The organism is Clostridium sp. CM027, assembly GCF_024730565.1.
GTDB lineage: Bacteria > Bacillota > Clostridia > Clostridiales > Clostridiaceae > Clostridium_AD > Clostridium_AD estertheticum_B.
The window spans coordinates 1,441,790-1,557,132 of record NZ_CP077725.1 but is presented as its reverse complement, the minus strand read 5'-3'; the positions used below and the strand labels follow the sequence as shown (position 1 = coordinate 1,557,132).

The 115,343-nt window shown below is 30.7% G+C and carries 115 protein-coding genes, 1 tRNA gene and 6 pseudogenes (1 of these 122 cut by a window edge); 97 read left to right on the top strand and 25 right to left on the bottom strand.

Translation table 11 applies throughout. The features are described 5' to 3' along the window. Nucleotides 1–194 precede the first annotated feature (194 nt). Both KTC92_RS07505 and KTC92_RS07500 read left to right on the top strand, forming a co-directional pair. Nucleotides 195–572: an HIT family protein gene (locus KTC92_RS07505; protein WP_220287029.1), complete on the top strand. Its 378-nt coding sequence runs from the start codon at nt 195–197 to the stop codon at nt 570–572. Beyond that, nucleotides 565–3,060, top strand: coding sequence for a DEAD/DEAH box helicase family protein (locus KTC92_RS07500; RefSeq protein ID WP_375294769.1), 2,496 nt, complete (start codon nt 565–567; stop codon nt 3,058–3,060). The genes KTC92_RS07505 and KTC92_RS07500 overlap by 8 nt, the downstream gene beginning before the upstream one ends. 46 nt (nt 3,061–3,106) lie before the next feature. On the opposite strand, the gene KTC92_RS07495 is transcribed toward KTC92_RS07500, so the two are convergent. Further along, complete coding sequence (locus tag KTC92_RS07495; protein ID WP_220287027.1) at nt 3,107–3,418, bottom strand: nucleoside triphosphate pyrophosphohydrolase; 312 nt, start codon at nt 3,416–3,418, stop codon at nt 3,107–3,109. A 528-nt stretch (nt 3,419–3,946) separates the two neighbouring features. Here KTC92_RS07495 and KTC92_RS07490 point away from each other — a divergent pair. The 5 genes from KTC92_RS07490 to KTC92_RS07470 all read left to right on the top strand — a co-directional run bounded on the left by KTC92_RS07490 (nt 3,947) and on the right by KTC92_RS07470 (nt 10,629). Beyond that, the gene (locus KTC92_RS07490; protein WP_220287026.1) at nt 3,947–4,120 is read left to right on the top strand and encodes a helix-turn-helix domain-containing protein; all 174 of its coding nucleotides are present in this window, start codon (nt 3,947–3,949) and stop codon (nt 4,118–4,120) included. A 94-nt stretch (nt 4,121–4,214) separates the two neighbouring features. Then, entirely contained in the window at nt 4,215–5,372 is a 1,158-nt protein-coding gene (locus tag KTC92_RS07485) for a hypothetical protein (RefSeq protein ID WP_220287025.1), read from the top strand. 11 nt (nt 5,373–5,383) lie between these two features. Then, the gene (locus KTC92_RS07480; protein ID WP_258280741.1) at nt 5,384–7,069 is read left to right on the top strand and encodes an ATP-binding protein; all 1,686 of its coding nucleotides are present in this window, start codon (nt 5,384–5,386) and stop codon (nt 7,067–7,069) included. Nucleotides 7,070–7,084: 15 nt separating this feature from the next. Further along, nucleotides 7,085–8,776 carry an ATP-binding protein gene (locus KTC92_RS07475; RefSeq protein ID WP_220287024.1) on the top strand — a complete coding sequence of 564 codons (1,692 nt, stop codon included), beginning with the start codon at nt 7,085–7,087 and terminating at the stop codon, nt 8,774–8,776. Continuing rightward, nucleotides 8,773–10,629 carry a hypothetical protein gene (locus tag KTC92_RS07470; protein WP_220287023.1) on the top strand — a complete coding sequence of 619 codons (1,857 nt, stop codon included), beginning with the start codon at nt 8,773–8,775 and terminating at the stop codon, nt 10,627–10,629. Before KTC92_RS07475 ends, KTC92_RS07470 begins: the two co-directional genes overlap by 4 nt. A 528-nt stretch (nt 10,630–11,157) precedes the next feature. On the opposite strand, the gene KTC92_RS07465 is transcribed toward KTC92_RS07470, so the two are convergent. The 3 genes from KTC92_RS07465 to KTC92_RS07460 are packed head-to-tail and all read right to left on the bottom strand — an operon-like array spanning nt 11,158 to nt 11,751. Then, nucleotides 11,158–11,328 (bottom strand): hypothetical protein, encoded by a 171-nt coding sequence (locus KTC92_RS07465; protein ID WP_258280740.1) that lies wholly within the window; start codon nt 11,326–11,328, stop codon nt 11,158–11,160. Between the two features lie 49 nt (nt 11,329–11,377). After that, nucleotides 11,378–11,524 (bottom strand): hypothetical protein, encoded by a 147-nt coding sequence (locus tag KTC92_RS18665; protein ID WP_375294758.1) that lies wholly within the window; start codon nt 11,522–11,524, stop codon nt 11,378–11,380. A gap of 8 nt (nt 11,525–11,532) precedes the next feature. Then, the gene (locus tag KTC92_RS07460; RefSeq protein WP_220287022.1) at nt 11,533–11,751 is read right to left on the bottom strand and encodes a hypothetical protein; all 219 of its coding nucleotides are present in this window, start codon (nt 11,749–11,751) and stop codon (nt 11,533–11,535) included. A gap of 300 nt (nt 11,752–12,051) precedes the next feature. Here KTC92_RS07460 and KTC92_RS07455 point away from each other — a divergent pair. The 12 genes and pseudogenes from KTC92_RS07455 to KTC92_RS07405 all read left to right on the top strand — a co-directional run bounded on the left by KTC92_RS07455 (nt 12,052) and on the right by KTC92_RS07405 (nt 21,088). After that, a pseudogene (locus KTC92_RS07455) lies at nt 12,052–13,196 on the top strand (IS3 family transposase). Nucleotides 13,197–13,506: 310 nt separating this feature from the next. Then, entirely contained in the window at nt 13,507–13,734 is a 228-nt protein-coding gene (locus KTC92_RS07450; RefSeq protein ID WP_220287021.1) for a DUF3791 domain-containing protein, read from the top strand. After that, nucleotides 13,731–14,087: a DUF3990 domain-containing protein gene (locus tag KTC92_RS07445; RefSeq protein WP_220287020.1), complete on the top strand. Its 357-nt coding sequence runs from the start codon at nt 13,731–13,733 to the stop codon at nt 14,085–14,087. Before KTC92_RS07450 ends, KTC92_RS07445 begins: the two co-directional genes overlap by 4 nt. Nucleotides 14,088–14,470: 383 nt before the next feature. Continuing rightward, nucleotides 14,471–14,977 (top strand): hypothetical protein, encoded by a 507-nt coding sequence (locus KTC92_RS07440; RefSeq protein WP_258280739.1) that lies wholly within the window; start codon nt 14,471–14,473, stop codon nt 14,975–14,977. Nucleotides 14,978–15,354: 377 nt separating this feature from the next. Further along, nucleotides 15,355–16,611, top strand: coding sequence for an ATP/GTP-binding protein (locus KTC92_RS07435; protein ID WP_220287018.1), 1,257 nt, complete (start codon nt 15,355–15,357; stop codon nt 16,609–16,611). Next, nucleotides 16,604–17,230: an RloB domain-containing protein gene (locus KTC92_RS07430; protein WP_220287017.1), complete on the top strand. Its 627-nt coding sequence runs from the start codon at nt 16,604–16,606 to the stop codon at nt 17,228–17,230. The genes KTC92_RS07435 and KTC92_RS07430 overlap by 8 nt, the downstream gene beginning before the upstream one ends. A gap of 225 nt (nt 17,231–17,455) precedes the next feature. After that, nucleotides 17,456–17,764: pseudogene (locus KTC92_RS07425) on the top strand (BrxA family protein). Nucleotides 17,765–17,767: 3 nt separating this feature from the next. Then, nucleotides 17,768–18,007: a DUF3990 domain-containing protein gene (locus KTC92_RS07420; protein ID WP_220287016.1), complete on the top strand. Its 240-nt coding sequence runs from the start codon at nt 17,768–17,770 to the stop codon at nt 18,005–18,007. A gap of 233 nt (nt 18,008–18,240) precedes the next feature. After that, the gene (locus tag KTC92_RS07415) at nt 18,241–18,444 is read left to right on the top strand and encodes a DUF3791 domain-containing protein (RefSeq protein ID WP_220287015.1); all 204 of its coding nucleotides are present in this window, start codon (nt 18,241–18,243) and stop codon (nt 18,442–18,444) included. A 122-nt stretch (nt 18,445–18,566) separates the two neighbouring features. After that, nucleotides 18,567–18,689, top strand: a pseudogene (locus tag KTC92_RS18660) (Wadjet anti-phage system protein JetA family protein); the annotation flags it as partial. A 112-nt stretch (nt 18,690–18,801) separates the two neighbouring features. Continuing rightward, nucleotides 18,802–20,757 carry an SEC-C metal-binding domain-containing protein gene (locus tag KTC92_RS07410; protein ID WP_220287013.1) on the top strand — a complete coding sequence of 652 codons (1,956 nt, stop codon included), beginning with the start codon at nt 18,802–18,804 and terminating at the stop codon, nt 20,755–20,757. 133 nt (nt 20,758–20,890) lie between these two features. Continuing rightward, complete coding sequence (locus tag KTC92_RS07405) at nt 20,891–21,088, top strand: hypothetical protein (protein WP_220287012.1); 198 nt, start codon at nt 20,891–20,893, stop codon at nt 21,086–21,088. Between the two features lie 10 nt (nt 21,089–21,098). Here KTC92_RS07405 and KTC92_RS07400 read toward each other — a convergent pair whose 3' ends face one another. Continuing rightward, on the bottom strand, nt 21,099–22,451 hold the full coding sequence (locus tag KTC92_RS07400; RefSeq protein WP_220287011.1) for an APC family permease: 1,353 nt from the start codon (nt 22,449–22,451) through the stop codon (nt 21,099–21,101). Nucleotides 22,452–22,892: 441 nt separating this feature from the next. Here KTC92_RS07400 and KTC92_RS07395 point away from each other — a divergent pair, with 441 nt between their 5' ends. From KTC92_RS07395 to KTC92_RS07330, 14 genes are all read left to right on the top strand, one after another. Continuing rightward, entirely contained in the window at nt 22,893–23,498 is a 606-nt protein-coding gene (locus tag KTC92_RS07395; RefSeq protein ID WP_220287010.1) for a sugar O-acetyltransferase, read from the top strand. 90 nt (nt 23,499–23,588) lie between these two features. Continuing rightward, entirely contained in the window at nt 23,589–24,287 is a 699-nt protein-coding gene (locus tag KTC92_RS07390; RefSeq protein WP_258280738.1) for a DUF998 domain-containing protein, read from the top strand. Between the two features lie 2 nt (nt 24,288–24,289). Beyond that, nucleotides 24,290–25,381 (top strand): hypothetical protein, encoded by a 1,092-nt coding sequence (locus KTC92_RS07385; protein ID WP_220287009.1) that lies wholly within the window; start codon nt 24,290–24,292, stop codon nt 25,379–25,381. A gap of 458 nt (nt 25,382–25,839) precedes the next feature. Further along, nucleotides 25,840–26,145 carry a nucleotidyltransferase domain-containing protein gene (locus KTC92_RS07380; RefSeq protein WP_220287008.1) on the top strand — a complete coding sequence of 102 codons (306 nt, stop codon included), beginning with the start codon at nt 25,840–25,842 and terminating at the stop codon, nt 26,143–26,145. Further along, nucleotides 26,126–26,518 carry a nucleotidyltransferase substrate binding protein gene (locus KTC92_RS07375; RefSeq protein ID WP_220287007.1) on the top strand — a complete coding sequence of 131 codons (393 nt, stop codon included), beginning with the start codon at nt 26,126–26,128 and terminating at the stop codon, nt 26,516–26,518. Before KTC92_RS07380 ends, KTC92_RS07375 begins: the two co-directional genes overlap by 20 nt. 255 nt (nt 26,519–26,773) lie before the next feature. Then, nucleotides 26,774–26,989, top strand: coding sequence for a hypothetical protein (locus KTC92_RS07370; RefSeq protein WP_220287006.1), 216 nt, complete (start codon nt 26,774–26,776; stop codon nt 26,987–26,989). A 185-nt stretch (nt 26,990–27,174) separates the two neighbouring features. Beyond that, nucleotides 27,175–27,543, top strand: a complete 369-nt coding sequence (locus tag KTC92_RS07365) for a hypothetical protein (RefSeq protein WP_220287005.1) — start codon at nt 27,175–27,177, stop codon at nt 27,541–27,543. Nucleotides 27,544–27,563: 20 nt separating this feature from the next. Continuing rightward, a complete protein-coding gene (locus tag KTC92_RS07360; protein WP_220287004.1) occupies nt 27,564–29,318 on the top strand; it encodes a lipopolysaccharide assembly protein LapB in 1,755 nt (584 codons plus the stop codon). A 227-nt stretch (nt 29,319–29,545) separates the two neighbouring features. Next, nucleotides 29,546–29,707, top strand: coding sequence for a hypothetical protein (locus tag KTC92_RS07355; RefSeq protein ID WP_220287003.1), 162 nt, complete (start codon nt 29,546–29,548; stop codon nt 29,705–29,707). After that, a complete protein-coding gene (locus KTC92_RS07350; RefSeq protein ID WP_220287002.1) occupies nt 29,688–30,080 on the top strand; it encodes a nucleotidyltransferase substrate binding protein in 393 nt (130 codons plus the stop codon). The genes KTC92_RS07355 and KTC92_RS07350 overlap by 20 nt, the downstream gene beginning before the upstream one ends. 333 nt (nt 30,081–30,413) lie before the next feature. Then, nucleotides 30,414–32,348: a BglG family transcription antiterminator gene (locus tag KTC92_RS07345; protein WP_220287001.1), complete on the top strand. Its 1,935-nt coding sequence runs from the start codon at nt 30,414–30,416 to the stop codon at nt 32,346–32,348. Between the two features lie 229 nt (nt 32,349–32,577). Beyond that, nucleotides 32,578–33,993 carry a PTS fructose transporter subunit IIC gene (locus KTC92_RS07340; RefSeq protein ID WP_258280736.1) on the top strand — a complete coding sequence of 472 codons (1,416 nt, stop codon included), beginning with the start codon at nt 32,578–32,580 and terminating at the stop codon, nt 33,991–33,993. A 27-nt stretch (nt 33,994–34,020) separates the two neighbouring features. Continuing rightward, the gene (locus tag KTC92_RS07335) at nt 34,021–34,467 is read left to right on the top strand and encodes a PTS sugar transporter subunit IIA (protein WP_258280735.1); all 447 of its coding nucleotides are present in this window, start codon (nt 34,021–34,023) and stop codon (nt 34,465–34,467) included. Nucleotides 34,468–34,764: 297 nt separating this feature from the next. Continuing rightward, nucleotides 34,765–35,178 (top strand): hypothetical protein, encoded by a 414-nt coding sequence (locus KTC92_RS07330; protein WP_220287000.1) that lies wholly within the window; start codon nt 34,765–34,767, stop codon nt 35,176–35,178. A gap of 354 nt (nt 35,179–35,532) precedes the next feature. Here the strand turns inward: KTC92_RS07330 and KTC92_RS07325 are convergent, their stop codons facing one another. After that, complete coding sequence (locus KTC92_RS07325; protein WP_220286999.1) at nt 35,533–36,177, bottom strand: AraC family transcriptional regulator; 645 nt, start codon at nt 36,175–36,177, stop codon at nt 35,533–35,535. Nucleotides 36,178–36,452: 275 nt separating this feature from the next. On the opposite strand from KTC92_RS07325, the gene KTC92_RS07320 reads away from it, so the two are divergent. The 5 genes from KTC92_RS07320 to KTC92_RS07300 all read left to right on the top strand — a co-directional run bounded on the left by KTC92_RS07320 (nt 36,453) and on the right by KTC92_RS07300 (nt 41,961). Next, nucleotides 36,453–37,298 carry a sugar phosphate isomerase/epimerase gene (locus tag KTC92_RS07320; RefSeq protein WP_220286998.1) on the top strand — a complete coding sequence of 282 codons (846 nt, stop codon included), beginning with the start codon at nt 36,453–36,455 and terminating at the stop codon, nt 37,296–37,298. 85 nt (nt 37,299–37,383) lie between these two features. Next, complete coding sequence (locus KTC92_RS07315) at nt 37,384–38,436, top strand: zinc-binding dehydrogenase (protein WP_220286997.1); 1,053 nt, start codon at nt 37,384–37,386, stop codon at nt 38,434–38,436. A 40-nt stretch (nt 38,437–38,476) separates the two neighbouring features. Next, a complete protein-coding gene (iolG, locus tag KTC92_RS07310; protein ID WP_220287907.1) occupies nt 38,477–39,490 on the top strand; it encodes an inositol 2-dehydrogenase in 1,014 nt (337 codons plus the stop codon). Nucleotides 39,491–39,508: 18 nt separating this feature from the next. Next, nucleotides 39,509–40,405 (top strand): myo-inosose-2 dehydratase, encoded by an 897-nt coding sequence (gene iolE, locus KTC92_RS07305; RefSeq protein ID WP_220287598.1) that lies wholly within the window; start codon nt 39,509–39,511, stop codon nt 40,403–40,405. A gap of 146 nt (nt 40,406–40,551) precedes the next feature. Then, a complete protein-coding gene (locus tag KTC92_RS07300) occupies nt 40,552–41,961 on the top strand; it encodes a sugar porter family MFS transporter (protein ID WP_220287600.1) in 1,410 nt (469 codons plus the stop codon). 322 nt (nt 41,962–42,283) lie between these two features. Here the strand turns inward: KTC92_RS07300 and KTC92_RS07295 are convergent, their stop codons facing one another. Continuing rightward, the gene (locus KTC92_RS07295; protein ID WP_216304528.1) at nt 42,284–42,424 is read right to left on the bottom strand and encodes a hypothetical protein; all 141 of its coding nucleotides are present in this window, start codon (nt 42,422–42,424) and stop codon (nt 42,284–42,286) included. Nucleotides 42,425–42,805: 381 nt separating this feature from the next. On the opposite strand from KTC92_RS07295, the gene KTC92_RS07290 reads away from it, so the two are divergent. Further along, entirely contained in the window at nt 42,806–43,966 is a 1,161-nt protein-coding gene (locus tag KTC92_RS07290; RefSeq protein ID WP_220287602.1) for a MerR family transcriptional regulator, read from the top strand. 83 nt (nt 43,967–44,049) lie between these two features. Beyond that, on the top strand, nt 44,050–44,283 hold the full coding sequence (locus KTC92_RS07285) for a hypothetical protein (protein ID WP_220287604.1): 234 nt from the start codon (nt 44,050–44,052) through the stop codon (nt 44,281–44,283). A gap of 178 nt (nt 44,284–44,461) precedes the next feature. On the opposite strand, the gene KTC92_RS07280 is transcribed toward KTC92_RS07285, so the two are convergent. Together KTC92_RS07280 and KTC92_RS07275 are read right to left on the bottom strand one after the other, a co-directional pair. Next, entirely contained in the window at nt 44,462–44,713 is a 252-nt protein-coding gene (locus KTC92_RS07280; RefSeq protein WP_220287606.1) for a hypothetical protein, read from the bottom strand. A 236-nt stretch (nt 44,714–44,949) separates the two neighbouring features. Then, nucleotides 44,950–45,138, bottom strand: coding sequence for a hypothetical protein (locus KTC92_RS07275; RefSeq protein ID WP_220287608.1), 189 nt, complete (start codon nt 45,136–45,138; stop codon nt 44,950–44,952). 152 nt (nt 45,139–45,290) lie between these two features. Here KTC92_RS07275 and KTC92_RS07270 point away from each other — a divergent pair, with 152 nt between their 5' ends. From KTC92_RS07270 to KTC92_RS07255, 4 genes are all read left to right on the top strand, one after another. Next, nucleotides 45,291–45,776: a MarR family transcriptional regulator gene (locus tag KTC92_RS07270; RefSeq protein WP_220287609.1), complete on the top strand. Its 486-nt coding sequence runs from the start codon at nt 45,291–45,293 to the stop codon at nt 45,774–45,776. A 263-nt stretch (nt 45,777–46,039) separates the two neighbouring features. Then, nucleotides 46,040–46,621, top strand: a complete 582-nt coding sequence (locus tag KTC92_RS07265) for a flavin reductase (protein WP_220287611.1) — start codon at nt 46,040–46,042, stop codon at nt 46,619–46,621. Nucleotides 46,622–46,835: 214 nt separating this feature from the next. Further along, nucleotides 46,836–47,828 (top strand): alpha/beta fold hydrolase, encoded by a 993-nt coding sequence (locus tag KTC92_RS07260; protein ID WP_165414767.1) that lies wholly within the window; start codon nt 46,836–46,838, stop codon nt 47,826–47,828. Between the two features lie 291 nt (nt 47,829–48,119). Further along, nucleotides 48,120–49,115, top strand: coding sequence for a M28 family peptidase (locus KTC92_RS07255; RefSeq protein WP_258280734.1), 996 nt, complete (start codon nt 48,120–48,122; stop codon nt 49,113–49,115). Between the two features lie 178 nt (nt 49,116–49,293). Here KTC92_RS07255 and KTC92_RS07250 read toward each other — a convergent pair whose 3' ends face one another. Next, nucleotides 49,294–51,531, bottom strand: a complete 2,238-nt coding sequence (locus KTC92_RS07250) for an excinuclease ABC subunit UvrA (protein ID WP_220287613.1) — start codon at nt 51,529–51,531, stop codon at nt 49,294–49,296. 539 nt (nt 51,532–52,070) lie between these two features. On the opposite strand from KTC92_RS07250, the gene KTC92_RS07245 reads away from it, so the two are divergent. The 5 genes from KTC92_RS07245 to KTC92_RS07230 are packed head-to-tail and all read left to right on the top strand — an operon-like array spanning nt 52,071 to nt 55,094. Further along, nucleotides 52,071–52,658: a helix-turn-helix domain-containing protein gene (locus KTC92_RS07245; RefSeq protein WP_309137251.1), complete on the top strand. Its 588-nt coding sequence runs from the start codon at nt 52,071–52,073 to the stop codon at nt 52,656–52,658. 3 nt (nt 52,659–52,661) lie between these two features. After that, complete coding sequence (locus KTC92_RS18585; protein ID WP_309137250.1) at nt 52,662–52,931, top strand: effector binding domain-containing protein; 270 nt, start codon at nt 52,662–52,664, stop codon at nt 52,929–52,931. Beyond that, nucleotides 52,932–53,390, top strand: a complete 459-nt coding sequence (locus KTC92_RS07240) for a GyrI-like domain-containing protein (RefSeq protein ID WP_220287615.1) — start codon at nt 52,932–52,934, stop codon at nt 53,388–53,390. Nucleotide 53,391: 1 nt separating this feature from the next. Then, nucleotides 53,392–54,348: an ABC transporter ATP-binding protein gene (locus KTC92_RS07235; protein WP_220287617.1), complete on the top strand. Its 957-nt coding sequence runs from the start codon at nt 53,392–53,394 to the stop codon at nt 54,346–54,348. Further along, nucleotides 54,339–55,094 carry an ABC transporter permease gene (locus KTC92_RS07230; protein ID WP_220287619.1) on the top strand — a complete coding sequence of 252 codons (756 nt, stop codon included), beginning with the start codon at nt 54,339–54,341 and terminating at the stop codon, nt 55,092–55,094. The genes KTC92_RS07235 and KTC92_RS07230 overlap by 10 nt, the downstream gene beginning before the upstream one ends. Before the next feature lie 433 nt (nt 55,095–55,527). On the opposite strand, the gene KTC92_RS07225 is transcribed toward KTC92_RS07230, so the two are convergent. Further along, a complete protein-coding gene (locus tag KTC92_RS07225; protein ID WP_216304650.1) occupies nt 55,528–55,731 on the bottom strand; it encodes a recombinase family protein in 204 nt (67 codons plus the stop codon). A gap of 463 nt (nt 55,732–56,194) precedes the next feature. On the opposite strand from KTC92_RS07225, the gene KTC92_RS07220 reads away from it, so the two are divergent. The 4 genes from KTC92_RS07220 to KTC92_RS07205 all read left to right on the top strand — a co-directional run bounded on the left by KTC92_RS07220 (nt 56,195) and on the right by KTC92_RS07205 (nt 60,044). Beyond that, nucleotides 56,195–57,625: an aldehyde dehydrogenase family protein gene (locus KTC92_RS07220; RefSeq protein ID WP_220287620.1), complete on the top strand. Its 1,431-nt coding sequence runs from the start codon at nt 56,195–56,197 to the stop codon at nt 57,623–57,625. Between the two features lie 199 nt (nt 57,626–57,824). Further along, on the top strand, nt 57,825–58,568 hold the full coding sequence (locus tag KTC92_RS07215) for an acetoacetate decarboxylase (protein WP_220287621.1): 744 nt from the start codon (nt 57,825–57,827) through the stop codon (nt 58,566–58,568). Nucleotides 58,569–58,866: 298 nt separating this feature from the next. Then, nucleotides 58,867–59,313: a DUF2268 domain-containing putative Zn-dependent protease gene (locus KTC92_RS07210; protein ID WP_220287622.1), complete on the top strand. Its 447-nt coding sequence runs from the start codon at nt 58,867–58,869 to the stop codon at nt 59,311–59,313. Next, entirely contained in the window at nt 59,310–60,044 is a 735-nt protein-coding gene (locus KTC92_RS07205) for a MerR family transcriptional regulator (RefSeq protein WP_220287623.1), read from the top strand. The genes KTC92_RS07210 and KTC92_RS07205 overlap by 4 nt, the downstream gene beginning before the upstream one ends. 225 nt (nt 60,045–60,269) lie before the next feature. On the opposite strand, the gene KTC92_RS07200 is transcribed toward KTC92_RS07205, so the two are convergent. After that, a complete protein-coding gene (locus KTC92_RS07200) occupies nt 60,270–60,767 on the bottom strand; it encodes a GNAT family N-acetyltransferase (protein WP_220287624.1) in 498 nt (165 codons plus the stop codon). 356 nt (nt 60,768–61,123) lie between these two features. On the opposite strand from KTC92_RS07200, the gene KTC92_RS07195 reads away from it, so the two are divergent. Beyond that, nucleotides 61,124–61,807, top strand: a complete 684-nt coding sequence (locus KTC92_RS07195; protein WP_258280733.1) for a helix-turn-helix domain-containing protein — start codon at nt 61,124–61,126, stop codon at nt 61,805–61,807. Beyond that, nucleotides 61,747–62,658: an IS3 family transposase gene (locus KTC92_RS07190; RefSeq protein WP_309137249.1), complete on the top strand. Its 912-nt coding sequence runs from the start codon at nt 61,747–61,749 to the stop codon at nt 62,656–62,658. The genes KTC92_RS07195 and KTC92_RS07190 overlap by 61 nt, the downstream gene beginning before the upstream one ends. A gap of 92 nt (nt 62,659–62,750) precedes the next feature. Here the strand turns inward: KTC92_RS07190 and KTC92_RS07185 are convergent, their stop codons facing one another. The 3 genes from KTC92_RS07185 to KTC92_RS07175 all read right to left on the bottom strand — a co-directional run bounded on the left by KTC92_RS07185 (nt 62,751) and on the right by KTC92_RS07175 (nt 63,869). Next, complete coding sequence (locus KTC92_RS07185) at nt 62,751–63,362, bottom strand: hypothetical protein (protein WP_220287652.1); 612 nt, start codon at nt 63,360–63,362, stop codon at nt 62,751–62,753. 112 nt (nt 63,363–63,474) lie between these two features. Continuing rightward, complete coding sequence (locus KTC92_RS07180; protein ID WP_220287649.1) at nt 63,475–63,768, bottom strand: hypothetical protein; 294 nt, start codon at nt 63,766–63,768, stop codon at nt 63,475–63,477. Between the two features lie 16 nt (nt 63,769–63,784). Then, nucleotides 63,785–63,869: transfer RNA gene (locus tag KTC92_RS07175), tRNA-Leu, on the bottom strand. Nucleotides 63,870–64,174: 305 nt separating this feature from the next. On the opposite strand from KTC92_RS07175, the gene KTC92_RS07170 reads away from it, so the two are divergent. From KTC92_RS07170 to KTC92_RS07155, 4 genes are all read left to right on the top strand, one after another. Continuing rightward, nucleotides 64,175–65,320 (top strand): DnaD domain-containing protein, encoded by a 1,146-nt coding sequence (locus KTC92_RS07170; RefSeq protein ID WP_258280732.1) that lies wholly within the window; start codon nt 64,175–64,177, stop codon nt 65,318–65,320. A 268-nt stretch (nt 65,321–65,588) separates the two neighbouring features. Next, the gene (locus KTC92_RS07165) at nt 65,589–66,671 is read left to right on the top strand and encodes an XdhC/CoxI family protein (RefSeq protein WP_220287645.1); all 1,083 of its coding nucleotides are present in this window, start codon (nt 65,589–65,591) and stop codon (nt 66,669–66,671) included. Between the two features lie 241 nt (nt 66,672–66,912). Next, on the top strand, nt 66,913–68,040 hold the full coding sequence (locus KTC92_RS07160) for an IS256 family transposase (RefSeq protein ID WP_258280770.1): 1,128 nt from the start codon (nt 66,913–66,915) through the stop codon (nt 68,038–68,040). Nucleotides 68,041–69,434: 1,394 nt separating this feature from the next. After that, nucleotides 69,435–69,956 (top strand): hypothetical protein, encoded by a 522-nt coding sequence (locus KTC92_RS07155; RefSeq protein ID WP_220287643.1) that lies wholly within the window; start codon nt 69,435–69,437, stop codon nt 69,954–69,956. A 799-nt stretch (nt 69,957–70,755) separates the two neighbouring features. Here KTC92_RS07155 and KTC92_RS07150 read toward each other — a convergent pair. Both KTC92_RS07150 and KTC92_RS07145 read right to left on the bottom strand, forming a co-directional pair. Further along, nucleotides 70,756–70,950, bottom strand: a complete 195-nt coding sequence (locus KTC92_RS07150) for a helix-turn-helix transcriptional regulator (RefSeq protein ID WP_220287654.1) — start codon at nt 70,948–70,950, stop codon at nt 70,756–70,758. Continuing rightward, on the bottom strand, nt 70,940–71,155 hold the full coding sequence (locus KTC92_RS07145) for a hypothetical protein (RefSeq protein WP_220287640.1): 216 nt from the start codon (nt 71,153–71,155) through the stop codon (nt 70,940–70,942). The genes KTC92_RS07150 and KTC92_RS07145 overlap by 11 nt, the downstream gene beginning before the upstream one ends. A gap of 428 nt (nt 71,156–71,583) precedes the next feature. Between KTC92_RS07145 and KTC92_RS07140 the strand changes: the two genes are divergently transcribed. From KTC92_RS07140 to KTC92_RS07080, 13 genes are all read left to right on the top strand, one after another. Further along, entirely contained in the window at nt 71,584–72,150 is a 567-nt protein-coding gene (locus KTC92_RS07140; RefSeq protein ID WP_220287639.1) for a tyrosine-type recombinase/integrase, read from the top strand. A gap of 18 nt (nt 72,151–72,168) precedes the next feature. Then, on the top strand, nt 72,169–75,123 hold the full coding sequence (locus KTC92_RS07135; RefSeq protein ID WP_220287637.1) for a Tn3 family transposase: 2,955 nt from the start codon (nt 72,169–72,171) through the stop codon (nt 75,121–75,123). A gap of 182 nt (nt 75,124–75,305) precedes the next feature. Next, nucleotides 75,306–75,479 carry a hypothetical protein gene (locus KTC92_RS07130; RefSeq protein ID WP_220287634.1) on the top strand — a complete coding sequence of 58 codons (174 nt, stop codon included), beginning with the start codon at nt 75,306–75,308 and terminating at the stop codon, nt 75,477–75,479. A 1,121-nt stretch (nt 75,480–76,600) separates the two neighbouring features. Beyond that, nucleotides 76,601–76,732 (top strand): hypothetical protein, encoded by a 132-nt coding sequence (locus KTC92_RS07125; RefSeq protein WP_258280731.1) that lies wholly within the window; start codon nt 76,601–76,603, stop codon nt 76,730–76,732. A gap of 890 nt (nt 76,733–77,622) precedes the next feature. Next, nucleotides 77,623–78,300, top strand: a complete 678-nt coding sequence (locus KTC92_RS07120; protein ID WP_220287631.1) for a 5'-methylthioadenosine/S-adenosylhomocysteine nucleosidase — start codon at nt 77,623–77,625, stop codon at nt 78,298–78,300. Between the two features lie 957 nt (nt 78,301–79,257). Next, nucleotides 79,258–79,869: a reverse transcriptase/maturase family protein gene (locus KTC92_RS07115; RefSeq protein WP_258280730.1), complete on the top strand. Its 612-nt coding sequence runs from the start codon at nt 79,258–79,260 to the stop codon at nt 79,867–79,869. 76 nt (nt 79,870–79,945) lie between these two features. Next, nucleotides 79,946–80,140 carry a hypothetical protein gene (locus KTC92_RS07110; protein WP_258280729.1) on the top strand — a complete coding sequence of 65 codons (195 nt, stop codon included), beginning with the start codon at nt 79,946–79,948 and terminating at the stop codon, nt 80,138–80,140. A 508-nt stretch (nt 80,141–80,648) separates the two neighbouring features. Continuing rightward, nucleotides 80,649–81,893 (top strand): group II intron reverse transcriptase/maturase, encoded by a 1,245-nt coding sequence (gene ltrA, locus KTC92_RS07105; protein WP_220287628.1) that lies wholly within the window; start codon nt 80,649–80,651, stop codon nt 81,891–81,893. 52 nt (nt 81,894–81,945) lie between these two features. Continuing rightward, nucleotides 81,946–82,935 carry an HNH endonuclease gene (locus KTC92_RS07100; RefSeq protein ID WP_220287626.1) on the top strand — a complete coding sequence of 330 codons (990 nt, stop codon included), beginning with the start codon at nt 81,946–81,948 and terminating at the stop codon, nt 82,933–82,935. 668 nt (nt 82,936–83,603) lie between these two features. Beyond that, nucleotides 83,604–84,428 (top strand): transposase, encoded by an 825-nt coding sequence (locus tag KTC92_RS07095; RefSeq protein ID WP_258280769.1) that lies wholly within the window; start codon nt 83,604–83,606, stop codon nt 84,426–84,428. A gap of 263 nt (nt 84,429–84,691) precedes the next feature. Continuing rightward, complete coding sequence (locus KTC92_RS07090) at nt 84,692–85,171, top strand: hypothetical protein (protein WP_220287885.1); 480 nt, start codon at nt 84,692–84,694, stop codon at nt 85,169–85,171. Between the two features lie 230 nt (nt 85,172–85,401). After that, nucleotides 85,402–85,623 carry a helix-turn-helix transcriptional regulator gene (locus tag KTC92_RS07085; RefSeq protein WP_216304634.1) on the top strand — a complete coding sequence of 74 codons (222 nt, stop codon included), beginning with the start codon at nt 85,402–85,404 and terminating at the stop codon, nt 85,621–85,623. Further along, the gene (locus KTC92_RS07080; protein ID WP_216304633.1) at nt 85,604–86,041 is read left to right on the top strand and encodes a hypothetical protein; all 438 of its coding nucleotides are present in this window, start codon (nt 85,604–85,606) and stop codon (nt 86,039–86,041) included. Before KTC92_RS07085 ends, KTC92_RS07080 begins: the two co-directional genes overlap by 20 nt. A gap of 383 nt (nt 86,042–86,424) precedes the next feature. Here the strand turns inward: KTC92_RS07080 and KTC92_RS07075 are convergent, their stop codons facing one another. Together KTC92_RS07075 and KTC92_RS07070 are read right to left on the bottom strand one after the other, a co-directional pair. Further along, nucleotides 86,425–87,885, bottom strand: a complete 1,461-nt coding sequence (locus tag KTC92_RS07075; RefSeq protein WP_220287894.1) for an IS1182 family transposase — start codon at nt 87,883–87,885, stop codon at nt 86,425–86,427. A gap of 187 nt (nt 87,886–88,072) precedes the next feature. Then, nucleotides 88,073–88,207, bottom strand: a complete 135-nt coding sequence (locus KTC92_RS07070; protein WP_258280728.1) for a hypothetical protein — start codon at nt 88,205–88,207, stop codon at nt 88,073–88,075. A gap of 491 nt (nt 88,208–88,698) precedes the next feature. On the opposite strand from KTC92_RS07070, the gene KTC92_RS07065 reads away from it, so the two are divergent. After that, nucleotides 88,699–89,274, top strand: a complete 576-nt coding sequence (locus KTC92_RS07065; RefSeq protein WP_216304602.1) for a recombinase family protein — start codon at nt 88,699–88,701, stop codon at nt 89,272–89,274. A gap of 318 nt (nt 89,275–89,592) precedes the next feature. On the opposite strand, the gene KTC92_RS07060 is transcribed toward KTC92_RS07065, so the two are convergent. From KTC92_RS07060 to KTC92_RS07050, 3 genes and pseudogenes are all read right to left on the bottom strand, one after another. Further along, nucleotides 89,593–89,775, bottom strand: coding sequence for a hypothetical protein (locus KTC92_RS07060; RefSeq protein ID WP_216304601.1), 183 nt, complete (start codon nt 89,773–89,775; stop codon nt 89,593–89,595). Between the two features lie 264 nt (nt 89,776–90,039). Beyond that, a pseudogene (locus KTC92_RS07055) lies at nt 90,040–90,243 on the bottom strand (VOC family protein); the annotation flags it as partial. Nucleotides 90,244–90,295: 52 nt separating this feature from the next. After that, nucleotides 90,296–90,592: a transcriptional regulator gene (locus KTC92_RS07050; RefSeq protein WP_216304599.1), complete on the bottom strand. Its 297-nt coding sequence runs from the start codon at nt 90,590–90,592 to the stop codon at nt 90,296–90,298. Nucleotides 90,593–90,768: 176 nt separating this feature from the next. On the opposite strand from KTC92_RS07050, the gene KTC92_RS07045 reads away from it, so the two are divergent. The 6 genes from KTC92_RS07045 (at nt 90,769) to KTC92_RS07020 (ending at nt 95,890) form a co-directional block, all read left to right on the top strand. After that, complete coding sequence (locus KTC92_RS07045; protein ID WP_258280727.1) at nt 90,769–91,671, top strand: phospholipase A2 family protein; 903 nt, start codon at nt 90,769–90,771, stop codon at nt 91,669–91,671. A gap of 153 nt (nt 91,672–91,824) precedes the next feature. Beyond that, the gene (locus tag KTC92_RS07040) at nt 91,825–92,136 is read left to right on the top strand and encodes a hypothetical protein (RefSeq protein WP_216304597.1); all 312 of its coding nucleotides are present in this window, start codon (nt 91,825–91,827) and stop codon (nt 92,134–92,136) included. Further along, nucleotides 92,130–92,321 carry a hypothetical protein gene (locus KTC92_RS07035; RefSeq protein ID WP_216304596.1) on the top strand — a complete coding sequence of 64 codons (192 nt, stop codon included), beginning with the start codon at nt 92,130–92,132 and terminating at the stop codon, nt 92,319–92,321. Before KTC92_RS07040 ends, KTC92_RS07035 begins: the two co-directional genes overlap by 7 nt. 207 nt (nt 92,322–92,528) lie before the next feature. Then, nucleotides 92,529–93,971 (top strand): IS4 family transposase, encoded by a 1,443-nt coding sequence (locus KTC92_RS07030; protein ID WP_258280726.1) that lies wholly within the window; start codon nt 92,529–92,531, stop codon nt 93,969–93,971. Between the two features lie 408 nt (nt 93,972–94,379). Further along, nucleotides 94,380–94,907: a helix-turn-helix domain-containing protein gene (locus KTC92_RS07025; protein ID WP_216304616.1), complete on the top strand. Its 528-nt coding sequence runs from the start codon at nt 94,380–94,382 to the stop codon at nt 94,905–94,907. Then, nucleotides 94,904–95,890: an alpha/beta fold hydrolase gene (locus KTC92_RS07020; protein ID WP_216304617.1), complete on the top strand. Its 987-nt coding sequence runs from the start codon at nt 94,904–94,906 to the stop codon at nt 95,888–95,890. Before KTC92_RS07025 ends, KTC92_RS07020 begins: the two co-directional genes overlap by 4 nt. 111 nt (nt 95,891–96,001) lie before the next feature. On the opposite strand, the gene KTC92_RS07015 is transcribed toward KTC92_RS07020, so the two are convergent. Then, the gene (locus KTC92_RS07015) at nt 96,002–96,622 is read right to left on the bottom strand and encodes a VanZ family protein (RefSeq protein WP_216304618.1); all 621 of its coding nucleotides are present in this window, start codon (nt 96,620–96,622) and stop codon (nt 96,002–96,004) included. Between the two features lie 371 nt (nt 96,623–96,993). Here KTC92_RS07015 and KTC92_RS07010 point away from each other — a divergent pair, with 371 nt between their 5' ends. The 4 genes and pseudogenes from KTC92_RS07010 (at nt 96,994) to KTC92_RS06995 (ending at nt 102,221) form a co-directional block, all read left to right on the top strand. Beyond that, nucleotides 96,994–98,436 (top strand): IS4 family transposase, encoded by a 1,443-nt coding sequence (locus KTC92_RS07010; RefSeq protein ID WP_258280725.1) that lies wholly within the window; start codon nt 96,994–96,996, stop codon nt 98,434–98,436. 517 nt (nt 98,437–98,953) lie between these two features. Further along, the gene (locus KTC92_RS07005) at nt 98,954–99,514 is read left to right on the top strand and encodes a nitroreductase family protein (protein ID WP_216303546.1); all 561 of its coding nucleotides are present in this window, start codon (nt 98,954–98,956) and stop codon (nt 99,512–99,514) included. A 285-nt stretch (nt 99,515–99,799) separates the two neighbouring features. Next, nucleotides 99,800–100,072, top strand: a pseudogene (locus tag KTC92_RS07000) (DUF3784 domain-containing protein); the annotation flags it as partial. Between the two features lie 1,543 nt (nt 100,073–101,615). Beyond that, the gene (locus KTC92_RS06995; RefSeq protein WP_216303545.1) at nt 101,616–102,221 is read left to right on the top strand and encodes a type IV toxin-antitoxin system AbiEi family antitoxin domain-containing protein; all 606 of its coding nucleotides are present in this window, start codon (nt 101,616–101,618) and stop codon (nt 102,219–102,221) included. A gap of 48 nt (nt 102,222–102,269) precedes the next feature. Here the strand turns inward: KTC92_RS06995 and KTC92_RS06990 are convergent, their stop codons facing one another. Further along, the gene (locus KTC92_RS06990) at nt 102,270–102,521 is read right to left on the bottom strand and encodes a hypothetical protein (protein ID WP_216303544.1); all 252 of its coding nucleotides are present in this window, start codon (nt 102,519–102,521) and stop codon (nt 102,270–102,272) included. Here KTC92_RS06990 and KTC92_RS06985 point away from each other — a divergent pair. Together KTC92_RS06985 and KTC92_RS06980 are read left to right on the top strand one after the other, a co-directional pair. Beyond that, a complete protein-coding gene (locus tag KTC92_RS06985) occupies nt 102,481–102,927 on the top strand; it encodes a nucleotidyl transferase AbiEii/AbiGii toxin family protein (protein WP_258280724.1) in 447 nt (148 codons plus the stop codon). The two genes, KTC92_RS06990 and KTC92_RS06985, sit on opposite strands and share 41 nt — an antisense overlap. A 390-nt stretch (nt 102,928–103,317) precedes the next feature. Beyond that, nucleotides 103,318–104,187, top strand: a complete 870-nt coding sequence (locus KTC92_RS06980; protein ID WP_216303542.1) for a hypothetical protein — start codon at nt 103,318–103,320, stop codon at nt 104,185–104,187. 423 nt (nt 104,188–104,610) lie between these two features. Here the strand turns inward: KTC92_RS06980 and KTC92_RS06975 are convergent, their stop codons facing one another. Next, complete coding sequence (locus KTC92_RS06975) at nt 104,611–104,952, bottom strand: cupin domain-containing protein (protein WP_216303541.1); 342 nt, start codon at nt 104,950–104,952, stop codon at nt 104,611–104,613. Between the two features lie 284 nt (nt 104,953–105,236). Between KTC92_RS06975 and KTC92_RS06970 the strand changes: the two genes are divergently transcribed. From KTC92_RS06970 to KTC92_RS06915, 12 genes and pseudogenes are all read left to right on the top strand, one after another. Beyond that, complete coding sequence (locus tag KTC92_RS06970) at nt 105,237–105,542, top strand: DUF4158 domain-containing protein (RefSeq protein WP_220286602.1); 306 nt, start codon at nt 105,237–105,239, stop codon at nt 105,540–105,542. A 175-nt stretch (nt 105,543–105,717) separates the two neighbouring features. Continuing rightward, entirely contained in the window at nt 105,718–105,840 is a 123-nt protein-coding gene (locus KTC92_RS06965) for a hypothetical protein (RefSeq protein ID WP_375294757.1), read from the top strand. 219 nt (nt 105,841–106,059) lie between these two features. After that, nucleotides 106,060–106,734, top strand: a complete 675-nt coding sequence (locus KTC92_RS06960) for a response regulator transcription factor (protein ID WP_216303539.1) — start codon at nt 106,060–106,062, stop codon at nt 106,732–106,734. Continuing rightward, nucleotides 106,731–108,467: a cell wall metabolism sensor histidine kinase WalK gene (locus KTC92_RS06955; protein ID WP_216303538.1), complete on the top strand. Its 1,737-nt coding sequence runs from the start codon at nt 106,731–106,733 to the stop codon at nt 108,465–108,467. The genes KTC92_RS06960 and KTC92_RS06955 overlap by 4 nt, the downstream gene beginning before the upstream one ends. 222 nt (nt 108,468–108,689) lie before the next feature. Beyond that, nucleotides 108,690–109,295: a GDSL-type esterase/lipase family protein gene (locus KTC92_RS06950; RefSeq protein WP_216303537.1), complete on the top strand. Its 606-nt coding sequence runs from the start codon at nt 108,690–108,692 to the stop codon at nt 109,293–109,295. A 12-nt stretch (nt 109,296–109,307) separates the two neighbouring features. Continuing rightward, nucleotides 109,308–110,714, top strand: a complete 1,407-nt coding sequence (locus tag KTC92_RS06945) for an MBOAT family protein (protein ID WP_216303536.1) — start codon at nt 109,308–109,310, stop codon at nt 110,712–110,714. 14 nt (nt 110,715–110,728) lie between these two features. Next, nucleotides 110,729–111,016 carry a DHHW family protein gene (locus tag KTC92_RS06940; protein WP_216303535.1) on the top strand — a complete coding sequence of 96 codons (288 nt, stop codon included), beginning with the start codon at nt 110,729–110,731 and terminating at the stop codon, nt 111,014–111,016. Between the two features lie 149 nt (nt 111,017–111,165). After that, entirely contained in the window at nt 111,166–111,870 is a 705-nt protein-coding gene (locus tag KTC92_RS06935; protein WP_220286603.1) for an N-acetylmuramoyl-L-alanine amidase, read from the top strand. Between the two features lie 51 nt (nt 111,871–111,921). After that, nucleotides 111,922–112,830 carry a polysaccharide deacetylase family protein gene (locus KTC92_RS06930; protein ID WP_220286604.1) on the top strand — a complete coding sequence of 303 codons (909 nt, stop codon included), beginning with the start codon at nt 111,922–111,924 and terminating at the stop codon, nt 112,828–112,830. Nucleotides 112,831–112,858: 28 nt separating this feature from the next. Further along, nucleotides 112,859–113,062, top strand: a pseudogene (locus KTC92_RS06925) (cell wall hydrolase); the annotation flags it as partial. Nucleotides 113,063–113,676: 614 nt separating this feature from the next. After that, nucleotides 113,677–114,333: a response regulator transcription factor gene (locus KTC92_RS06920; RefSeq protein WP_220286605.1), complete on the top strand. Its 657-nt coding sequence runs from the start codon at nt 113,677–113,679 to the stop codon at nt 114,331–114,333. A 3-nt stretch (nt 114,334–114,336) separates the two neighbouring features. After that, on the top strand, nt 114,337–115,343 hold the 5' portion of the coding sequence (locus tag KTC92_RS06915; RefSeq protein ID WP_216303530.1) for a HAMP domain-containing sensor histidine kinase. The gene runs 442 nt beyond the window's last position; 1,007 of the gene's 1,449 nt are visible here — the first part of the coding sequence; its start codon is at nt 114,337–114,339; its stop codon lies beyond the right edge, outside the window.

Below are 115,343 nucleotides of genomic sequence, written 5' to 3'. Positions count from 1 at the left end.
AATCTTGTTAATTTAACAAGAATTTAATTCAACACTTAACTGCATTATCTAATAACATGCTGAAACCATTGATTCTATGGAGTTAAGTATAGTTAATAATTTAGTTAAATTTAACTAAATTTAATAATAGATTTTAACATTAAAAAAATCAGTATAGATTCATACCTTAATACAAAATAAAGGCGGCGATAATAATGTCAGAATGTATATTTTGCGACTACGATGAATCAGAAATAATAGTAGAGAATAAATTGGCCTTTGCTATATTAGATCATTTCCCAGTAAATAATGGTCATTGTTTAATAATACCAAAGAGGCATTTTGCTAACTTCTTTGAGGCAACTGAGGAAGAGGTTAAATCAATATATAAATTAATGCACGAGGTAAAAGAAATATTTGATATTCAATATGAACCAGCTGGATATAATATAGGTATAAATGTAGGGACTTATGCTGGACAAACCATAAACCATTTACATGTTCACTTGATTCCTAGGTATATAGGTGATGTAGCTAATCCAAGGGGTGGAGTAAGGAATTTGAAAGAGGCTTTGGTTGAGTATGATGGTTGAAGTAGATGTAATTAATAAAGGTATAATCACCAGTGATTCTATTGCATTTAAAGAGGCAACTCAAGATTATGATTCAAACTGTTCTACGGGAGACAATGATTATTTACTATCTAAATTAAAAGCTTCATTAACAAGGGCAAAGAGCATAGATATTATAGTAGGATTTTTAATGGAATCAGGAGTTAAATTGCTTATTAACGATTTAAAACAGGTAGCAGATAAAGGAGTTAGAATTAGAATCTTAACAGGAAATTATCTTAATATAACCCAGCCTCAAGCTTTATATTTAGTAAAGGATGCTCTAGGTGATAAAGTAGATTTAAGGTTTTATAATATTCATAATAAATCATTTCATCCTAAATCATACATATTTGAATATGAAGAGGATGGAGATGTTTTTATAGGATCTTCCAATATGTCGAGTTCTGCATTAACTAGTGGCATTGAATGGAATTATAGATTAAATAAAAATAAAAACCTAGAAGATTTTACACACTTTAAAAACATTTTTGAAGACTTATTTTTAAATCATTCTATAATTATTGATGATGAAGAAATGCGGCGTTATTCAGCAGTATGGAAAAGGCCTAAAATCTTTAATGTTTTCGAAACATCAGAAGATAGCAAAGAAGAATTTGGAAAGTTAATTCCTCTGTACGAACCTAGAGGAGCACAGATTGAGGCTTTATATGAACTAAAGAAATGTAGAGAGGAAGGCTTAGATAAAGGATTAGTTGTGGCAGCAACAGGCATAGGTAAAACTTATTTAGCCGCTTTTGATTCATTAAATTTCAATAAAGTTTTATTCGTAGCCCATAGAGAAGAAATATTAAATCAAGCAGAAATATCCTTTAAAAACATTAGGCCTAATATTAAAACAGGATTTTTCAGCGGTAAAAATAAAGAGAGTAATTGTGATGTGCTATTTGCTACAGTACAAACCCTGGGACAAAAGAAGTATCTGTGTGAGAAGTATTTTAAAAAGGATGATTTTGATTATATTATAATAGATGAATTTCATCATGCAGCTGCAGGTAATTATGGGAATATATTAGAATATTTCACTCCGAAGTTTCTTCTAGGTCTTACTGCAACTCCTGAGAGATTGGATAATAAAGATGTATTTGCTCTTTGTGATTATAATATTGTTTATGAAGTAAGACTTAAAGGTGCTATAGACAAAGGTTGGCTTGTTCCCTTTAGGTTTTATGGAGTTTTTGATGATACAGATTATGAAAAGATATCATTTAGAAATGGTAGATATGATGAGGCAGAATTAGAAAATGCTTTAATGATTAATAAACGTGCAGATTTAATTCTAAAACATTATAAAAAATATAATAGCAAAAGAGCTTTGGGTTTCTGCAGCAGTAGAAGACATGCTGAATATATGAGTAAATATTTCAATGGAAGTGGAATAAAGGCTTGCGCTGTAATGAGTGGGGAACAAACTGAGTTTTCAATGGATAGATGCGAAGCAGTGGATAAATTAAGAAAAGCAGAACTAAGCATTATATTTTCTGTAGATATGTTTAATGAGGGATTAGATATTCCTGAAATTGATATGATATTACTATTAAGACCAACAGAATCTCCCACTATTTTTCTTCAACAACTTGGCAGAGGTTTAAGAAAATATAAGGACAAGAAGTATGTGAACATTTTAGACTTTATAGGTAATTATAAAAAAGCTCACTTAGTTCCATTCTTTTTAAGCGGTAATTTAAATGATGCTGAGAGAAAAGCTAAAAAAGGTAAATTACCTACAGAGGAAGAATATCCTGATGATTGTATAGTGGATTTTGACCTTGGAGTAATTGATATATTCAAGAAGATGGTAGAGCAGCAAAAGAATATATTTGATCTAGTAGTGGATGATTTTAATAGAATAAAAGAAGACTTAAAAACTAGACCAAGTAGGCTTCAGATGTATACTTACATGGATGATGATCTTTATAATGTAATTAGATCCAGAGGGGAATTAAATATCTTTAATGATTATTTAGGCTTTCTAAATAAAATAAATGAAATTTCAGAAGACGAGAAACTAATTATAAACACTGTAGCTAATGGATTTTTAAATAAAATTGAAAAAACTTCAATGGTTAAGACTTATAAAATGCCATTACTGTTAGCTTTTTATAATGGTGGTAACATAAAATTAAAAATAGATGAAGAAAGTATTTTTCAAAGCTTTAGAGATTTTTATTCTAAACCTTCCAATGCAGTGGATCTATTGAGACATGATTCAACTAAAAACTATAAGAGTTTTGATAAAAAGGATTATCTAAGAATTGCAGAAAACCCAATAAAGGCATTTTTAAATTCTGCAAAAGATTTTTTTTATAGGGATGAATCATATTTTTGGTTAAATGATGATTTAGGCGAATTCATTGAGGAACCTGTATTTAAAGCTCATTTTAAAGATATTATTGATTATAGAACTAGAAGATTCTATAAAGAAAGACTTGAGAAATTAGAAAGATAAATATAATAATTAACCCTCCATAGATAAATGGTATGGAGGGTTTTGCCTATTCATAAACTTTATCAAGTACTATGCCTTTTTCAAAGCCACCTCTTTCCTCTTTCTTTTCATTTCTTTTATTAATCAAATCTTCCTCGGAATATCCAAGAACGCTTGCAAGACTAAATAAAACTTCCATAACGTCAGCAAGTTCTTCTAAGTTTTTAGCTTCTAGATACTCGGATACTTCTTCATTTAATTTGGTTTCAAGTAATGGTAGTAGTTCATCTTTTTTAGCATAGTGAATATCAAAGGGTTTGCCAGTGGCGCTAATGATTTCAGGGATTTTGTCGCGGACTAGTTTGTTGTAGATTTTCATGGGGGGGGCCTCCTTGTGTGATAGTATGGGGTTATTATAACATAGGGGAGGGGAGGAGGTTAAGGGGAAATGTTTACAGGTACAGCACATGTTGAGTATGCTGTTAAGATAGAGAGGGAATAGAAGGGTGTAGGGTTTTAGATGGAAATTAAAGTGGGTTTTATGTTCCCTAGACTGGAGTGTGGTGAAACTTTTAATTCCGGGAGCGACTCTACGAATTAAAATATGAAGATATTTTGAGTTGAGGCATAGGGGATTTTAGGGTTACATAGGGTTAATTGTAAAACAAACCCTCGAAATTTGGAAATTGATCATTAGTTTTTGAAGGAGAATAGAATAATAAAGAATATAATTGTGCTTGTGGTTGAGTAAAACAAGTTTAAGGAGAAAAATGTAAAAAAACACGTAATAATGTAAGTTAATGACTCTTGAGGAATGTGTTATGATTTCTAAAATGTTCTTGACAAAAGACGTTTTGACGAACTATTATATTGTAAGAGAGTATTATTTTTTTGTGGAGGGTATGCTGTGAAATATTTATCTGTAAAAGAGGTTGCAGACAAGTGGGAGGTAAATATAAGACAAGTTCAAAAGCTATGTGCTGCTGGTAGAATCGTAGGGGCAAAACGATTAGGTGATGGAAAGGTGTGGCTCATTCCTGAAAATGCTGACAAGCCCAAATATAGTAGAACGAAAAAATAAAAGTAATTTCGAAATTAAATGAGATTTATGGAGTAAATATGAATAGACAATAAATAAGTTTAGTATTCATTAATGGTGGGGAGGAGTAAAAATAGTGGGCGATATTATTGGCATTATTGAAGAAGAAACCGATGGGAAAAGTTTTAAATCTCATAAATATTGTAATGATACAATTGATATGTCTGGTATTAAATATGATGATAATGACAAAGTTATCTGGCAAAATTATGGTGAAACCGAGCAACATAAAAACTCTATTAATTTAAAGGGTAGAGCAGATATATTACGCAATGGAAAATCAATATTTACATATTTTCTTGACGGTTCAAGGCACACATATAAGGTAGATGATATTTCTTACAATAAGAATGTTTACCCAATACTGGCTGGTCAAGTAGGGATAGGATGTTGTAAAAGAGTGAATAAGGAATTATCAAAAGAACAATTCATTCGCAAATTGTTAATAGTTTTGCCTGATATTTCATATAGAGATGGATGGGGTGAACGAATTTTTTTCAATAGTTTATTAAAAAAAATTAATGATAATAAAAGATTAAAGGATTACCTAAAAACTGAATTTAATGATGTATTAACTTATAATCGTGACCAAGATGATAAACTTGAAAAAAAAGGGATAGCAGTAATTCAAGATTATATGGTTGATCTTGAAAAAGATGCTGTAGCAGATCTAGTACTACAAGGAAAACTTGATCAAGATAATTATTTAATAAAAGATGGTTCTCTTGAATATCAGGCGGGTTCTGTTAAATCTAAGAACAAAAAGAATTTAAGTGATAAGCGTATCGCAAATAATTATAAATATGTAGTTGGTGTATCCAAATCATTTGACCCAACAAAATGCTTAGTTAAATCGGGTGGCTCTAATTCCGATATAATTGCAAATTTAAAAGTATTTGAGAGGACTCCTGCATATATGTATAAATCTGAAAGGTCAGGTAATAATGTGTATTTTGTGATTTGGTATCTTAGATTAAGAGATTCAAAGTATACAAATAATGTTTTTGATGGAGTCTTAAAAGTAGAAAAATTAGTAATTAGCGAACGAGAACAAGAAAAAGGATTAGATTCTGAATTAATTGATCATATTTCAGCAAACTTACTAAATGAACGCAATCCTGTGTGTTACGGAAATGATGCAAGGTGGGCTAATCACATATATCCCATCTACTTGACAGAATCGTTTGTAAAGAGTAAATATTTAAGTGATAATTTATTTATGCAACTATTTTAGGGGGTTGGCTGATGAGTTTAATAGGAAGAGTAATAGCAACTGAAAAGATACCAACAACAATGGATGATTTTTATTTTTGGACGGATAAGAGCCTAATATTAAATCCATTTGATGTTGTAAAAGTAGAACATGTTAATAAAAGTAACACATTTGCAGTAATAGAAGAAATATCACATATAACTGATTGTGCAAGTTTTCTTTCTAATTTTATTTCGAGTGATTTTGGAGATGTTAATGCCAACGAGGGAACATATAGAATAGGGATGAATTATGTTAAAGCTAAGGTTGTTGGCAATGATAAAAATATTTTCATACCTGTTCAAAGCAGTGCAAAGGTACATTTGGCCAATAAAGATGAGGTTTCTATTGCGTTGGGGCTTGATAAGATTAAAAATCCACTTATTTGTGGGTACCTTGAAATGTACGGTGGGACAAGTGATTTTGAAAAAATTACTTTACCTGTAAATGTTGATTCTAAATTTTTGATTGGACCGGAAGGTGCTCATTTGAACATTTCAGGTATTTCTGGCCTTGCTGCCAAAACTTCATATGCAATGTTTTTGCTTAAATCAATCCAGGATAAATGCTTGCTTGAGGAAGAAGAGGGAGAGGATAAAGAGACTGTTGCATTTGTAGTTTTTAATGTAAAAGGAAAGGATTTACTTGCACTAGATGAAGTGAATAATTTTGATGGGGATATTGAAGAGGAGAGAAAAACAAAGGAATTATATAATATGTTAGGTCTAGGTACAACACCGTTTAAAAATGTAACATATTTGTATCCTTATTCTAATGACAGAGTTTCAAATACATATGCGGAAAAGAATTTACTTGAAAAACAATTAGGCCTTAATAAAGCATATAAATATAAGTTTGAATATGAAAAAGATAAAGATAATTTGGATTTAATGTTTGCAAATATTGATGATGCCACGCAAACAATGGACTCAATTCTTAATTATATAATAAATAATCAGGGTGGATTCGGTGGCATAAAAAGTTGGCAATCTTTCTTGGAAAAGTTAGATGAACGTTGTCAGGCTGGTGGTTCCTTCAGTGATAAAGAGATACCTGTTACAAGTTGGAGGAAATTTAATAGAATGGTTAGAAAATCAATTAATAATAATAAATTATTTTCTGATATAAACTCGGATAAAAAAGAAGTTAGAATATCTGATAAACTTGCAGAGATAAAGAAAAATGATGTTTATGTTATTGATATTGCAAAATTAAATTCTGATATGCAAGCATTTGTATTTGGGAATACTGTAAGGGAGCTATATGAGTTACAATTAGGTGAAAAAGAAACTACTGATGGAGTGAAACCACCAGATAAGATAATTATATTTATTGATGAACTAAATAAGTTCGCTTCAAGTGAAGTCCCTAAAAGTTCACCAATACTAAAGCAGATTTTGGATATAGCTGAAAGAGGAAGATCTTTGGGAATAATATTGTTTGGTGCAGAACAATTTATGAGTGCAATTCATAGTAGGGTTACAGGGAATAGTTCGACTTATGCATATGGAAGAACGAATGCCATTGAATTAGCTAAGGGAGATTATAAATATATTCCGCACGTATATAAAAATATGATGACAAGATTAAAACAAGGGGAGTATATAATACAAAATCCTATATTTAGCTCTTTGCTTAATGTTAAGTTTCCAAAGCCTCTATACAAGCAGTTTAAATAGAAAGAAGGTTTTCTGGTGGATACTATTAAAATTGGAAAAAATGTTATTGAAAATTTGACTACAGGTATGTATGAAGATTCCAAAGTTATATATAGAGAGTATATACAGAATTCGGCTGATCAAATAGATAAAGCCGTACAAATGGGTCTATACCAAGATGAGGAACCGTATATTGATATATCTATTGATGTACTAAATAGAAACGTACAAATTACTGATAATGCCAATGGAATAAAGAAAGATGATATTGCAAAAAAACTTGGAAATATTGCGGATTCAGACAAGAAGAAAGGTATAGACAAAGGCTTTCGAGGAATAGGAAGATTAGGTGGCCTGGCATACTGTGACACACTTAGATTTATTACATCTTACAAAGGCGAAGATACAAAGAGTATAATGACGTGGGATGCAAAAGAATGTAATAGGCTTATAGATGATTACAGTATTAATTATAGCGCTCAAGAAATCTTAACAAAAGTAATAACGTATGCGGAAGAAAAATGCGATTCAGAAAAACATTTTTTTACTGTTGAGTTAGAAAATATACTAGCAGAGAATAACGAGTTGCTGGAAATTGATAAAATAAGTAAATATATTTCAAGTAATGCCCCAGTTCCATATAATAATAAGTTTATATATAGAAATAAAATCTATGAGTATTTAACTAATAATAACTTGAAAATAGATGAGTACAAGATTCATGTAGATGATGATGATGTGTTAAAAAATTATAGTACTATATTGTATGAATCTTCAAATAAAAATGTGGTAAAGCAGAAGAAAAAATATGACGAAATATATGACATTCAATTTAAAGAATTTAGAAATAGTAAAGATGAATTATTAGCTTGGATGTGGTTCGGAATAAGCGCGTTTGATAAGCAAATTCCAGAAACCACGAATGAAATGAGAGGTATTAGATTAAGAAAAGAAAATATACAAATAGGTAATAGTTATACATTAACAAAGCTTTTTAAAGAAAAGAGAGGCAATTTCTATTTTATTGGAGAGGTTAATGCAATACATAGAGATTTAATCCCTAATGCACGAAGAGATTACTTCAATAAAAATGAAACACTAAATGAGCTCGAAACAAATCTTAAGTATTATTTTGATGATACGCTCACAAAATTATATAATTATGCTAGCAATGCTAAGAGTGCTTGCAAAAAAAAGTTTGAATTTCTTGCAAAGCAGGCAGAATATAGCAAAAAAACAGAAAATGGCTTTATTGATGATAAAGAAAAAGAAAAAATGAAATCGCTGATTGAGGTTGCTAAAAAAGAGAATGAAAAAGGAAAGAATGATCTCGATAAGTTAGATATCAAATCTGACGATAATGATGTTTTGAAAAAAGTTTTAGATATTATTAAAAAAAAGTCTAATAGCACGATAAAAAATTCTGATTTCACTATAGAACAAAAAATAAGAAAAAGTAACGTTAAGAAACCATTGGGTGAACCAGATAAGAAACTATTGGGTGAACCAGATAAGAAACCATTGGGTCAACCAGATAAGAAACCATTGGGTCAACAAAATAATAAACAACAGAATAAGTCAATATATTTAGCAGATGGTTTGAATAGGTTAAGTGGGAAACAGCAAAAACTGGTATCTAAAATATATGGCATTATAAATGAAATGTTACCACCAGATTTAAGTAATAATTTAATAAATAAAATACAGAATGAGTTGAATAAAAAATGAGAAGAAAAATATTATTAATAGAACCAAATTATAAAAATAAATATCCACCTATGGGTCTTATGAAAATTTCTACATACCATAAAATGTTAGGTGATGAGGTAACATTTTATAAAGGAGATTTCAAAAACTTTATTACAGAAGAAATATATTCAGGATTGTTGATTAAATTAATTAATAATGATAGTAATGTGGATTGGACTGAGTATAAGGAAATAATATTAACGTATATAAAAAAAGGATTCAAAAAAGATTTAAATATATTAATAAAGTTAAGCTCAGATCCAATTATACTTGAAAATTTAAAGTTTTACAGAGAGTATTATAAAAAAAAGAAATATTTTGATGACCCGAATTGGGATAGAGTTTGCATAACTACGTTGTTTACATTTCATTGGAAACAAACAATAGAAACGATAAACTTATTTAAAAAATTGTGCAAGAGTGCAAAAGATGTGTGGGTAGGAGGCATAGCTGCATCGGTTGTACCAGAAGAAATTGAAAAAGAGACAGGGATATATCCTCATGTTGGATTACTGGATAAGTCAGGGGAAATGGACGATAATAAGATTGTAATTGATCACTTAGCTCTTGATTATTCTATTCTTAAAGAAATAGATTATGAGTATCCTGAAAACGATGGGTATTATGCATATATGACAAGGGGTTGTGTAAACAAATGTCATTTTTGTGTTGTTCCCAAAATTGAACCTGGTTTTAATTCTTATATAAGCATAAAAGAGCAGATAGAATATGTTAAAAATAGATTTGGAGAAAAAAGAAATCTACTATTACTTGATAACAATGTGCTTGCTTCAGAGAAATTTAATGATATTATTGATGAAATAAAAGCTTGTGGGTTTGATGGACAAACTAAATATGTAGCTCCAAATGAGTACGAATTGGATATAAAAGGTTTGAAATCGAATTACAACGATAAAGGATACACTAGAAGTATAATTAAGCAATATAAATATTTAATAAATAAGACAAATGAAATTGAACAGGAAAAAATGTATAGTAAATTAAGTGAAAATAAGCTTCTAAGCATTAATACTGCAAAAAAAGAGAAGATGCTGGAACTACATGATTATTTTAAGCCGTTTTTTAAAAAGTTATATGAAAATAGACCTAAAATAAGACATGTTGATTTCAATCAAGGGATAGATGCAAGATTATTAACAGAAGAGAAAATGAGAAAATTAGCAGAAATTCCAATAAGCCCACTTAGAATAGCTTTCGATTCTTGGAAGTATAAGGATATATATGAAAAATCAATAAGAATAGCTGCTAACACTAGCATTCGAAATATGTCAAATTATTTATTATATAATGATGATGACAAACCTGTAGACTTATTTTATAGATTAAGAATGAATATATCGTTGTGCGAGGAACTTAACATAAATATATATTCTTTTCCTATGAAGTACCATCCAATTCGAGACCCAAAATACTTTAGGGATAGAAGTTATATTGGTAAATATTGGAACAGGAAATATATTAGATCAATTCAGGCAATTTTAAATGCTACCAAGGGTAAGGTCGGTAAGGGAAAGTCATTTTTTGAAGAAGCATTTGGACATAATGAAGAAGAATTTGAGAAATTATTAAATATGCCAGAGGCACTAATTATTTATAGACTTTTCTATAAAAACAACGGGATTACAGCTAAATGGTGGGATGATTTTAATAATTTAAGCTCTGAAAAACTTCATATACTTAAAGAAATTATTTATAAAAATGAATTTAATAATATTGAAAAATTAACAGATGATAAAGAAATATTAAACGTTTTAGAATATTATAAAATAAGACGAGAAGATGCGGAAAAAGAAATGGAATTAACCAAATAGTTACCTATAGTATGTTAGCAACAGAGATTTTACGACTCACCATCAAATCGAGGTAAGGTACCTTTAGAAAACTGAAGTTGTTCATTGCGTTATAAATTTATGTAATGGGATCGCATTGGCTACCTGAAGGAAAAAAATAGAGAATGGTGTTGAAAATTCAAAGTTCACGTCTGCAAGGGTGCTTAAATTAAAGAGGTCATAAGTGATAGTTTTGGAGCATGCGTATGAATTTTAATATATTTATTTTTAACAGTAAGAGAAAAAAGGTCATCACTGGTAGGCAGGTTACTTGCTAGCGATGACCTTTTTGACGGATTTCTCTGCAAAACAAATCAGGAAATATAGTTCTTTTGTAGAAATAAGTGTAAGAAAGGGTAAATAGTTATTATTTTCAAAATTAGCAAACATAAATTGTCCACTGCGTTACCAATTTATGTAACGGAGTCCGACCCCATAGCCATGGCCATAAACCTTATAATTCAATAATATACCAATAGGGTTGCAGATATATATTAATGAGAATTGGGATTATTTATTAATAATAATTCTAAAATCAACTTCGGAAATTTCAATGCTTTGCAAGATTAAAGTAGCTGTGTTTTTACCTTTTTTCTTAGAGTTTATACCATATGGATTAATAGAGAATAATATACGGTAAACTATTTTATATAAGGTCATTTTCCCCTTGAAAACATTCATATATATTTCCTTAAAAGATCGCTTCACAACACTTAAGTCCCGGAGTTTGTCAACATAATACTAACGTTTTTCTATTTTTATCTATCATTATTTTTTCCCAGTTCTTTATTCCTCTTAAACCTTTAAACTTTCTTACATGGTGCACTTCAATATTTTTTGAAAACTTAAAACACCATTCACATCTATTTGAAAGCAACCGAGATATTAAACTTTTAGGTATAGGGTATCTCCCATGTATAGGGAATTTATTTTTATCTTTATCTTTAGCAGCGAAATCTTTTCTTCTAAATCCACCATTATAGAAAGTGATAACCTTAGAACCGTTTTTGATGAGTACATAATTACAAACCTTCCATTGAGATTGTATTTTCTTCTAATTTTGTGGACAGTGGATTCATATTTTGCAGCAAAAACCTTATACATGCTGCACTCCATATGGTGTTAGTATAATATTGTAGATACGGAAAGTCGAACGCATTAAAATATAAATAGGATAAGGTCCATGGGACGAGAGAATTATATAAAAGATGTATACTTTAACGACATTTCAGAAGGAAAGTCTCCCAATTCTATAAGTGGGAGTCACATACCCTAACAAATAGAAAACTTCAGTGTGGGTATAAATCTCCTTCTGAAGTCGTCAATGCATTTGTGTTAGTATAATATTGTAGACACGGAAAGCCGAACACATTAAAATATAAATAAGATAAGGATGTGTTTATAATGGCAAGAGGTCAAAAACAATATACAGATGAATTTAAAAACACAATAGTAGAGCTATATAACTCTGGAAAAAGCTTAGCAGAGTTAAGCAGTGAATATGCCCTTTCAAAATCAACGGTAACAGGTTGGATAAATAAAAATAAGCCAATAGTTGTGGATAAAAATATAACTTTAACAGCAGAAGGATACAAAAACTTATTAAAGAAAAATGCTAAGCTTGAAGAAGAAGTTGAAATATTAAAAAAAGCAATGGGTATATTCGCAAGGAAATAACTACTGTATTTGAATTCATTGCTAACAACAAAAAATATCATGATATCAAACTAATATGTGAGGTTTTAGGTGTTGCACGAAGCTCTTATTACAATCATTTACACAAGAAACCAAGCAAGCGAGAAATTGAAAACAAGAATATAGAAAAAGAAATTATAAATATCCACAGCACAAGCAAAAACCGATATGGGGCTCCTAAAATAAATAAATCACTAAATGCACTGGGGATAACTATTAGTTTAAAAAGAAAACAAAGATTGATGAAAAAATTGGGGATAAGATCTTTAATAGTAAAAAAATATAGACCAACTTCATCTAAAAATAAAATAATAGAGCAGGAAAACATTTTAAAAAGAGATTTTACAGCTACTACAGTTAATGAAAAGTGGGTAACTGATATCACTTACATCCACACTATTAAAGATGGATGGTGCTATTTAGCATCAGTCATGGATCTTTACAGCAGAAAAATAATAGGTCACGCTATGTCTAAATTCATTGATACTACATTAGCCCTACAGGCTGTTAAAAATGGTATACAGCTACAAAAACCAACTAAGCCTCTAATACTTCATAGCGATTCGGGATGCCAATATACAAGCTCCGCTTTTAAAGGATATATATAGAGCACTAAAATTATTAAACACTCATTTAGTGCCAAAGGTTGCCCATATGATAATGCTTGCATTGAATCATTTCATGCCTCATTGAAAAAAGAAGAAGTTTACCATGTTAAATATTTTGATTATGACGCTGCAAGATTAGGAATATTTGAATATATAGAAGCTTGGTACAATATAAAAAGGATACATAGTAGTATTGGATATATTACTCCTCAACAGTGTGAAGATTTGGCTAAAAAGGCTTCATAAAAAGTTCGACTTTTTATGTCTAAGATATTGACATAGATCCACATCTTCTGTGAAGATGTTGCAGCACCGCAGGTGATGATTTAAGGATAGAACAGTTCTTGTGCGATCCTTAAGAAATAAAGAGCAACTTGAAATAAATTTAAAAGGATAAGTTTTATAATCGTTACGCACTGCATAGCGAATTGAGTTGGACGCAATATAGACTTTCAGATTTTGATGTTCATTTCACATAAAAATAAATTTGGGTATCTATTAAATAGAAAATTAACTATAATAATAGTATATAAACTAATAGTCGAGAGTGATTGAGATGTTAAAAGATAGAGAGTTAAATAAAGTTAGGTATATGGTAGTTTGCGTCAATGAATTTGCAGATAGGTTAAATATAAATGGAAAAGAAGCTTTTAATTATCTTAATAAGCATAAAGCCATTAATTTTTTACTAAATAATTATGAAATAGAGCATACTTTAAGTATTGATGAGGCTGTAGATGATATGGTCATAGTATCTAAGAATAATGGGGGTACTATACAATGATTTTATATCACGGCTCTAATTATAATTGTAATATTGATCTAAAGAAATGCAGACAGTATAAAGACTTTGGGAAAGGATTCTACTGCACAACAGTAAAGAGTCAAGCAGAATTGATGGCGAAAAGAGTTGCAACTATATATGGAGGAACTGCAGCAATTACTGAGTTCTGTCTATCGCATAACATTTACGAAGATGAAAATTTAGCTGTAAAGAAATTTGCAATACCATCAAAAGAATGGGCATTATTTGTATTAAATAATAGAAACAGAAGTTTCGTAGAATTTCATAATAAAGAGTGTAACCATGATTTCAAATATGATGTAGGAGAGATTATTAAGGATTTGATAGCCTAAGGGGTCTGGACAGCAGCCTAAAAAAGGGGACAAAGCGACAGCCAGCGAGGAAACTGCTGAAACATAGAGTTTGGTAGTTTTTTCGTCGTTAAAACATAATCCAATGACAGTTATAGAATATCAATCATAGTGTTTAAGTAAATAGTTAAGTAGCATATATTGAAAAACGTAACAAGGAATTTCCTTAATTATGATGCAATTATAAAAACTATTTCAAACTTATGTGGCTCTGGTCATAAATCTGGCTGGACGTTAACTTAGAAATTAAGAAGGGTGGTGCATGCGACATGATCAAAGTAAAGCAAAACACATTTCTCGAGTGTGTTATTGTAGTGACGACCACAGGTGGGGTAGGGTTTTTAATTCTATTCCCTTTTATGAGGATGAGTTCCTTAACATATGGTATTTCACTAAACTTCTTACTGATGATTTGGATGTCTATAGTGGAAACATTATTGAGGCCGGAACTCAAATCATCTTATTTTAATTGTCACCGTATTGAGGATGAAGGTAAAATATACAAGTATCTTGGAGTTCGTCTTTTTAGAAAATTACTAGTATTAAGTAATTGGGAGAGAAGTAGAAAAAAGGAAACTCCTATCAGAAAATCTTTAGTTTTATTAGAATATTATGAATACAGAACCCGGACTTCTGAATTTGGACACGTAATTATAGCTATTATAATTGCAATCATTACCGTATATGTTTGTATGGCATATTCATTTAAGCAAACAATATGGTTAATATTTTTTAATGTATTTCTTAACATATACCCTATTATTGTCCAGCGGTATAATCGTCCACGGGTACGGCGAGTGATTAATAAACATAAGTTAAAACATCCTAATTTTGCTAAAGAAATTGATAATATAGTGAAGTTTTATTACTAGGTATTTTTTGTATCATATAAGCAAGAACAAACTGTTCCCAGTTTCTTCTATGGGGTCTGGACAGTCACCTAAAAGAAAGTAATAAAGCAGAGACATGGCTAGAGGGACCTGTTAGATTAAGATTTAAATGAGAATAAGTTGAGTAGAAATGTTTATTGTGAAACACGTTTTCTTTACATTTATTAGGTTGTCGGTGCGATCCCATTGTAAAATATGGAAGCGTATGCGAACAGATTTTACTTGCTAATTTCTTCTGTTTTTTTATTGTAGTATATTAAATACGGACCGATAAAAATATTTCGTGTTGTTATTTAGCATAAAATATTTTATTTATGGTATAATTAAAGTATTAACCATATAAAAAATTGGAGGTCACTATGATAATAAGTATAAGAGTTAATAACAGTTTTGTTTTTTCAGAAGGAACAGAACTTTCACTAAAGGCTGACATGAGACAAAAAAAGTTTATGTATAACGTACATTCAGAAAAAAATTTTAATGTATTAAAATCATTAGGTATTTATGGACCTAATAATGTTGGGAAAACGTGTTTGTTAAAATGCATACGTAATATTAAAGATGTTTTAATAAATAAAAAAATAAATGTTCGTTCTAATATTTTTAATAAAAGTGAAATATCTGAGTTAGGAGTAACTTTTTTAGAAAATTCTAGAAAATATTCATTTGATTTTAAGTATGATACAAAAAACAAAGAATTTATTTATGAAAAATTCTCTGAATTAATTACAGATCAACATGGGAATGAAAGAGAAGAAATTAAATTGCTAAAAGATACAGAGAAGAAAGAGTATTTTTTTGAAAATAAATCAATTGAAGACCTAATGAAATTGACTTCTAAAAATAACATACTTATACACTTGATTGATGCAACAGAATTTGAGAGCTTTGAAAGTATTAAAAATACTTTAATTACATTTGCTAATCGAATTGAAGTGGTGGATATGAACAATATTCCTATGGAGAAAACAATAACTTTATTAAAGAGCAGAAATAAAACTCAAGAGAAAATCGTAAATTTCATAAAAAATGCGGATCTTGATATGGAAAATTTCCAGTATTTGGGTGAAACTGAATTAAATTTAAAACTTTCGCAAAATGCTGGTGAAAAAGCGGAAGAGAAAGCTCTTGATATTCCAGAACAAATAATGGATCAAATTCGATTAACATCGGTATATAAAGGTATACCTGTACCAAGCATGATATTTGATTCAACAGGTACAAAAAAGATTGCAGCACTCGCTAGTTACATTATAGAAGCATTAGAAAAGGGGAAAATATTAGTTGTAGATGAGATAGATAGTAGCATTCATTTTAAACTTACACGTGCAATAGTTTCGATGTTTAACAATGAATTAAATACAAAAGCACAACTCATTTTCTCAGTTCATGATATAAATTTAATGGATTGTAAAAAACTTTTTAGAAAAGAGCAAATATGGTTTATCGACAAAGATGATGAAGGTGTTTACCTATACTCATTAGCTGATTTTACAGCCAATGATGACGGTGTTCGTGATACAACAAATATTATAGAAAAATACAAAAAGGGACTTCTAGGTGCTTTACCAGATCCAGAACTTATTAATACATTGTTGGAGGTAGAACATGAATAAAAGGATACCTCAAATATCATATGAAAAGAAAGTATGTATTATCTGCGAGGGTTATGAAGAATATGATTATATCGAAAAAATCATTTCTTTAAATGTATGGCACAAGGCTTACAAATTCTATACTGTTAACGCTGAAGCAAATGGCAATATACCAGCAAGATATCAAGAAAGGTATATGAGCGATTCTTATGATATAGTGCTTGTTTTTTGTGATACAGATAAAAAACCTTATGAAGATTACCAGACTATTAAAAGTAAAATTGATTTTTTTCATGGTGTTGATGGCATATCTGATCAAGTAGTTATATATGCAAATCCATGTACAATGCAAGTGATTTTGCTACACTTTCGCGATGTAAGATTAACTTCCCATAAAAAAGAAGTTAATAAACAATATATAAAAGACTTAACTGGGATCGGTAGTTATAGAGCTAAAGAAGCACAACGCAAACGACTATTTGATAAAATAAATATAGAAAACTACAATTTGATGAAACGGCATGCATCTACTTTATTTACTGATGATAATATGATGTGGAGTAGTAATTGGGGGAGTTTCTTAAATTACTTCTCGAGTGAAGATGTTAATTGGATTGAGAACATTAATAGAGCAATGTAAGATATTAAAACGGTGATGATAGTAAGGAGAGTAACTTACAGTTATCTCCTAGGGGACATGTAAGAATAGTTTTCATTAAATTCATATCCAATGTTTCATTTTCAAGACTTGATACTTCCCTTTTTAGGCTCCAGACACAGGGCCATCAACCTAAGAATTGAAATATATTCAAAACAATGATGGTTATCAGTATTTTAAAAATGGAAAGAGTAATATAGGTCTACGATTAAAGCTATGTCCTTTCTTTATACAGAAGCAAAAAAGGTTCCAAGTCTTGTTTTACAAGGATTTAAAGAGTTTGAAATAATAAATATGGCTATTAAAGATAATATTTTTCAAATGAAATCTGAATCACGAAAAAAAGAGGTTGCGTCAACAATATTGAAAAGATTAAAGAATTTAGATTAATTTTTACTTAGTAAATTAGCAAATGGAGATTTAGAGACTAGTAAACAAATTGTAGTCTATGCAATTATGAAAACTGACAGACTGTTTTTGAGTTTAGCAAACAGAAATTGTCCACTGTGTTACTAATTTTTGTTAGCAAAACAAATTCCAGAAGAATATGATATTGTAATTGGACCCGTTGCTGACGATAATGTATATTTGACTGTAAAACTTTTTGAAACTGGTGTTTTGGATAAAGAAGAAGCTTTAAAACGCTTAAAAGTTGAGAAGCTTTTTGATCAGATACTATTCCATACGGAGAAATCATTGGAGTTTTGCATATTTGACCATTGTGAAAATTTGGAAGGAGAAAGTAATGGAGAAAAGTAAATTTGATGCTGTGATTCCCATCATATCTTCTGCGCTTGTGGAGAAAATTGTGACTGAATTAAAGTTATCGAGTAGGGAGGCTGTTACAAATCTTTATTCTTCTCATCTTTATGAAATGCTGGAGTGAGAGGAAACAAAAGTTTGGCAGTACAACACGGAAAAATTATTTGAACTTTTTTGGAAGAAAACAATAGCGGAAATATAACTTTTCCGCAGGTGTGAGGTGAGAAGTCATGGATAGAACAATTGATTTCACAGTATTTTGCCTTGAGAGCTATAAGCAGGCACATTGTATCACGGGTAAAGCTGCCCTGGCCGTTTTTAATAATTACAATGTGTTCGGATATATCAAATATTTTTATGATGTGCTTCATGCCACAGGGCAAGAATATATTGTGGAAGATATTGATATATATATTAAATCAAGACGAAACTGATGTTCTTCCAATTAAATTTTTTAGCATCTTGTCTTCTATTAATAAAGAAATATATTGATCAAATAACTCTTAAAAAGACACCTGAGGAAATTATGAAACTACACTTTTAAGGTTATGCTCAGAATATTGTGGATAAAGGTTATCATCGATTGAAGACATCAGATAATGTAAATAAATTTAGACCTAGAATTATAGAAAGATTAGAAGCTATAAAAAGCGATAAATGCCTCAAGTTTAGAACTTAATGAGGTTAAAGATTATATAAGGGGTATGGATATAGCCTAGTTTGGACAGCAAACTAATAATAGCCCTTATAATATTATTAAATTTAAGAAAAAGAAATGGAGAAGATGAGATTTGAAAGGTAGATGTTATTATTGCAATGAGAAATTATCAGAAAGAACTGTTAAAAGGCATGTTAAAGGTTGTAAAGTTAGAAAAGAAAAGATAGAAGAGGCTATGGCGAGTTCTAAAAAAACTAAGAGGCAATATATTTTGTCTATAGTTCCGCAGTGTGGATCAAAAGAGTATTGTTTATATATAACTATAGATATAGATTTAACTTTAAAGAATTTGGATAGTTTTTTAAGAAATATTTGGTTAGAATGTTGTGGACACTTAAGTAGTTTCAATATAAATGACGTAAACTATGATTCTTCAGTGAATGAAGAAGTTGAACTTTTTTCTGATGACGAAACAATGGATTTCAAATTAAGACAGATAATTTCTGTAGGTGATAAATTTAGATATGACTATGATTTTGGTTTTACTACTACATTAAAAATTGAGGTTATAGAGGAATATTCAACAGGGGAAAATCATAGTCAAATAGAAATATTAGCTAGAAATGAGGAAATACGAAATTTTTGTGCAAATTGTAATAAAAAGGCAAAATATTTTGATTATGAAGAAGAAAAGTTTTTTTGTGAAGAGTGTTTAGAAGAAGACTCAGATATGGTAGGAGAACTGGAATATACAAATTCTCCTAGAGATGGAGTTTGTGGATATGTAGGAGACAGAGATACAGAAAAAGAGTACTTGCCAGGGAATAATTTTAAGTTTAAGAAAACTAAAACAAAGAGGCAAAAGGATGTAGGTCCATATATAGAGGCTGATAAATTTGATATAAATGATTATGAAGGAAATTCTGAACCTATTTTACATAGTGCAATGAATAGTATGGATTTAGAAATTGAAAATAGAGCAAAAGAAATGTTTAATAAAGCAACAAGAGGAAAATTTACATATGATTTAGGAGAATTATTAAAATGTAATACAAAAATTGGACTATTAAAAATAGCATCGATTCTAAATGTTAAAAAGGTATCTCAGTTTAATAAAGGACAATTAGTAGAAAGACTTTTAGAGGTATATAAAGAGAAAATAACTGAAGCACTATATTTAATTGATAGTGAAAGATATGAATTTTTAAAAAGCATAGCTGAAAACCAGGGGTATATATCCTTTGAAGATTATAATTTTACATCAAATCCAGAATATTTTTTAGAATATGGATTTGTATTTGTAGCTATGAGGGACGAGCATATATATTTAATCATGCCAAATGAAACAATAAATGCTATAAAATCTTTAGATAATGATGAGTATAGAAAAATATTAACTAAAAATACAGAACTAGTAAAGTTGTGTTGGGGAATGACCTATAACTATGGCGTGGTATTTATGAAAGATTTTATAAAAATGCTAAATAATTATGTTGACTATTATTTAGATGAAACTGATATTTGCGAAATAATTGTAAGTGGTGCAGATTATTATGGTGAGTATACAGTGCAAGATAATATAGCTAGTAACTCAATGATTGAGCCAGAAGATATTAGCTATATTATTAATATAAGAGAGAATATTTCAAGTAATATGGATTTCTGTATTATAAAAAAGGATGAGCTGATAGAAGCTACAAATGTAGAATATTTAATTGGAAATAAAATAAGCATGAGGTTAAAAAAGTATTTAAAGAATAATTGGAAATTAGAAGATGCAGAGATTGAAATAGTTATAATTAATTTATATGGTGATATTCAAGGTAATGAAAAAGAAAAGGTAATAGAGGATATCATAGATGAATTGGAAGTAGCAAGTGGAAATGATCTTGGAAAATTATTAGTAGAAATAAATAGTTTTATAAATAACACTAGACTTTGGAGATTAAAAGGACATACCTTAAACGAATTAAATTCAGATAATAATAATAATTCTACTCCTAAGATAGGAAGAAATGATCCTTGTATATGTGGAAGTGGTAAAAAATATAAAAAATGTTGTGGATCTAAGGTTATTCAGTTATTTTAGCAAGCTTAGCCAAGCCTTCGCAATGCTACCTGCTATCAAAATATGAAGAAAAAACTAGCAGGATAAATAAATGCTAGTTTTTTTGTTTAGACTAAGAATACATATCGAAATATGTGGGAAATAAGGCATTATAATGGCAGCCCTAATGCTTAGACCTACTGATATGGCTTTTTTAGATATAATAACCCATGCTGAAATATTAACGACTTCAGAAGGACAGTTAGACTCACACTTAAATAGAAGGTGGAGTCTTTCCTTTTTCATAATTTCTAATTGCATGAAAAAGAAGAAACTGTTTCCAGTTTCTTCTTTAGAAATATTATTTGATTAGAGATTAGCTTCTAATTAAGTTTTGTTTTGTTCGAAAACATAGAACCAATAGCCATTATAATTGCAAAGATAATTAGATATGCAACAACTGCCATTTTATGAGAAAAACAAGCAGCAATTATCATGAATAAGCATCCTGCTAATGAAATAATAGGCATTACGAATCTTTTAAATGAGCTTAGATCCTTTTCTTTTTTCATTATCATAATAAAAATAGGAATATATAATGCATAAATAGTAACTATAGGTAATTCTGATGAATCAAAACAAAAGAATCCGAACCAAGGGTTTGTTAAGTTAGCGCCATAGAAGTATAATAACCATATAGCACAAAGAAGTAGTCCCAGTATAGATGAATTTGTTGGCATATTAGTCTCACTATCTATTTGTTTAAATATTTTTGGTTTTGGTCCAAAGCCCCTTGCTGCTAATGAATAAATACCACGAGTACATCCGAGCATTAATCCATTCAAAGTTCCGAGGCAAGAAATAATAACAAATACAAATATTAGAGAACCAAATGTAGAGGAGAATGTTTTTTGAAATGCCAATTTAGCTCCAGCTTCTCCGCCTTTCATCATAACTTCGTTTGTTACAGCTCCAGCTAGTCCTATGTAGTAAAGAATATAAACAGCCATAATTAGAAAAGTTCCTCCAATAAGAGCAAGTGGAAGATTTCTCTTTGCATCTTTTAATTCAGCATTGATACTTGTAGCAATAATCCAACCCTCATATGCAAAAGCTGTAGCAACAACTGCTGTAAATAATGCATTCGTAGTATTTACTTCTTTTACTACTGTTGTAAAATTAAACATAGTCATACCATTATTGATACCTACGATTGTCCCAATTATACCCATTAAAATCAGCGGGATTAGTTTTATAATAGTTGTACTAACTTGAAATTTACCAGCTAAAACTGGTGATAATGCATTTAAAGCATAGCTACCTATCAAATATAGACATGCGATAGTCATACACTCTCCACCTGTAATTGGAAATCCCAATAATACGCAGGTATATCTAGCTGAAACCCATGATAAAACCGATGTCAATGTTGGATAGTAAATTAGTGCCATAAACCAGCCAACATAATATCCATATTTCTCACCCATAGCAGCTTCTGCATAATCAACTATACCATTTACTTTCTCGTATTTAGTTGCCATTACAGCAAAAGTATAGGCGCAAGAAATCATAATAATACCGCCAATAATCCAAGCCAAAATACCTAGTGGAAGACTTCCTCCAGTTGCAGTTAATACTTTTTCTGCCTTAAAAAAAACACCACTGCCGATTACGATGCCAACAACCATTGCTATTGCAGTCATTAGCCCGTACTTTTTTTCTAATTTTGGCTTCATAATTAACCATTCCTTTCGTAATTTATAATTTTCAGATAATTGATTATATCATTATATTTTACTTTTTTATAGGGATAAAACCAATATTATTGTTGCCAATATTTACATCTTTGTATATCCTTCAAATTTGTATTTTGATAAATACTATCGCCTAAGGGGCCTGGACAGCAACCTGAAAAAAGGTAGCAAAGCGACAGCTCATATCATTAGATATTGGTTTACTTTATTAAGAGTGTATTGATATTCTGAAAGTAACACAATATCAATTGAGTTACTTTCATATTGAGGCTATTACCCATTTTTAAAGAATTGTAAATATACATAATTCATGGTAATTATGGTATGATTAAATATATATTTTATGACAAAGTTGTAAAAAGATACGACGTATGAATCTTTTATATTCTGTGAATTAAATCTATTATTTTTAGGAGGCAAACTATGAAAGAAGAAGAAAAAATATTTGCGGGCAGGCTGTTTGATGCCCGTACGAAAGAACTTCGAGATATTAAGCATAAGGCACATATTCTCTGTCAGAAATTCAATTTGCTTGAAGAGTATGATGAAAGTCGTCTGCCAATTATTAAAGAATTTATCGGAAAAATAGGAGAAAAATATTATTTCCAAGGCCCTATACAATTTAATTATGGGTGTCATACGTTCATCGGTGAGAATTTCTTTGCGAACTTTAATACCACGATTTTAGATGATGGTAAAATTTATATTGGTAATAATGTTATGTTCGGACCTAACGTTTCCCTCATGGCATCATCACATCCACTCATTTCGGAAGAGAGAAGTGCCATGAAATATATGGATGGCCATGTGTCTATGTCCGAATACGCAAAGGAAATCTACATTGGAAACAATGTTTGGATTGCTTGCAACGTGGTGGTTTGTGGCGGTGTTCATATTGGAAATAACGCAGTCATCGGCGCTGGCAGCGTTGTTACAAAAGATATCCCAGATAATTATATTGCATACGGTAATCCGTGCAAGCCAATAAGATTAATTACAGAAAAAGATTCAAAGTTAAGCTTACTGTAATTTTTTAATATCCAGTATACGGTAATAATATTATAATTAATTAATAAATTTGTTATGTAATAATAAGATAATATCGGGAGGGTGTAACCAATGAAAAAAATTGAAAAAATATCTATGCCACTGGGGATGGTTGGTGTAATTGGATATATGCTACATACTATTATTGGAAACTTGCTATGGAAACAATATAATGCCATTACAACAGATATTAGTTCTCTAACAGCAGTTGGTGCTCCAAATGCTGTAATCCTTAAATTTTTTACAAGTGTATATGGTATTTGCACAATTTTATTTGTGGCAGGACTTATCATTAAATCTTTTAGAAAATATCACTTGGTAACACGAGTAGGATATGTTGTGATGATGATTATGCAGATTGTTTCCATGGTTGGCTATAGCCTTTTTCCATTGACGGGTGATAAAACGGTTATGAATTTTCAAAATAGGATGCACATCGTAGTAACAGTTGTGGTAATGTTCACTACAATTTCATCCTGTTTTATACTTGCAGTTGGATACTTAAAGCAAGAAAAAATAAAAAAACTCGGAAGGTTTGTTTTAATAATGTCCATTGTTATAACACTAACAGGAGCAACCAATCCCATAGGAATGGGTATGAGACTTAATATTTTAGGATTAACAGAACGATTGGTTATTTATTCCTTGCAATTTATGATGTTTACACTATCCTATTATTATACTTTCAATAAAGATGAGAAAAGTTATTTGGATACCTCAGCTTTAAAAGTGGGGGTATTTTATAAGTTTATGGTGAAGGAGAAATTGTGATTATGCGTAAGTTCAAATCACCATTTATATTAATAATAGCATCAATGTTAATAGTACTAGTATTACTTTTTTTACTCCATATGAAACAATCTAGAGAGAAAGCAACTTCTAATAAAGACTTTAACATAGGAGTAATTGAAACAACTGAACAAGATAATAAAAGCGACTTAACTTTTTACAATAAAGATTTAAAAAAAACTGGAACACAAAAAATTAAATTAGGGTCCATGGGTTCGTCATTTGACCTTCCAAGAATGTATGGTAAGAATATGTATGTTGTTCCAAAAGGAATAGGTAATCAGAAAGAGTTAACTGTAATTATGGAATATAATACTGAAACTAGTAAATATAAAACATATGATATGAAGCAGCACGGTATAAATAGTTTTGCTGTTAATGATAAAGCAATCTACAGCGCAAACACTTTAAGTAATGAATCCATAATAAGTTGGTATGATAAGCGTTCGGGAAATGTAAAAACAATATCGAAGGAAGGGATTTATATTGACCGTATTGACTTGTATAATGGTACTTTATATGCTTTTGCAATGGAGAAAGATAACGATGGAAATAAATCTCATTTGTATTTAATTGATACAAAAAGTTTTAAGATTACAGATATAATAGATATAAGTAAAAGTGGTGAAGGCCACAATTACTCAACTAAAATAGGTGATGATATTTATTTTACTAACCAATATGAAGTATCTGATACTGAGCGAGGATCCTATAATTTAAGTAAATTTAATATTAAAAATAAAACTGTTTCAAACATAAAGCTTAAAGAAAGGTATCCATTTCAAATATTAAATTATAAAAATAAATTAATAATATCTCATTATGATTTAGTTCAAATGCAAGGAAATAAAATTACTATATATGACCCCGGGACTAATGAACAAGATGTTGTAACTCTTGAAAACAATTTGGGACAAATAAGTATTAAAGATGATAAGCTTTATTCAAAGGATGGAGAATATTTATATGTTTACAGTATTAACAATAAAACTTTTAAATTAATAAACAATGTTGATATTTATACAAAGAGAAAAAATATCCTATTTTATTATGTATCCGGATTTTTTACTAAATAGAGGTAAATATAGATAAACCTTATTTTTTATGTATTGATGAAATTTTACCTGCGTTCTATTAATATGAGAAAAATTTGCTTATACAATGCATGAAACTATAGTGAAATATTTACCGTCACAAGTTACAATTGAGTTGAAAATGGTCTTAACATTTAGAAGAACTGTTAGTCAATAGTGTAGTAGCAAGGCGGTTAGAAGGCTGTAACTTCAGTTCTTCGTAAAATATAATTTGATGACATTTATAGAATACCCATTATAGTTTTTAAGTTTATAGTGTAAAAATTATTAAAGCATTCATATATTCACCTAAAAGCTTTTTATAGTTTATTATTTTTAAGTGTTTTTCAATATTTTAGTTTTAAATAATTTTATATGTGCTAAAATAATAAATATGGTGAAAACTAGTATCTAAAAAATGCATAAAATTCAAGAAATATATCTAGAAAGGTAATAATAAAATGATTGATGAAAAATTGGTTGTTAAATTAAAAGAAATTTTTGAAAAGTATAAAGAAATTGAAAAAGTAATATTATTTGGCTCGAGAGCGAGGGGCGATAATAAATATAATTCAGATATAGATATTTGTATAGTTGGGGCAGGAATGATGCACTTGACATTAGCTAATATAAATATGGATATAAGCGAAATAAATACGCCTTTAAGTTTTGATATATTATCATTTAATGAGTTAAATAAAGAAGAATTAATAAAGAATATATTAAAGGAAGGGGTTGTTATATACAATGGGAAAGAGATTAGGTGAAAAAGTAAGCGATTTTGTAAATGCCTTAGCTAGATTGGACGAAGCATTAAAAAAGGATATTACAGATGATATAATAATTGATGGAATTATTCAGAGATTTGAATTTACATTTGAGCAAAGTTGGAAAGTTATGAAGTCGTATTTAGAAGAACAGGGTATAATAGACGAGGCAATATCTCCACGGAGTACTATTAAGATAGCATATAAGCATAGGATAATTGTTGATGGGGAAATTTGGATCGAAATGATGTTAGATAGGAATAGAACATCACATATGTATGATGAAACAATAGCTAGAAATATAGTTGAGCGAATTAGAAAAAGTTATATTACTGAATTTAATAATTTAAAAGTTTTTTTGCAAACATATTAATGAGATATCGAGAAGCAAGAACGTCATTTAATTTTGTGAAATTGTTTTATATAGAAGATGACTTATCTTTATATTTAAGAAAAATAAACTTGAACCAGAGCAAACAAAACAAATGTTTGCTCTGGTTCTTTTTTTATTACATTAATATACTGATTTATGTTGATGCACAGAAGAAGAGCAAGGGTATATGCAAGAATTATTTGAGATAGTGTTTCATAGATTGACTAATCGAAGGAGCGCCATATATGTAGCCCAATGATAGACTTATTGAATTTAAATAGAGGCAGTAGAAATGATTTTGCATATCTCGATGGGAAAGTATTACTGATTCTATCCAAGGATGATGAGACATTTAGTGGGGGAATAAAGCAGGGATTGATTGAACTAATGCCAAATCCGAAAATATGTGATTATTTAAGTGGTGGACATCTTGCTTTGTTTTTAAAAATAGATTCATATATTAAGCAATAACCCCCCCCAACACATCTCCAAGTTATTCTAAGTTTTTAGCTTCTAAATATTAGTATGGTGTAATATATGGCATATTGAGACTTACTTATAAATAGTATTAAGATAGTCGTTATAATTTATTTTATATATTTAAATATGATTCGAGGGACCTCATAATATGTTTTGAGTGAAGGGAAGTATTAGAAATGAATAAAAGTAAGCAAGAAAAGTGGAATTTATTATCTGCAGTTATGTTCATTGTGTCATCAGTTATGATTTATCTAGGATATGATAAACTTACAAACTATTACTCTAGTGATGTGTCATCTTTAACTAAAAATTCTTATGTTGGAGGAGATGCATACAATTATATTATTAATGGAACTAGGGCAACTTCTTTTTTTGTCTTAGCAACAATGTTTGCTATCCTTGGAGTTAGCTTCATTATGATTGGATATTTGGATAAAATCAGCAATATAAAGCAAAGTGAGAGAATCATCAATCTTTTAGAGGGTTTAAACGAAAATAGTGGACCTAAAAACGATAATTTAAATAATACTCTACCACCACTTTAATAAATCCGGGGGGGACAATAATGGCTGGAAATAGATATACAAATATCAGGTATATAGATCTTAATTATTGGTTTAAAGATTGGCCAATAGAAATAATTAACGGTTCTTTACTTTATGATGTTACTTACGATAATGTTGTTCTTCAGTTGAAAATATGTAATATATCAAATGAAAATATTTCATCAGTATATATTTCAGTTGAATGTTTTGATGATGCTGGAGATAAAATGAATGAAAACAATAATATCATTATACATTCTTATCAAGACTTGGACGTAAAACCCAATAATACTTTTGGTGAAAATGTGGCTGTACCACTTATAAATAAAAATGTAAGAAAAGTTAACATACATGTTCAAAAAGTTGTTTATAAAAATGGAGATATTAAGAAAATAAATAAAGAATGTCAATTAAATAAAATAACCGAAAGAACTAGGATAAATGTTTTAGGGGACATGTTAATCGGCGAATTAAAAAGAATTAAATTAGAAGGGAATTCTTTCGGTATTGAGTTCATTCCAGAAACTTTAGAAGGGTTAGGTTGGTTATGTTGCTGCGGAAGATTAAATAATATCTCTAACTTAGCGTGTTGCAGATGTGGACGAGATAAAACATGGCAGTTTGATATTATCAATAAAGTGTATTTAGAAAAGTCCTATAATGATTATCAAATTTACCAAGAAAAAATAAGGTTAAAAGTGAAAAAGGAAAAACAAAGAGATGAGGAAGAAAGAGAAGAACAAATTAAAATTCAAAAAGATATAGCACAAAAGAAAAAATACAAAATGATTCAAACAGCTAAAGTTAGTTCTCTATTGACAATATTATTATTTTTTATTATTTTTGCATCTATTAGATATATAAAACCAATGGTAATAAAAAACCAACAATATGGAAATGCAATAAAGTTATTAAACGGTGGAAAGTATAACGAAGCATTACTAATATTTGAAAATTTACTACATTATAAAAATGCTGATGAAGAAATTAAGGAAACACATTATAGATATGGAACTGAGCTATTAAAAAGCAATGAATTTGACAAAGCATTGTCGCAGTTGCAGCAAATATTGAAATATAAAGATAGTAAAAAACTAATAGATAAGACACACTATCAATTTGGTAGAAAATTAATGAATGATAAAGATTACTTAATTAGTATAGAAAACTTCAATAAAATAACAAAAGGAAATGTTGAATTTTATTCTAATGCACAAGAAAATATAGAAGAATGTAAAAAACAATTTATAAAGTTAAATGTAACATTGGCAAATGAGGCTATAAGTAGCAAGGAATATGATAACGCTGAGAAATATATAAATGAACTTTTAAAATTGGATAGTAAGAGTGCTGATGCTAAAAAATTGAAGAGTACAATTAATAGCAATATTGCAGAAGATAATATAGCGTTAAAGGTATCCTTAGCAAATAAGTTGAATAATAACAGCAATGGGGAAGTAAAAGAATCTTATTTAGATCAAAAAGAGTTATCTATGAGTGGGGCGATAAATAGGAATCTAAATGTTCATATGAAACTTTTTTTTAACAGCAATGAGGTTTCAGGAACATATTATTATGATAAGTATAAAACGGACATTATACTTAAAGGCGTTTATGATATGGACAATAATGTTACCATGAATGAGTTGGATAATAATGAAAACATTACAGGCGTATTCAAAGGGAAGATTTTTTCAAACGGGGAGTACATTGGTAGTTGGTCGAATCTTGATGGAACAAAAGAAATGCCCTTTGCTATTAAGTTATGCAATTAAAAATCTTTTATGGATAGAAAATTTAATTAACGTGATTTATGCCCAGTACCAAATAATGAATGTAGTTAATAGTGTAAAAGTTATTAAAGCATTCATATATTCACCTAAAAGCTTTTTATAGTTTATTATTTTTAAGTGTTTTTCAATATTTTAGTTTTAAATAATTTTATATGTGCTAAAATAATAAATATAATTCAGATATAGATATTTGTATAGTTGGAGCAGGAATGATGCACTTGACATTAGCTAATATTAATATGGATATAAGCGAAATAAATACGCCTTTAAGTTTTGATATATTATCATTTAATGAGTTAAATAAAGAAGAATTAATAAAGAATATATTAAAGGAAGGGGTTGTTATATACAATGGGAAAGAGATTAGGTGAAAAAGTAAGCGATTTTGTAAAAGCCTTAGCTAGATTGGACGAAGCATTAAAAAAGGATATTACAGATGATATAATTATTGATGGAATTATTCAAAGATTTGAATTTACATTTGAGCAAAGTTGGAAAGTTATGAAGTCCTATTTAGAAGAACAGGGTATAATAGACGAGGAAATATCTCCACGGAGTACATTTAAGATAGCATATAAGCATAAGATAATTGTTGATGGGGAAATTTGGATCGAAATGATGTTGGATAGGAATAGAACATCACATATGTATGATGAAACAATAGGTAGAAATATAGTTGAGCGAATTAGAAAAAGTTATATAACTGAATTTAATAATTTAAAAGCTTTTTTGCAAACATATTAATGAGATGTCGCGAAGCAAGAACGTCATTTAAATTTGTGAAATTGTTTTATATAGAAGATAACTTATCTTTATATTTAAGAAAAATAAACTTGAACCAGAGCAAACAAAACAAATGTTTGGAAGGTTCTTTTTTTATTATCTTAATATACTGATTTATGGGAAAAGTGTAAATTTGAATATGTTTATATTAGAGATATTATAAAGATGGGTTTTGGTATAATATAATTTGTGAGGTGTAATAGATATGTTATCATGTATAAAAAGTATACATTTTAGAAGATTAAGAATGAGAGGAATAAAAAACAATTAAATATTAATATAAGGGTGGTAAACATGATATGTAATTTAAGATTGCAAAAGATTTTACACATATTATTATGTGTTGATAAGATAGTTACTGGAGAATATCTCTGTAATACATTAGGCGTCTCATCTAGAACTATAAGAAGTGATATAAAGGAATTAAACTATATATTAGAAGATAAAGGTGCAATTATTTTATCTGAAAAATCAAGAGGGTATAGAATTGAAATTCTTAAAGAGAAAACATTTAAGGAGTTCTTAAGTGAGAACAAAGAAAAGGATATATCTAATAATTTAACAGCTATAGAAAGGGCAGAATATATAATAACAAGGTTATTAATAAATGAGTTAAAAGGAATGGAAGGAATAACTCAAAATGAACTCGCAGATGAATTATATGTAAGTTTATCATCATTAAAGAATGATATTAAACTTGCAAAAAATACTCTAGTAAAATTTAGTACTGATATAGAGAAGATTGGTAATAAGGGAATTAAAATTACTGGAAGTGAAGAGAATATACGTTATTGCATCAATAGATATGTTTTAGCTAGTAATAAAGAAATAAAAAATAACCTGTATATCCAAATAAAGAAAATTTTAGGAGAAAAAAACACATATATAAATTATATAATTAAAAATAATATTTCTAAATTTAATTTTAGATTATCGGACATAGCATATAGAGATATACAATCTTATTTAATAATAATGATTACTAGAAACTATTATCATAAAAATATTTCTTATGATGCGGATATTAGAAAAAAGTTAAAAAGAGAATCAAAAATTAAGATAGCTAAAAGTATATGTAATGAAATAAAGGATGAATTTGGAATTGATTTAATCGAAGAGGAAATGTTATATCTGACTAAACATATAATGGCAAGTAGTCATATGGAAACAAGCAAAGAAACAGAAGAATATTATGTAGAGGAAGATGCAATACTACGAAAAATATTAGCATCAATAAATAATAGTTTTAATATCAATTTTACTAATGATAATATGCTTATCAATTTCTTAGGTCATCATCTTAAAGTATCAATAAATAGAGCGAGATATGGAATTAGGGTAGAAAATTCTATGCTGAGTGTAATAAAAAATAACTATCCTTTTGCATTAGAGCTTTCACTTCTCGCAAACAAGATTATTAAAGAGGAAACAGACCTTAATTTAACAGAAGATGATATTGGATTTATTGCTCTACATTTTGCAGCAGCCATTGAAAGAAAAAATAAAAACAGAGAATCTACTGCAAAGAAAGTCATAATAGTATGTACAACAGGTGTTGGGACGTCTCTGCTTCTTAAAGTAAAGTTAGAATCCCATTTTAAAAATAGGTTAAATATTGTAGATACTATTCCGCGATATGAATTAAATGATGACGTAATAGAAAAAGCAGATTTAATAATATCTACAGTTCCTTTAGATATTAGATTAGATAAGGTTATATATATTAAAAGCTTATTAGATAGTGAAGAAATAAAGCTAATTGAAGAAAAGATAGACAATAACATTAATAATACAAATGGTCTTGTAAGTAAACTTAAAGAAAATTTATTCTTTAAGAATGTTGTGGCTAGTAATAGAGACAATTTATTAGATTTTATGACAAAAGAATTAATTAAAAGAGATTATATAAATGAAAATGTAAGAGAAAGTATTTTTAAAAGAGAGGAAATAGCTAGTACAGAAATAGGCGAATTAGTTGCGGTGCCACATCATATGAGCGAGGACATAAATGAGTCTTTTATTGCTGTTGCCGTATTAAGGAAGGGAATTACTTGGAGTAAAGAACAAGTACAATTAGTTTTACTTATAGGTATGGCGGTTAAAGATAGGTATGAATGGAAAAATTGTTTAGAGCATTTATATAAAAATATTATAGACATTGAAGTTGTGAAAAATATTATTAAATGTAATGATTTTGAAGAATTAAATAAGATAATAAGCAAATTTTAAAGATAAAACTTCGGTGGGAGGATAAATCTCCTTCTGAAGTTTTATTTTTGCTGCATCTAAGATGATGATTTAAAAGAATTGTAATTAACTAAAAGTAGATATTTAATTTCCGCTATAACAGGAAAAAGTGTATCTATGAATATGTTTACATCCAATATATAATAAAGACAAGAAATGAATAAAGCATTTGAAGTTTCTTAATTAATAAAGTAAACGGAGGATGAAAGATATGAAATTATTAGCAGTTACATCATGTCCAGTTGGAATTGCACATACTTATATAGCCGCAGCAAAGTTAAGTAAGATGGCAAAGAAAATGGGAGTAGAAATTAAAGTTGAAACTCAAGGAGCAACAGGCGCGGAAAATGTAATAACAGAAGAAGATATAAGAGAAGCTGATGGAATAATAATTGCAGCTGATAAAGCAGTAAGTTTAGAAAGATTTGAAGGGCTTCCAATGATAGAGTGTCCAATAACTAGAGCTATTAAAGAACCAGATGTTCTAATACAAATGTTTTTAGATGGAAAAGTAGAAAAGAAGAAAGAAAAAAGGATGAAGAGTGTTGATGAAAGTAAGAAGGAATTAAAATCTAAGCAACCAACTTTTTATAAGCACTTAATGGGTGGCGTTTCATATATGATTCCAGTTGTAGTTGTTGCAGGACTATTAATAGCAATGGCACTTGCATTTGGTGGAAAACCTACTAATGCAGGACTTGTAATACCAGATGAATCATTTTGGAAAATTATAGAGAAGATAGGTGGAGCAGGATTCCTATTCATGGTACCAGTATTGTCTGGATTTATTGCGTATTCAATAGGTGATAGACCAGGTTTAGTACCAGGACTAATTGGTGGATATATTGCATCGAATGGATCTTTTTATGGGTCAGAAGCGAATGCTGGATTTTTAGGCGGTATAGTAACAGGATTTTTAGCTGGATATATAGTTAAGGGATTAAAATCAATTAAAGTTCCAGACATGATTAAGCCAATAATGCCGATAATAGTAATTCCAATTATATCAACATTGGTAATGGGATTAGTATTTATATTAGTTGTAGGTGGACCAATAACAATAACATTTGAAGCATTAAAAAGTTTTCTAGTAGGTTTGTCGGGCACAAGTTCAGTAATTTTAGCTACTATATTAGGTGCAATGGTCGCATTTGATATGGGTGGACCAGTAAATAAAACAGCATTCTTATTTGGTGTTTCAATGATAACAGCAGGCAATCCAGAAATAATGGGTCCTATTGCAGCAGCAATAGCAATTCCTCCAATAGGAATGGGTATTGCAACATTCTTAAAAAAGAAATACTACAGTAGTGAAGAATTAGATGCTGGTAAAGCAGCATTTGCAATGGGGCTTTGTGGAATAACAGAAGGAGCAATTCCATTTGCTTCACTTGATCCTTTAAGAGTTATACCATCATTAATGGTAGGTTCAATAGTTGGCGCTAACATAGCTATGTTAGGTGGGGTTGCTGATAGAGTACCACACGGTGGCCCAATAGTTGCTTTAATGGGTGGTATTGATGGAATATTAATGTTTTTAATAGCAATAATTGTAGGCTCAATTGTTACAGCATTAATGATTAATTATCTAAAAGGTATGAAAATAAGAAAAGAGCAAAAAGCTTAAAAAATAAGGAATACAAGGAGAAAAAACATGAGTAAATTATTTGATGTGAAATATATGGATTTAGATTTAAATACATGTGAAAAGTTTGAAACTATAAAACATTTAGCAAGCTTAATAGATGAAAGATTAATAGACGTAGATAAATATGTAGAAGATGTTAAAGCAAGAGAATCAATATCAACAACAGGAATAGGTGATGGAGTTGCTATTCCACATGCAAAGTCATCCTGGGTTAAAGTACCAACAGTTGTTGTGGGGAAAAGTTCAAGTGGAATAGAATGGGAAAGTCTTGATGATGAACCAGTTAACATTGTATTCCTAATAGCAGTACCAGAAGATGGAAAGAATGAACACTTAAAGATTCTTCAAAGACTTGCTATAAGCTTAATGGACGATGAGATTAAAGAAGAAATAGTAAATGCAACAGATAAAAAAGTTATAGAAGAATTATTAAATCACAATACAGAGGGATAATTAAAATAGTAAGCTATGAATGTAGAAAATTTCTAAATTCATAGCTTTTTTATATAATAATAATAACGATATAATTAAAAGCGGGGGGGGAGTATAGATAAATATAATAATTTATTGAACGTTTAAAATCTAAGGAAACTACAATTGATAAGATTGCTAAAATGGCTATAAAGCAATATGGAAGTATTGAAAAATATTGTGGATAGAAGGAGTTGATAAAGATGTCAGATATATATGTATAGAAATAAAGTGAGAAACTACCTTGATAAACTTTCTGGTGCTTAGTCAGATGAACTAATGAAGATATCAAATTTTAATTTTCATCCAGAAATCGAAGTTTTGGACTTCGAAATTTTTAATGAAGGCTTTACATCTGGATTTTATATCCGTATGTTTTCTATGACAAGAGACGCTAATGAATTTTTTCATGACGAAAAAATTGATGGAGATATTTATTTTTCAGGAGGATATGATTTGCTTCAAGAAGTTGAACATATATTTTCCTATGATGAGATCGAGCATTATGAGGAATTAGGGATCGATGCCTATGAAGAAGATTCTTTTGAACTTATTAGATGGTTCTCGGAAATATGGAAGAAAATTATTGGAACAAAAATCAACATTCCTTCGTACTTATGTTTACATGACGATATAAGATCTTTTGATCTAATAAATATGGAATGGATTTCAGACGATGAAAAGTGGATATAAAAATAAATTATCGCGATTGCAACGATATTAATATTTAAAAATGTCGTGAAATGACCAGGTTCGGATTCAGATGTTGAGCCGATAAAAACTATCACCTTAAGTATATACTTAAGGGATGATAGCTACGAAAGTTGCTCAATGTCTGAAACGAGCTATTGAACGATCCCGCGTTAGCTCTACTATAGAGATTAAATCTTTCTCCTCTTTTGTAATCATTTCACCCTTGTCACAGCAAGAACAAATAGTTATATCTATTCCCCTCTTATTTATTTTTCTACTTAGATTTTACGATAATTGTATTTAATGCAATAAAATTCTGCCTATTTTATTATGAGATATTAATGTTTAAGTCTACTACCGCGTTCTTTTTCTATATTCATTGGGGGAAACATTCACATATTTCTTAAATGTAGTACAAAAATGACTTTGACTATTAAAACCAGATTTAAAATAAATCACATCTAGTGGATAGGATGAGTTGTCTAAGAAATTTTTTGCTACATTTGTTCTACATATGTTTATGTATTCACAAAATTTAAAACTAGTATTCTCTTTAAAAAGATAACACAAGTAGTTTCTGCTTATATGAATGTGAGTTGCAACTTTTTGTAAGGTTATCTTTTTTTCAATATTTGAATGAATATAGGCCAAAGCATGTTTTATAATTTCGTTTTCTGATATTGATTTATCATGATGAATGACTTTTATGTAGCTCTTAATAATTGCTTTCCCTAAAGAAATTAAATCTTCCTTTAAGTGATAATTGTCCATAAGATTAAGATTTTTATAGCATAAATCCTCCAAGGTTATGGAATTGTTGTTGCAGAAATAGGTGTATATAAAGATGTTGATTGAGTAGAGCAGTTTCCTTAATTCATTTGTATTACTGGATAATACTAAAAGTACTTTTACCTTTTTCATATATATCATATTGGCATTTTCTAAGTTATTATTCTTAATGTTTAAGGCAAGTTCTGTGTGATTGAGTAAATTTTTCATAGCATCTCCTTAATATTTTAAAAAAATATAGTAATAATGTTAAAAAAATCTAATTTAAAACCATTATAATGTAAATAAGAACGATAATCAATATCAACACAATAAAAAATGTAAATAAAATTGTTCCCTATCATAATGAAGAGGGACGGTAAGGGTTATCAGCAGTTACTATACCAATAGCAATATGAATGTACATAATATTATCAAGAGGAGGAAAAAAATGAAAAAATTAGTAATTATTTATTGGAGTGGAACTAAGAAAGAGGTGATTGTGTATGCCTAAAATAAGTTACAACACTAATGGATTAAGAAAACTGGAGTTGATTGAAGCCATCAACAAGGTAAAGAATTTTGGCTACGATGGCTTAGAAATGTCATTTCACGATAACCATATTAATCCATTAAACGTGAGTAGAGAGCGATTATTGCAAGTAAAAAAAATATGCAAAGATATAGATATAGATATCGTATGTATTGCTACTGGCGCTGATAAGTTATTAAGTTCTGAAAAGTTATTAAGTTCTGAACCATTTGAACCATCATTAATAAATACTGAAAAGGAGGGCAGAAGAAAAAGAATTGATTTGTTAAAAAAATCAATAGCTGTAGCTAAATATTTAGAAGTACCTGTTTTAAATTTTGCAAGTGGAAAATTAAAAGAAGGTATGGATAAAGAAAAAGCTATGGAGTATCTTTGTGAGGGAATTGATACCTTATTAGAAGAAGATGACAAAATAATACTAGCAATAGAACCAGAACCTAATTTTTTTGTCGGTACATCAGCGGTTGCAGTAGAATTAATTAAAAAGATAAATAATCCAAGATTTAGGTTGAATTTAGATATTGGACATGTTTATTGCTGTGAAAATGATTTTTATGGAGCTTTAGAAAATTCTTTGCAATATACACGCCATATTCATATAGAAGATATTAAGAATAAGGTACATTATCATCAAATACCTGGAGAAGGAGATATAAACTTTCAAAAGGTGTTTGAAATCCTAAAGAAATATAACTATGAAGATTATGTAAGTGTAGAGTTATATAACCATTCAGAAATGTGTGATAAGGCATTAAAGGAAAGTAAAGAGTACCTAACTAATGTAATCGATAGTTTTTAGTATAGTGGGAATGCATTATTAGATATAAAAGGATATATAGATGGTCTCAAAACAAATAAACAAATAAAGGAAGAGGGTAATAAATATGGTTTTAGAAAAAGCGGAGCTTTTTAAAAACAAAGCTGTAATGTTAAGTGGTCCCCAAAAGATAGAAGTTAAAGAAATAAAATTGAACCCAATCAAGGATGGTGAAATACTCATAAAGGTTAATTATGTAGCCCTTTGTGGTTCCGATATAAAACTATATGAAGGAAAATACTTAGGTCCACATAGTTATCCCATCATTTTGGGACATGAATGGGTAGGAAAAATAAGTTCTATTGGGGAAAATGTAAAAGGAAATTGGAATATTGGAGATTTAGTAACTGGAGATTGTTCTATCTATTGTGATGAATGTACTCTCTGTAAAGAGAATAAAAATCAATGTGACAATGTAGAAAAAAGAGGTATAACAATTGACGGAGCATGTGCACAATATATTATTGAAAATGAGAAGTATATTTATCATTGCCCAAAAATTAGCAAACATAAGGCGTTTGTTCTAGCAGAACCTATGGCTGTTGCTGTACAAGCAATAACCAACAGAATTGAAAAATCAAAATTAAAAAAAATTAATAATGCTTTGGTACTAGGTGCCGGCGGGATAGGCGTGATGTCATTATTTGTATTACGAGAGATAGGTATCCCTAATATTACAGTGGCAGATATAGAAAGCAAGAAACTAGAGTTGATTTCTTCATTTGATTTTTCTAATGTAAATACAGTTAACATGGATTTTAAGGATAGTATAGGGGAGTCAAATAATTGTTATGATCTTATCATTGAGGCTACTGGAAGTGGAGAAGCGTTTAAGAAAGCACTTATTCTAGCTGAAAGATGTGGAACTGTCATTTGCATTGGTCATCAGAACTATATTGATTTAGATTTTGAAACAGTTATTAAAAAAGCATTAAGTATTTATGGCAGTATTGGCGGTACAGGAGGATTTGAAAAAGCAATACAAATAATAGAGAAGAACAGTGAAAATATTTCAAAAGTAATTACTGAGACAATACCATTGGACGACGTTGAAAAAGAGTTTATTGATGGATTAAAAATATCAGATAATATTAAAATTGCGATAAATTTACAAGTATAAACAAGTATCATATGCTGATTAAGAGGGGGTACGGGGCAATATGTTAAAGGTTGGAATTATTGGTGTAGGAAGAATTGGGAAGGTACATGGAGAAAGTATATCAAAATATGTTAAAAATGCTGAAATTAAATCAATTGCTGATGCATACTTAAACGATGCTACAAGAGAATGGGCAAAGAGTAAGGGAATACTTGAGGTATATACTGACTATAAAAAAATATTAGAAGATCCAGAAATTGATGCAGTATTAATTTGCTCCTCAACAGATACACACTCACCAATCTCAATAGAAGCAATAAGAGCAGGAAAGCATGTTTTCTGTGAAAAACCAATTGATCATGATTTAACTAGAATAAAAGAAGTCATTAATGAATTAGGTAAATCTAAGGTTAAGTATCAAGTAGGGTTTAATAGAAGATTTGACCACAACTTTAAATCAATTAAGAATGCGGTTGCTAGTGGAAAAATTGGAGAACCTCATATTTTGAAAATAACTTCAAGAGATCCTGAGCCACCTTCAATAGATTATGTGAAGATTTCTGGTGGCATGTTCTTAGATATGACAATTCATGATTTTGATATGGCTAGATATCTTTTAGATAGTGAAGTTGAAGAAGTTTATGCACTCGGTAATGTATTGATAGACAACGCTATAGGCGAAGCTGGGGACATTGATACAGCTATTATAACATTAAAGATGCAAAACGGAACTTTAGCAGTAATTGATAACTCAAGGCAGTCAGCTTATGGATATGATCAAAGGGCTGAAGTGTTCGGATCATTAGGTCAGGTTTCAATAGCAAATGATAGCACTTCATCGGCAGTAGTATCAACTCAAGATGGTGTTACAGGAGAAAAACCATTATTCTTCTTCCTAGAAAGATATATGCAGGCTTATGCGCAGGAAGTAACAGAATTTATTGACGCAATTGTAAATAATACAGATACACCTGTAGATGGTGAAGATGGGTTACAAGCTGTATTAATTGGTGAAGCTGCTACAAAATCATTACATGAGAACAGACCAGTTAAATTATCTGAAATTAAATTTTAATTATGAGGGGTGTTAATTATGTTAGATAGTAAAAAGGTCAAATTAGGTATTGCTCCAATTGCATGGACAAATGATGATATGCCAGATTTAGGAAAAGAAAACACTTTTGATCAGTGCTTGAGTGAAGCCGCATTAGCTGGTTTCCAAGGAACAGAGGTAGGAAATAAGTATCCAAAGGATGTTAAAGTTTTAAAAAAGGCTTTAGAGCTTAGAGGGTTGGAAATTGCAAGCGGTTGGTTTAGTTCATTCTTAACCACGAAACCATATGAAGAAACTAAGGCGGAATTCATTAAGCATAGAGATTTTCTACATGCTTTGGGAGCTAATATAATCGTTGTAGCTGAGCAGGGACATAGCGTACAAGGTGAAGTAGATACTCCAGTGTTTGATGAAAAGTACCATTTTAATGAGGAAGAATGGAAGCTGCTTGGAAATGGATTAAACAAGCTAGGAAAGTTGGCCCAAGATAAGGGAATGAAGCTCGTTTACCATCATCATATGGGAACAGGAGTACAAACAACAGAAGAAATCGACAAGCTTATGAGCATTACTGATGAAAAGTTAGTTTACTTGTTGTTTGATTCAGGTCATTTAGTATATTCAGGTGAGGAGCATATAGAAATACTTAAAAAATATATAAATAGAATCAAGCATGTTCATTTAAAAGATATTAGACCGGAGATAGCAAAAAAGGTTAAAGATGAAAAACTTAGTTTCTTAAAAGGAGTTCGATTAGGAGCTTTTACAGTACCAGGTGATGGAAGCATTGATTTTAATGCAATATTCAAAATTTTAGCAGAAAACAATTATGAGGGTTGGCTATTGGTGGAAGCAGAACAAGACCCTGCAAAGGCAAATCCATTTGAATATGCAGTAAAGGCAAGAAAATATATTAAAGAGACATGCGGACTATAATCTCCCTGTAAGTATATTAAATTTATGTGGTGTATTTTTACTATACTACAATGAAGGGAAATATAAAAGTTTACCGGTTAAAAGTTAGGGAAACCAATGCTTTCTGAATTTAACAAGCTACTAATTATGAAGTAGGAGGAATTAGTATGGAACAAAATCTTAAGAAAAAAAAATTCCTAAGCAAAATAGCTTTTATATCAACTTTGGGTGGACTTTTATTTGGATATGATACGGGGGTAATCAATGGGTCCTTAAGATATATGGCTAGAAAGGATCAATTGGATTTAAACACTATCACTGAAGGACTTGTTACAAGCGGATTATTATTTGGTGCAGCTATAGGTGCAGTAGTAGGAGGACGTTTATCTGATAGATACGGTAGAAAAACAATAATTAAATTTCTTGCTATAGTTTTCGTCTTTGCAACTTTAGGTTGCTCAATTTCATCTAGTGCATCAATTTTAATCTTTTGTAGATTTATATTAGGACTAGCGGTGGGAGGAGCATCAGTTATTGTACCAACATTTTTAGCTGAAATATCTCCTACGCACTTAAGGGGAAGTATTGTCACCCAAAATGAAGTTATGATTGTTATTGGACAACTATTAGCTTATATATTGAATGCTATTTTAGGAAATGTTTTTGATACTCCTGGTATTTGGCGCTATATGATAGTCATTGCTACTATCCCAGCAATTATCTTATGGGTTGGAATATTAACAGTTCCTGAAACCCCGAGATGGTTAGCCGCTAACGGAAAATTTTATCAAGCATTGGAGATTTTAAGAAAGATTCGTAATGAAGAAGATGCAGAGGAGGAAATTAAAGAAATAGAACAAGTTATTCAATCTGAAAAAAATTTAGAGTGTGCTACTTTTAAAGATTTAAATACTCCATGGATTCGCCACATTGTATTAATTGGAATCGGAATAGCCGTTACACAACAAATCCCAGGAATTAATATAATGATGTATTATGGAACAACAATTTTGGAAAAAGCCGGTTTTGGAACTCGAATGGCATTAATAGCTAATATAGCAAATGGATTAATGTCTGTTATTGCGGCAGTTATCTATATGAAATTTTTTGCAAATAGATTTGGTCGTAGACCATTATTATTAATAGGACTTTCTGGAACTACCTTAACTATGCTTGCAATGTCTATTCTTACAAATACGTTAGCGGGTTCAAGTATGCTTCCATACGTTGTACTTATATTTACTGTGATTTTCTTAGCTTTCTTCCAAGGGTGTCTTGGACCAATAGTCTGGTTATTACTAGCCGAAATTTTCCCGATAAGAATAAGAGGATTAGGAATGGGTATTGCAGTATTTTTCCTATGGACCACTAACTTTTTTATTGGCCTTCTTTTCCCTACAATATTAAAAGGGTTAGGTTTATCTGGTTCATTTATGGTATTTGTAGTGTTAGGTGCTATGGGTATGATATTTGTATATAAATGTGTACCAGAAACACTTGGTATATCTCTTGAAGAATTAGAGAAAACTTTTAAGAATTATAAAACAAAAAATACAGGGATAACTATAGAAAAATAAATAGTAGAAATTACAAATAGACAAAGGTACATTTAAAAAAATAGGTTCTTAATTAGTGTGATTTCTAGTCATTAATAATAAAGATTATTCTTATATGTCATCTCAAGTAACCCCATATCTATGATAGGGGGTTACTTGAGATGACAATGATCTTAATAGGGGTTATTGCAACATTAACCTTTATAAATCAAAGAAGCAACATATGGTTTTTTAAATGTAATATTTATTATATGCGTTTCCCAAATAGCATGTTCTTCCATGTATTTGTTTATTCTTCCTCTAAATTTTGTTCTTTACCATATTTATTACTTACATCAAGAAATTATTTCCCTTTCTTTTTCTTTTTAAGATTTCCTTGTCTACCAATACTTTCTGTAGGTTTTATCTTGGACTTTGCCTTGACGCTCTTAGCTTTCTCCACTGACTTGTTAACAGCTACCTTACCCTTAACAATTGCCTTCATAATATCCCCCTTTTGATTTTCTTTTATTCTAATATGGTAATTTGCCCTATTATCATATTGTACGTATTTATCATAGAAATAACACTTAAAATCACAAATAGTACCACAGTGACTTTCACAGCGTTAATAGCAACCGCAGTCGCAAGCTCCTTAGAAAAACTCCCTGGGGGATATTAATAAATCATGGATATAATTTGTTTTGCTACTTTGTCTAACTAAATTAGATGCTCTATGCTCTTAAAAAAAAAGTAAAAAAGTGTTGACCCTAACACAATGTCATAGTGTAATATAAAAATAGAGTTTAACGACATTGGCAAAACTCATAGACGGCGAGTATTAAACAGTATTGATAGCTCTAAAGTCAAAGTTGGAGGTGCAGCAATGAAAACAATAAAACAAGTTTCGGATTTGACAGGAATAAGTGTGCGCATGCTACATTACTACGATAAAATCGGATTGTTAAAACCAAGCAATTTTACAGACGCAGGTTACAGACTTTATGACGATGAAGCTCTTGAAACCTTGCAACAGATTTTATTTTTTAAGGAACTTGATATACCACTAAAAGAAGTTAAAGAAATCATGGCTAGTGCCCACTTTGATAAAATGCAAGCACTAAAAAGTCATGAAAAATTGCTTATACTAAAACGCAACAGATTGAATGGTTTAATAGAACTTGTAAATAAAACATTAAAAGGAGAAACCACAATGAGTTTTGAAGAATTTGATATGAGTGAATATTATAATGCACTAGAAGAATTTAAAACTGAACACAAAAATATTATAATTAAATCTTATGGTAGTATGGATAAATATGATAAATTTATTGGAATGTGTAAATCTAAGGAAGCTGAGATTGCTAAAATGGCTATAAAGGAATATGGAAGTATTAAAAAATATGTTAAAGCTATGAAGAAAAATTTTAATAGTGATATGTTTATTAAAGAAGAACAATATGATAAGTTTAAAAAAGATTGCTTGGAAGATAAGCATCCTAAATTAAAAGAACTATATAAAAAGCTTGTATCTGACTTAAGTAAAGACCCTTTTTCAAAGGAAATTCAACAGATTGCTGAAGAAATAACAAATATAGCTAAAAAAGATTATGAAATTTTCAAAATGGATAATGGGGATGATTATTGGTACTCTATGGTAAAAATTTATTTAGTATATCCTAAGTGGATAGAAGAAGTTGATAAGAAATATGGAAATGGTGCATCTAAATTTATCGGAGAAGCCCTAAAAAATTATTTGGCAGATAAGCTGCCTAAAATAAATACATTATATGAAAAGCTTACATCTGACTTAAGTAAAGATTCTTCTTCAAAAGAGATTCAACAAATTGTTGAGAAAATTGCAGCTATAACTAAAAAGAGTCTTGAATCTTTAAAAGTGGATGTTGGAGATAACTATTGGGGTTATACAGCTGATCATTATTTATCAAATCCTACGTATATAAAAGTAATCGATAAGGAATATGGCACTGGTGCATCTAAATTTATTGGAGAAGCTTTAAAATTTTATTCTGAAAATAATAAGTAATGAATTATCCCAAGCACTCTCAATTTCTTGAGATGTTTCATTTTTAATGAAGGCTTTACATCTGGATTTTCTATCCGTTTTCTATGACAAGAGATGCTAATGAGTTTTTCCATGACAAAAGAATTGATAGAGATATTTATTTTTCTGGAGGATATGATTTGTTTCAAGAAGTGGAACATATATTTTCCTATGATGAGATCGAGTATTATGAGAAATTGGGGATCAATTACTATGAAGAAGGTTCTTTTGAACTTATTAGATGGTTTTCGGAAATATGGAAGAAAAATCAACATTCCTTCGTACTTATGTTTACATGAACGATATAAGATCTTTTGATCTAATAAATTTGAGAAGTGTTTAGGCACATGCTGAATATTAGTTCCAGCATGTGACCAGTTTTACAATTATGTCCATTGAACCCTATTTGAATCTACCCAAATAGATATTTTAAAGGTATTAATGATCTATTACTAAGTAAATACAAAATATTTTATACTAGAATTTTACTGAAGACACAAAACATAAATTAACTGCAGCTCCATCGGTTCCAGGAATGTCAATTAATGCTAAACTTGCACCAGTTGCTAAAACAGTGTTGTTGCCTGATATTATATTGTCTCTATTTGAATCTATATTAGCAACACTTTTACTAATATTATCTTCAAACAATAATCTTAGCTGTTCAGAGCAACATTGCTTACAAGCATCTGACATATCTTTAATAGTTTTATCCAAAGCAACTTTCAATGCATCTGGTACTTTATCGGAAGAACTATCTACTAAAGCGGAAGCTTGTATTAACTCAATTTCACAAAGAGATACAATTGTTCCATCTTTAAATTGAACTAATACCGCTGTGGATGCATCATTTGCATCAGGATAAAATCTATCTATGCTGTCATTAGTTACAGGTGGTTGTGGTGCTACTGTTTCAACCCTTATGTTAGTTGCACTAACGCTAAATAGATAACCTAAAACTACTCTTAAACTTGGTAAACAGCATTCACAACTACTTGGCCCGGCAGGTCCTTGAGCTCCAGTATCGCCTTTCGGTCCTTGTGGACCGGAAGGTCCTTGAGCTCCAGTATCGCTTTTCCGTCCTTGTGGGCCAGATTGGTCATCAACTTAAAAAGGCAGTAATGTCTTTTTTCTATATAATCTGCTAATATCATAGAAATAACACGAATGATGAATGGTTATACGACTTTGTCTCTATTTTTTCAGATGTAGCTCAATGCTTAGAATAATTACTTTAACATTGTTGAAATAGAAACAAAAGTATAATATAATATTGTTAATACACTAACGGGTGGGAGGTTAGGCCATGAACAAAGAAGAACAGGTCATAATGGGTTTCAGGGACTTATTAAACAAGATAGTTTCGCTTAATAAGGTTAAGATGAAAGACAGTCTTAAGGGCTATAAGTCTTCTGAAGTACATTGCATCGAATACATTGGAAGAAATGTAGATTCAAACGTGACAAAACTTGCGGAGTCCTTTTATATGACTAGGGGTGCCATAAGTAAAATGACTAAAAAGCTCATAAAAAAAGGCATTATCGAAAGCTACCAGAAACCGGATAATAAGAAAGAAATCTATTTTAGGCTTACTGAGCAAGGGAAAGTAATTAACAAAGTCCATGAGCAGTTGCACAAAGAGTTTCAAGAGCGGGATAAAGCCGTATTTGAACAGGTAACCGAGGAACAATTTGATATCATGCTTAGCTTCGTGGAAAAGTATAGTAGGCATTTGGATGCAGAAATAAAGAAGCAAGGTGTAGATATAAAAAATCCAAATGATTCTGAATAATGGGGTTGTATAAAAAAGTAGCCTAAAGGGGCTGTATCAAAACGCTGAAACATCAGCGTATGATACAGCCCCCTTTATTATTGACAAGGAAACAATAAAGTGATAGAATGGTTATGTTGCCAAGGAAACATAACTATTCTTTTTCGAGAGGTGAGAATTTTAAATGTGTAAATTTAAGTAAATCAATACACAATCTACAGAACAAACCGTTATATAATATATATAATAATACTATAAATAGACCAGACATAAAAGGAGAAAAAATGAAAGAAAAAATAAATCATGTAAATGTCAAAGAGATGAATTTTGATCAATTATTTAAACAAATTTCTACGGAAGAGATATGCGACAATGTACTTACGTTGGTAGGTCCGTTGGTAGGAAAAGAATTTACGGTTATTACTGCGGGCAAGGAAGATCATTATAATTCCATGATAGGCAGTGGGGGTGGTTTGGGAACTCTTTTCAAAAAGCCCACCACTTGGTGTATTCTTCGAGCAGACCGTTATACGCTTGAAATAATTCAAAAAGAGCAAACATATACGCTGTCTTACTTCGCGAATGAATATAAGGAACAAGTGCTCCTTTTGGGAAGTAAATCAGGAAGAGATAGTGAAAAAATGAAAGAAGTTGAATTGACAAGGGTTCAAACTCCTTCCGGTGATATGTCTTTCAAAGAAGCCAGACTAATTATTGAATGTAAATTAACGCAACTTACTACCCCCAATCCCAATGATTTTTACACACAAGAAACTAAAGACTATATAAACGAAGCTTACAAAGAAGCAAACCATTATCGCAAATTTGCATTTGGGGAAATCACCCATGTTTGGGTAAAGAAATAAGAAGAAACCAGAATTAACGCAGAGAATAATAAGTCATTCTCTGCTTAAGTCGTAGGGGTTAAAAATAGGGTTGTTTTTTAACAACTCTTTTTTTAATTTTCCATAAAATTGCAAAATATACAATTTTATGGAATTAAAATATAAAATATGGTATATTCTTATATGTAAGGTATATTTAACTATCTTATTTTTAAAAATATAAGGGGGCGTTAAAATGAGAGGAAATGTATCAAAAAAGCTTATATCTACTGTAGTAGCGGCTACACTAATGTTGGGGTCATTCTCAATAAATGCATATGCTAAGGAAGATAATAATCAATTTGAAGGTAAGGTAAGCATAGGCGATTTCGGGCTATATACTAAAATAGCGGGAGAGGGCAAGGTTTCTGTAGTGTTTGATTCAGGTTATAATGATGGTATAAATACTGAAAGTGATCCCCAAAAAGGTTGGGGAGAAATTCAACAGGAAATATCTAAATATGCAAGAACAGTAACATATGATAGAGCAGGGCTTGGAAAAAGTGATGACACTGCCAATAGAGAACCATTAAATGATAAAGATAGGCAACTATTGATGAATAATAATTTTTGCTCAGTATCATATGATAGCTCAATATTTGAAAAAGGTAATGGCAAAACAGCCATTGATAAAGCTCGTAACTTACATGCCCTTTTAAGAGCAAAAGGTGTTAAAGCACCTTATCTTTTAGTAGCTCATTCAATAGCTAGTTTAGATGCTGTTGAATTTACAAAATTGTATCGAAAAGAGGTTGCAGGCATAATTATGGTAGATGGTTCAGGAAAGAATGTTATGGGGGATGCGATGAATTTCATTAATTCAAATATGCCAGAACTGAAAGAATCTCTCTTAGGTCAGTTTACTAAAGCGGATGGCACAATAGATGAAGTATTACAAAGTGAGCAGCAGGTGTACCAAGCAGGAGATGTACTTAGAAATGTACCATTAACTTACCTATCAGCAGATGATGAAGGTATGGGACCCATATATCAAGCAGTTGTAAACGCAGAACAAGAAGATTGGCTTAGCTGCTCTAATTATTCTAAAAGAATACCAGTTCCAAATTCTGGACACTATATATATATAGACCAACCTCAGTACGTAGTAAATGCAATTAAAGACATGATTAATACTATAGAAAATAAAAATTCACCACACAAGGATGATAATCAAAAGATTATGAAATAATAATCGGTACTTTGTTAAGGTCAATTCAAGTAAAGTTTGCGCTAGATTAAGAGGATGATTTCTGTATTGTGAACAGGAGTTATCTTTTTTTATTGGCCATTCTAAGGGGGTCATTTTCAGGATTGCAGCTAAATCTTGAGAAAACAAGGATTTTATATTGTAAAGATGATGATAGAAAGGGAGATTACCCAGATTATAAAATTTCGTTTGAGGACTATTTACAGAAATGATTGAATAGCCATAATAATATTGGAAAGAATTATAAATATAAAACTGTTAGGAGGAATTTATATGAAGCCTATACTAAAATTAAGTGTTATATTGGCCATGGTTCTAACTTTTTCATCTTGTTCTTCTCCAGAAGTTAGCCAAAATTCTAAGACAACTACTGGAAACCATGGACAATCAGTACAAGTATCGCAGGTTCAAACTCCTGTAAAGATTCCAACTATTAAAGAAACAGTTGCTACTTTATGCTCAGATGAGTTTCAGGGGAGATTAACTGGCTCAAAAGGAAATGAAAAAACTGGCGAATATATTGTGAAAACTTTTAAAGACATAGGATTAGACCCTTTTTTTGATGATAGTTATTATCAAAAATATTATCTGGGAGTTAACAGCAGTTATAGAGGCGGAGAAAATAATATTAAACTTAAAATGGTTAATAATGTTGTAGGAGTTATAAAAGGTAAAAAAAGCGAAAATGCAGTAGTGATATCAGCTCATTTTGATCATTTAGGATATGTGGATGGAACAATTATTAGGGGAGCATTAGATAATGCTTCGGGGGTATCAGCCTTAATAGAAGTAGCACATAAACTAAAAGAGAAATCTAAAGCAAAACCATTTGATACGGATATAATTTTTTGTGCCTTTAATGGAGAAGAAGTTGGATTAAAGGGGAGTCAAGCTTTTGTCAATGCTGTTACATCTACTAATTATAATTTCTATAACATTAATATAGATTGTGTAGGAGCTAAAAAAGGAGGAAAACTTGCTCTAAAGAATAAGAACGAGCTTTCCAATAAGTTATATGGCGCAGTAAAAACTGCTTTTAAAAAGGATAACATTGGATTTGCAGATACTGTGGTGCATGGTTTAAGTGACCATGTCAATTTTCAATCTATGGGGATTCCCAGTGTTTTTATAGCACAAGAAAATGTTGAGAATTTAGTCCATAAACCCACAGATACTCCGGACACTTTAGATTATGGGCAAATAGATAAAATTGCAAATGCTATAAGTGATTTTATAGGGGCAAATGATGGAGTAATATTTATACAATAGTTATTGTTGAAAAAGGAGACTAATAAAAAACTATATTTATATTTCATCACAAGTAACCCCATATCTAATGATATGGGGTTTAATATATTTAGATTATATTGATGTTCTGAATGTAACACTAGAATTTGTACTGTATGTTATAATAACAATATTTAGTAAAATGCACTTTATCTCTAAACTATATATATTTAGCAGTAAGAGATTCTTTACATTTAGTTAACTCTAAAGGTGTCCCCTCAAAAATTACATTTCCGCCTCTTATACCACCCTCTGGTCCAAGATCTATTATCCAATCTGCGCTCCTAATAATATCCATATTGTGTTCTATTATAATAACAGTATTTCCATTATCAACAATATTTTCAACTATGCCTATGAATTTTTCTATATCAGACATGTGAAGTCCAGTTGATGGTTCATCCATAACATATATTGAACCATTTTTATGTAATTCGTTAGCAAGTTTCAACCTTTGGCATTCTCCACCGGATAATGTATCAAGTGTTTGACCTAAAGTTAAATATCCAATTCCCATTTCTTCTATTGACTGTAACTTTGTCTTAATTTGTTTATTATTAAAAAATACTAAAGCTTCCGAAACAGTCATATCTAGAACATCTATTATTGTTTGATCTTGGATAGTATATTCTAAAACTTCTTTTTTGAACCTTTTACCAGCGCATTCTTCACAAGTGTTTTTAGTATTCTCCATAAAAGCAAGGTTTGTTTCAATTATTCCAGTGCCATTACAATTTTCACAGGCACCTTTTGAATTATAACTAAATAGTGATGCATTGACGTTATTATCTTTTGCAAAGCCCTTTCTTATGTTATCCATTATTCCACCATAAGTGGCTAGGCTTGATCTAGAATTTGCGGAAACCGCACTCTGGTCAATTAATATAACATCTTTATTTTGATTTGGAAATTCCTGTTTCATAAGTGTACTTTTTCCAGAGCCTGCAACACCTGTTATAACCGTTAATACCCCCTTGGGGACCTTAACTGATATGTTTTTTAGATTATTTGTATTGCAATTATTAACTTCTAGATATCCATTAGGCTTTCTTGTAACTTTTTTAATTGAAAGACTACTCTTTAAGGCATTTCCTGTAAGTGTGCCAGATGTGAGTAATTCATCATAGCTTCCTTCAAATACTATATTACCGCCTTTGGTACCTGCATATGGACCAACATCAACAACATAATCAGCGATTTTTATGACATCTGGATCATGTTCAACTACAATAACTGTATTTCCTTTATCTCTGAGCTTTTGTAATAGATCATTTAATTTATGAACATCTCTTGGATGAAGCCCAATACTTGGCTCATCAAATATATACAATAAATCTATAAGATTACTATTTAAATGCTTAACCATCTTTATGCGCTGAGATTCACCACCTGATAGTGTTGAAGTCTCCCTATCAAGGGTTAAATATCCCAGGCCTATATCAATAATATTATTGAGTTTTTCTTTTATACTATCAATTACCGTGGAGACTTCTTTAAAATTAATTTCGTCTATAACATTAATAAGTTCATCAATTTGCATTGACATAAAATCTGAAATGTTATAACCATTAATTAAAGAACTTAATGCTTCTTGATTTAGTCTTTTACCGTGGCACAGAGGGCATTCTGCTGACATCGTTAATTTACTAAGCTTTTTCTTTGAAGCCTCAGACATTTCCTTATCACTATTTAAATATGATCTATTAAACTTTAGAATTAACCCTTCATAAGTTATATTCATTGTTCCAATAACATTTACTTTTATCTTTTCAGGGGGGCCATATAAAAATTTCTCTAGTTCCTCATCTGTATAATCACATAGCTTCTTATCATTATCGAAAAAGCCAGATTCAGCAAATATTTTCCATGGCCAAGAACCAATACCAAACCCAGAGAGCAATATAGCACCTTCATTAATTGATTTATTTTTATCTAGAATTTGATCCATATCTACAGTTAGTTTCATGCCAAGGCCCTCACACTCTGGGCACATACCACTTATATCATTAAAAGAAAACTTATTTCGTTGAGCTATATGAGGAATAGCTATTCTAGAAAAGAGCATTCTAATGAATGGGTTAATATCTGTAATCGTTCCAAGGGTTGACCTTGAACTCGCACCAATTCTTTTTTGATCAATAATTATCGGTGTAGATAAATTTCCTATATATTCAGCTTTCACTTCGCCATACTTTGGTAAAAAGTTTCTAATAAAGGCACTAAACGTCTCATTTAACTGACGTTTTGCTTCCTTTCCTATTGTATCAAAAACAATAGAGGACTTTCCTGAACCAGATACCCCAGTAAATATAGTGATTTTTCTTTTAGGTATATTTAATGAAACATTTTTTAAATTATTTTCTCTACATCCTTTTAAGATTATAAACTCTTCCTTCATCTTATCTCCTCCATCGATCATTCTTCTGTTGCTCTTACTATATCTACATTTATATCTAGTGTTTCTATAACTTCTTTTAAATAATCCTAGTTGCCAACTTTTATTTGATAAAGCATTTTAAATATAGACATCATACCATAATTTAATTATATAACATTAATGCAACCTATAAACTCGCTGGAGAAAAATCTATGATCGTTTGGGGTAAGATGGATTAATAAATGAACTGCGAGGTAAACATTTAAATACAAGTGTTACCCAAGATGAATTGCCGAATAGCGATAAGTTAAAAATATAAAATAGCTTTTATAGTATAATTAAGTAAATGATTTAATAATGAGTAATTTCAAGTAAAGCCGTCCTAAATAAGAGTTATCTGAAATTTACATGTAAATTTAAATAAAAAGTTTATTATAAATTCAATTGTGTATTAAGTATTAAAAAATTAGTTTACAAATCTGGACATCAAAAGAGAGGCTTTATAATTTACATTGTGCTAAACTTTTATATAAGAAGAAGGGGTGGTAAAAGTGAAATGGATGAAACAATTAAGTGAAGTAATTGATTATATAGAAAGCAATTTAACTGGTGTTATTTCCTATGATGAAATTGCAAAAATGGCTTGCTGCTCCACTTATTATTTTCAAAGAATATTTTCTTACGTTGCAGACATTCCCTTGTCCGAGTATATACGCCGTAGACGTATGACGGCAGCAGCGCTTGAATTACAAACAAGTGATAGGAAAGTGATGGATATCGGTTTAAAATACGGATATGAATCCCCAACATCCTTTAATCGAGCATTTCAAAGTGTTCATGGTGTCGCTCCAACTGTTGCACGTACAAAGGGAACATTATTAACCGCTTATTCACCTATAAGTTTTTCAATTTCAGTTATAGGAGGTGAGAATATGAACTATAGAATTGAAACAAAAGAAACAATTAGAATTGTTGGGGTTAGGACAGCATTACAAGAGGATATGGACCAAAACCAAAAAAATGTTCCCGTATTTTGGAATAGGATGCTTGAAAGTACGTTATTTTCTGAAATTTGTGGACTTATAGACAAAGATCCACATGGTATTTTTGGTGTCACAGCCTATACAAATCCACAAAATATCTATTAATATATTGCTACTCCTACGGATAAACCTGTACCTGATGGAATGTTTGAGTTTGAGATACCAGCTGCCACATGGGTGGTCTTTGAATGTAACGGTCATTTTAAGGAATCCGTTCAAACTATATTTAAACGATTTCTTACAGAATGGCTTCCAGTTTCAGGATACGAATACGCTGAACTTCCTGATATAGAAGTTTATCCTGTTAGCGATAAAGGCTCAAAAGGCGGTCATGCAGAAGTCTGGATTGCAATTAAGAAAGAGAGAAGTGAAGAATAAATGGATTATCAAATTGAAATTAGAGATATCGAAACTATTAGAGTGGCTTTTATGAAGTATAAGGGAGTTGTCACTGAAGCAAGTAAAGTATTTCCCAATGTGTTTAAGTCTATTCAGGGCAAATCAAATGGTGCACCATTTTTCTGCTACTATGTGGTGGATCAGAAATCAAAAATGGGTGAAATGGAATTATGTGTTCCTACTGTTGAAACACCAAACGGGAATGGTATTACAGTAAAAGAACTTCCGCGGATAAAAGCTGTTTGTGCTACTCATATCGGTTCTTATGAAACTATGAATTACGAATATGAAGCAATTGACCGTTATGCACGGGAAAATAACCTAACATTACAGCCTCCGTTTAGGGAAGTCTATATCAAGGGTCCGGGAATGTTTTTGAAAGGCAATCCCCAAAAGTATATTACAGAAATACTATTCCCGATTAAAGAGGAGGAATAGTATGTCTGCAATTGTAATTGATAAATTGGTTAAACAGTATAAGAACGGCGTCAAGGGCTTAGACGATTTAAGTTTGGAAGTAAACTGCGGAGAAATTTTTTCTTTGCTTGGACCAAATGGTGCAGGAAAGTCTTCGCTTATCAACATACTAACAACACTTTACAAGCCTACATCTGGAACTGTAACCATGTTATGTAAAGATTTATGCAAGGAACCCGCTTGGATTCGTACACAGATTGCCTGTGTTTCACAGCGCGTTTCTATTGATGATCACCTATCTCTTATGGAAAATATGATATTTCAAAGCAGGCTCTACAAGGTGGACAATGTTACAGCAAAAAAAAGGATAAACATCCTTATTGACAGTTTCGGACTGTCGAAGTATTTGAAATACCCGGTTGCTTCCTATTCCGGCGGAGTAAAGCGTCGATTGGATATTGCAATGAATATGGTATCAATGCCTAAAATACTTTTTTTAGACGAACCAACGGTTGGTATGGATGTCGCTTCCAGAAAGGCCATGTGGGAAATCGTTCAAAAAATCCGGGATGATTTTAAAACAACGATTTTTTTGACCACCCATTATCTTGATGAAGCTGATCAACTTAGCGATACAATTTGTATTATGAAAGAAGGCCACGGATTGATACAGGAAACTCCTGGAAATCTGAAGCAATATATAAGACAAAATATACTCCGCATTGGTTTTTATGAGAAGAAAAAAGCGGAAGAATGTGCGGAGATACTTGCTAAAGCACATATACTTCCGTCAATAAACATCCGTAAATACTCGATTTTTGCGGATGCTGGAGATGATCGAAAAACTTTTGAAGATATTAACAAGTGGCTTCTGGAAAAGAGGGTCTCTTTTGAGGCGATAGAAATAGTACAGCCCAGCCTTGAAGATGTGTTCTTGAAGTTAACTGGGTATGGCGAAGAGGTGAGTAAATGGAGATAATAAATATATTATGGCGCAATATAAAGTGGCGATTTCAGAACCCTATTTCAATACTACTTACAATTATACAGCCTCTTATTTGGTTAGTATTATATAGTTCAATCGCGGAACAGTCCATGAAGAATATATCAGGCGGCAACTATACTTCGTTTATGCTACCTGGTATCATGGTGCTTGTTACACTCGCATGCTGTAGTAGCGGCGGTTATATCAATTTTATTATGAAATCCAATGGTAGCTTCTACAGGATATTGATAGCGCCTGTAAAACGAAGCTCCATTGTTCTGGGACAAATACTGGAAGCAGTTTTAGTTTCATTTATTGAAATAGCCATCATGCTTGTTCTATCTATATTTTTGTCAGTACGTATTGCATCTGGATTTATTGGATTGTTTCTGATGATACCTCTTATTTTTCTTACGGCATTTTTTATGTCGGGGTTATCTTATGCTATTAGTATGTGTTTGCCCAATGAAACAATTTATGAAACCATCATGAATCTGATTGTACTTTCCATCTTCTTTACAAGCACAGCATTATTTCCCATGGAAAGTATATCTGGAGGCTTAAAAATTGCGGTAATGATAAATCCTTTCACTCATATTATAAACTGCCTGCGGAGTTTGATTTTGGGAACTTCTATTGATTGGCAAAACTTATTACTTGTGACAGTGATATTTATCTGTCTTTGCTCAATCAGCTTTGTATTGGCATTTTGGAAACTGAAAAAAGAAACTGTTAATTAATTAAAGTGATTTACGTTAGAGTTAATCACTTGTTTTACAAATTTCATATATTTCGTCGCAAGTAATCCTATATCTAATGCTATGGGATTACTTGGCTTTAAGTGTATAGTGATATTCTAAAAGTAACACAATACCAATTGAGTTAATTTCACATTGAGGCTATAGAGTAGATATGAGCATAGGTGTAGCATCAACATTTTCGAATTCATTGGCTGTACCCTAATTAGCAATAACATCTCTTATTCCATAATTATTCAGTATGATTCTTCTTATAAATTTTGTTGTTCTGTTATAGCTTAAATCTTACATTACATATTGAAAGATATATCAATATGTAATTAATTTATCACTTTATTTTAGTTCTATTGAGTTGACAATTTTAAATTAGGTCTACCCAACTTAATTCCCTTCTCATTAGCATTCTTTAGTACCTCTATAACTCTACCATGTATTTTTTTCCTTTCCTTGTTAATACTTTATACTGTTTTCTTTCAAAGTCCTTACCACTTGCTCTATCCTCGAATGTAACTTTATATTCAATGTTATTAGATACAGCATATTGTTCTAGGGCTTCATGTTGCCTGTCTGTGTTTTGTTCCTTGGTGCTAACTCTTATATAAGTATATATATTTTTCATCCTTTACAACTCCCACGAATTATTTACCATGATTTTATTGTAATGGGTACCATAAAACATATCAAACCACATTTGTTTAAATCATTAAAAATCTAGTTGCCTAAAAACTATGAATTTTTAGGAAGAATCATTCTTTACAGATCATATGATAAAAATATCTCACCTTAGTGTAGTTTGGTATCGTTTAAAATGCCTGTCATTACATTTATTACATTTATATACTGTTTTTGTCTTAATTAGTGGTAATATCCTATTTGTACAGAAATAAAACATCTTATTCACTAAAACATGTTTGTTATAAAATGAATAGCACTACGCCAATTTTTTATTGAATATCGATGGTTAGAAATAATTCTATACTATTATTATAATTTCCAGTTATCTTTATCATTTTGTAGTTAGTTGAAATACTAGAAATTCATTAAAAACTAAATGCAAAATTAATTATTCGAGGAGGAAAACTATGATGAAAGATGTATTAGTATCACCACAAACAAAAGATTTAAATGTAATAACAAATGTTGAAGGTACCGAATTTAAGCAAGCTAACAATGAGGGTTTATATTTAGGAGTGTTCGAAGACGTTAAAATTGCTATTGCCAAAGCAATATATGCACAAAAGGCGTTGACTATTTCTTATAATAAAGAAGATAGAGAACGACTTATAAGAAGTATAAGAAAGGCTACATTGGAAAATAAAGAGATACTCTCAAGAATGATTTTAGAAGAAACAAAAATGGGACGATATGAAGATAAAATATTAAAACATGAATTGGCAGCTAAATATACTCCGGGTACAGAAGATCTAACTACTACAGCTTGGTCTGGAGACCACGGGCTTACCGTAGTAGAGATGTCTCCATATGGGGTCATAGGTGCGATAACACCCTCCACAAATCCAACGGAAACTGTTATTTGCAATAGTATAGGTATGATAGCTGCCGGAAATTCTGTCGTGTTTAATGGACATCCAGGGGCAAAAAAATGTGTTGCATTTGCTGTAGATATGATAAATAGAGCCATCATCTCTTCTGGTGGTCCAGAAAATTTAGTAACTACTGTAGAAAACCCAACTATGGAATCCTTAGGTGTAATTATGAAACACCCATATATAAAACTTTTATGTGGGACTGGAGGACCAGGATTAATAAAAACACTTTTGAATTCAGGTAAAAAAGCTATAGGTGCAGGTTCCGGAAATCCTCCTGTTATAGTAGATGATACTGCAGATATAGAGAAAGCCGCAAAAAGCATCATAGAAGGTTGTTCTTTTGATAACAATTTACCTTGTATTGCAGAAAAAGAAGTGTTTGTTTTTGAAAATGTAGCAAATGATTTAATAAATAATATGATTCAAAACAATTCTGTACTTCTAAACAAAGAGCAAGTATCAAGGTTATTAGATTTAATACTAATAAAGAAAGATGAGAAAAGTTATAATTGCAACAAAAAACTAGAATATGATATAAATAAAAAATGGGTAGGAAAAGATGCAAAATTATTTTTAGATCAAATAGATGTAGAAGTCCCTACTAACGTAAAATGTATAATATGCGAGGTAGATACAAATCATCCTTTTGTAATGACAGAGCTTATGATGCCAATACTTCCAATTGTAAGAGTTAAAGATATTGATGAAGCTATAGAGTGTGCAAAAATAGCGGAACAAAATAAACGACATAGTGCATATATATATTCAAAAAATATTGATAATTTAAATAGATTTGAAAAAGAAATAGATACAACTATTTTTGTAAAGAATGCTAAATCCTTTGCTGGAGTAGGTTTTGGTGCAGAAGGATTTACAACATTCACTATTGCTGGACCTACTGGTGAAGGAATAACCTCTGCAAGAAATTTTACAAAACAAAGGAGATGTGTGCTTGCAAACTAACTTTTTAATGAAGCCGGTGCATTTACAAACCATGGCAGGGAGATACAACCATTGATGAAATTAATTTCGTGACAGAAGCAAATTTAATTATTCCAAATGATATAAAGATTATGGATGTATAAAAATTTGCATTTCAAAATATAGTACTTGTAAAAAAATGTGTTGATAGTAATAAATAAGAAAAGAGAGTGATCATTTTATGTTAGAAAGTGAAATATCTAACCACATTACAACACCACTTACTGCTCCATCATTTCCTAGAGGACCCTATAGATTTCATAACCGTGAATATCTTAATATAGTATACCGTACAAGTGCTGATGCCTTACTAAAAGTTGTACCGGAACCTTTATCTTTAGATTTAGATGAACCTTTAGTTAGAGTTGAAATGATGTATATGCCGGATGTAAGTGGATTAGGTGCTTATACAGAATGTGGCCAGGTTATTCCTGTAAGTTTTAATGGTATAAAAGGTGACTATTTGCATATGATGTATTTAGATAATTATCCGGCTATTGCCGTTGGTAGAGAACTTAGTGCCTACCCTAAAAAACTTGGTTATCCAAAACTATTTGTTGATTCAGATACATTAGTTGGTACATTAGATTACGGAAAATTAAGAGTATTAACTGCTACGATGGGATATAAACACCAATCTTTAGATATAAATGAGGCACGCAATGAAATTTGCCGACCTAATTTTATGCTGAAAATTATACCTAATTATGATGGGACTCAAAGAATTTGCGAGCTCATATCTACACAAATTACGGAGATTACTATAAATGAGGCATGGACTGGTCCTGCAAGATTACAATTATTCGATCATGCTATGGCACCATTTAATGACCTACCTGTAAAAGAAATAGTATCCTGTTCTCATATTCTTACGAACTTAACCCTTCCTACGCCTAAAGTTGTATATGATTATCTAAAAAAATAGTTATAATATATCACTGCATAAAAAAATATCACCAACTGACAGGTGGTATTTTTTTTGCATTTTTAAATAATAGATTTGTGGAATAAATTAAGGATATTCTAAAAAAAAGGTACTAACAAGGCAAGAGCTAGACACTCCTGATAATTCACATAAGCATCTGGTTATATTTTTAAAGATATATATTCAATAACTTCTTTAATAGTTTTAAAAGCATCACTAGATTTAATTTTGTTATTGACTCTAACGTAACGTAATAGTTTATTGTATAACTATACTAAAAAGAAAAGAGGTAAAAAAAGTGAAAGTTACAGCAATTAGATCCGATGAAATCTATAAAAAAATGATTTCCTCAAAGCTTGAGCAGCGAGATGACATCTATCGATATGAACTGATGAAACCATTTGAATTTAAGTGGTCATGTATTGGTATTCCAATTAAAGCGGATCAGTCAGGTGGTTACGATGTTGTTATGGCAAGCAGTATGGGTGGTGGATTTTCACCAAGCCAAATTAACAGGGAACGTTTGAACAATAATGACTTCAATAAACTTTCAGCATTTCTCTATGGCGATGAAATTATGGCCATGCGTGGTGTAAAGCCAGTTGGTATGCCTTATTGCGCAGGATATGCTTGTGGCTATTATCTAATCAAGCATTATCTTAAAAAGACGGGTAAAACAATATTTGAAGCTACAATTACACCAACTATTGATATTTTAAAGGAAACAGAGGATTTTTGGAATTGAAGATTAATGAAATTGCAAAATTAACTGGAGTTACAGTAAGAACACTGCATTATTATGATGAAATAGGATTACTTAAACCGAGCCAAATTACTGAAGCATGTTATCGCTTATATGATGAAAATGCCCTTGCTGAATTGCAACAGATATTATTTTTCAAAGAGTTGGAATTTTCGCTTAGTGAAATTAAGGATATTATTACAAATCCTACATTCAATAAAACAGAAGCACTAAAAAATCACAAAGAGTTACTTATTAAAAAGCGTGAACGAATTGATAATCTGATAACTCTTGTAGACAATACAATAAAAGGAGAAAATAACATGAGTTTTAAAGAATTTGATATGACAGAAATTGAAAGTGCCAAAAATAAATATGCAAAAGAGGTTAAAGAACGTTGGGGGAAATCTGATGCCTATATCGAAAGTGAGAAAAAATGTAACAATTATAGTAAAAATCAGTGGCAGGAAATAAACGAGGAATTCAGAGATATTTTAAAAGCCTTCGCTACCAATATGAATAATAAAGCTCCCGACAGCGAAGAGGTTCAAGCACTTGTTAAAGAGTGGCAGAGTTTTATCACAGCAAGATGGTACAACTGTACAAATGAAATTTTGCAGTGCCTTGGTCTTATGTATGTTGGAGATGAACGTTTTAAGAAAAACATTGACCAGAATGGTGAGGGAACAGCAGAATTCCTCTCACAGGCAATTGCAATTTACTGCACAAAATAAGTATAACTTTTAGTTGTAACCGGCAATCACAAAGGGGAAGATTTAGGCAAACTAAAAGGGTGAATTTCTTCCAGTTCAAAAACTAAGGTTGGTGTAGCGAACTATAGAATAATGGATATATACGTTTATAAAATTTGTTTTGGGGATATATGTATTAATGTGTATTTTGTAGGAAATATTGGCTGGCCCCTAAAACAATATAAAAACATCGAGAACCATCTGTACCTAAATTAATTTTAGTAGCATTAAATAGTCATCTTTTTTTTCAGCTATAATTTCAAATCCTACAGCCTTATACATTCTCACTGCATAATTACCTTTGGATACACTCAATGATGTTTGGCTGTATCCTTTTTCCTTCAAGTATTCTATCATCTTTTTCATCAAAGATGTTCCTATCCCTTGATTTTGATATTCTTTTATCAGCGAAATAGAAAACTCTGGGGTTTTATCATCTATGTTCCCATAGCCTTTTATTTCACCTGCTAAAATCCTAACCCATACAGCACCAATTATAATACCTTCAACATCTGCCACTAAGCAGTGATCGTCCTTCTTTTTAAGAAAATCATCGATGTATACACTAATTTCAGGTATTTTGAGTACCTCTCTTGTCAAAGGCTCACTTCCAACTGGTAGATATATTGCTCCAAACAACATCATTTCAAGTATATCAAGTTCAGTCTCTTTTATTTCTCTAATAATATATTTCTCTTTTCTCATTTCAAAATCACCCCACAAAATATTTATCCCATACTTAATTGCAATTTTCTCTTTTTGTCTGGAAATATTATACCATAATATACTTATATTATAAACCTATAGCATCTACTAACACGGACTGTATATAGAAACTGTCGCAAGGGGGTATATATATCGACCTAAAATACTCAACAAAATGGTTATAATATACCTTAGTTCACTTTCTAAAATAAAAACCGGAACTTTTAATTTAGGCCATGTTTAATAACAATGTTGATAATATGACAATTTTTAAGGGAAACCAAAAATGATATGCTCCCCTTATGGTAGACAGTTAAAATAATAAAACTGTTTACTATAAGGAGGGCTATTTTTTTATGGGAAGAAAATCAATTATATCAGACCAACAAAAAATTAAGGCTGTAACATCATATTTAAATGGAAAAGCTAGTATGTTAAGTTTATGCAACAAACTTCAAGTACATAAGAGTTCTTTTCAAAAATGGGTAATACGATATAAATCAGAAGGTGAAGCTGGGTTAAAACATTCTAGCAAAAATACTTCTTATACTGCCAAAATCAAGATTAACATTGTAAAAGAATATCTTGATGGGCATGGCTCACTGAATGATTTATGCATTAAGTATCATATTTCGTCAAATACAGTTTTATGCAATTGGATAAAGAAGTATAATGGTCATGAAAACATAAAATCTTCTGGAACAGGAGGAAAAATAATCATGACCAAAGGACGCAAAACTTCTTATATTGAACGCATTGAAATCATAAAGTACTGTATTGAAAACAATAACAGTTATAATAAAACTGTTGAAAAATATAAGGTATCTTATCCTCAGATTTATACCTGGATGAAGAAGTATAATCAGTTTGGTATTGAAGGGCTTTTGGACCGACGTGGAAAGCCAAAGGCTGAAGAGTTAATGACAGAAGATGAAAAGCTAAAAGCTCAATACAAGCTTTTAGAAGCACAAAATAGAAGATTACGGATGGAGAATGCTCTTCTAAAAAAAATCCAAGAGATAGAAAGAAGGCGATATTAAGCGAAGCTAGATACGAAGATACTTATCTTGCAATCCAAGAATTATCTAACAAAGATAAATTTCCTATAACTGAGTTGTGCATTATAGGCGGCGTTAGCCATTCTGCATATTATAAATGGCTACACAGAGAAAAAAGTAACCGAGTATTGAAAAACGAAGAATTATTAAAGCTTATTTGTGAGTTATATGAGGAAAAAGACGGTATCTTAGGCTATCGCCAGATGACGATTAAAATCCGTAGAGAATATAATAAAAAAGTTAATTATAAACGAATTTATCGTCTGATGCAGATATTAGGATTAAAATCCGTATGCAGAAAAAAAAGATATAATTATATTAAGTCAACTCCTGAAGTTACTGCAGAAAATATTTTGGATAGAAATTTTAAAGCAGAACAAGTCAATAAAAAACAAAAGGCTTATCTAAGTGCAATATTTGATTTAGGTGATAGAAGTATTGTTTCATATGTCATTGGTCATTCTAATAATAACCAATTGGTTTATCAAACCTTTAATCTTGCTGTTAAAGTATACCCTGATGCTAAACCAATATTTCATAGTGACCGAGGTTTCCAGTATACTTCAAAAATATTTAAAGAAAAACTAAAAAAAGCTGGAATGATACAGAGCATGTCGAGGGTTGGGCATTGTATTGATAATGGTCCAATGGAAGGATTTTGGGGAATCTTAAAAACAGAAATGTATTATCTTCATAAATTTGAAGACTATGAAAGCTTAAAGAAATCGATTGAAGACTATATAGAATATTATAATAATAGACGTTATCAAAAACGTTTAAAGTGCATGACACCAATGGAATATCAGCGATATCTATTAGGTAATGCAGCATAAATAAAGCGCCTACCAAATGATAGACGCCTTACATAAAATCTTTAATTATTTCCACTGTCTACTTGACAGGGGGCAGTTCAAAATGGATTCCCTTAATTTACATGAGAAAGCTCTTTATAGTACGCTAAAAGCAAATCCTTCTGATTTTCAGGGCAGTAAATAGTAATAGTACTTCCTATAGCGATAGTACTTTCTATAGTATATAACTTAAATCCCTTTTCATTAATAACTGGATATAATGTTGAAGTATCGTCACGAGCAGATAGTGAACTCATAATTTTGTCTAATGTTTCATCGGCTGACTTATACCTGATATTAGCAACTGGTTTCCCAAGCTCCCATGTATCCGATGAGCCTGAATATACTACTATAGCAACGTAGGTAGTACCATCCATTTTAAAATTCTCAATTCTATCACCATCATATCCCCAGTATACAATTTTGCCCGATTCTGCTATGATAACATCTTTTGAGCTACTTTTGTTTCCTGACCTCACTGCACCAATCCAACCAATAGGAATCAGCTCTATTAAAAGACTTATGATTAAAAAAATTATTGGAATAACAATATATCGTTTTTTAGTAGTCTTGCCTTTCCGCTTTTTTACTCTCCATATAATTATAAATATTACGTTTAGCATTATAAAGAACAATGCTAAAAAAAATACAACAACCATTATTAAGAAAAATACTAATCCCACCATTACGCCACCCTTCTAATTTGGGTATATACAGAAATTTATGCTTAATTCTATTATTGTATCCTCATTCAATTATACAATATAGTACTATAAATGAGCAAATATCATAACATCTTTATATATAAATTGCTTCTCTGATTTTAAAATCTTTTAACTTTGTATCAGAATGAGATGTGTGTGACTGAACTAAAAGATGTTTAGTCTTTTCAGCATCATTCTCTATGATTACCACGCTTAACCAACCATTTATCATACATTTAGAATATAATATCCACTTTTTAATATCTTTCTTAATGTTGATGATGAAATTTTCTGCGTAAATTGAACCTACAAAACTACCCCCTAAGCCTATTTTAACTCGCCTTAAATTACGAGTTGTTAATTTAATTAAAAAATAAAAAGCATTCATAAAATGAGTGTTTTTTTGGTGCAGATTACAGGAATCGAACCTGCATGCCGTAAAGCGCTAGACCCTGATTCTAGTGCGTCTGCCAATTCCACCACATCTGCATAAATGGTGAGCCTTATGGCAATCAAATTTCTACAATGTTTTGTTTTGCTTAAACTAAATAAAGAAAACCCAAAGTTAAATTAGTATAATAAGTATATTATAAACGTTTTATCTAATTCAGGATTATTATGTAACATAATCTGGACGTAAATTTAAAAAGATTTATAAAAAACTTAAAAATATTTAGTATTAGGGGACTCGGATTTGCAATTCTCGTGGCTATTATATATAGGGCTTAATTAAAAGGTGTTAATAGTGTAGATTTGCAGGTGATGATTTAATTAATATTAAGGAGGATTAACTAATGGCTAAATACAGACAGATTTATACAGAATTTTGGAGTGATAGCTTTGTGTTTGAACTTACACCAGAGGAAAAATACTTTTATTTATATCTTATTTCAAATACCAAAACAACGCAGTGTGGTATTTATGAAATATCAAAAAAATTTATAGCTACAGAAACTGGGTACAACAGAGATACTGTAGATAAGCTAATTAAAAGATTCTGTGAGTATAACAAAATCTTATACTGTGATGATACGAAAGAGATTATGCTGTTAAATTGGATGAAATACAACGTACCTAACAATATAAACGCTATTAAATGTGTTCATCACGAGTTATCCAGGGTTAAAAATAAAGAATTTCTTAAAATTTTATTTAAAAAATGTGATGTAGCTCAATTAGATGTAGCGAAAATTTTCGAGAACCTCATTATAGAGGAATCTTTTGATATTAATTTTACTGATGATAGAACTTCTGTAAATTGCTACTTAGAAAAAGTGGACAATCATCCCATAAATCTTACTTTAGAAAGAGGCTCTGATGTAATTCCCATGGAAAATATAGAAGACCAAGATAATAATGATTTTCTGAAAAAGGAAGAAATTCAGGAGCCACGTGAATTCATAATTAATAAGGATATTAGTAGGGGCTTACAAGGCCCTTATAAGGGGCTACCAAGTAATAGAATAAGAAGTAATAAAGAAGAATTAATAAATAAAGAACAAGAATTAATAAATAAAGAAGAAGCATTAACTAAAGAAGAAGCAATAGTCATAAAATATAGAAATAATTCTGCTGCTGCTGAGGGCTTAAAAAGTGTACTTAAGGTATTTGAAGAAAATGTACATGCTATCACGCCTTTGGTGTATGAAAAAATATTAGATTTTGCAAAGCAGGTAAGTAGCAAAGTTATCATTATGGCTATTGATGAGGCTGTAGAATATAATGCTAAAACTATAAAGTACATCACTAAAGTACTCAATAGCTGGATAAGTAAAGGCATAAAAACTTCTGAGCAGGTAATATTCTATCAAAAACAGTGGGCGAGTAAAAAGAGTGGCAGCTCAAGCCCTAATGTGAAAAATGGTGGCTTCTGCGACTATGATCAAAGAACATATGATTTCGATCTTCTAGAAAAACAGCTATTAGGACAAGTATACTGATTAGTTATCTTTGGATATTCCCTTAATAACGAATTTTATATTCCAGAGATATGGGTTCAAAGAAATAGTATTAATTATATGATGAAAGGTTTATTGGAAATGAATTTTCAGTTTTTGTTGTTAACAATATATCCAGCAATGTTATTGAAATTTTAGGATATATTGTTATAATAAAGTAATAGTTTGTTGGTTAATTCGCTTGTTTATAGACATAAATAACTTATCAAAGGTGAATTTCAAATGATAATAAACTTGGAGGAATGAAATCATGAATGTAGATACCTATAAAAATTTACTGGATAAAGTGGGCTCAGGAAATAATGCTGTTATTATTACAATGTTGGATAACAAAAATTGTGGAAATAAACCATCTCAGAACAAAACACTTTTTACAAAGGAAAGTCTGAATTCCCATAATCGAATATCTGATTTAGATGAATTACTTTACCAAAAGGCAAACTATGCAATAGAAACTGGAATTCTTCAGCTTGTTAAAATTAGTGAAAGTGAAGCTTATTTAATTGAACCATATTTTCCAGAACCACGCTTGATAGTTTTAGGTGGTGGACATATAGCTAAGCCCTTAGCTGAATTTGGTTCAAAAGTAGGTTTTTCAGTTACAGTTATCGATGACAGACCATCATTTGCTAATAGTGAACGATTTCCTACTGCTAAAAAAGTGATTTGTGAGAGTTTCGAGAACTGTTTCGACTTAATTAGTTTAAACAATTCTGCCTATGTTGTTATTGTAACTAGAGGTCATAGGCATGATATGGATTGTCTCAGACAAGTTTTAAAACATGATACTGCATATGTTGGAATGATTGGTTCAAAACGGCGAGTTAAAAGCGTCATGGAGCAAATGGTAAATGAAGGATATACTCAAGAGAAGTTAAACAAAGTCAATGCCCCTATAGGTCTTGAGATAGGAGCAGTAACACCAGAAGAGATAGCGTTTTCTATTATATCTCAGGTCATCAGTTATAGACGACTCGGTGATATAACCAATAGTATTAATAGGCATACGAAAAGTAATTGGCCGGAATTTGACAATGAAGTGTTGATGGAATTGTGCAAAGAAGAAAATTCTCCAAAGGCAATCATTACAATCATTTCTACGAAAGGTTCCGTTCCAAGAAATGCAGGAGCTAAAATGCTTGTATGGCCTTATGGTAAGATTTTAGGGAGTATCGGCGGAGGGTGTAGCGAAGGCACGATAATTAATGACGCCCGTAACTTACTCGGAAATGGTGGGTATCAAATTCAAAACATAGATATGACAGGCGCCATCGCTGAAGACGAAGGGATGGTATGTGGAGGAATCATGGAGGTAATAATAGAGGCTTTTTAAACATCACGATAACGATCGCATTTATTTTTAGTTAAATAAAATATACTTGTCCATATCTAAAGTTACAATTAAAATAATTACAAAAGCTATAAGTCTTAATCCTCTTCTTGGTTTTTTATTAGGCCTGCAAATAATTTTGTGTAAACAGGATAAAAAGCACTTTTTCTTGGCAATAATTGAGATAAGCTAATTATCAAAGATTGCAAGGAGGAGTATTTTTATGTCAAACATTTAGAAAGATATTTTAAGGGATTATATCAACGAGCAAAAGTTTACAAGTCCAAATGAGGTTTTAACTGCTATGAAAAGTATGTTTAGAGACGTTCTTCAGGAGACATTAGAAGCAGAAATGGATTCGCAACTTAGATATGATAAATATGATATATCCGAAAAACAAACTCCAAACAGTAGAAATGGTGAATTTGAGCCTAAAATATTGCCTAAGTATCAAAGAAATATAACTGGTATCGAAGATAAAATAATGGCGCTCTATGCAGCTGGAATGACTACAAGGGACATATCAGAGCAAGTGAAAAATCTATATGAGGTTGAGATATCTGCTGAAATGGTTTCGAATATAACAAACAGAATTATGCCTGTAGTTACAGAGTGGCAAAATAGGCCACTTGAAAAAACGTACTCTTTTATTTTTATGGATGCAATTCACTACAAAGTACGTGACGACAAGCATATCATAATCAAGGCAGCCTACGTTGTTTTAGGTGTAAATATGGATGGCGAAAAAGAGGTGCTTGGTATTTGGATAGGAGCAAATGAAAGCAGTAAGTTCTGGCTTTCAGTGCTTAATGACCTTAGAAACAGAGGCCTTAAGAACGTTTTGGTGTTCTGTGTCGATGGCTTAAGTGGCTTCAAGGAAGCAATAGGCGCGGTATATCCTTTTGCAAAGATACAACGATGCCTAATTCATCAATTAAGAGCAAGTATGAAATATATACCACATAAAGACAATAAGGCATTTGCTAAAGATTTGAAAGCCGTTTATGGCTCAGTAAATAAAGATTTTGCACTAGAAAATTCAAATTTTGCTAAAGAAAAATGGGGTAGTAAATATCCAAATGCAATAAAAAGTTGGGAAGATAATTGGGATAATATCATAACTTTCTTTGTATTTCCAGATTATATTCGTAGAATTATATATACCACAAATGCTATAGAGAGTCTTAACAGTCAATTTAGAAAAGTTACGAAGACAAAGCTTATATTCCCGAACGATGATAGTCTTATGAAGATGCTATATTTGGCAACTGAAAAGGTAAGTAAGAAATGGACTAGAGTATATGCAAATTGGGACCTTGTTATCAGCCAGCTCAATATATTATTTAGTGAGATCCTAAATGAAGGAGCGTAGCTTTGGGACTCCGTCCCCCAAACCCCTAAGGGTTTTACATTATCGAAGACCCTTTCATAAGAAAGACTATCAGTAACCCTATAACCTTTAATTTTTGCCCACTTTATATATCTATCATAAGTACTCATGCCTTGATCACACGATGATTTTGATACAGTTTTAAATAGTTTAAGTAATGTTTCTTTTAATTGGTCATCTGTAAAATTGAAAAACTCATTTTTATTTTTAGGTTGTCTTTCGTACATAATAAGCTCATTTAAAAAATGTTTAGATTGAATTCTACTTGCGTCTTTATTAGAAGCATATTCCTCTTTAATAAAAGCTTGTTTATAAGCTATCACTATTTTTATCCCCCTAAATTAAATCTTTATTGTAATTATATACTTTAAAATGTAATTAATTCATATTAGGGTGATTAAGTACTATCAAACTGCTTGGAAATTTATGAAAGGTAAGTTAAAATAATAATACTAAATATTTATTATTGTATTATAAAGATATAAACCATGCATAAAAGTAGTGTATATTCTCAATTAGACACCTTTTATGCAGTTAAATAGAGCCTTATTGCATACGGAAAAAGTATGAATGAGGGTATATGCTAGATATAGGTACATAACAAATGACGTGAAATTATGTTTTCACGACATTGTGTAAACCCTTATATATATTTTTTTAATATGGGGTGGGGCTCGCAAAGCGTAAATTTACAACGTTAAGCCAGTTATTTCAATTTGATACTATTATTTTAATGTTCTGACTTAGAATTAATATGTAATAGTTCTAACTCAAAAAAGAATATAATATCAATGTAAAGCATTGATATATCTAGGGTTTAATCACTAAATGATAAAGCTCTTATTTTTTTGCTCAAAACAAGTTAGTTAAAGTACAAGTATAGTATTGATAATGCTAACTAAGATAGTAATATAAAATCTTCGATAAAAATATTAAATTAATACTGGTATATTCAATATTTACTTTAAATATATCACTATTTGATAATACGTGTCTTAATGTGGTGAATTTACGCTTTGCGGTTACTATTTCAACATTGACAAAACATATACTGTGGTATAAGATTACATTAGCTCAAATTATGACATTTTATGTTTTATAATCATTTTATACCATTTATATACATAGCGTTGCCGTACTTAGGATAATTGATATTTAACATGATAATGTCACACACAATCTATTTGTTAATTAATACCACTATAGTAAGCACCTTAAATTCTACCAACTTTGTTAAGTGGTTTTTTAAAAATATAAGGAGCTTTAAAATTTTTGTTTGAAATTTTAGGAGGGCGAATAAAAGTTATCCCTCCGGGATTGAGATATATGGATGTTTAAGGGTTTCCAAATTCTATTAATATATTAGGGGGAAAAGTATGAATAAAAATATCTTATTAAAAAAAATAATACCAATTTTAACAAGTGTAATGATTAGTACTACATTAATACCAACAGTTAATGTTTTTGCTGCTGAAACTTCTACTGAAATCATGGTGAAGGATACAAATTACACCGAATTAACCAATTGTGAACTAGATCAAATAATAAATTCTACTGCATCAGAAATTTTACAAGAAGCACCTATACAAAATCCTACAGAAACTAACTCAAGACCAAAACGAGGAGTTGCAACAGTAGCATCAAAACTAATTAAAAAGTTAGGGAAACACTATGTAAAAGTAGTTTTGCCTAAAAAAATATATCATGCATTTCCAAGAGCGCTTGCAGCTAAAGTTTCAGAAGGAGCCTTTGTTGGAGCTTTTAATACTTACGTTCTAATGGGACCACTTGATGAAGTGCATAGTATAGTTACAGATTATTTGTCAAAATATGTTCCACATGTATTAGCTAGTACTTGTGGTTATATTGCACAAGGTATAGTTTATGCTGTAATTTAGAATGATTAATAGTTCTTTAAATTTCTAATGGTATACATATAGAAACTGTATTTATTTTAAATGAACTAATTAAATTTATCGTATGTTTAATTATATTTATTATTTTAAATATTTGTTATGAATATATTTAAAAGCAAATAAGTAAAGCCTTATGATTTCTACTTTTACATATTAGAGATAATTGAAACGCGACAAAAACTACGCAAATTCATATTGCGTAGTTTTTGTTATAATAAACCTTTTTATTATTTACTTGTTATTTTGTTTCTCAAACAATCCTTAGTTGAAAAAGGAAAATAGTTTACAGCGATTATAAGGGAGGGGAGGTTATTGTATCGTATTGGGCTGTCTGAAGAGAGTAAATATATATTAGATAATGAAAAGGTGACATAAATATCATCAAAACAATATGATCAAGCTCAAAATATAACTAATATGGGTAATATAATGATTTAGAGGCTCAAAGCAATTAAATAAGATTATCGAGATTCTAAAATTTAAAGTTATATCTTTAAATTTTATGAGCAAAAAGCTTATATTAGTGATGAAATTAATGACCTAGAAAAAATATTAAGGTGAGGCTAACAACATAGAAGTACGATGGGTAGAGCTAATATCTTTGGCAAAACCTTACTTACTTTAAAAAGCAGTAAGGGGTGGCGTACGCAAAAATGATATTTCGTACGCTAAGAAAAACACAGCCCCATAAATGTAATTATTTTACTCTATAGAGCTGTAATCACGTAGTTTTTTGTCTAATAAATTACATTTGTTTTTTATATTAGATTTATTTTTCTTTTTAACCTTCAAGTATAAATAATTTTTCTACAGTAGTGTTTAATAGTTTAGCAAGGTTCATAGCTAATTCCAGAGTTGGGTTATACTTCTCATTTTCAATCGCATTAATGGTTTGCCTTGTAACGCCAAGCGTAGTCGCTATATCCTCCTGTCTAAATCCAAGTTGTTTTCTTAATCCTCTTATATTATTTTTCATCTTTTCCAAGTTTCCATTTCAAAAAAGATTGAATTCCTATAAGAACAAGATTTTGAGATGTTAAAAGAATAAATGCTAATCCAAATGTTCTTGTCTGAATGAACTCATAGATAACCCAAATTGCTAAAAATAGGGTTGTATAAGCCAAAGCCCATTTCATCGCTTTTAATGTAATACTCAGTTCCATTTCATCCATTTTTTTCATAAAAATCACTCCCTTGTTTAAATTATAATAATTAACTTACCCACTACTAAAATAACTATAGAACATAACAACGCACCAATAAATTTTCTTATACTAATATCCATAATGTAAAAAGTTTTTTACATTTTCATTTTAACACTAACCTTAACAAAATGTAAATAGTTTTTTACTTTTATTAATTGTGGTATAAGAATAATTTATAGATTAAGTGACAAGATTCTTAAATTTTATCATAAATGAATGTACTATTTTATATAAAATCATACATTCGTAAAAACAGCATAAAGCGTTGATATATAAAGGCTTATAGTAGATTTAACTAAAGCCTTTTTTCTTATTGTGTATTTGAATGTATTGTTTCCTATGATATATTATAAATATAGTACATTGAATTTGTGCCCTTTAGGACACTTTTTAGGAGTGAATTTATGATAGTAGAACCCATAAAAGATAAAAAAAAGATAAATGATTTTCTTACTTTTCTAAAAGGAAAGAATGAAAGGGACTGGATTATGGCCAAGTTCCAGTTAAACACTGGACTTAGAATAAGCGATGTAGTTAAGGTGAAGGTAAGTGATATTCTAACGGAAAAGTTTAATTTCAAAGATTATTTTGTGCTGCAGGAGCAAAAGACAAATAAAGAAAAGAAGATAAAGCTTAATGACAGCATTAAAACAGCGTTAAGTACCTATATAAAACAAAATAAGCTTGGACACAATAATTATATCTTTAGAAGTAGAAAGGGCTTAAATGAGCATATAAGTGTTACACAAGCCTATAGATTATTAAAAATTGCAGCTGTAAGTATAGGTATAGAAAACTTCGGTACCCATTCTTTAAGAAAGACCTGGGGTTATTGGACCTACAAAGTAAGTAGATATAATATAGGGTTAATTATGGACACATTCAATCACAGTAGCCAGAAGATCACATTAAGATACATAGGAATAGATCAGGGGGCTAAGGATGAACTTTATAGCTTAGTTCAATTTTAACAAAGGAGTAATTTTTATATGATTTTAAACAGAAGAGAGTTGCTTACTCAGCAACAAAGAGAAGAACTTATAAGTATTCCATTTGAAAAAGATGAACATCAAATGAGTGTATTTTATATGTTATCAATTGATGATATTGAAATAATAAACAAACACAGAAGAGATTTTAACAAATTAGGATTTGCTCTGCAACTAGCTTTGCTTAGATATCCAGGCTGTTCTATATCTAACATAAAAAATATTCCTTATTCAATTGTTAAATATATTGCGGATCAATTAGATTTAGAGCCTGAGGTATTTAATTTGTATGCTGAAAGGGATACTACAAAAAGAGAACACTTAGAAGAAATATGCATTGAATATGGCTATAAAAATTTCTCAAAGGATGAAGATAAATTTCTATTTGAGGAAATCTTAAATTATGCTATGGAAAATGATAATTCAACTTTTCTCATAAAAAAGGCTTTAGAAATATTAAAGAAAGCTAAAATAATATTTCCTGCTATGATAACTATAGAAAGTATTGTTTGGTTTGCTCGTGAAAATGCTGATAACATTACATTTAAATCTTTAACAGAAAATTTGTCATCAGAGCAAAAAAATCGTCTTGATACTATATTAACGCCAATGAACGATACTATAACAACATATTTATCATGGATAAAAAGTGCTCCATTAAATCCTTCATCCAAAACATTTAAAGAAATAATTGAAAGAATAAACTATATAAAAAGTCTTCAAATAAATATTGATATAAAATCAATACATCCAAACAAATTACGCTATCTATCAAGACTTGGGTTTAAATATGATGCATATGCATTACGCCGTTTTGAGGAAATTAAGAGATATTCAATACTGGTAGTTTTTCTAACTGATTTAAATGGAGAATTAATTGATCAAGCTATTCAAGTACACTCAAAGCTTATGATTTCACTACATTCTAAAGGATTAAAGCTTAGGGATGAACTGAATGTAAAAAGTTCAAAATCCGCAAATGAAATAATGCAGCTTCATGTTAAACTTGTAAAAGCTATAGATACTGCCCTTTCAGAAAAGAAAGATATTTCAAAAGAGTTAGAAAATCTAGGAAAATGGGAAATATTTAAAGAATCTGCATATAGTGCTGAAAAAATAATACGTCCCTTAAATAACGATTATCTTGATTTGCTAGATAGTAGTTTTGGTAATTTAAGAAAATATTCTCCAATTCTCTTTAAAAATTTAGAATTTCATCCATCAAATAATTCTACATCCTTAATAAATGCTGTTAATGTCATAAAGGATATGAATGATAACAACAAACGGAAAATTCCTGACGATGCTCCTATAGAATTTATTTCAAAACGCTGGAAAAATCATGTATGTAATGAAGATGGCACAATAAATAAACGGTATTATGAAATGGCAGTTCTTACAGAATTAAATAATGCAATTCATTCGGGGGACATATGGATCAGTGACAGTAAGCGGCATAAAAATATAAACGAATATCTTATTAGCGATGAAGACTGGAAAAGTTCCTGCTTAAAGAATGAAGCGGGTATTTCTGTAAGTTTATCAATAGATGAGTATTTAAAAGAACGACAAGAAACGTTATTAGACAAGTTACAATATGTATCCCAAAACGCGAAAAATCTTGAAGATGTAAGTATTGATGGCGGTAAAATTTCACTAAAAAGATTGGAAAAGAAGGTTTCCGAAGAATCTGAAAAATTTAATTCTATGATTTATGGAATGATTCCTAAGATAAGTCTTCCTGAATTGCTTTTAGAGGTCTCAGAATGGACCCATTTCGAACAGCATTTAACCCATGCATCTACAGATAAGCCTCCTAAAAATGAGGAAATACCTATATTGATGGCAGCAATAATGGCACTTGGTACAAATATAGGAGCTCAAAAAATGGCAGATTCGACATCAGATATTACCTATGCTCAAATGGCAAATATATCAGAATGGAGACTCCATGATGATGCTTTAAAAAAAGCACAAGCTACTCTTGTAAACTACCAACACCACCTTGACCTAGCTCAGTACTTTGGAGATGGCACAACTTCGTCCTCAGATGGTATGCGTGTTGAAGTTGGGGTTTCCTCAATTTATGCTGATAAGAATCCGCACTATGGGATAGGCAAAGGACTTACTATGTATCGTCATGTAAGTGACCAATATTCTGCTTATAATATAAATGTAATTACTACTAATTCAAGGGATTCTCTATACTTGCTTGATGGTATATTGGGACATGAATCTGAGCTCCAAATAGAAGAACATTATACTGATACAGCTGGATACACAGATCAAGTATTTGGGTTATTTCATTTATTTGGAATTAGATTTGCTCCAAGAATAAGAGATTTATCAGAATGTGTTTTGTTTTCATTTAATGATACTGAGGAGTTCTATAAAACGATTAAGGATATTGTTAAAGGTCGTATAAATGTTAAATCAATAACTGATGATTATGAATCTGTATTAAAATTAGCACATTCAATATTTATAGGTAAAGTTTCAGCATCCTTAATCCTAGAAAAACTAGGTTCCTACTCAAGAAAAAATAGTATGGCAAAAGCTTTAAGGGAAATGGGTAAAATAGAAAAAACAATATTTATATTAGAATATATATCTGATAAAAACTTTAGAAGACGCATTCAAAGAGGACTAAATAAAGGAGAAGCTATGAATGCTTTGGCAAGGGCTATTTTCTTTGGTAAATTTGGAGAATTTAGAAGGAGAGCATTACAAGGACAACTGCAAAGTGCCAGTGCTTTAAATATTATAATCAATGCAATAACAATTTGGAATTGTGTTTATTTAAATAAAGCTATTGATTATCTAAAGTGTAATGGTGGATTTGACGAAAGTCTCTTAAATAATATATCACCACTTGGATGGAAGCATATAAACTTTTTAGGCGAGTATAAATTTAATTTAAATCAAAATGGATATTTAAAAGAATTAAATCTTTAAATAAAGCGCTTTAAATCCTAAAATATTGCATTTATGGGGCTGCATTTCTCTTAGCGTACGAAATATCATTTTCGCGTACGCTACCCCAGTAAGCTATGGTACAATTATGATGTAATTGTATTACAGTGTGTACTTAATTGAGTAAGCACAAATTATTTATATTAGTTGGGAGGACATTTGTTATGAAAAAAGAATACAAAGTAAAAGGAAAAATATCACTTATGATATCTGCTCTGATTTCGCTCATAATGGGATTATTGAATATAAAATCTGGTCACTATTTTTATGCGATTAGCATCTTAATAGTGTTTGTTTTGGTTTCTGTTGAAGTATTTAGAAAATTTGAGAATGAATAGATTACATAATAGCCCCAGAGTGAAAGTAACACAATTGATATTGTGCTACTTTCACTCTGGGGCTATTTAAAATGGTGCACTTATACACCATTAACATAGTCCGCGCGAAATTTTGAAAAAATTTATAAAAATAAAAACGTCATGCGTGTAAAAAATAAATTTAAGAAATTCTAAAAGTGAATATAGAATTTAGATATAAAAATGAAAAAGGCCACTATTAGATTTATAATAGTGACCTTTAAAAAATCTTTAATAAATAAGTTATCAAGTAATCTACTAATAACATTATTTTTACCTATGTTTTTAAGATATATTCTTATTGATATTTAACAATGGAATAAAACAATAACGTCTTCTCAAAACCGACTTGTCGGCTCGTTTTTGCTTGCAAAAGTTTTTAGAAGTAAGTTGACCGCAGGGAAAGTTAAGGTAGTTTTATTCCTTATTGTATACCGAAGGTGTCCTATGTACCTAATATAACTTGTAATAGCCTAACTTCCAAAGCTATTACCACATGTACATTTTTTCTCTTTGTGATGAAATACACAAATATAGTTTTTTTACATGTGCTATTGGGTTAATTAAAATTCAACTAAAACTTAATTAACTTAGACATGTTGACAAATAAATGCATGCAATTAAAAAAGTAAATTTATTTACGGTCGCTTGCGATTTTTTATTGCTGTTTTGTGTTTATTTGTCAACATATTTTTTGAGTGAAACTGTAATATCGTATATCTATTGAGGATGCTATGTTTGTTATGTAAAAACATAGTCCGTTTTGAATGAAATTGGAATTGATTCATGTAGTTTCAGTAAAAATGTATATGAATTTGTAATGTTTACCTAAGTATATTTTAATACTATTTAATGATTATGTCCACTTATAAAATGCAAAACAGGCATACATATATCAATTTTTTATGTTTTTTAGGGGTTTATCCTTATCCTCTCGGAGAGCACGAATTTTACGATAGTAAAGTATAATGTGCTATACTTTACTCCGTAAAATTTAGGTCGCTTCGCTCCTTTTTAGAATAAACCAACTAGTTAAATTCTAAAATAAATTCTATATGTCTATTATAAAAGCTATATGGATCTTATTTTATATTATTATCTTAATGGCAAGGGATAAATGCGACATAGATAATATCTCTGTCGCAACAAATACGAATAAAGCATACAAAATAGAGCTGTCAGGAGTTTCACACGATACTATAAATAAGATAAAAGTTATTAATACAGCTAAATAAAATTAAAATACCGTTAATCATAAATCTGATGAATGGATAACTCCAACTAACACTCATTGCCACATGATCTACTTTGAACCAGGAGCAACATGCTATAAACGTAAGATATGTAGAAAGGATTTTGTATTATTATCATAGCGCATTATGACTATGGCTAAGGATAGATATTTAGTTTGTACTTACTGTAATAGGTTGGTAAAGCTACAGATAGTTTAAAATAATGTATGCAAGAACACAGTTATAAGAGATTTTGCGGAGTTATATGACAGAAATAAAACCTTTGAGCATAATAAATATACTCAAAGGTTTTATATTTTATATTCTTATGTTTTATACCATATGGAGTTAAAAATCTCCATATGGCCAAAACATTACTTTATATTTTTCTTCCCAAATTTAATAATTAAACTTATCTTGCCTTTAATAATTCTAAACTCGAAGGATAAGTTATTAAAAATATAAGGGAGTATCATTGTAAGTGTGGCCAGAATAAATTGATACTTATTCATGGCTTACTCCTTTTGTTACATAATTAATCAGATAACAAAATTTAGTATACACCTTTAAAGGGGTATAAAATACAGGAAATGATTGGTAGATATACTTATAGGGGCCAAAGGCTTGTTTTTATGTATAAAAGTAAATATAATTTTAAAAAACTTGATATATTTGTGATAGTAAAAAAACACAAATGCCGTGAAATTAAGCTTTCACGACATTGTGTTTTTTTGATACCTAATATATAACGTGTTTTTTATCTTCTATATAACAAAACATATTCTAATTTATATATATATATTTATGGAAATTATAGTATAATTAAGCAAATATTTATGTTGTAATCGTAAAATAAGGTGGCGTAAATATATTTATATTATGAGGTGAATAAAGTGAAAAATATAGGAATGATTGTGGCTGTTGAAATAGAAGCAGTATTAAATAAATATGGGGTACCGATTAAAACATTAGAATTTGCAGGATATTCGGTATATCAATATAAATTAGGTGAAAATAATTTATTTGTTATACATAGTGGAGCAGGGGAAATTGCGGCTGCTATGACAACACAGTTTTTAATATCACAATTTAGAGTGAATTTTATTGTAAACTTTGGTGTTGTAGGTGGTTTGACACATGAGATGTCATTAGCAAGAACGTGTATTGTTGAAAGTGTTGTCCACTATGATTTTGATACATCAGAGGCGGATGGATGTGATGTTGGAAAATATCTTGAATATCCGAGTATTTATATATCTACAACAAAAGAAATCATGGATAAAGCGCTTGAAAGTGAGCCGTTGTTAAGAAAAGTAATTTGTGCTTCGGGAGATAAATTCATTGCAAGAAAAGAGAAAAAAGAAGAATTGCATAATATTTTTAATGCAGATATCTGTGAAATGGAGGCTGCTGGAATTGTGTTGACTTGTAATAAAAACAAAATTCCATGCTTATTGATAAAAACTGTATCTGACAGCATTACTGGTGGAGTTAATGAATTCAAAAATGCAGTTAATGAATCCGCAAGAATTTGTATAGAGATAACAAACAAAATCCTTAATAAGTATTGAGGTTGCAGCAATATTACGATCTTAAATGTCGTGAAAGTCTATTTTCACGTCATTCGGGTACAGCCGACATACGTGGTGCGTCCCGACAGGGCGTATATTCTAGCAGGTGGGAATCCTGTCAAGGTAAGATTTAGCAAATCGCTTTGTATCGAGTCTTAGAGATGTTGCGGTAACGTAACATTTTAAGGGTAGACAGAAAGTTAGCGAGGTAGAATTGACTGGGTGTGCGACCTTTTTAGTTAGCGAAAACGTTGTGTAGTAGTGACGATAAGCTTTCTAGGCTGATAGAATAGTTACTTAAGAAATGGTTTCTGTTAGTTAACTGATATTTTCGAGTCCGGCATAGGAGCCAATAATCTTATGGATACTGAGGCTTACTAATACTCCTGCCAGCGTTGCAGTAATGTAATGTTGCGAAGCATAGGTGAAGACGGAGACACTGGCTGTAAAGTCACACTTCGGGTACTGTTGCATATGAATATAATTTCCTTGTTGTTAAATTTCGTAATCAATGATGCCTATCCCTAGTTCAGATGGGAGGTTGAATTAATTTTTCTACTTCAATGTATATACCTGGGTACAGATGGAGGATAACCTTATGGTGGTTATAGATTAGGTGTAAAACCTAACCAGGTAAGAACTGAGAAAAACGGAGTAAAGAGGAGTTCTAAGTGCAATATTTAAGGAGAATATATCGGTAAAGGTGATTGACCTAACGGATAAGGATTAATAAGTCGATTCTGTAATGTTTGAGGACTAGTTGCACCGAAAGGGTAAGCTAAGAAAGAATATTAATAGGTTAACAGAGGGGCCGTAGTACCGCTTGGATATCATATTAAGAAATGTGGTAAAGGAAAGGGCCTTAGACGTTTTAGTGTATAAAATTATTTTTGTAAATTCTAATTCGCCAAATTAGATGAAAGAGACTATTCGTACAGAAAGGAGGTGGAGCCTCCTATGAGTACAAACAATATTTATTATGTAGATATGAAAAAAAGATTTGAAAATTTCCAGAATAATGGAATAGATATGCGTAAACTGCACGAATTAGTTTGCTCGGAAGAGAATGTTATGTTAGCAGTAAGACAATTAGGGAAAAGTAAAGGTCGTATGACAAAAGGCCCTGATGGCTCAAACTATGATACTTTAACGGAACGATGTTTTTGTGAACTAGCAGTAATAGTTAGAGAGACACTATATAACAAGAAAATGGATTATGTAAAACGTGTGTATATTCCTAAGGGGAATGGAAAGAGAAGACCAATAGGTATTTGCAGTGTGTGGGACAAACTAGTTGAGAAATGTATACAATTAGTTCTAGAACCGTACTGCGAAACTAAATTTGTTCCTAGTTCATTTGGATTTAGGGAGCAAGTATCTACACATAATGCAATAGCTAAAGTTAAAAATCAATGCACAACTATGCCTTATGTATTATCAGTTGATATGGAAGACTATTTTGGATCATTAGATGCTGATGTAATGTATAGAGAGTTATGGAGTATCGGTATTAAAGATAAAGTGATTTTGAATTATATATATCGTTTCATTAAAAAAAGGATACTTTGAAAAAGGGTGTAAGATATATGACCCTAAAGGAAGTGCACAAGGAAGTATATTAGGACCTTTACTATCTAATATTTATTTGCATAGATTTGACGTTTGGTTAAGAGACCAAGGTGATGATTGGCATGATAAGAGTACGAAAAAGTTTGTTAATAGTAATGGTAACTGTAGAAGAAATATGAGATATACTAATTTGAAAATTGGTATTCATGTAAGATATGCTGACGATAGTGCGCCACGAAAGCGTGGTAATCAACTCGCAAGAGTTGATTAATATAGCTGTGCTATACAGATGATGGAGGAAGGTCCTCCGAAATCGCCATGCAGGTGGAGATTTCAAACTACCTTAAGGTGCTGTAATCAAAAGTTATGGTGCTTAGCGTTAAGGAAAAGGCAGAGGTAAATCTGTCAAGTATGTACTAAAGAGATGAACGAGCATGTGAATCACTTACGAAAATGTCGAAAGCGTAGAGACTCCATCAAAACCAGGGGGTAGTCGTTAACTTGGGATAAGCCTAGAGGAAACCTGTTTACTGGCTAGGCGGTGGGCGGCATAAAGGTGGCATGACTTTAGTATGGGCATTTGTATGGAACGTGGGAACCTACGGCTTGATGTTAAGAGAGTATTTCAAGCAGAAGAACTGTGAGAAAAGAGTATCGATGCAAGCATAGGGGCAGATTGGGTCGTAGTAGTGAAGAAACTTCTGTAATGGAAGTGGAGCGAAGGACTTCAAGTTATTCAGTTTCAGAAATAAGTCAACTTTGAAAAGGAGGAGGAGCTTATGACAGAAACAAAGCCGTTTAATATTTCTAAAAGAGCTGTAGTTACAGCTTACGAAAAGGTGAAAGCAAACAAGGGAACATATGGAGTTGATGGACAGTCAATTGAAGATTTTGAAAAGAACTTGAAAAATAATCTATATAAAATCTGGAATAGGATGTCATCAGGAAGTTACTTTCCCCAACCTGTAAAAGCAGTTGCAATTCCAAAGAAAAGTGGAGGAACTAGATTACTAGGGATACCGACTGTTGAGGATAGAATTGCACAAATGCTAGTTAAACTATACTTTGAACCAGAAGTAGAGACTATGTTTTATGAGGATTCCTACGGATATAGACCTAATAAATCTGCAATACAGGCACTTGATGTTACAAGAAAAAGGTGTTGGAGGAAAGATTGGGTCCTTGAATTTGATATAAAGGGACTATTTGATAATATCAAACATAACATTTTAATTAAAATGGTAAAGAAACATACAAATGAAGAATGGATTATTCTATATATTCAAAGGTGGTTAACTGCACCATTTCAAATGGAAACGGGAAAACTAGTGCCAAGAATTTCTGGAACCCCGCAAGGGGGTGTCATAAGTCCAGTACTTGCGAATCTGTTTTTACATTATGTGTTTGATGATTTTATAACAAAAGAATTCAAAACAATTCCGTGGGCAAGATACGCAGATGATGGAATAGCACACTGTGTATCCCTAAAACAGGCTAAATATCTACAAAGACGGTTGCAAGAAAGGTTCGAAGAATACGGATTGCAACTGAACCTTGATAAAACAAAGATTGTATACTGTAAAGATGATGATAGAAAGGGAGATTATCCAAATATATCATTTGACTTTCTAGGGTATACATTTAAGCCTAGAGGCGCAAAAAGTAAATATGGAAAGTATTTTACAAGTTTCTTACCAGCGATAGCAGATAATGCAAAGAAAAGAATTAGGAAAGAAGTAAGAAGTTGGAGAGTACAGTTGAAGGTAGATAAAGACTTGTGGGATATATCAAGTATGTTTAATAAAAAGATACAGGGGTGGATTAACTATTATACACATTTCTATAAAACGGGAATGTATTCAGTATTAAGATATATCAATAATGCTTTAGTAAAATGGGTTCGAAGAAAGTATAAGAAACGAAAACATAAACGAAGAGCAGAATATTGGTTGGGAAGTATTGCGAAAAGAGATATAAATTTGTTTGCACACTGGAAAATGGGAATATTACCAACGACTGAATGATGGGAGCCGTATGAGCTGAGAGGTTCACGTACGGTTCTGAGAGAAACTAAGGGTGAAGTTCCCTTGGTTTACTTACTTTAAAGTCTTCTGTAGAGATTATAAATCAGCCCAAAGGGTTTTTATTGCTGTAAAGCAGTGGCTAAAAGAAAGATTAGGTCTTGATATAAGTCCTGAAAAATCTAAAGTTACCAATCTCAGAAAGAATTACACTGAATTTCTAGGAATTAAACTAAAAGCAACACCTAAAAAGAATAAGTATGTCTGCAAATCTCATATGACTAATAAAGCAATAAATGAAACTATCAAAAATTTTAAAGATAGCATCACGAGAATTCAACAAAATTCTAGCATTGAGCAGGTTAATAAATTTAACAGCCAAATATTAGGAAAGCATATTTATTATAATATGGCAACTCATATAAGTGAAGATTTTAGTAAAATTAGTTTCTTAGTCACAAAAATCCTATACAACAGATTGCACAAACTAAGTAAATTTGAAGGTGTAAAAGGCAAAACCTATATGAGATATTATGGGAATTATAACCTTAAAACATATTTTATTAGGGGCAGACCTATCTTCCCTATTGCAGGTATCAAAACAAATCCTACTATGAGTTTTAACCAAGATACCTGTAACTATACTGAACAAGGAAGATTAAAAATACACAAAAATCAAAAATGTGTTAATGCAGAAATATTGAGATATCTTATGATAAATCCAGTAAGAGGACAATCGGTAGAATACAATGACAACAGACAAAGTTTATACACTGCCCAGAAAGGTTGCTGTGGAGTTACAGGGAAACCTTTAAAAATTCATAGTATGGAATATCATCATAAAATACCTAAAGAAAAGGGAGGAACAGATGACTATAGCAACCTAATATTGCTGAATCATCACGTACATAAACTTGTTCATGTAGTTGTAGAAAACACAATTAATAAATATATAGTAAATCTCAATCTTGATGAAAAGGCTCTTAATAAGATTAATTCACTTAGACAGAAAGTCGGAAATTCTAAAGTTCTACTAACTAAGTAAAATAAATTAAAATTCTTGATGGAACGCCGTATGAAGTGAAAGTTTCACGTACGGTGTGGACTGGGGAAAAGGTAGCGATAATTTCAAAGCCTTACCTATCAGTATCTTACTCACTGCCCAGAAGTAAATTAATCTATTAAAGTACCTAATCATTAATTTTTCTATTTAGTCTTAGTAGCAGTCAGTAAACTAGTCCAAAGCAAATGAAATATTCCCCCTTCCCCCAAGGGTAACAAGCCCTACTGCAATGCAGCAGGACTTGTTTTTGTCTTCAAAATACTAATATTTAAAAAAATCTACATGTTTTAAAGGTAAAACCTCGCGACCCTCGGGTGAAAAATGGACAGGTTTTTCACCTCAGATTAACATATCAGTAACTTTTGTTTCATGAATTTAGAGTTTCAATAAAACAAATTTATAATAGAGGTCAAAAAACTCGTCCATTTTTCACGGCAAATAGACAGGCCTACCCGCCACTTCGTCCCTCAGTAGCTAGGCTCGTCCATTTGCCAGCATCCTACAAGTTTTAAAAAAGTAATTAGTTATCATGTTTTCCTTCTTGGATATCGAAATATTATTATAGTAAATAGATTTTATAAAACTTTATTATAATAATTATTATATTTTATATCTACTATAGTTACTAGTAGTATAGAGATTTCGGAAGGATAAGTTATTTTTTGGACATAGAAGATAGAGAAGCGTTTTACATATCAAGACTCAAACCTAATATAGCAGTATATATAGAAAATAAGGATATAGAGTACTATAAGAATGGCGCTCCTAAAAAATCAAGCCTTTTTAAAAGAATCTATATTTCTGACATAATGAAACAGATGGGCGAGGGGGACCGTTATGAAATTAAGGATGTCTATGTAGGCAAGGAAAAGACGCTAAAAACAAGGCTTATTTTATATAAACTAACAAATGATCAATTGAAAAAAAGAACAGAAAAATCTGTGAAGAATGCTAAAAAAAAGGGTATAGAAAAAAGTAATAATACGATTGAATTATTAGGTATATCTATTTATATAACGAATATTAAGGAAGAAGTTTTAAGTTCAAAGCAGGTTCATGAGTTTTACAGTTTAAGATGGCAGATCGAAATAATATTTAAAACGTGGAAATCCATATTTAGTATACAGGTTGTAAAGTTAGTTAAAATAGAACGGTTTCAATGTCAGCTTTATGGAAAACTTATTTTGCTACTAATAAGCTCTGCTGTAATGTTTAAAATGAGGACTTTAGCTTTAGAAAATAAAGGCCTTGAAGCCAGTGAAATTAAAACTTGTGAAATAGTTCATGAATATATTGATAGTCTATATTTTGAGCTTATCAAATTCCCTAATAAAGTTCTCGATACCTTAAAATTAATATTTGAAAATGTAGTTAGGAATGGTCTGAAATCTCATAAAAAGGATAAGAAAACTGTTTTTGATATTCTTGGAGTTTGTTATAAATTAACATCATCGCAGGCTAAAGTTGCAGCATAAAACAACTTGATAAAATTGTAAAAGCCCCACTATATACGTGGCTTTTTTTGGTGTACCCTAAAATTGTTTGAATACTATTGTACACTTAAAATTTACCATTAAAATTTATCAAAATAAATTTCGATGGTAAAATATAGTATTTAATAATGACTTACTAATATTCAATATGGCTTAGCTTGATGGCTATGGTGCCATACCCCTATATGAGACTATTATAAGCAATTTAAGAAAAAATAGTTACCTATTTCAATTAAATTGAATTTATGGTAACTGTTTTTGCAGCGACAAATAGTAATTATACAGTGAATGTATCTTCAATAAATGCCACTACTGTAACTAAATCTACTACTGCAACACAAAATGAGGCAATTAAAACTCAAATGAAAATTAATGAGACAATTGCTAATAAGGCACTTGCTAATAAAGGAAATGCTAAAGATATAATTGATAATGGCTCTGTCAGGAATACAAGGAGTGTCCCATCAGCAGCTGCTAAAAAGGCTGTTAAAGCAGCTGCAAAATGGATGAAAGCTAATAAGGCTAAAGTTATTAAAGCTATCCCTGCTCCATTAAAAAAGTATGTTACTTTTGATGCATTAACTAAAGCTATTGATGCTTATACCAATTATTCCGATTCAATTCATAATTTCTTAACGAGTGTTGTTGACAAGATGTTACCTGAATGGGCAGAAATTTCAATACCTGGAATTGTAGCTTTACTCGAGTTACTTTTACCATTTTAATAAAATCACACTAGAATCTCATATTTGGACAAGCTTAATAGTGTCGAGTTTTTAATATGATATGAACTGCTTGTAGTTCATATCATATTAAAAAAATATAAAAGAGTAAAACTTATTGATTTAGGTTTTGCTCTTTTATATTTTTTGTGTTGACAATACAATATGTTTATATTATCATGAAGCTAACTTCACGTCAAGTAAGCTTCATATTGTGGAAAGAAGGTGGATTGTTGAAAAATAAAATTAAAGAATTACGAATAAAAAAAAATATGACACAGCAACAATTGGCTGACTTGGTTTTCGTTTCAAATAGAACTATTATATCTCTTGAAAAAGAGCAGTATAATCCATCTATTATGTTGGCATATAAAATTGCACTTGTTTTTAATACTACCATAGAAAAATTATATGATTTGGAGGGGAATTTAAAAAATGAAAAAAAAGATATATAATAAAAAAGGTTTTTGGAGTGGTGTTTCTTTTATTTTATTAGCAGTTGGCTATATTATAATCTTGATAAATAATTGGGATAATATGAATTCAATAAGAAATGGTAAAAGTATTTTATTCACTATTATTTGTGCGTTAATTGGTATTGTGCAAATATATAGAGGAATAGATAGTAAGTGTGCAAAAGATGATCATCAGGACGATGATGAAAGAAAAAAACTGGTTATACTCAAAACTGAAAGTAGCACTTATAAAATTACATTTAATATTAGTATTGTCTTAACTTTATTATTAGCAGTTGCCATAGGAGTTACTAAAAATAATGATTTATCAGGTGTTTTTGTAGGAGTAGCAATTATGCCAACTATTATGATTATTTCTTATATGTTTGCTAATTATTATCATAATAAACGCAATTAAATCATAATAAATATACCAATGAAAATACAACTAATTTATTAGTTGTCAGGGTTTGGCACATTCAGTTATACGATAGCATTTTAAATTATGAATAACTTAATTTTGAATGTTACTTAATACTAATATTTGATATTGTTATGTAATATATTACTTTTAAGTACACCTAGATGCCGTTACTGCCTCATACTAACATACCGTTTCCGGAGGATAGGCAAAAACTCCCAAGATGTTATATTGAACCAAAAAAGCCACAGTAAAAATAGAGGCCGCTGAAAAAAGCACTCTTTATTTAGTAGAGTTTTCAAGCTTGAATAGAAAAAGCATGAGATATCCATATTTGGGATATCTCATGCTTTTTATTTTATAATTAAGTTTTAAAAGCCCTATTTCATGCTTTTCAACTTAATTATTCTCTTTAGATTCACAGTGAAGATTGATAATGCACCTTGCATTTGCATGCTAATTAAGCCTGACGATATTGCTACATCATAGCTATGTTGGTGCTTAAGTTCACTGTTTTTAGCCTCTATCATATAACGTTCCCTAGCTCGTTTTTTAAAATATTCACTTTTTTCGAACTCTATTTGATCTTTGTGAGTATTTGACTTTATTGAAACTGAATAAGTTTTAGATTTAGCGCCTTCTTTATAACACCCATCTTTATGAACACAATTTTTACACTTTTCTACATTAAAATAGTAGGTTAGCACTTGATTTTTACCAACATTCTTCTTTCCCTGTTTTGCTTTTTTAATAGCCATATGACCTGCCGGACATACAAATAAACCAGCATCTTTATTAAACTCAAATTCATCTTCTTTTTTTCGCATTCCTTGTGAAATTACAGGATTTAGTCTTGAAATTAATGCAATTTTATTTTCTTTTGTATATTCTAGGTTTTTCTTTTCAGAATAAGCTGTATCTCCAATTACTTCATTTACATCTATACCAGCCTCACGGCTTTTTTCTATTAAGGTTATGAGCTCCTTTCCATCACTTTTTTCGCCAGTTGTAATAACAGCTGCTGTAATTAAACGTTCTTCACTCATAGCAAGGTGTGATTTATATCCAAAAAAAGAACTATCCTCAGTTTTATGCCCCACTTTTGCATCCTCATCTTTTGATATTTTTAGATTTTCTAAGTCATCATTAATAGCTTCCATTAAGTAGTTTAATTTAGTTTTCACAGCTGGATTTGCTGCAGTTTCTGGCTTCTCGTTTATGGTATCAATTAATAATTTGCAGTACTCAAGAATATCTTCAAGTACTCCAGTTGTAACTTTATTAGGTAACTCTTCTTTAATACCAGGATGTACTCCGTACAATGTTTTTCTTAAGTTTTTTGCACGTTTCAATAATTCCTCGCTTGCTGACTTTTGGTTATAACGTGACTTGGTATGCGTAGCATCAACTATTATTGCTTTACTTTTTAAAACTCCCTCTTTTATAGCAAGTTCTACAGTCTTGTTTATTAATAAATCCAATAAATTCATGTCTTTAAGGCGAAGCTTTCTAAATTTAGTTAGTGTACTTGAGTTTATTAAATTTGTTTCTTCTGGGGCTAAATTTAGAAAATATTTAAAGGACATGTCATAAAGAGTTCTTTCAACAACATCTTCATCAGACAATTCATATATTACTTTCAAAAGTAAATATTTAAATAGCATTATGGGGTTAATAGCACCTCTACCCATAGATGAACTATAGTTAATCATCAATTCGTCATAAACAAATGAAAAGTCAACAAGGTCATTAATTTGCTTTAAAATGTTATCTTTCGGAATAATTAACGAATATAAGCTATGGTATGTATTTATTTTTATTTCCAATTGTCCTTTTAGCATAATAGTTTAGCCCCTTTTATTTTATTCTACTATACTAATTCGACATATCTTTTAAAATTCCTTTTTGTTTTTTAGTCTTTTATATAAAAAAATCGCCATCTTTAATTAGATGACGATTTTTCATATAGTTTTTCAGTGGCCTCTAAAAATACTGTGGCTTTTTTGGTAATCTGCAATGAATGTATTATTATACTGGTCTACGTTCTAATACTTTTATTTTAATTTCATGTTTCCCAGTAACTTCTTCAAGTACCTCAACAATTTCTTTAACCTGTTTTACATCACTCGAAACATTTTTTATCGCTGTTTCTGATATATCCATTTTCTCCAATATGGGGTAGTGCTCGCAAAACGCGGATTTTATACGTTAAGACAGTTATTACCAAAAAAACTTTTATCAAAACATTCTGAGTTAGAATTAATACCTAATAGTTCTAACTCGAAAAAATATATAACATCAGTGTAGATTATTGATATATCTAGGGTTTAATCACTAAATGATAAGCTCTTATTTTTTTTACTCAAAACAAGTTAGTTAAAGTTCAGTTATAGTATTGATAATGCTAACTAAAACAGTAAGAAAAACATTAAATTAACACGAGTATATTTAATATTCTCTCTGAATTTATCGCCATTTTGGTAATATGTGTCTTAACGTGGTAAATTTACGCTTAGCGATATAAGAAAATGTATAAAATCTTAATGTCATAACTTAACAGTATTGACACCTATAAAACGCTTACGTATAATCAAAGGATTGGACGGTGTCAAAACTTACAGTCAAAACGATATGATATAAAGGAGTTATGAATTGTGATACTAGGTTATGTAAGGGTAAGTACAAAAAAACAATTAAAAGAAGGTCATTCCATAGAGGTCCAGACGAGGGATATACTAGATAGATATAATGGTGCGGAAATAAGAGTAGAACAGTACACAGGTACTACAACTGATAGACCTATATTCAATAAATTGATAGAGGATTTAAAACAGGGGGATACCTTAGTAGTTACTAAACTAGACAGATTGGCTAGAAATACTGTAGAAGGCATTAGCATAGTTCAAGATCTATTTAATAAAGGAATATCTGTCCATGTAATTAATATTGGACTGCTAGAGAATACAAGTATGGGTAAATTTTTTTTAACTACACTATTAGCAGTTGCCGAGATGGAGCGTTACACAATTATTGAACGTACCCAAACAGGCAAAGCAATTGCAAAAACTAAAGAAGGTTTTAAAGAAGGTAGACCTAAGATATATACATCAAAACAAATAAATAATGCGATTGAGATGCTAAAAAACAATTCATATACAGAAGTTGCAGCGATAACTAGAATAAGTAAGTCAACACTAATTCGAGAAGTTAGGAAAAGAAAGGTTAAATAAGTACATTGTGTAATATTGGAGATTTTAAATTCGAAAAATATGGATATCATTATTTTCGGTTCTTATACCGGTTTTCTGTTCCGTTACTACACAACCCCCGAGTATACAAAGGTCAAGGCAAAATCATATTATACCTTAAATTGGATATAAACAAAATTAAAAACACTCAACATAATAAGTAAACAACAAATGCCGTGAAATAATAAAATTTCACGGCATTTGTTGTTTATGCACATCTAGCCTATAGGCTCAATGTGAAAGTAACACAATTACATTTGTGTTACTTTCGCTAATCCAATCCATTTTACAAATTTGATTTTATCTTATTACAAATTTAAAAATTGAAACCCCAAAAGCAAGTATCGCAGCAAATAAACTAACTTTAGCAACCTCTTTATTTTTCTTCCAATTCTGAATGACTTGAATTAACATTGACACACCCACCAATGGCACAAATACATCTGTTTGTGTTTTACTCCAACTACCTCTCACTTTTCCCATTGTACCTCCAATACGATTAATTATTATTTTATTATCTAAAACGCAACAATCTACAAGTTCATCATAAAATATATATTTAACTATAACATAATTACCATAAATTAAATATATTTACAATTTAAAAAATCAGTAGTAAGCCTCAATGTGAAAGTAACTCAATTGGTATTGTGTTACTTTCAGAATATCAATATACACTTAATAAATTAACCCCATATCATTAGATATGGGGTTAGTTGAGACGAAATATTTGAAAAATATGTATTACTAAAACTCCAACATATCATTTTTATCAAATGTAAAATTAGGTCCCCATGCAACTTCCCAATGGTATCCGTCAGGATCAGAAAAATAGGCATGATATCCTCCCCAAAATACATCCTGTGGCTCTTTTTCGATTTTCGCTCCTGACCTTCTTGCCAGTTCAATGACCTCACATACTTCTTCCTTGCTTTTAGCAGTATATGCAACTGCATTCAGTACCACAACAACTAAAACTACTCATTTCTGGAATTCTCATCTTTTATTTTTTTATCTTTTTCTTTTTTGGTTTTGGTTCGGGTAATTCCTCATACATAGTTACTACCATTTGTTTTAATATCTCACTATTATCGGCAATATCTACATGCAACATTGGCTTTGCTCCATCGTATGGACTTTCTGAAATGCTATCAGGCATATAATGTTTACTTGCTTTAGTAATTTTTTCCATAAAGCCTGTTCCGTAGATTCCACCAAATATTCTACCTTTATAATAAAACAAGTAACCACCCATCATAGGTATAGATTTTATATCTTCCAATCCTTCTAATTGATCCATTATGGGGTAGTGCTCGCAATTTGTGCAAAAGTCCCATTAAGAAAAAACAGTTACCATAAATTCAAGTTAATGTAAAACTCAATGCTAAATAAGGCTTTTTAATATGTTCGAAGATATATTTCACATAAAAACATTAAGTTGTATTAATTGTAAAATACTGATAGTATATACTTGTAATGTCAACAAAAATATTTTTGAAAGGATGGATTTATATGTGTTCAAAAAAATTAAAAATATTTCTTACCTCGTTAGTTTTATCGGGAGGATTAATAGTAAATAATTTAAGCACAACAGTATTAGCACTGGATTTAAATAACCCTAGTTGTAATTCTTATGAAAATGGGAATGATAAAAAAACTTCTTCTTATGAAGAAATGATGTTAGAAGTTGCAAATTCAAAACAAATAGATTTAAACTCTCTTAGTACTCTAACACAAACTGAATTAACCGAATTAAAAAATAAAGCTGATAATGATACTGTGTTTAAAACATTAATTGATGAATTGTATAATAATGGAACAATAAAATCTAAGGACTATATTGTTAATAAATCTAGTAAAATATCCGGCGAAGATTATCAAATATCCATTATTAGTTTTTCGATAGATAAAGATTCTATTATATTTATTAGTACAGATGATGGCTATTCTTCATATGCTATGATACAAGAAAAGATAGAAAATAATGGAGTTTTTAAATTATACGATTTACAAGATAATAAGTTAAACTTAATTGATCATATTAAATATGATCAAAATTCACAAAAATTATCAAACGTTATTAGTATACCCACATCTAAAAAAGGACTAAGTACTCTTATGTCTCTTAAGTTCCCATTTTATGGTAAATGGTGTGGCCCGGGATATAGTGGACCAGGTACCCCCATTGATAATATAGATAATTGCTGTAAAACACATGATAATTGTTACGGTGGAGGTGGAAATAAAAAAAACTGTGACATGCAACTAGTATCCTGTTTAACAAATGTAGGTAAATATCCCAAACTAACAGCCAACCAAAGAGCAGCTATAATTGCAATGGAAACATACTTTATGTCGCTATATTCACATGATAATTAAGTAAAATGGTAGTTAGATAGATTTTTTTATATAAAAATCATTTTAGTTATATTATTACCTGAGTGAGAACATATTCTAAAAATTAAAGATGCTGAGTTTTTTGAAACATTCAAAAGTAATTGAGTAAATATTTGTGATAAAGGAGACAATTTAATGAAAAATAAACACTATATGAAAGGTATTAGTAAAGTATTTGCTATAACTTCTATAAGTATATCATTAACTATGATTATGCTTATGTTAAACGGACTTTTTCAAATAATACCGTGTCAAAATTCAGGGGGATTAATAGTGTTCATGACACCTATTATAAGTATAATAGGTGGTGTTTTAGCTTCTATATCACTAAAAATACACCCTAACATATTGGCAAAATTAGGCATAATTACGAATATTGTATCGTTAATATTGGTAATGTTAATTATGGGTAGTCTTGGCACCACTGCATCATTGCTATTTTGTTAAATCATAATAATGCAAAAGTTTCATTGGCAATTCAAGGTTTGATTGTTACCGAAGCAGAAACGAAACTCCTAGAAGATTATCTTAAAGGGATAGTGCTCGCAATTTGTGCAAAAGTCCCATTAAGGAAAAACAGTTACCATAAATTCAAGTTAATTGAAATAGGTGACTGTCTTTTATTAGATTGATTTTAATGGTCTCATATTATTTACTAAATCATAATCACAATTATCATCAAAATTATACTGTCCAATAAAATTTATATGTTCCCATCCTAGGGGTACGGCAACATAGCCATCAAGCTAAGGGAAGTCTATGAAAATAAAGCCCCCCCATTTGTAAAAATGTTATCATTTAAAAGATAACAAAAACACATCAATGGGGGTAATTTACAAATGATAGAAGAAAACTTAAAATTGGATAAAGATATAAAACATTTTGCAGCTGAAATTAAAAGATGTTTTTCAAAAGAGGAGATTGAAGAAATAGCTAGAGTAACAGGCTTTGTGAAAAGAAAAGGTAAAATTAAAGCATGGGAATTCGTTTGCTTATGCTGCTTTATGGATGCAGAGGTCGCGAATAATACACTTGTTACCTTATGTACAAAACTTAGTGCAAAAATAGGAATAGTTATTTCTAATCAAGCATTAGATCAACGTTTAAATGAAAGATGTGTGGAATTTTTAAAGAAGATTTTTGAGAACCTGTTGCGCCAAACAATAACAAATAATACTTGCATACCAAGTGTATGGGATGAACATTTCAAACGAATAAGAATACTTGATTCTACTGCTTTTCAAGTACCAGAAAGCTATAAAGATATTTATCCTGGATCTGGTGGCTGCTCTCAAGCTTCAGGTGTAAAAATACAACTAGAATATGAATTGAAATCTGGAAATCTTCTTAATATACAAGTAGGAGCTGGCTCAGGAAGCGACAATACTTTTGGGAGCAAAATAAGAGATACTATCAAATCTGGGGATCTTATTTTAAGAGATCTTGGGTATGTAGGCTTTGAAGATTTTTTGGACATAGAAGATAGAGAAGCGTTTTACATATCAAGACTCAAACCTAATATAGCAGTATATATAGAAAATAAGGATATAGAGTACTATAAGAATGGCGCTCCTAAAAAATCAAGCCTTTTTAAAAGAATCTATATTTCTGACATAATGAAACAGATGGGCGAGGGGGACCGTTATGAAATTAAGGATGTCTATGTAGGCAAGGAAAAGACGCTAAAAACAAGGCTTATTTTATATAAACTAACAAATGATCAATTGAAAAAAAGAACAGAAAAATCTGTGAAGAATGCTAAAAAAAAGGGTATAGAAAAAAGTAATAATACGATTGAATTATTAGGTATATCTATTTATATAACGAATATTAAGGAAGAAGTTTTAAGTTCAAAGCAGGTTCATGAGTTTTACAGTTTAAGATGGCAGATCGAAATAATATTTAAAACGTGGAAATCCATATTTAGTATACAGGTTGTAAAGTTAGTTAAAATAGAACGGTTTCAATGTCAGCTTTATGGAAAACTTATTTTGCTACTAATAAGCTCTGCTGTAATGTTTAAAATCAGGACTTTAGCTTTAGAAAATAAAGGCCTTGAAGCCAGTGAAATTAAAACTTGTGAAATAGTTCATGAATATATTGATAGTCTGTATTTTGAGCTTATCAAATTCCCTAATAAAGTTCTCAATACCTTAAAATTAATATTTGAAAATGTAGTTAGGAATGGTCTGAAATCTCATAAAAAGGACAAGAAAACTGTTTTTGATATTCTTAGAGTTTGTTATAAATTAACATCATCGCAGGCTAAAGTTGCAGCATAAAACAACTTGATAAAATTGTAAAAGCCCCACTATATACGTGGCTTTTTTTGGTGTACCCTAAAATTGTTTGAATACTATTGTACACTTAAAATTTACCATTAAAATTTATCAAAATAAATTTTAATGGTAAAATATAGTATTTAATACTGACTTACTAATATTCAATATGGCTTAGCTTGATGGCTATGGGGTAGCGCCAACATTTCCGACAAAACCCACGTTAAGACATAAAATGGATAAATGTTTTACAATTCACTCACGTTAAGAAATAGTACTGTAAGATATAGGTATTAATAAAGCTTGTTGCCTTTTTACAACAAGCTTTATTTTTGTGAATTAAAAATACATATTGACTAATCCCAAAAGCGGTATTATAATCACATTTGAAACCAATTTGGAGGTGCTTCTATGAAAGATATAAACAAAATCCTTATGAATCCTGTTCGCATGAGAATATTACAGTATTTTTCTACACATAAAGTAGCAACAGCAGGAGAATTAGTAGATTTTATAACTGATGTGCCAAGAACAACATTATACCGCCATATTAACATTCTTGCAGAAAACAATCTTATTAATGTAGTGGATGAAAATAGAATAAGAGGAGCTGTTGAACGAACTTATGCACTTAATATAGCTACTATATCAAACGAGAACACATTGGAAAATGCTACCCGAAATGCATACGGATTTTTGATGAATCTTTACTCAAAGTTCGAACAGTATTTTAACAGCACCAAAGCCGATCCTCTTCGTGATAAGCTATTTTTGAACACGGCGGTACTTTTAATGAGTGATGAGGAATTTGATACGTTTTTAGGTGAAATCAATGCTTTAATGAGTCAACATTTAAACAATAAGACTTCTGAGAAACGAAAATCGAGAAATATTTCGATAATATCATCTCCTGATATAGACTCAGAGGTTATTTTATGAAAATAAAATGTAAAAAGAGAGGAAAAAAGATTATGATGATTTTTGGTATTATATTGGGAGTAATAGTGAGTATAAACATCGTCGGATTTATTGTAAACACAATCTTTTTCAAGGACGAGCTTAAAAGTATTGAGCCTTACGGTCAAATGGTTGAAGTAGATGGCAAGAAAATGCACGTCTTTTCTATGGGCAGTAGTAAAAGTACTATTGTACTTTTACCTGGATGGGGCACTGCCCTTCCAAGTGCTGATTTTGCTCCTCTGATGAGGAAGCTAAGCAAGGATTATACCGTTGTATGTATTGAATATTTCGGTGTTGGTTTCAGTGATCAGACAGATGCTCCAAGAACAAACGAGAATTATACAAAAGAAATTCGTACTGCATTGTCAGGGGCAGGCTTTCACGCACCGTATATTTTGATGCCTCATTCTGTTTCGGGTATTTATTCTGAATATTATGCTGCAAAATATCCTGATGAAGTATCAGCAATCGTTATGCTTGACACGACCTCAACTGCCGCAATCCCTGAAGGGAATGCGCCAAGTATTATATACTCTATCTCAAAGCTTAGCCAGTCGTGCGGGTTGACACGAATTACCATACCACTGGTTCCTGAAACCAAGCTTATTAAAAATGGTTACATTGAAAAAGAGATTACTGACTACAAAAAATTCGGTTACCACTTAATAAACGATACGATGATTAATCAGTCATCGTTGCTTCTTGACAACATCAAAGAAGTAAATAAGCTTAAATTTCCTACTGACATTCCGGTACTAAAAATTATATCAGAGCAAACGCTTAATGGGATGGCAAAGAAGAATAAGGATGATGGTATGGGGTATCAAAACGCTCATTTAGCACGACTTGGTAATAATGCAACATATAAAGTTCTTAAGGGAACAACCCATTATATTCACCAAACACATGCTGATGAAATTGCGGAAATTACAAAGACATTCATTAACAATGTCAAAAAATAAATTGCATGGAAAAACAAGTAAAACTAGCACCATAAACGGTCGTTTATGGGACTCTAGCAAAAAAAATAAAGCAAGAGCATTTCTACCCTTGTTAATCTTTTATTCATTTTTTCAACCTAAAAATGTACTTATAATTGGAATCGCAATGTATAGATAAGGTTCTAATTTAATAGCCATACTATCATTAGAAGAAATTTCAATTACTGTTTTATTAGCAAGTTTATGAAAAATTTTGCTTATAATATTGAAAATAATCCAACCACAAATAGTTCCTATGGTATTCATTATTAAATCATTAATATCTGATGCACGATGTGGAACAAACAATTGACCAATTTCAATAATAATTGAAAATAATATTCCATTACATAATGTCGGTAATAATTTTCTATACTTTTTCCATAATGTTGGCAATAAAAATCCAAAAGGCATAAAAAATATTATATTAAGTATAGAAGAAATTTCAAATCCATCGTTAAAAGGTACTAAATTTATAATGGGATTAAATATTGGCCTGTTTAATCTTGAAAGTCTTTGCCAGTCGCTCAAATAAGGAAATCCTACTACTTCTGTTAACGAAATCATAAGATATAATATAAAAAGATATCCAAAAAAGTAATGTTGACATTCTATTTTCTTTTTAAGACTTTTACTATTTTTGTTTAAAAATATATTTAAAATAGTTATTAGAAAAATTGATATTATCATTGATATTATAAAACTTTTTACCATAAAAATCTTTCCCCCCTGGTTTAATCGTTATATATATATAACGATTGTAAAATATAAAACACTTCAAAATAAAATACGATTGTGAATTAACTTACAAGTAAAGTATAACAGTATGTATCATATGTCACTATTACTTAGAGTAAATTTTTTTAATAATCTATTAAAGTGGTTTTTATAAGAAGTGGCAGCTTTAAGTTAATAAAAAAAGCTTAAAACATTACATAATATGGGAAGTGGCCCATTTTTACATGAATGGTTGCCGTACCCCATAGCCATCAAGCTAAGGGAAGTCTATAAAAATAAAGCCCCCCATTTGTAAAAATGTTATCATTTAAAAGATAACAAAACACATCAATGGGGGTAATTTACAAATGATAGAAGAAAACTTAAAATTGGATAAAGATATGAAACATTTTGCAGCTGAAATTAAAAGATGCTTTTCAAAAGAGGAGATTGAAGAAATAGCTAGAGTAACAGGCTTTGTGAAAAGAAAAGGTAAAATTAAAGCATGGGAATTCGTTTGCTTATGCTGCTTTATGGATGCAGAGGTCGCGAATAATACACTTGTTACCTTATGTACAAAACTTAGTGCAAAAATAGGAATAGTTATTTCTAATCAAGCATTAGATCAACGTTTAAATGAAAGATGTGTGGAATTTTTAAAGAAGATTTTTGAGAACCTGTTGCGCCAAACAATAACAAATAATACTTGCATACCAAGTGTATGGGATGAACATTTCAAACGAATAAGAATACTTGATTCTACTGCTTTTCAAGTACCAGAAAGCTATAAAGATATTTATCCTGGATCTGGTGGCTGCTCTCAAGCTTCAGGTGTAAAAATACAACTAGAATATGAATTGAAATCTGGAAATCTTCTTAATATACAAGTAGGAGCTGGCTCAGGAAGCGACAATACTTTTGGGAGCAAAATAAGAGATACTATCAAATCTGGGGATCTTATTTTAAGAGATCTTGGGTATGTAGGCTTTGAAGATTTTTTGGACATAGAAGATAGAGAAGCGTTTTACATATCAAGACTCAAACCTAATATAGCAGTATATATAGAAAATAAGGATATAGAGTACTATAAGAATGGCGCTCCTAAAAAATCAAGCCTTTTTAAAAGAATCTATATTTCTGACATAATGAAACAGATGGGCGAGGGGGACCGTTATGAAATTAAGGATGTCTATGTAGGCAAGGAAAAGACGCTAAAAACAAGGCTTATTTTATATAAACTAACAAATGATCAATTGAAAAAAAGAACAGAAAAATCTGTGAAGAATGCTAAAAAAAAGGGTATAGAAAAAAGTAATAATACGATTGAATTATTAGGTATATCTATTTATATAACGAATATTAAGGAAGAAGTTTTAAGTTCAAAGCAGGTTCATGAGTTTTACAGTTTAAGATGGCAGATCGAAATAATATTTAAAACGTGGAAATCCATATTTAGTATACAGGTTGTAAAGTTAGTTAAAATAGAACGGTTTCAATGTCAGCTTTATGGAAAACTTATTTTGCTACTAATAAGCTCTGCTGTAATGTTTAAAATGAGGACTTTAGCTTTAGAAAATAAAGGCCTTGAAGCCAGTGAAATTAAAACTTGTGAAATAGTTCATGAATATATTGATAGTCTATATTTTGAGCTTATCAAATTCCCTAATAAAGTTCTCGATACCTTAAAATTAATATTTGAAAATGTAGTTAGGAATGGTCTGAAATCTCATAAAAAGGATAAGAAAACTGTTTTTGATATTCTTGGAGTTTGTTATAAATTAACATCATCGCAGGCTAAAGTTGCAGCATAAAACAACTTGATAAAATTGTAAAAGCCCCACTATATACGTGGCTTTTTTTGGTGTACCCTAAAATTGTTTGAATACTATTGTACACTTAAAATTTACCATTAAAATTTATCAAAATAAATTTTAATGGTAAAATATAGTATTTAATACTGACTTACTAATATTCAATATGGCTTAGCTTGATGGCTATGTTGCCGTACCCCAGACTCGTTATGTATGCAAATTCTTTAGTTGCACTAGGAGAATTTGTATAATGGTAATAGACGTACGCATTATATCTACAAAGGTGAACTATGGCTATATAACTAGTTTTCATGACCTCATTATAAAATAAACGAACTTTAAGTTGATATAACACGAACTTTTGACACTTTTTCATTCATTTTATAATTATTATTATTATTCTGACTCTTGGATAAGACAATAGTAGTATAATTAACCATATATTTGATGACATACTTATATAAGCTTATGTATTAAAATTCAAACAAAACATATTCATTTGGAGGGGAATTATTATATGAATGAAACACTTAAAATTCTAAAGGAAAGAAGAAGTATAAGGGTTTTTAAAGATGAACAAATTAAAGATGATGAATTACAATCTATTTTAGAAGCTGGATTGTATGCACCGAGTGCTCTAAATGAGCAGTCTTGGCACTTTACTGTTATACAAAACAGTAACATGCTTCAAAAATTTACTCAAGTTGCAAAAGCTGCTTTAGCTAAATCTCATATTGTTCAGTTAAGAAACATGGCAAGTAATGACAACTATAGAGCATTCTATAATGCACCTACAGCTATAATTATATCTGGTTATATGAATGCATCTAATCCTCAGGCGGATACTTCTAATGCTACTGAAAATATATTAATTGCAGCAAAGTCTCTTGGTTTAGGTACTTGTTGGATAGGGAGTATGCCATTTATATTTGGGAATGGTGAAAATGAAGAGCTAAAAAAAGAACTTAGGATACCTGAAGGATATCAGCCAATAAATTCTATTGCTTTAGGATATGCCGTTTCTGAAGTTTCTAAAGCGCCTGCAAGGAAAGAAAACAAAATAACTATAATCAAATAATTTTTTACTGTACAATTTTCGAATATGTCGACACAAGTAAACCCATATCATTAATTAGATATGGGTTTACTTTATATTTTGAAAGTAACACAATACCAATTGTGTTACTTTCACATTGAGGCTATTACCCATTTTAAAAGAATTGTAAATATACTTAATTTATGGTAATTATGTTATAGTTAAATATATATTATTATTCGAAATTGTAATAAACTAAGAACTTAGGAGATGATTATATGTCTGAATTAATAGTTATGTTGCTTATTATTACCTGTAGGATTATATTTTATTTTTATAGGATGGCGTATTTGGAAAAAAGAACAGATAACGATAATACATGATTATCATTATACAGGGGTTGCTGAAAAGGATAAAAAATCTTATACAGAAAAAATGGGTAAAGCATGTATTATAATGGGAATAGGAATGATACTGATGATGGGTATTATTAAATTCACATCAAATACTGCATATGGTGTGATATGCTTTGGGATATTCTTTGTAGGGGGATTAGTTATGATGTTTATGGCACAGAAAAAATATAATGGTGGACTGTAATGAGCATTCGCAATGATCTTATATGTCGTTATCACAAGTAACCTCATATAATTAAATATGAGGTTACTTGTTTTAAGTGTATATTGATATTCTGAAAGTAACACAATAGTAATTGAGTTACTTTCACATTGATGCTATTGCCTAATCCTTTAAAATTTCAATTTGAATGTAACATAACGTGTTGACTCTTTACTTTGAATGTATTAAAAATCAGTCTTAATATAATAATAAGACTCCGCAGTCAAAGGCTGGTCCACAGCATATTTTCTCCTTCATTCTTCATACGAAAACTTGATGTGGCACAAGCTCTTTCACTGCTCTAGGTCATAAATGAAGCTTTGGGCAATCTTACTCACTGCCCAGAAGTAAATTAATCTATTAAAGTACCTAATCATTAATTTTTCTATTTAGTCTTAGTAGCAGTCAGTAAACTAGTCCAAAGCAAATGAAATATTCCCCCTTCCCCCAAGGGTAACAAGCCCTACTGCAATGCAGCGGGACTTGTTTTTGTCTTCAAAATACTAATATTTAAAAAAATCCACATAACTTAAAGATAGAACCTCGCGACCCTCGGGTGAAAAATGGTAGGTTTTTCACCTCAGATTAACATATCAGTAACTTTTGTTTCATGAATTTAGAGTTTCAAAAAAAAAAATTATAATAGAGGTCAGAAACTCGTCCATTTTTCACATCAAATAGACAGGCTTACCCGCCACTTCGTCCCTCAGTAGCTGGGCTAGTCCATTTGCCAGCATCCTACAAGTTTTAAAAAAATGATTAGTTATCGTGTTTTCCTTCTTGGATATCGAAATATTCTTGTAGTATATATATTTTATAAAACCTTATTATAATAATTATTATATTTTATATCTATTGTAGTTACTATTACTAGTAGTATAGATATTTCGGAAGGACAAGTTCTGGGCACGTATACCGTCACCCAAAAGAGAACAAGCTTTAACATAAGTATCTCTAAGCTTCCCATTGTTTTCGTCCCTCAACCACTGGTAACTAAGAAATTCTAATGATAAAGCTGGTCTTTTTTTGGGTACCCGACGGCGTGCATCGATTCTAGTTAAATTTAACTTTCACTTAATTTAATCATTCTATATAACTAATCAAAAACCTAAGTCTACGCACGCATCTGTAGTTTAATCATACCTTTAAATCTAAATACGTACATCGCCGATGGACAAGTTGTGATGAACCCACAACTTGCACAAGGTGGCTGAGTATTTCAAATATACGTGCGTAGTATTGTTTACATCTGATACATATTAAATTTAGCTATGGCAGCACTTCGCATAATAAATTTTGCTACCACTAACCCTAATCTATATTTTTTATTACTGTTTTAGTTAGGATTATCAATACTACAACTGCAGCTCCGTAGGAGATGATTTAACAAAAACAATACAAGTATGAATTTTTGCAGTAGTTTTGTTAATTAACATTGAAAAAAATCATAAATAATGTATAATTAATTTAACACATATACTGCATATTAGAACAAGTGAAGAATATTTGTTAGAGAGGTGAGAGTATGAATGAAATAATAAAACAAGAAATTAAAGAATTATTTTTCAAGAATAAAGGCTATGCTACAACAAAAGAAATATCAGGAATGGGGATAAATAGATACTATGTTAGCACCCTTGAAAAATCAGGTGTTGTTTCAAAAATAAAAACGGGATTATATAAGTGGGTAGATTATGGTTTTCAATACAATTTTGAATTAGTTGATGTATTTAAAATAGTCCCTAAAGGGATATTGTGCCTTACTTCTGCATTAGATTATCATGATTTATCAACTATTAACCCCTGGCAGTATGAGATTGCTATAGAAAGAAGCAGTAAAGTTATAATACCTAAGTATCCACCAATTAAACTTCTATATTTTTCACAAAAGCAGCTAAATATAGGTATAACTAATATAGAAGTAGATGGACATTTAATTAAGATATATGATATAGAAAAGACAATATGTGATTGCATAAGATATAGAAATAAAATTGGAATTGATATTGTAAAAGAAGGAATTAATGAGTATATAAAAAGGAAAGATAGAAACTTTAACAAATTAATGAAATATGCGGAAGTTTGTAGAGTTCAAAAAATACTAAAACAGTATTTGGAGGTGCTTGTATGAGTAAGCAAATAAAAGACATTACTGCATCGGTAAGAGCAAGACTTGCGATTATAGCAAAAAAGGAACAAAGAAGTTTATTGGACACTCCATCATTTGTGGCATTGGTACAACAACATCGCCAAACCCAATATCTAGTTGTAACACATTTCTCGCATTCCCTAAAAAACAATTAGTTTTTACTCTTATACCGTGATATTCTCCATCTTTTTTTATCTCTTCAACTTCAATTTCATCTCCACTAAAAACTAGTCCACTTGATATGAAAGCACCATTAATAAAAGTATATTCTTTAGAGTCCATTATTTCAGAAAAGTTTCAAGCTATGATTTCATTATCAGTAATTAATAGTAGAATGAAAGATTTCTACGATATATTTACTCTTTTAAGCACTAATAGTTTTGACGGAAGGAAGCTACAGGAGGCTGTAGATAAAACATTGCAAACAAGGCACACGGTGATTGAAAGAGAAAATATTATTTTCACAGAAGACTTTATGAAAGATGTAAATAGAATTAAAATGTGGAAGGCTTTTTTAAGAAAGATAAACTCTGTTAATATTGAGTTTGACGAAGTTATGAGAGAAATTATAATATTTCTTAAACCTATTTATAATGTAATTGTTCATGAAGAAGAATTTTTCGAGTTTTGGGATCATGATAAAAAGCGGTGGGGTAAGTATAAAAATAATATTGAGGAAATAAAATAGCTGTTCTGATTTAAATGGAAGTATCAAGTAGTTATATATTTGTTTTTTAGCAAGTAAAATCTGTCCGCATACGCTTCCATATTTCACACTGGGATCGCACCTGCAACCTAATAAATGTAAGGAAAATATGCTTTACCATAAACATTTCTGCTCAACTTATTCTCATTTAAATCTTAATGGCAGATCATTCTAGCCATGTCTCTGCTTTATGTGATAGCATACGCAAAAATGATATTTCGTACTTAAGGAAATTAAAACCCCATAAATATAAATACTTTACTCGTTAAGTAACGGTAATAAGAGTATAATTAAATAAATGTTTTGTGTCGCAACAGTATAAAAGTCCGAAGTTAGAATTATTTATTTTTAAATGTATATGGGGGAAATTAGATGGATACAAAATGTATAAGTACAAAGCGATTAATTATAATAAATACTGTTCTCATTCTATTTTCTGCACTTTTTGCGATTATTGTTCATGCACTTTTGCCCACTTCTGTAGATGTTGCGCAGTTTGATAGTATTTTTGTTAAATGCTTTGGGTTTCCTACCGTAGCAATATTTTATTTCATTCTGCTATTTATACAGTGTGTAATGGTGGTAAGATACATAGGCGTGAGAGCAGATGCGCCTAAATTACAAATAGGGATTAGATTTGGGATAGCCTTCGCAATGATTTACTTATTTGGAATGCAAGAGATAGTAGTTGAGGGGTCTCTTTTTTCAAATTGGGGACTCGGTTTTGTTAAGTATCAGCTTATAATGGGAATAGGAGATGGTCTACCTGCAATATTGTTATGTGTGGCAATTGCTTATTTTACATTAAGTGAAAGTAAGAAAATTAAACCAATTAGTAAATTACAAATGACGAAATGCATAAAAACCATTGCTATTATTGCAATTACTATTTTTGTGGAGAGAACAATTGGTTATGAAAGCGGTCTTATAAGCAGTGACAGTGCTACATATCCAGTTCCGTGCTATATATGGACAGGTTTCTTTGGAATACTGATGGGTTATGTTTATGTGATTTTGTATCCTTTGTTAGTATTCGAAAAAAGGCAGTGTGGTATAGGTGTACCATTAAGGTTCATAGCAACTATAGGTGTGAATTGGATGATTTTTAATAGCTTTATTGGCTTAATAACGAAAGGTGCTATGCCTCAAATGTTATTACGGAGTGGATTAGATGTTGTGGTGTTGTTTTTGGCTTCAGCAGTAGCCGGTAACTATATTATTGAATTAAATGACGCTAAATAATTAACGTAATGTGAAAATATTTTAATTCACAATTTTCATATAGTATGACTAAAATCCTACCTTTTTCATTTTCTAGGAATATGTTTGAAATATGTTTTAGAGTAATTAAAGCACCGATATATTCAAAAAATTCTTTGAGTATATCGGTGCTTTGGTAATATATGTATTAATGTATAAAATCCGCATTTTGTGGTTACTACCCCCTAGGCGGAGTTCTTTGAAAATTTAAAAAATTAACCATAGTAAATATAATAAGAAATCTATAGTCTATTATTGAGATGATTACAATTAACCCATATCGATTATGATGTGGGTTTTTAACATATGATATTCTGAACGTAACACAATAGTGATTGAGTTACATTCACTTTGGGTCTATAGGCTAGATGTTCATATACAATAAATGACGTGGTATTTATATTACTAATCGTTTGAACGACGATAGTGAACTTCGTAAGTCAAAGCACCTACAGGAGCTTTAAAAGGTCCATGCTGCATGCCTGGTGGACGAACTGCAACCATTCCTTTAGTAAATGTTTGTTCTCCGCAAATCAAACCACCTTCAATAATATAAACTTCTTCCCAACACTCGTGAATCAGAATATTTGTTGTCTCTGTTCCTGGCGCAAATTTTAGAAGTCTAGTAAACTCACTCGTCTTTTTATCCTGAGTAACTATTAGTTCCAATACTCCTTCTGGATAACCTTTTGGCCGGTTCCAGCCTGACTTATTTGGATTAAAAAACTCTTTTTCTTCTTTCGGCATGATAGTCACTCCTTTTTTGTATTTTAGTTATTATTCTATGGCATATTGTATATTCCTTCTTATACGGGGTATAAAGAACATAGCTGTCCTGTACTGAAAACTCGATTCCTAAATGTGGTAATAACTAACCTAAGCTTTAATTAAAAGTTCCGAATCTTATTTTGGAACTTGAACTTAGGTGTATTTAAAGCATTTTATTGAGTATTTTAGATTCATATGGTAAGCTACTCTTAAAATAAGTTCCTACTCTTGTACTTATAGGAACTTTTAAAGGTAGGGCACATATGATAAAAGATTTTAATTTAAACCTAAGAGAGCTCCAATTAGTTTATAATAAATCAAATGAGGCAAAAATAGGATTTGCAGTGCTGTATAAATATTTACAAAATTACGGTAAATTTCCTGAGAGTAAAGAAGCAGTGTCAGAAAAAAGTATTGAGTTCATTGCAAAACAACTTAAAATTGATGGAAAAACTTATTTAAATTACGATTTTAATAGCAGAAATGCTTTTTTTCATAAGAAGCAAATTCGAGAAGAACTTTGCTTTCGTGAATATAGTAAAAATGATATGGAATCAATTAAAGAATAGCTTATACAAATAGTTTTACCTGTTAATGATGATATTGAGTATTTAAAGCAACAACTATATAAAAGGTTTTACGAAATAAAAATTGAGTCTACTACTGAAGAAACTTTAGAGCGTATAGTTTCTTCAGCTATAAATACATTTAGATATAGGTATAAACAATGTTTTTTTATCCAACATGGCTGATATTTATTTATCAAGTGCCAATAAAGATATGAATGTTGTAGATAAGAAATATGGTAATGGCGCAGTTAAATTTATTGGAGAATCTCTAAAATTTTATTCTGAAAATAATAAGTAATGAATTAAAATGGGATATTACGCAGATGATAATAGACTAAATACTCAATATTGCATATGCGGATTCACTATAGCTTAACGGGGGCGAATTATTAAAAAACCATACATTTTATTCCTTAGCGTGGGTTTTGTCGGAAATGTTGGCTGCACCCCAGTATAATAAGACTAAATGTGTAAATGCAAAAGATTTTACTTGTAATGACACAAATGGAGGTATGGGATGAATAAAATATTGGTTGTTGAAGATGAAGATATTTTACGTGAAGTGATAATTGACTATCTAATTGAGTATGGATATCAGGTATTAGAGGCCGAAGATGGGGAAAAAGCTTTAGAGCTATTTCAATTAAATTCTGTTGATTTAGTTATACTAGATATTGTTCTGCCGAAGATTGACGGCTGGTCAGTATGCCGTAGAATACGGAAAAATTCCAGTATCCCTATAATCATTTTGACTGCACGTTCAGATGAGGATGATTCTCTTCTGGGATATGAGTTGGGAGCGGATGATTATCTGATCAAACCATATAGTCCTCTGGTTCTAATGGCAAAAGTGAAACGATTTCTTGAAAAATACCCAGGTACTATGGATGGAATGTTGACGTCAGCCGGCGGTATTGTTATAAATATGGGGTCAAGACTTGTTTCTATTGATTGTAATACTATTAATTTGACTCATACAGAATTTGAGATTCTAGCTTACTTAATGCAAAATAGAGGGATTGTAATTACCAGAGAACAATTAATAGCTAAAATATGGGGTTATGATTTTTATGGTGATGAAAAGACAATGAACAGCCATATCAGAAACCTGCGTGCTAAGCTTGGAAGTAAAGGCTGCTACATTGTTACGGTTATCCGCTCGGGATATAAATTCGAAGAGGGTCAGCTATGAAAAAAAGTATTGTTTTTAAATGGTTTGTGCTAACAGTTCTATTATTATCTACTATGTTTTTATTCATTGGAATAACGCAAAATTACTTTTTTAAGAAATATTATATTAATGAGAAATTGGATACTCTCGAAATGTATATGAAGGAGTACCCAGATATAGTAGCGAAAAAAGGAGCGGAAGCAGCATCTGGTGAAATATATAAGAATAACCAAATCTGGATTACAAAAATGGACAAAAATGGTCGTATCGGCGATGTGGAAAATTACTATCTCGAAGTGAAATTGAAAAATGAATCTCAGGGTACTTTGCGGATACCAATGTACTCCTTTGAAGGAGAATATTCTTCTGATGTACTCGCTTCATTTAAGGTCGGCGATGAGGTGATTATTGATACAGTTAATATAGCAGATGAAAAGATACCTTATATGATAAATACTAATTCAACGGGCGTCGTAAATTTAAATATTGCAAACAAGCTGAATGGTCCTAATGCTGATAAAGCGTATAGTCACCTTGTAACTGACGTATTGAGGGGAAAGATAACGAAGACTGCATTTCCCGAACGAGGGTTGGATATTTCGTTTCCCTACCATGAACTTTATTTTTTGAAACAGATAAAAGAATTTCAAGCCGGTTTGCTAGCTAATAATGCGAAACCTCTTCAGGGTACAGAAGAATTTAGTGCAACAGAAAATCTTGTGGAATATAAGATAATTATTAAACCGGTTGTTGAAAATGGGGTAACGGGATATATTTTTGCTATGACATCTCTTCAGCCGGTAGATGAAGCAATATCGGTTATACAGCAATTCTATCCTTACTTTTTTGGATTTACATTTCTGTGTGTTATATTCTTGGCATTTATTTTTTCTAAGTGGCTGGCGAAACCTCTGATATCCATCAACCAGGTCACAGAGAAAATAGCAAACATGGATTTTACGGAAAAACTGCCGGTGCGTTCCGCCGATGAAATTGGTCAGTTATCCCAAAATATTAATTATCTGTCGAACCAGATGGAAGTATATATTGGTCAGCTTAAACAGGATCTTGATAAAGAGAGAAAATTAGAAACTATACGAAAGGAATTTATTGCAGGTGTATCTCATGAGCTGAAAACGCCTCTTGCGGTTATGAAAAGTTGTCTGTCTATTTTTAAAGACGGAATTGCAGCTGAAAAAAGGGAACATTACTTACAGGCGATGGAAGATGAAATACAACGGATGGACTTGCTGGTTGTAAACATGTTGGATCTAGCTAAATTTGAATCTGGTACCTATAAGCCTGAATTAGCTCCTTTTGAAATGGATAAAGCAATTACCGAAGTATGCAAGTCCCTGGCTGAGCAAATACAGGAGAAAAATATCTCTCTTATATTAAGACTTTGCCCTAAAATTGTAGTGGGGCATAAATGGCTAATCAGTCGCGTTATTACTAATTTTCTCAGTAATGCAATCCGGAATACGGAGAATGGATATGCAATCGTAATTGCTATAAGCTGCAATGGAGAGACAGCAGAAATCAGCATAGAAAATCAGGGGAAGCCAATATTAGAGGAAGACAGGAAAAAGATATGGGACCAATTCTACCGTGTGGAGGCACGGACATCCAAAGCAGGTACGGGTCTTGGACTTTCCATATCCAAGGGGATATTGGAGCTTCATCATGCAATTTATGGTGTGGAAAATACGAAAGATGGCGTCCGTTTTTTCTTTTCTCTACCGGTCCAACCATAAATCATTGATTATATCTTCAGAGAAAGATATATGCCTTCTTTAAGATACTTTTATTCAAAAAAATTAATATTTTACTGACGAAAAAGCTATGAAGGGTACTTCATGGCTTTTGTTCTGCAAAAAATTAGAAAGAAATAATATCCGAACTCTATCTTATCTGCACCTGTTCTGCATTTTACTATTGTAATATAAGTTTATCAAATAAAGAAAAGAGGTATTTTTATGAAAAAATTAATTATTAGTTTCCTTATGGGTATTCTTTTGATAGGTATGACTGCCTGCGGGAATACAAATGCTGCAAAGGATGTTACAGCTAAGTCTAAGAACAATGTGTTTATCGGAGATTCCATTACCGAAGGTTTTGTCATCAATGAAATTCTTCCTAAAGAAAGTGTAATAGCTGCGGCAGGAGCCACAGCCGGGTTTACGTATGATAAAATTGATGGCTTGACTAAAAAGAAACCGGACAACGTCTTTATCATGTTGGGATCGGATGACCTGTTCATGCCTGTGAAGGATCCTAAAGAATTATTCAGAAATGATTTAACAAAACTGATTAACAAGATAAAGGAAGAACAGCCCAATTGTAAGATATATCTCCAGTCCATAACACCTGTAACACAGGAGGCATTAAAACTAGAACCCCGCTATAAAAATGTAGATGAATACAATGAGCTTTTAAAGGAGTTGGCGGGCAAGTTATCAGTTAATTATATAGACATAGGAGCATTGGCAAAGGAAAACCCTGATTTATTTGCGGAAGATGGTGTTCACTTCAAGAAAGAATTTTATCAGCTGTGGTTGAAGAAACTTTCTAAATTATTATAGTGGAGGGACCATATGATATTCAGTAGTCTGTTTTTTACATTTGCTTTTTTGCCTATCACAGTAATTCTATATTATTCCTTAGGAAAGCACTTTAGGAATATTGTCCTGCTGACTGCAAGCCTGTTTTTTTATGCATGGGGAGAACCTATCTATGTGTTATTGATGTGCGGTTCCATAACGGTTAATTACTGTCTAGGCACTCTCTTAGGTAGATCTGATACCAGTAGCCGAAAAAGGAAGCTTTTTTTAATAATAAGCCTGGTGCTCAATTTAGGCTGTCTCGCTTATTTTAAATACATCGGCATGATCATAAGTACAATAGCATCAATTGGCAGTTGGAATTTGAATGCTGGAACACCAACGCTTCCCATAGGAATTTCGTTTTATACCTTTCAGACACTATCTTATGTGATTGATGTATATAGGGGAAAAATAAAGCAGCAGAAAAGCCTGATTCTATTTGCCCTTTATATTACTATGTTCCCGCAGTTGGTGGCAGGGCCTATTGTGAACTATGCAGACATTGAATCACAGTTAGCTTACAGGAGCATGAACTTCAAAAAATTCAACTCCGGGATGCAGCGCTTTCTGTGTGGTCTTGCGAAAAAGATGCTTCTTGCAAATAATATAGGACTACTATGGTCTGAAGTAAAAGCCATGCCAGGTACAGAAGTTTCAATGCTCATGGCATGGGCCGGGATTATTGCCTTTACATTACAGATTTATTTCGATTTTAGCGGGTATTCAGATATGGCTATCGGATTGGGAAAAATGTTTGGATTTCGTTTCAAGGAAAACTTCCAGTATCCATATATTTCGCAAAGTATTTCGGAATTTTGGCGCAGGTGGCATATCTCCCTAGGATCATGGTTTAAGGAATATGTATATATTTCTCTTGGTGGAAACCGTGTCGGTAAGTGGAAACTGATACGGAACATGTTCATTGTATGGTTTCTCACCGGGCTCTGGCATGGTGCAAGTTGGAATTTTGTTTTATGGGGGCTTTATTTTGGAGCTTTAATATTAATAGAAAAATTGTTTTTGCAGAAAAGCATGACAAGATGGCCAAAGGTTGTCCGTCATATATACTTATTGCTGTTTGTTGTTATAGGCTGGGTGCTTTTTGAATTTACCAACCTGACGGATATGCTCGGTTTTCTGCGGATCATGTCTGGAGTAGGAGGTAATGCGCTTATTAATAACCAAGCAATTGTGAAGCTAAAAGCTTATGCCATCTTATATATTGTTTGTATCATTGCGGCTTCACCTTGGCCTAAGGAACTGGCGTTAGTATTTGAAAGAAGTCATTACAATATTTATAAATTAGCAGTAACCGTGTATTATTGTGTACTAATGTTTTTTTCAACGGCATACATGGTTAGTTCAACCTACAACCCATTTATATATTTCCGATTTTGACCAGGAGGATTGATATGAGAATAAGTAACAAAAAAAAACTTGCCGTTATACAGAATATCGTGTGTATGTTGCCGCTTTTATTTATACTTGCTATGTTTATATTGAATCTTGCTCTACCGGCTAAAACCTATTCAAGAGAGGAGAGGCGTTACTTAGCACAATGGCCTGTTTTTCGTATTGAAAAAGTATTAGATGGCAGTTATGAGACTAAGGTTGAATCATATTTTTCTGATCAGTTCCCTTCTCGAAATTTTTGGGTTCATATCCAGAAAGGCTCCAATCAAATTTTATTTAAAAGGTAATTTTTATTACATTGCTGTGGATAGTAACATTAGCAACGATTGATCAATATGAGAGAAAAATGCTACAACTACAAGATCCTTCTGATACATATCAAATATGTCAGATAAACGATGAAGTTCAAGACAATGTAGAAAGAGGGTAAAAATCCATGAAAAAAAAGTTGTTGAAAATAAATATAAAAGCACTCTTTGTATTCTTATTAATCCTGGGATTGCTATTTATTAGTAATATGGTGAAAAAAGGAGAGAATGCTAATTCACAGAGTATTACTTCTAATTTTACAGTATGTATTGATGCAGGCCATGGCGGATATGATGTTGGTGCTACAAACTCATCGAATATTTTTGAAAAGGATGTAACATTAGCAATTGCTCTTAAAGTAGGCGATCTCTTAGAAAAAGATGGTATTAAGGTGTTATATACAAGGACTACTGATAAAGTGTCCTGGCCCTCTGATAATAAGCTAGATCTTAGAGCAAGAGTTAAAGTATCAAATGAGGCTAAAGCAGATGCATTTGTATCTATACATTGCAATGCTGCTACTGACTCTAGTTATCATGGAGTAGAAACCTGGTGTAGGTTTCCTAATACTGATGGTGAAAAACTTGCTAAAAGCATCCAAAAGGAACTTGGTAATAGTAATTACTCCGCCGATAGAGGTTTGAAATATGAATCTAATGGACACTCATTGGCTGTATTACGGCTTAATAATTCTGTTTCCGCATTAATTGAAATAGGTTTTTTAAGTAATTCTTCAGATGCTAATTTTGTAACATCTGAAAGTGGACAAGATGTATGTGCTAATAGTATAGCAAAAGGAATTTTAAATTATAAGTCATCAGTTAAAAAGTAATTAGTTTTTAACTAAAATTAATGTTTAGATATAACAAAGGAGAAAAAAATTATGAGAATAAAAAGCAATAAATTTAAGACAATAAGAAACACTGTAATTATAGTATTTTCTATTATATTATGTGCTTTATTTTATACAGGGTATACATGGGTTTCAGAAGTGAATGTTCAAGCCAAGGGAAATCAGGTATTACAGGCTAAGGCACAGGAAATAAAGGAAAAAGACGAAGCGGATAAGAAAGCTAAAGATTTAAATACTAAAGCCGCCAATGCTGCAGCTGATTATGATATACAAAAAGTATCAGATATATCTAGCGGTAGAGGCGTGAAAGATGGTAAGAAAATCGCGTTTCTTACTTTTGATGATGGCCCATCTACTACTGTAACACCACAAGTACTAGATGTATTAAAAGATAATAAAATAAAAGCAACCTTCTTTACTGTTGGAAACCTTATAGAATCTAATAATTCAAGTAAAGAGCTTATAAAAAGAATTTCCAAAGAAGGACATTCTATAGGAAATCATAGCTATAGTCATTCAATGAAAACATTATATCCTCATAACAGACTTGATGTAAGTATTTATATGGCTGAACTTGAGAAAACTAACAATATCTTAAAAGATATTTTAGGACAAGATTTTAATGCACGAGCAATGAGAATGCCAGGTGGATATATGTCTAGAGTGTACTACGATGATCCTAATTTGACTGAATTGAATGCCAAGTTAAAGGAAAAAGATATGTATAGTATAGATTGGAATGCATATATTTTCGATGCTGAGGGTAAAAACAAAACTGCACCCGAATTAGTAGAGGCATTTAAAGAATCTGTAGGTACACAAGAAAAAATAGTAGTATTAATGCACGATACATATGGTAAGGAAGAAACTGCAAAGGCATTACCTGAAATTATAGACTATCTAAAAATAAATGGATATGAATTTAAGATTATAAAATAACTTTCGGAGGGCACTGTAAAGTAATTTTGGAGGAGGTGAAAATGGGATGAAAGCTGTTGCTTCTGTGGTCATGAACGGAATTAATGAAGCTTATGACGAATATCTTAGGATAGGTCAAGGTGATTTAAGAAAAGTTATATTCCAGACAGGACAATTTGATCGTGTAGCCTCCGAACTTGGTGGCATTGCTAACCCTAAAACCATTTGGGCAAGTCCACTAGAACAAATACATTAGGGGGTAATAATCGCAAAACGCGGATTTTATACGTTAAGACATATATTACTAAAACACCGATATATTCAAAAAATTTGTTGAATATATCGGTGTTTTGCTTCCTTTTTTCAGTTTATCATTTGCCATTTTTATCTCTCGCTTAGTTAGTATTATCAATACTATAATTGTATTTTAACTAACTTGTTTTGATCAAAAAAATAAGAGCTTTATCATTTAGTGATTAAACCCTAGATATATCAGTGCTTTACACTGATGGTATATACTTTTTCGAGTTAGAACTATTACATATAATTGAAGAGAGATTTTCTGATTCACTATCATCTTTACTAATTATCATAGCTGTAAAAAACGTCAAAACGGCAATTAATTTTAACGATGATAAATATTATTAAAACTTTTAAGATTTACCTATACAAGGAAAAAAGTTAAAGTAGATATTAGACAATAGGATTAAAATATAATAATTTATTAGATAAGTATCTAAAACTTTACAACAACTTTACATATAGGATAATCTTCTCATATATAAATAGTTTATAATTTTACTTGCTAATTATTTATATTAATAAATTTGAATAAATAAAACAATAATATTATTGGAGGTGATTTGTTTGAAACAAAAGATTCTAATAGTAGAAGATGATTTAGCAATATCAAACTTAATCAGATTAAATTTAAATATAGCAAATTATGAAACTAAAGAAGTTTATGATGGCTTAGAAGCAATTAATATAATTGAAAATGAACCTTTTGATTTAATACTACTGGATGTTATGCTTCCAAATGCTGATGGTTTTACTATAATGGATAAAATAAGATATTTAGATATTCCTGTTATATTTCTTACTGCTAAAAACTCAGTTATTGATAAAGTAACTGGATTAAAATTAGGAGCAGAAGATTATATTGTAAAGCCCTTTGAGGCTCTAGAACTGTTAGCAAGAATTGAAACTGTTCTTAGAAGATATGGAAAAGCTAATGATGCTTTGGAATTTAAAGATATTAAAATATATTTAAAAGAAAGAATAGTAAAAAAAAGTGGCAAAATAGTAGATTTAACTCTTAAGGAATTTGAATTATTATGTATATTGGTGCAAAATAAAAATATAGCATTAACTAGAGATATACTATTAGAAAGAGTATGGAAATATGATTATTTTGGAGGAACTAGAACTGTTGATATGCATATAGGTTCAATTAGAAAAAAATTAGACCTAAATGATAATATTAAGACGGTTTATAAAATTGGCTACAGGTTGGAGGACTAATAGATGAAATTTTGGCAAAGAATATACATTTTATTTTTGACTTTATTTATTTTAACCTTTAGCTTTGCAGGAATTTTAATAATAGAAAAGATTCATAATGAAACATTAAAAAGAGAAGTAGATAGATGTTTAAGTGAACATTTGAGTATTTATTCAGGAGTGAATTTAAGTATTCCGGTGTATGACACTTTAAGAAGGTATTCCCGTAATACCAGCTCGGATGATGAAATTTTATCTAATGCCATCAATGATTATTACAAAAAATACAATGATAAAAATGTTTATGTAGAGATTTTAGATACAAATAATAAAAGTGTGTTTAGTAATATGAATTTTAAAATGCCTGATAAAAGAGAAGAAATCAATTCACTTCAACCAGATAAAAGACAATATATAATTAAGGATATAGGTAATAAATCATATATATTTATATCAAACTTGATAAATATAAATAATAAATCCTATAAATTTACTTATGCGCGAAATATTTCAGGAATTTATAAAGAAAGAGGAAATCAGTATGTTTTCTTTTTTAAACTAGACGTAGTAGTATCTTTAGTTTTCATGGCGTTTATGTATTTTGCAAGTAAATATATAACAAAACCAATCCAGAATCTTATAGGGGCTACTAAAAGAATAGTTAAAGGAAACTTTTCAGAAAAGGTAGAAATAAAATCTAAAGATGAATTTGGCGTGCTGGCAGAAAATTTCAATACAATGGCTGAGGTTGTTGAAGAAAAAATAAATGAATTAGAAAGAAATAATAATGAAAAGCAGAGGTTCATCGATAACTTGGCCCATGAATTAAAAACACCATTAACTTCTATAATAGGGTATGCAAATTTACTTCGTACCACCAAATATAATGAGGAAATTTTTATAGACGGTCTTGGCTATATATATGGAGAAGGAAAGCGGTTAGAGGAATTATCTTTTAGGCTAATGGACTTAATACTATTAAGAAAAGAAGAGTTTAAGCTGCAAAATGAAAGCATAAAAAACATTGTTCT

Coding starts and splice junctions, on each gene's coding strand:
- KTC92_RS07375 (WP_220287007.1), top strand. CDS start 26,126: ATGGGAAAGAGATTAGGTGAAAAAGTAAGCGATTTTGTAAATGCCTTA.
- KTC92_RS07500 (WP_375294769.1), top strand. CDS start 565: ATGGTTGAAGTAGATGTAATTAATAAAGGTATAATCACCAGTGATTCT.
- KTC92_RS07145 (WP_220287640.1), bottom strand. CDS start 71,155: ATGAAAAAAATGGATGAAATGGAACTGAGTATTACATTAAAAGCGATG.
- KTC92_RS07155 (WP_220287643.1), top strand. CDS start 69,435: ATGAATAAAAATATCTTATTAAAAAAAATAATACCAATTTTAACAAGT.
- KTC92_RS07385 (WP_220287009.1), top strand. CDS start 24,290: ATGCGTAAGTTCAAATCACCATTTATATTAATAATAGCATCAATGTTA.
- KTC92_RS07325 (WP_220286999.1), bottom strand. CDS start 36,177: ATGAAAAATTTACTCAATCACACAGAACTTGCCTTAAACATTAAGAAT.
- iolE (WP_220287598.1), top strand. CDS start 39,509: ATGTTAGATAGTAAAAAGGTCAAATTAGGTATTGCTCCAATTGCATGG.
- KTC92_RS07300 (WP_220287600.1), top strand. CDS start 40,552: ATGGAACAAAATCTTAAGAAAAAAAAATTCCTAAGCAAAATAGCTTTT.
- KTC92_RS07125 (WP_258280731.1), top strand. CDS start 76,601: ATGGCAAGGGATAAATGCGACATAGATAATATCTCTGTCGCAACAAAT.
- KTC92_RS07400 (WP_220287011.1), bottom strand. CDS start 22,451: ATGAAGCCAAAATTAGAAAAAAAGTACGGGCTAATGACTGCAATAGCA.
- KTC92_RS06995 (WP_216303545.1), top strand. CDS start 101,616: ATGAATGAAATAATAAAACAAGAAATTAAAGAATTATTTTTCAAGAAT.
- KTC92_RS07405 (WP_220287012.1), top strand. CDS start 20,891: ATGGCAGCCCTAATGCTTAGACCTACTGATATGGCTTTTTTAGATATA.
- KTC92_RS07195 (WP_258280733.1), top strand. CDS start 61,124: ATGGGAAGAAAATCAATTATATCAGACCAACAAAAAATTAAGGCTGTA.
- KTC92_RS07260 (WP_165414767.1), top strand. CDS start 46,836: ATGAGAGGAAATGTATCAAAAAAGCTTATATCTACTGTAGTAGCGGCT.
- KTC92_RS07140 (WP_220287639.1), top strand. CDS start 71,584: ATGATAGTAGAACCCATAAAAGATAAAAAAAAGATAAATGATTTTCTT.
- KTC92_RS07505 (WP_220287029.1), top strand. CDS start 195: ATGTCAGAATGTATATTTTGCGACTACGATGAATCAGAAATAATAGTA.
- KTC92_RS07335 (WP_258280735.1), top strand. CDS start 34,021: ATGAGTAAATTATTTGATGTGAAATATATGGATTTAGATTTAAATACA.
- KTC92_RS07005 (WP_216303546.1), top strand. CDS start 98,954: ATGAATGAAACACTTAAAATTCTAAAGGAAAGAAGAAGTATAAGGGTT.
- KTC92_RS07235 (WP_220287617.1), top strand. CDS start 53,392: ATGTCTGCAATTGTAATTGATAAATTGGTTAAACAGTATAAGAACGGC.
- KTC92_RS06990 (WP_216303544.1), bottom strand. CDS start 102,521: ATGGACTCTAAAGAATATACTTTTATTAATGGTGCTTTCATATCAAGT.
- KTC92_RS07265 (WP_220287611.1), top strand. CDS start 46,040: ATGAAAGAAAAAATAAATCATGTAAATGTCAAAGAGATGAATTTTGAT.
- KTC92_RS07030 (WP_258280726.1), top strand. CDS start 92,529: ATGATAGAAGAAAACTTAAAATTGGATAAAGATATAAAACATTTTGCA.
- KTC92_RS07200 (WP_220287624.1), bottom strand. CDS start 60,767: ATGAGAAAAGAGAAATATATTATTAGAGAAATAAAAGAGACTGAACTT.
- KTC92_RS07220 (WP_220287620.1), top strand. CDS start 56,195: ATGATGAAAGATGTATTAGTATCACCACAAACAAAAGATTTAAATGTA.
- KTC92_RS06985 (WP_258280724.1), top strand. CDS start 102,481: ATGAAAGCACCATTAATAAAAGTATATTCTTTAGAGTCCATTATTTCA.
- KTC92_RS07445 (WP_220287020.1), top strand. CDS start 13,731: ATGATTTTATATCACGGCTCTAATTATAATTGTAATATTGATCTAAAG.
- KTC92_RS07215 (WP_220287621.1), top strand. CDS start 57,825: ATGTTAGAAAGTGAAATATCTAACCACATTACAACACCACTTACTGCT.
- KTC92_RS07360 (WP_220287004.1), top strand. CDS start 27,564: ATGGCTGGAAATAGATATACAAATATCAGGTATATAGATCTTAATTAT.
- KTC92_RS07040 (WP_216304597.1), top strand. CDS start 91,825: ATGAAAAATAAACACTATATGAAAGGTATTAGTAAAGTATTTGCTATA.
- KTC92_RS07380 (WP_220287008.1), top strand. CDS start 25,840: ATGATTGATGAAAAATTGGTTGTTAAATTAAAAGAAATTTTTGAAAAG.
- KTC92_RS07370 (WP_220287006.1), top strand. CDS start 26,774: ATGATAGACTTATTGAATTTAAATAGAGGCAGTAGAAATGATTTTGCA.
- KTC92_RS07495 (WP_220287027.1), bottom strand. CDS start 3,418: ATGAAAATCTACAACAAACTAGTCCGCGACAAAATCCCTGAAATCATT.
- KTC92_RS07165 (WP_220287645.1), top strand. CDS start 65,589: ATGAATGTAGATACCTATAAAAATTTACTGGATAAAGTGGGCTCAGGA.
- KTC92_RS06930 (WP_220286604.1), top strand. CDS start 111,922: ATGAGAATAAAAAGCAATAAATTTAAGACAATAAGAAACACTGTAATT.
- KTC92_RS07050 (WP_216304599.1), bottom strand. CDS start 90,592: ATGGATCAATTAGAAGGATTGGAAGATATAAAATCTATACCTATGATG.
- iolG (WP_220287907.1), top strand. CDS start 38,477: ATGTTAAAGGTTGGAATTATTGGTGTAGGAAGAATTGGGAAGGTACAT.
- KTC92_RS07440 (WP_258280739.1), top strand. CDS start 14,471: ATGAGTTCCTTAACATATGGTATTTCACTAAACTTCTTACTGATGATT.
- KTC92_RS07465 (WP_258280740.1), bottom strand. CDS start 11,328: ATGAATGTTTTCAAGGGGAAAATGACCTTATATAAAATAGTTTACCGT.
- KTC92_RS06940 (WP_216303535.1), top strand. CDS start 110,729: ATGAGAATAAGTAACAAAAAAAAACTTGCCGTTATACAGAATATCGTG.
- KTC92_RS07450 (WP_220287021.1), top strand. CDS start 13,507: ATGTTAAAAGATAGAGAGTTAAATAAAGTTAGGTATATGGTAGTTTGC.
- KTC92_RS07185 (WP_220287652.1), bottom strand. CDS start 63,362: ATGGTGGGATTAGTATTTTTCTTAATAATGGTTGTTGTATTTTTTTTA.
- KTC92_RS07480 (WP_258280741.1), top strand. CDS start 5,384: ATGAGTTTAATAGGAAGAGTAATAGCAACTGAAAAGATACCAACAACA.
- KTC92_RS07015 (WP_216304618.1), bottom strand. CDS start 96,622: ATGGTAAAAAGTTTTATAATATCAATGATAATATCAATTTTTCTAATA.
- KTC92_RS07470 (WP_220287023.1), top strand. CDS start 8,773: ATGAGAAGAAAAATATTATTAATAGAACCAAATTATAAAAATAAATAT.
- KTC92_RS06935 (WP_220286603.1), top strand. CDS start 111,166: ATGAAAAAAAAGTTGTTGAAAATAAATATAAAAGCACTCTTTGTATTC.
- KTC92_RS06980 (WP_216303542.1), top strand. CDS start 103,318: ATGGATACAAAATGTATAAGTACAAAGCGATTAATTATAATAAATACT.
- KTC92_RS07355 (WP_220287003.1), top strand. CDS start 29,546: ATGATGCACTTGACATTAGCTAATATTAATATGGATATAAGCGAAATA.
- KTC92_RS07150 (WP_220287654.1), bottom strand. CDS start 70,950: ATGAAAAATAATATAAGAGGATTAAGAAAACAACTTGGATTTAGACAG.
- KTC92_RS07060 (WP_216304601.1), bottom strand. CDS start 89,775: ATGGGAAAAGTGAGAGGTAGTTGGAGTAAAACACAAACAGATGTATTT.
- KTC92_RS07430 (WP_220287017.1), top strand. CDS start 16,604: ATGAATAAAAGGATACCTCAAATATCATATGAAAAGAAAGTATGTATT.
- KTC92_RS07045 (WP_258280727.1), top strand. CDS start 90,769: ATGTCAACAAAAATATTTTTGAAAGGATGGATTTATATGTGTTCAAAA.
- KTC92_RS07245 (WP_309137251.1), top strand. CDS start 52,071: ATGAAACAATTAAGTGAAGTAATTGATTATATAGAAAGCAATTTAACT.
- KTC92_RS06970 (WP_220286602.1), top strand. CDS start 105,237: ATGATAAAAGATTTTAATTTAAACCTAAGAGAGCTCCAATTAGTTTAT.
- KTC92_RS07225 (WP_216304650.1), bottom strand. CDS start 55,731: ATGAAAAATATATATACTTATATAAGAGTTAGCACCAAGGAACAAAAC.
- KTC92_RS06965 (WP_375294757.1), top strand. CDS start 105,718: ATGGCTGATATTTATTTATCAAGTGCCAATAAAGATATGAATGTTGTA.
- KTC92_RS07295 (WP_216304528.1), bottom strand. CDS start 42,424: ATGAAGGCAATTGTTAAGGGTAAGGTAGCTGTTAACAAGTCAGTGGAG.
- KTC92_RS07320 (WP_220286998.1), top strand. CDS start 36,453: ATGCCTAAAATAAGTTACAACACTAATGGATTAAGAAAACTGGAGTTG.
- KTC92_RS06960 (WP_216303539.1), top strand. CDS start 106,060: ATGAATAAAATATTGGTTGTTGAAGATGAAGATATTTTACGTGAAGTG.
- KTC92_RS07365 (WP_220287005.1), top strand. CDS start 27,175: ATGAATAAAAGTAAGCAAGAAAAGTGGAATTTATTATCTGCAGTTATG.
- KTC92_RS07255 (WP_258280734.1), top strand. CDS start 48,120: ATGAAGCCTATACTAAAATTAAGTGTTATATTGGCCATGGTTCTAACT.
- KTC92_RS07395 (WP_220287010.1), top strand. CDS start 22,893: ATGAAAGAAGAAGAAAAAATATTTGCGGGCAGGCTGTTTGATGCCCGT.
- KTC92_RS07340 (WP_258280736.1), top strand. CDS start 32,578: ATGAAATTATTAGCAGTTACATCATGTCCAGTTGGAATTGCACATACT.
- KTC92_RS06975 (WP_216303541.1), bottom strand. CDS start 104,952: ATGCCGAAAGAAGAAAAAGAGTTTTTTAATCCAAATAAGTCAGGCTGG.
- KTC92_RS06955 (WP_216303538.1), top strand. CDS start 106,731: ATGAAAAAAAGTATTGTTTTTAAATGGTTTGTGCTAACAGTTCTATTA.
- KTC92_RS07330 (WP_220287000.1), top strand. CDS start 34,765: ATGAAGATATCAAATTTTAATTTTCATCCAGAAATCGAAGTTTTGGAC.
- KTC92_RS07230 (WP_220287619.1), top strand. CDS start 54,339: ATGGAGATAATAAATATATTATGGCGCAATATAAAGTGGCGATTTCAG.
- KTC92_RS07010 (WP_258280725.1), top strand. CDS start 96,994: ATGATAGAAGAAAACTTAAAATTGGATAAAGATATGAAACATTTTGCA.
- KTC92_RS07250 (WP_220287613.1), bottom strand. CDS start 51,531: ATGAAGGAAGAGTTTATAATCTTAAAAGGATGTAGAGAAAATAATTTA.
- KTC92_RS07075 (WP_220287894.1), bottom strand. CDS start 87,885: ATGCTAAAAGGACAATTGGAAATAAAAATAAATACATACCATAGCTTA.
- KTC92_RS07350 (WP_220287002.1), top strand. CDS start 29,688: ATGGGAAAGAGATTAGGTGAAAAAGTAAGCGATTTTGTAAAAGCCTTA.
- KTC92_RS07275 (WP_220287608.1), bottom strand. CDS start 45,138: ATGATATTAGCAGATTATATAGAAAAAAGACATTACTGCCTTTTTAAG.
- KTC92_RS07240 (WP_220287615.1), top strand. CDS start 52,932: ATGGATTATCAAATTGAAATTAGAGATATCGAAACTATTAGAGTGGCT.
- KTC92_RS07080 (WP_216304633.1), top strand. CDS start 85,604: ATGAAAAAAAAGATATATAATAAAAAAGGTTTTTGGAGTGGTGTTTCT.
- KTC92_RS07020 (WP_216304617.1), top strand. CDS start 94,904: ATGAAAATAAAATGTAAAAAGAGAGGAAAAAAGATTATGATGATTTTT.
- KTC92_RS07460 (WP_220287022.1), bottom strand. CDS start 11,751: ATGTATAAGGTTTTTGCTGCAAAATATGAATCCACTGTCCACAAAATT.
- KTC92_RS07390 (WP_258280738.1), top strand. CDS start 23,589: ATGAAAAAAATTGAAAAAATATCTATGCCACTGGGGATGGTTGGTGTA.
- KTC92_RS07270 (WP_220287609.1), top strand. CDS start 45,291: ATGAACAAAGAAGAACAGGTCATAATGGGTTTCAGGGACTTATTAAAC.
- KTC92_RS07290 (WP_220287602.1), top strand. CDS start 42,806: ATGAAAACAATAAAACAAGTTTCGGATTTGACAGGAATAAGTGTGCGC.
- KTC92_RS07025 (WP_216304616.1), top strand. CDS start 94,380: ATGAAAGATATAAACAAAATCCTTATGAATCCTGTTCGCATGAGAATA.
- KTC92_RS07170 (WP_258280732.1), top strand. CDS start 64,175: ATGGCTAAATACAGACAGATTTATACAGAATTTTGGAGTGATAGCTTT.
- KTC92_RS06945 (WP_216303536.1), top strand. CDS start 109,308: ATGATATTCAGTAGTCTGTTTTTTACATTTGCTTTTTTGCCTATCACA.
- KTC92_RS06950 (WP_216303537.1), top strand. CDS start 108,690: ATGAAAAAATTAATTATTAGTTTCCTTATGGGTATTCTTTTGATAGGT.
- KTC92_RS07315 (WP_220286997.1), top strand. CDS start 37,384: ATGGTTTTAGAAAAAGCGGAGCTTTTTAAAAACAAAGCTGTAATGTTA.
- KTC92_RS07415 (WP_220287015.1), top strand. CDS start 18,241: ATGGATAGAACAATTGATTTCACAGTATTTTGCCTTGAGAGCTATAAG.
- KTC92_RS07090 (WP_220287885.1), top strand. CDS start 84,692: ATGGTAACTGTTTTTGCAGCGACAAATAGTAATTATACAGTGAATGTA.
- KTC92_RS07130 (WP_220287634.1), top strand. CDS start 75,306: ATGAAAAAAGAATACAAAGTAAAAGGAAAAATATCACTTATGATATCT.
- KTC92_RS07115 (WP_258280730.1), top strand. CDS start 79,258: ATGAGTACAAACAATATTTATTATGTAGATATGAAAAAAAGATTTGAA.
- KTC92_RS07070 (WP_258280728.1), bottom strand. CDS start 88,207: ATGGATATATCAGAAACAGCGATAAAAAATGTTTCGAGTGATGTAAAA.
- KTC92_RS07180 (WP_220287649.1), bottom strand. CDS start 63,768: ATGAATGCTTTTTATTTTTTAATTAAATTAACAACTCGTAATTTAAGG.
- ltrA (WP_220287628.1), top strand. CDS start 80,649: ATGACAGAAACAAAGCCGTTTAATATTTCTAAAAGAGCTGTAGTTACA.
- KTC92_RS07135 (WP_220287637.1), top strand. CDS start 72,169: ATGATTTTAAACAGAAGAGAGTTGCTTACTCAGCAACAAAGAGAAGAA.
- KTC92_RS07285 (WP_220287604.1), top strand. CDS start 44,050: ATGACAAGAGATGCTAATGAGTTTTTCCATGACAAAAGAATTGATAGA.
- KTC92_RS07345 (WP_220287001.1), top strand. CDS start 30,414: ATGATATGTAATTTAAGATTGCAAAAGATTTTACACATATTATTATGT.
- KTC92_RS07435 (WP_220287018.1), top strand. CDS start 15,355: ATGATAATAAGTATAAGAGTTAATAACAGTTTTGTTTTTTCAGAAGGA.